We start from the raw sequence: 112,524 nt of genomic DNA, 5'->3' as shown, positions 1-112,524 counted from the left end.
GACGATCTGCACGAGGTGATCGCATCATGACCGCTGGAATTCGCGTCGGCGTGCTGGGCGCACGCGGCCGGATGGGCCAGGAAGTGGTCAACGCCGTCAACGGCGCCGACGACATGGAACTCATCGCCGCGCTCGACGCCGGTGACGACCTCTCGGCGCTTAAGCAGGCGCAGGTCGTCGTCGACTTCACCCACCCCGACGCGGTGATGGGCAACCTGGAGTTCCTGACCGGCAACGGGATCCACGCCGTCGTCGGCACCACCGGGTTCAGCGAGGGGCGGCTGGAGAAGCTGCGCTCGTGGCTCGCGGCCGACCCGTCGCTCGGCGTGCTCATCGCGCCGAACTTCGCGCTCGGCGCGGTGCTGGCGATGCGGTTCGCCCAGCAGGCGGCGCGGTTCTACAACTCGGCCGAGGTCATCGAACTGCACCACAACCGCAAGGCCGACGCGCCTTCCGGTACCGCCGCGCACACCGCGCGGCTGATCGGCGAGGCCCGTGCCGCGGCCGGTCTCGAACCGGGCGACGACGCGACGACGTCCGAAGTGGACGGTGCCCGCGGCGCACTCGTCGACGACGTCCGCGTGCACTCGGTCCGGCTGCCCGGGCTCGTGGCGCACGAGGAGATCCTGTTCGGCGGCGAGGGCGAGACCCTGACCATCCGGCACGATTCGCTGCACCGCACGTCGTTCATGCCGGGCGTGCTGCTCGGCGTGCGCTCGGTGCTCACCCGGCCCGGCCTGACGGTCGGTCTCGAGAACATCCTCGACCTGTGAGGGCCCGCAACTTCGCGCTGGTGATGACGGCGGCGCTCGCCGTCTACGTCGTCCTGCTGGCGGGCCGGGGCATCGCGTTGGTGCGCACCGGTGAGACGGTGCCGGTGCTCTTCGGCATCGGTGTCCTGCTGCTGCCGCTGCTCGGCGTCTGGATCATCGTGACCACCTGGCGTTCCGGCGTCCAGATCCAGCGGCTTTCGCGGCGGCTGGACGAAGAAGGCGGCCTGCCCGACGTCTCCGACCTGCCCCGCCGGCCTTCGGGCCGGGTGGATCGCGACGCCGCGGACGCCTGGTTCGACGAGCGCCGGGCCGAGGTCGAGGCGGATCAGGAGAACTGGCGCGTCTGGTACCGGCTGGCGTACGCCTACGAGATCGCCGGCGACCGGAAACGAGCCCGCGCGACGATGCGGCGCGCCGTCGAACTCGAAGCCGCTTCCCGCTGACCCCCACGCAATTAGTCACCTACTTGCGAGGTTTCCTTACGCAAGTAGGTGACTGATTGCGGGGTTGTCAGTAGTGGAACCAGCCCGCGAACAGGGCGGGGGAGGCGGCCAGCAGGCTGAAGCGCAGCCAGCGGCCGAGGAACCCGGTGGCCAGGAAGGTCGTCAGCGGCATCCGCACCAGCCCCGCGAGCACACTCGTGGCCATGTACGGCGGCAAGCCGACGACCGAACTCACCCCGTACGTGCCCGCCATCCAGTGCGGGTGCCGATGGCAGCGTTCACGCAGGGCGTCGAGCCGGGCACGCATCTTCTTGGTCCGTGCCCGCCACCGGTCCCGGCGCGCGGTCGGTGGCCGCTCCCGGTGCAGACGGTCGTGCAGCGGTTTCGGCAGTTTGATCGTGCCCTTCGCGGCGAGGTAGTAGAGCGTCTTCCCGCCGACCTGGCCCGCCGCGACGATGGCACCGAGCAGCAGCCACGGCATCGTCGGCTGGCTCGCGCACAGGCCGATGAGGAACATCTCGATGCTGACCACGGGCAGGATCGCCGAACCGAAGGCGACGCCGAACGACAGGAGCAACCAGCCCACCATCGTTGCCTCCCCGTTACCTTCGTCTTCTCCAAGCTATCAGGTGAAAACCAGGACGCACTGGGGACAGCCCCCGTTCCCGGCTTCGGGGCCGCACCAGAAGATCACCTGTTCGTCGGCTCGCGGTCACCTGCCGCTGCCATGCTGAATCCGTGGCCGACGTGCACGACGCGGTCCGCGGCAAGGATTTCGCGGATCGCTTCGCCGACTTCTGCGCGGCCGTGGTCCGGCGCCTCCCCTTCGGGCTTTCCCGGCTGGTGGCGCCGAGTTTCCTCGGTTTCGCGCTCATCAACGGGTTCACCTTCGGGGTCGACCTGATCTTGCTGACCCTGCTCCGGAGCTGGCTCGGCCTGCCGGTGTGGCTGGCGATCACGCTCGCCTACGCGACGGCGTTCGGGTTGAGCTTCGTGCTGAATCGCAGCATGAACTTCCGCTCGCACGCGCCCGTCGGCAGGCAGGCGGTGCTGTACGTCGTCGCGATCATCGTCAACTACGTGGCGTTCCTGCTCGGCGTCGGCGCGGGACTGGCCGCGCTGGGCGTCGACTACCGGCTCTCCCGGCTCATCGCCGGGGCCTGCGAAGGCGTCTTCATGTACTCGGTGATGCGCTGGGTCGTGTTCGCGAAGTCAGGGAGCGAGCTCGAGGTCGAGGCCACCGGTGAGCCGGACTTCGCGCACGTTCGTGCTTCCGGTGTCGAGGATGCGGACGGTCCCGTCGGGGGACCAGCCCGCGCGCCGGAAGAAGCCCAGTGACGCGTGATCGGTCTGGGCGACCCAGCTGATCCCGCGGGTGGCGCCGTCCTCGCGCAGCCAACCGGAGGCGTTCGCCAGCAGCCGTCCAGCGTGCCCGCGGCGTCCCCAGCGGGGCTCGACCAGCAGCGAGGCGATGAGCGCCGTCGTCGAAGCGTCGTCGGGCAGCGCTCCATCCGCGGTGGCCACCTCGCTCGCCGGAGCGCGGCCGGCGACACAGAAACCGACGGTGAACTCGCCTTCGGTGGCGACGAAGACGCGCGTGCCCGGGTACTCGATCGTTTCGGCCCAGGTCTTCTCGAGTTCCACGTCTTCGAGTTCGGCGACGGCTGCTTCGCCGAGCAGTTCGGTGTAGGCGCTTCGCCAGGTGTCGCGTTGGATGCGCGCGATTTCGGAGGCGTCGGACACGACTGCTGAGCGGACTTCGGCGGCGGCCATGCTGCGCAGATTAGCGGTGCGGCCGAAAACTGTCGGTGGTGGATGGCAGCATTCCGGCAATGAGCACTACGACCATCAGCGGGCCGGTCGCGCGCCGGATCGCACTGGCCGCGCAGGGATTCGCCGAGGCACGTCCGGGCGGGGCCGTGACGAGGCGGCATCTGCAACGCGTGCTGTCGCGAATCCAGCTGCTGCAACTGGATTCGGTGAACGTCGCGGTCCGCGCGCACTACATGCCGCTGTTCTCCCGGCTCGGCGCGTACGAGCCCGCGCTGGTGGACGACGCGGCCTGGTCCCATTCGGCGCGCAAACCCCGGATGCTGGTCGAATCCTGGGCGCACGAGGCGAGTCTGCTGCCGATCACGGACTGGCCGCTCCTGCGGTCCGGGGCGAAACGCATGGGCTGGTGGACGAACTACGCGCGAGTGCTGGAGCAGACACCTCAGCTGGTGGACAACATCCTCACCGTAATCAAGGAACAGGGACCGATCGGCGCGGGCGGTATCGAGCGCGCGCTCGAAAGTGAGTCGGGTGGTTCCAAACCCGGCTCGTGGTGGGAGCGGTCGGAGGTCAAGAAGGCCTGCGAGTGGCTCTTCGGCATGGGCCAGCTGACCACCGGCACACGCCGGTCGTTCGAGCGGCTCTACGACCTGACCGAACGCGTCGTCCCGCCGGAGATCCTGTCGCGGACCGTGAGCCCGGAGGAAGGCGCCCGCGAACTGATCACCCGGGCGGCCGTCGCGCTGGGCATCGGCACCGAACCGGACCTGCGGGACTACTACCGGCTCGGCCCCGACGTCAGCAAGCGGGCGGTGGCCGAGCTGGTCGACGCGGGCGTCCTGGAACCGGTGACCGTGGACGGCTGGCCCGCCCCGGCATACCGGCACGTCGCGGCGAAGGCACCTCGCACGGTCACCGGCCGCGCGCTGCTGTCGCCGTTCGACCCGCTGATCTGGGAACGCGCCCGCACCGAGCGCATCTTCGATTTCTTCTACCGCATCGAGATCTACGTTCCCGAGCCGAAACGGATCTACGGCTACTACGTGTTCCCGTTCCTGCTCGACGGCGAACTCGTCGGCCGGGTCGACCTCAAATGCGATCGGGCCGCCGGGGTGCTTCGCGTTCAGGGCGCCTTCGCCGAGCCTGGCGTGGATGTCGCGCGGGTCGCGAGCGAGCTGGCCGGAGAACTGCGGCTGATGGCGGAATGGCAGGGGCTGGACGGGGTCGTGGTGGGGGAGCGGGGCGATCTCGCTCCGGTGCTTTCGCGCCTCGTGCGCTGAGCCTCGCCTGAGCCGAGGGACCTTCGCTCCCACTCCCGTGGAAAAGTGAGAGCAAAGGTCCCTCGATCCCCCTGCGGGCCCGCGGCTCAGCCGGCCGCGCTGGTCACCACCGCGTCGCCGGTGCCGGTGCGTGCCCGCACCTTCAGCGAAACCTCCGAAGGGGCGCTTTCCGCGACGTCCAGTTCGCTCGAGACCGACCCGGTCGTCGACGAAAGGTCGATCTCCGCCTGAACACCGCCGCGGATCCCGACCCGGACCTCACCCGATCCGGTGGTCAGCTCCAGCGTCCCGGAGGCGGCGTCCGCCACCGAGAGGTCGCCACTGCCGGTACGCGCCAGGACCTCGCCCGCGACCTCGCCGAGCCAGACGTCGCCCGTGCCGGTCGCGACCGTGGCCGAACCGCTCACCGAGGACGCTTCGACGGAGCCGCTGCCGGTGCGGAGTTGCAGACCGGACAGCGTCGGGCCGAGTTTGATGTCGCCGGTGCCGGTGCGGACGATCGCCGAACCGTCGGCCCGTTCCAGGCCGATCTTGCCCGCGCCGGTCATGAGATCGGCCCGTCCGGCCGAACCGGTGACCGTGACGTCGGCCGCCCCCGCCCGCACTTCCAGGTGCGAACCGGCGGGCGCCCGGACGGTCACGGCGAGCGGGACGTTCTTCAGCTGCCAGGCCTTCGGCGCCTGGACGACCAGCCGGTTGCCGACCTTCTCGATCCGGGTCTGTGTCACGGCGTCGCCCGCGGACCCCGCCGGCGAACCGCCGAGCTGGTCGCCGAAACGTTCGCCCACCCAGCTGAGCAGGCTCGTCATCCCGTCCACCCACGGCTGTTGTTCGCCGCCGTCCCGGCGGACCTCGGCGTGGATTCCGCTCTCGCCGGTCAGTTCGATGGTCACCCGGCCGATGGCCACGCTCACGTCGATCTCGATCGGGCCATCGGCCTCGAAGTCCTCGACGCGCACGGTCTCTTCACCTGCGGGAATGTTTTCCTCGGTCATTTCCGTCCCCCTCAGCCCTGGACCCAGCCGTGCAGGTGCGAACCGGCACCGCCGCCCGGCTTCTGCTTGTAGTCCCAGTGCTCGCTCCCGCTCTTGCCCAGCGCGCCCTGGACGGCCTGCGAGACGAACGTGTTCAGCGAAACGCCCTGAGCGGCGGCCGCGGCCTCGGCCTGGCCCTTGACCTGCTCGAACAGGCGCAGCGTGATGCGGGTGATGTCGCCGGTGTCGATCTTGGGTCCGCGCGGAGCTTCCCGCGGTGCCTCCTGGCGGGGCGCGGACTGCTCGGCGCCCTCGGCGGAGCCGGTGACGACGACGCGCACGTCGCGGCCGTCGAGCCGGACGTCGACGACGTGCCCCGGCAGCGCCGAAGTCACTTCGGCGGCCAGGTCGGCGAGGGCGTTCATGATGGTCAGGCGGGCGGCCGGCTCCAGTGCCGACGACAGCAGCGCGGCAGCGCGCCGCGTCTGCTCGTCGCCGGCCGAAGCCGTGTTCGCGAGGTCCTCGCGAAGGCTTGTGATGTACGGCGTCAGATCCATGACACCACTATGACGTCACTTGTGATGTCAGTCAAGGCGGTGATGACGTCACCGTGATGTCGCCCCGCCGTCGAAGACGGCTGCGGTTACGCTGCCCGGAGTCGTGGAGCAGGGGTCGAAAAGGAGTGCGAACGTGGCCGAGACCGTGTCACCCAAGGTTCAACTGATCGCGAAGACGGAGTTCTTCCCGCCGTCGGACGTGCCGTGGTCGACCGATGCCGACGGTGGTGAGGCGCTGGCCGAATTCGCGGGCCGCGCCTGCTACCAGTCGTGGAAGAAGCCGAACCCGAAGACGGCCACCAACGCCGGCTACCTCGAGCACATCATCGACGTGGGCCACCTTTCGGTGCTGGAGCACGGGTCCGTCAGCTTCTACATCACCGGGATCTCCCGGTCGCTGACGCACGAGCTGATCCGCCACCGTCACTTCTCCTACTCGCAGCTCTCGCAGCGCTACGTCCCGGAGCGCGACGCCGCGTTCGTCGAGCCCGACGTCATCGCGCAGGACCCGGAGCTGCACGCGAAGTTCCTCGCCGCCTCGCAGGCCGCCGTCGACGCCTACACCGAGCTGCTCGCCGGGCTGGAGGAGAAGTTCGCCGACGTGCCGAGCGCGACCCTGCGCCGCAAGCAGGCCCGTCAGGCCGCCCGCGCCGTGCTGCCGAACGCGACCGAGACCCGCATCGTGGTCACCGGCAACTACCGCGCCTGGCGCCACTTCATCGCGATGCGTGCCACCGAGCACGCCGACGTCGAGATCCGCGCCCTGGCCATCGACTGCCTGCGCGAGCTGCAGAAGGCCTCGGGCAACGTGTTCGCGGACTTCACCATCTCCGCGCTGCCCGACGGCACCGAGGTCGCGTCCAGCCCGAAGGTCCTCGAGGGCTGATGCGACGCCTCGCGATCGACGTCCGGCCCGGCGAATACGCGGTCGCCCGCCTCGCCCCGGACGCGCCGATACCGGCGAATCTGCTCGACCCCGGCGAGCCTGTGCTGATCTCCATCACGCGGACCCCGGAGGAGCTTTCGGTGATCTGCCCGGCCGGTCTCGCGCCTGCCGGGGCCACGGTCGAGGACGGCTGGCGATGGCTGTCGGTCCGCGGGCCGCTGGCCTTCACGCTGACCGGCATCATCGCGGCGCTGTCGAGCGAGCTGGCCGCGGCCGGGGTGGCGCTGTTCTCGATGTCCACCTTCGACACCGACCACGTGCTGGTCCGGGCTCCCGAGCTGGAGCGCGCGGTGAAGGCGCTCCGGGAGTCCGGGCACGAGGTCACGGTCTGATCCACGAGCTCGGAGAAGGAACCTTTCGGCGCGCGAACGGGTCCGAGTTAGCATCCTGCGCGAACCGAAGGAGCACCGAACCTTGACCGACGAACAGACCCGTCCGTACGGGCCGCCCCAGCAGACGCAGCAGGCCACCGGCGCGCGGATCGTCGCCGGCCGATACGCCCTGCTGGGCGAGCTCGGCCGCGGCGGGATGGGCATCGTCTGGCGCGCGCAGGACCAGGTGATCGGCCGTCAGGTGGCGATCAAGGAGCTGAAGTTCCCGAACGCTCCCGAGGACGCTTCGGTGCTCACGGAGCGGATGCTGCGTGAGGTCCGCTCCGCCGGGCGTCTCAACGATCCGGCCGTGGTCACCGTGTACGACGTCGTCACCGAGAACGGCGCGACCTACATCGTGATGGAACTGGTCGAGGCGCCGACGCTGGCCGACCTGGTGCGCGACCGCGGCCCCCTGCCCGCCCAGCAGATCGCGCTGGTGGGGGAGCGGGTGCTGTCCGCGCTGCGGGCCGCGCACGCCGCCGGGATCGTGCACCGCGACGTCAAACCCGCGAACATCATGGTCGCGCCGGACGGCCGGGTGAAGCTCACCGACTTCGGCATCGCGCACGCCGCCGACGACCCGCGCCTGACCACCAGCGGCATGATCGTCGGTTCGCCCGCGTTCATGGCGCCGGAACGGGTCGAAGGCCGCGACGCGATGCCCGAATCCGACCTCTGGTCGCTGGGCACGACGCTGTTCTTCGCCGCGGAGGGCATCGTCGCGTTCGAACGGTCGACCACCGCCGCGACGTTGCACGCGATCATGACCGAGGCGCCGTATCTGACCCGGATCCAGGGCCCGCTGGCCGCCGCGATCCTCGGCCTGCTGGTCACCAAACCCGAGGCGCGGATGTCGTACGACCAGGTGCGCAGCCTGCTCGCGGCCGCGCAGGGGGTGCAGGCCCAGCCGACCCCGCCCTCGGGCGGCACGGCGATGATGCCGCAGTCCGGCCAGCCGATGACCCGGCTCGCACCCGCGCCCGCACCCGCCAAGCGCAACCTCCGTCCGCTGTGGCTCAGCCTGGCCGCCGTCGCCGTGATCGCCGCCCTGGTCGGCGGGATCTTCCTCGGCCGCTGGATGGCCGCTCCGGAGGGGAACAACCAGGCGCAACCCACCCTGACCTACGGCATCAACGGCCAGGTCAAACTCGGTGCGTCCGGGGACTGCTTCAACGTGCCGCTCAAAGAGGGTGTCAACCTGAACGACGGGATCAGCTGCGACAAGGACCACCTGATGGAGATCTTCGCCAAGGGAAGCCTGCTCGACGTCGAGTCCTCTTCCGACGACGAAGCCCAGGTCGCGGCGTATCCCGGTGCGGACGTGGTCAACCGGATCGCCGAGTCGCTGTGCTCGGCGACCTTCAATTCGAACGTCGTCCCGGCGGAGCAGCGTTCGACGCTGATCTGGCGTCCCGTGGTGCCGACCGAAGCCGAATGGAACCGGCCGCTCAACGAGGAGGACCGGAGCTACTCTCGCGGGTTCCTCTGCCTGCTCGCCAAGACCGACGGGAGCCAGATCCCCGCGCAGATCACCACCAAGGTCAAATAGCTCACGCCAGAGTTTGCGCCGAGTTCGCCTACGTCGCGGAAAATCTCCCGCATTCGGCGGGAATGACCACGTCGGCAAGGGGTCGAACGGCCGCAGGAGGTACCTTCACAGCATGTCCACTCCACCTACCGCAGCGCCGGGAAGACCGTTCGGGCGCGTGCTCACCGCGATGGCCACCCCCTTCGACGCCGACGGCGCGCTGGACCTGAAGCGGGCGCAGGAGCTGGCCGAACACCTCGTGGAACTGGGCAACGACGGTCTCGTCGTGAACGGCACGACCGGGGAGAGCCCCACCACGACCGACGCCGAAAAGGCCGAGCTGATCCGCGCGGTCGTCGAGGCCGTCGGTGACCGCGCGACGATCGTCGCCGGGGCGGGCACGAACAACACCGCGCACAGCATCGAGCAGGCGAAGCAGGCCGAAGCGGCGGGCGCCCACGGCATCCTCGTCGTCACGCCGTACTACTCGCGGCCAAGCCAGGCCGGGCTCTACGCGCATTTCACCACCGTCGCCGACGCCTCCGAGCTGCCGGTGATGCTCTACGACATCCCGCCGCGCTCGGTCGTCCCCATCGAGGTCGACACGCTGCTGCGGCTGGCAGAGCATCCCCGCATCCTCGCGGTCAAGGACGCCAAGGGCGACCTGATCGCCGGCTCCGAGGTCATCGCGAACACCCAGCTCGCCTACTACTCCGGCGACGACGGCCTCAACCTCCCGTGGGTCTCCGTCGGCGGCACCGGCGTGGTCAGCGTCATCGGGCACGTCGTGGCGGGCCGGATCCGCGGCATGATGGACGCCTACGAATCCGGCGACACCTCGACCGCGCGCACCAACCACCGCGGCATGCTGCCGGTTCTCCGGGCGATGTCCCGCGTCGGCGGGGTCGCGTTCTCGAAGGCGGCGCTGCGGCTGCGCGGCTTCGGCATCGGCGACCCGCGCCTGCCCATCGTGGCCGCGAACGACGAGCAACTCCAGGCGATTTCCGCCGATCTCGCCCAGGGAGGCGTGCCGCTCGGCGAAAGCGCCGCCAGTGACTGGCATGGTGCTCGGGTGGCACAAGCAGATTCAGCGGCGGCCTACACGGCGCCGACCTCACATACCAGCGTAGGGACCATGCCTCGGTGAGTTCATTGTCAACCGGACCCGGACCGACCACCCCGCCTCCGGCGTTGCCCGAAGGCGCCTTGCGCGTCGTGGCGCTCGGCGGGATCGGCGAAGTCGGCCGCAACATGACCGTCTTCGAGTTCGGCGGCCGTCTGCTGATCGTCGACTGCGGGGTGCTCTTCCCCGAAGACGACCAGCCCGGCGTCGACCTGATCCTGCCCGATTTCCGCGCGATCGAAGACCGCCTCGAGGACATCGACGGCCTCGTCCTCACCCACGGGCACGAGGACCACATCGGTGCCGTCCCGTTCCTGCTGCGGCTCTTCCCTGACCTGAAGATCTACGGCTCCCGGTTCACGAACGCCCTGCTCGCGGCCAAGGCCAAGGAGCACCGTCAGCGGCCGAACCTGATCGAGGTCCGCGAGGGCGAGCGCCGCAAGGTCGGCGCGTTCGACCTCGAGTTCTTCGCGGTCAACCACTCGATCCCGGACGCGCTCGCGGTGGCCATCCGCACGCCGGCGGGGGTCGTGCTGCACACCGGGGACATCAAGCTCGACCAGCTCCCGCTCGACGGCAGGCTGACCGACCTCGCCGGGTTCTCCCGGCTCGGCGACGAGGGCGTGGACCTGTTCTGCGTCGACTCGACCAACGCCGAGGTGCCCGGGTTCGTCATGCCGGAACGCGACATCGGCCCGGTGCTCGACGACGTCGTCCGCAAGGTCGGCCAGCGCGTCATCGTCGCCTGCTTCGCGAGCCACGTGCACCGCGTCCAGCAGGTGCTCGACGCCGCCGTGCGGCACGGCCGCCGGGTCGCCTTCGTCGGCCGGTCGATGGTCCGGAACATGGGGATCGCCGCCGACCTGGGCCTGCTGAACGTGCCGGACGGCCTGCTGGTCAACCTCGACCAGGCCAGCGACCTGCCCGAGAGCAAGGTGCTGTTCGTGTCGACCGGTTCGCAGGGCGAGCCGCTTTCGGCGCTGTCGCGGATGGCGCGCGGCGAGCACCGGCAGATCTCGATCCGCGCCGGCGACACCGTCGTGCTGGCGAGCTCGATGATCCCGGGCAACGAGACCGCGGTCTTCGGTGTCGTCAACGGCCTCACCCGGCTCGGCGCGAACGTCGTGCACCAGGGCAACGCCAAGGTGCACGTGTCCGGGCACGCGTCGGCGGGCGAGCTGCTGTACCTGTACAACGCGGTGCGCCCCAGCAACGTCATGCCGGTGCACGGCGAGTGGAAGCACCTGCGCGCCAACGGTGAACTGGCCGTGCGCACGGGGGTCGCGCCGGAGAACGTGGTCATCGCCGAGGACGGCGTCGTGGTCGACCTCGTCGACGGCAAGGCCACCCGGACCGGCCGTGTCGAGGTCGGGCACGTGTACGTCGACGGCCTCTCGGTCGGCGACGTCGGCGAGTCGACGCTGTCCGACAGGCTCGTGCTCGGCGAGGGCGGTTTCATCGCCATCACCGTCGCCGTCGACACCAGCACCGGCCGCGCGGTGACCCGTCCGACGGTGTCCGGACGCGGTTTCTCCGACGACCCGAAGGCGCTCGACGCCGTGCTCCCGATGGTGGAGATGGAACTCGCCAGGACCGAGGCCGAGGGCATCACCGACACCCACCGCATCGCGCAGGCCGTGCGCCGCGTCGTCGGCCGCTGGGTCGCCGACACCTACCGGCGCCGTCCGATGATCGTGCCGACGGTCATCCCCGTTTAGCCGTGAGCACGTGAGAAGGCCCCTTTACTCAGTCGAGTGAAGGGGCCTTCTCGCGCATAATCGCCGCATGATGATCGGAGTGCACGTCGTCGGCGCGCTGGCCGGAGTGGCCTTGGGAGTGGGCGCGGTCTACCTCGGGCGGACGTTCATCGAGGGCATCCGCCGCGACCGGCGGCGGAAGCCCGGCGAACTGGCCGCCGGGCTCCGGCGGGACCGCTGGGAGCACGCCGTCGAGATGATGGACAGCGAGGACGCCGCAGAGCGCCTCGAATGCTTCGCGGCCCTGGACCGCTACGGGCGCGAAGAACCCGAAGCCAGGGAAGACGTCGTCGAGCTGACCTGCGGCTACCTGCGCAAGCCTTTCGAATACCCGGTCGAAGACGAGGAAGAGCTCGAAGTCCGGCTCGCCGCGCAGAGGCTTCTCACGCGGCACTTCAGATGGCCCGCCGGGGAGGCCAAGCCCTTCGAATTCTGGGCGGTCGAAGAGCTGGAACTGCGGGACGCGGTGCTCATCGAACCCGACTTCGCGGACACCTTCCTGGTGGGTGCCGACCTCCAGGACAGCCTGATCGTCCGCGGGAACTTCCGCGGGACCCGGTTCTCGCCCTACGTCAACTTCGACAGGGCGTGCTTCACCGAAGACACCGACTTCCGTACCGCGTCGTTCCCCAGGTACGCGACCTTCGTCGGCGCGCTGTTCAGCGGGACGACCACCTTCGCCGACGCCGAGTTCGAACAAGGCGCCGACTTCACCGACGCGCGGGTGGAGCACCCCGATGCCGCGCACTCGTGGCCGTCGCCCTGGCGTCCCTGGGCGAACTCGCCGGTCGCCCAGGCGCGGCTCATCCCGATGAAGACCGGTTCGCGGCCGCCGTCATCAGCAGAGCGAAGACGATCGTGATCGCCTGACCGAACAAGGCGTTGCGGGCTTTGCGCTGTTCCGCGCGCGTGGGCCGGTTCATCACGGATACCCCCGAGTTCGAGTGTTTTCCTTACGGGGCAAGTGTTCCGCGACCCGTGTTCGGCCACCTCCCGCCTCGGTACGGTTTCTCCTACGCCGAAAGTCGCAGCCTTCCCCTAAGGGTGGGGTCGGCGTACCCTCGGACGCTCCTCGAGCCCCATGCCGGGAGACCGGGAGAGTCCATGGGACGCCACACCACCGCCCGGACCCGAAGACGGATACTGCTCCCGCTACTGGCGCTCGCGCTGGCGGCCGTGCTCGGCGCGGCCACCTGGGTGACCGTGGTCCTGGCGCGTTCCGATCCGGGTTGCGAGCCCGAGCGGGTCGTCGTCGCCGCGTCGCCCGACATCGCCCCCGCCGTCACCCGGACCGCCCGCGACCTCGGTCTCGCCTGTGTCGCGTTCGACGTCCAGGCCAGGGATTCCCTCCAGGTGGCGGACGAGCTGTCCGGGACGGCACCCCGGCCGCAGGCCTGGATCCCGTCCTCGACGCTGTTCCTGAGAAGGGCCGACGGTGTTCCCCTCTCCGGGCCGTCGGTGGCCAGTTCGCCGGTGGTGCTCGCGGTCGCGGAACCGGTCGCGAAAGAACTCGGCTGGCCCCGCAAACGGCTGACCTGGGCGGAAGTACTCGGCCACGCCGGAATCGTCGCCGGGATGCCGGATCCCGTCAGCGACCCCGTCGGTGTTTCGGCGCTGCTGGCATTGCGCCATGTCACGAAGGGCGCCTCGGATCCGGCCGCCGCGTACGTGGCCTTGCTCCGGAAGTTCTCCGCCGGCGCTTCGCCGACGGTGTTCCCCGCGGCGGAGAACGCGATGCTGCGGCACAACTCCGAGCTTTCCGACGGCGAGACCGCGCTGGTGGCCGCGTACTCCGCCGCGGCCCCCGCGCTCGACTACCCGTTCGTCGAGATCGCGGGCGCGACCCAGCAGCAGGGCAAGGCCGTCGCGGAACTGAAACGCGCCCTGCTCCACGGTGCCGCGACCGGCCCACGGTCCGACGTGCGCGCCCCGGGCGGGCAAGCGTTGCGGTTGGCGGAAACCGATCAGCGTGTCGAGGCGCAGGGACAGCGCAACGCCGAGATCCCGGCCGCCGCCGATGTCGACGAAGCGCTCCGCCAGTGGGCCGGGGTGAACGCGGCCGCCCGCGTCCAGGTGTTGATCGACGTCTCCGGTTCGATGAGCGCGCCGGTCCCGGGAACCGGCAAGTCCCGGCTGCGGATCACGCTGGAAGCGGCGGAGAACGCGCTGCGGCTGTTCAAACCCGCGTCACAGATCCGTTTCCTGACCTTCGCGACCAAAATGGACGGTGAACGCGACTACCGGGAGATCCTGCCGATGGCGCCGGTCGGACAGCAGCTGGCCGCCGTGGACCGGCTGCGCTCCGTCCGCGCCGTGCCGGACGGGCAGACCGGCCTGTACGACAGCGTCCTCGACATCTATCGGCTGGCACGCGAGGAATGGCAGCCGGGGAAACTGAACCTGGTCATCGTGATGACCGACGGCCGCAACACCGACCCCGGCGGCATCAGCCGCGAGAACCTGCTGGCCGAACTGGGAAAGCTGCACGACAGGAAGCACCCGGTACCGTTGATCGCCCTCGGCATCGGCCCGGACGCCGACGAGACCGAACTCGGGCAGCTCGTCGTCCCGGTCGGCGGCCAGGCCTTCCTCAGCCGTGATCCCGCGAAGATCGGAGAGGTGTTTTACGGTGCTCTCGGCCGGATCGCCGGCGCTGGATGAAGTAGACACCGAGGATCACCGCCAGGCTGATCAGGCTCAGGTACAGCTGGGCCCGCGTGTCCGCGTCCACGAACAACATCGACGCGACCACCGCCAGCGTCCCGGCGAGCGTGAGCCGGCTCAGCCACGGGTAGCCCCACATGCGCAGCTTCAGCCGTTCCGGCGCCTCGGCCTCCAGACGGCGCCGCATCCGGAGCTGCGAACCCGCGATGATCGCGTAGACGAACAGCGCGACCGCGCCCGCGGAGTTGATGAAGTAGAAGATCTTGTCCGGTGACACGAAATTCATCACCACGGCCACGTACCCGACCGAAGTGGACACCAGGATCGCCTTCCACGGCACGCCGCGCCGGTTCGTGTCCGCGATCCACTTCGGCGCCCAGCCGTTGCCGTGCAACGCGAACAACATGCGGGAAGCGGTGTACAGCCCCGAATTCAGCACCGACAGCACGGCCGTCAGCACCACCGCGCTGACCACGGTCTCGGCGGCGGGGATGCCGAACCGGCCGAACGCGGCGGCGAACGGGCTCGTCGTGGTCGGGATCTCCCGCCAGCCGGTGATCATCACCAGCAGCGTCACGGAGCCGACGTAGAACACGATGACCCGCCAGACGATCGACGAGGTCGCCTTGCGCACGGCCGTTTCCGGCTCCCGCGATTCGGCGGCGGCGATGGTGACGATCTCCGCGCCGAAGTAGGAGAAGATCACGATCACCACGCCGTGGACCACCGAGAACCCGCCGTTGGCGAAGAAGCCGTCCTGCGCGATGTTGCCGACCGAGAACGAACCGCCGGGCCAGAGGCCGAACACGAACAGGACGCCCACCACGAGGAACACCACGATCGTGGCGATCTTGACCGACGCTAGCCAGAACTCCGTCTCCCCGAACGACTTGGCCGAGGCGAGGTTGGTCGCGGTCAGCAGCAGCATCAGGACGAGCGAGAAGATCCATTGCGGCACAACAGGAATCCAGGTCTGCAGGATCTTCGCCCCGGCGACTGCCTCGAACGCGACCACACCGACCCAGAAGTACCAGTACAGCCAGCCGACGGTGAAACCCGCCCAGCCGCCGAGCGAGGTCCGCGCGTACTCCATGAAGGAACCCTGGGACGGCGCGGCCGTCGCCATCTCGCCCAGCATCCGCATCACCAGCACGACGATCAGGCCGCCGATGGCGTAGGAGAGGACGGCCGCCGGGCCGACGGTGTGGATGACCGCCCCGCTGCCGATGAACAGGCTCGCGCCGATGATGCCGCCGAGGGCGATCATCCGGACGTGGCGTTGCCGCAGGTCCGGGCGCAACCCCGGCCGCTCGGTCGTGGTTTCTGCGCCCATTCGCGGTTACCTCCTGTCGGAGCGGCGGTGGATCGCGGGATTGTCGCACCACGAGCCCGGGAGGAAAAGTGTTTGCGCAACCCCCGGTGAACAGGCCGATGTGGACTCTGCCAACCTAGGCACCTCCACCGCGCGTTCCGAGGAGCTCTTCGATGTCGCACGCCGTCCTCCGGTTCCTGCCCGCCGTCGCCATGGCCGCCGTCGCGCTCGCGGGCTGCTCGGACGAGGCACCCCAGTCGCAGACGGCGCCTCCCGGGTCTTCACCGATGGCGCAACAGGCCGCCGTTCCGTTCAACGACGCCGATGTCGCGTTCGCCCGGCAGGCGCTCGCGCACCACCAGCAGGGTGTGGATCTGGCTTCACTGGCGGAAACCCGCGCGGAGAACGGCCGGCTGAAGGCGCTCGCCAAGCGCGTCATCGACACGCACGAGCCGGAGATCGCGCGGCTTTCCGGGCTCATCGAGGCGTGGGGCCAGCCCGCGCCGGACGACCCGAACCTGGAACACATCCAGCGCGACGGGTACATCGGCCCCGGCGACATGGCGGAACTGGCGGGACTGTCCGGAAAGGACTTCGACCGCCAGTTCACCGCCCGCCTGATCCGCCAGCGCGAGGCGGGCGTCCGCATCGCCGAAGCCGAAACCCAGCACGGCCGCAACCCCGACGCCCGCGACCTCGCCGCGACGACGTCGCGTTCGCAGCAGCAGGAGATCAGCGAGCTACGAGGCCTCCAGCAGGGTTGAGTCCGTCTGGACCACGTTCGAATTCAGCTGGACGATGTACGCGCCGGTCAGCAGCACGACCGCGCCCGCGGCTTGGATCCAGCTGAGCGCCTCGCCCAGCAGCAGCCAGGCCGCGGTGGCGGCGATCAGCGGCTCCACCAGTCCCACGACGCTCGCCACCGACGCCGGGAGATGACGCAGCGCCGCCATGCCCGTCGCGTAGGCGAGGACGGTCGCGATCAGCACCAGCGCGATCAGCAGCGACCACACCGGCGGCTCCCACGGCCCGAATGACGCCGGCACGTCGAGCACGCCCCACGGAATCGTCCACGGCGGCGCGACCGCGCACACCAGGACCGCGCCGATCGTCATCCCCCAGGTGACCATGCCGAGCGGATCGCGATCCGCGACGCCCCGTTCCCCGAGCAGGAAGTAACCCGCCGAACAGACGGCCGCGCCCAGCCCGGCGAGCAACCCGACGACGTCCAGGCTCAGCCCCTCCCAGACCTGCGCGACCAGCATGAGCCCCGTCATCGCCAGCGCGATCCCCGCCCACATCGCCCTCGGCAACCGCACCCGCCGCACGAACCGCACCCACAGCGCGATCAGCACCGGTGAGGTGAACTCGAGCAAAATCGCGATCCCGACCGGGATCCGGCCCGCCGCGAGAAAATACATGAGCTGAACGCCCGCCACGCCGAGCGAGCCGTACGCCAGCAGCAGCGGCCACTCGCGCTTCGTCACCTTGAGGAGCTTCGGCCGGAAGACGGCGACCAGCGCGAGCAGCACGATCGCCGACAGCCCGATGCGGATCGCCGCGACCTGCTCCGGCGACAAGCCCGCCTGCATCGCCGGTTTGCCCAGCACACCCGACGTCCCGAAGAAGACCGCGGCGAGCAGGATGAGCGTGATGCCCCGGCCGCGATGCGCGACATGCTGGGCGGGGGCGGCGGCGAGTTCGGCGGTCACGGCCGGAGGGTAGAGGCCGGGTGACGGCGGGGCGACCCGTTTTCCCAGCGGCTGGGCGTGGGCCCGTTGGAGGCTGTGCCACTCAGGCCGCGTGGCCGACAAGCCGAGTGGGGAAGATTTGGGACGTTCAACGTCCGGAATCTTCCCCGCTTCCGACGGCCCGGCGCGCCGAGCCAAGGTCACCCGGCGCACACCGGTCCGTGAAGGCCTCCTTGCCTACCCTGAGGGTAGTGAAGGAGGCCCTCACTACCGGCCCGGTGACCATGCGCCGTCAGAAGGAGGCGCCGCCGTCGGTCCAGTTGGTCTGGGCGAAGTCCTCGTCGTCGACGGGGGCGCGGCGCGGTTTGCGGACCGGTTCCGGGGGAGCGGCGACCGGCTGCTCGGGTTCGGTGGCTTCGGCGGCTTGGGGTTCGGGCGTGCCGTTCGGCCAGACGCAGGGGGAGGTGGCCCCGACGTAGAACTTGCCGAGGTCGTTCGCCTTGATCGACATGTCGAAGGCATCGCCGGTGTTTCGTGCGAAGACATACTGATCTGTTGGCCGGGAGTCGGTCAGGATCTTGAAGGCGTGCGCTTCCCACCACTGGGTGATCGCCGTGAAGTGTTCGGGGAACCGCGCGGAGTCCAGGCCGACGATCTCGTAGGTCGCGGAGATCTCGAAGCGGCCCAGCGGGCCCTTGTCGGTCGGATCGGTGCACTCCGAACGATTCCGTGTGAACGGCTTCAGTTCGGCAGAGGCGGGCAACGCCGACAGCGCGCCTTGGATGTACTGCTCGACCTTGTCGCGAGCCTGCTGTTCGGTGATCGTCGATTCCATGTGGTCCCCACCTCCAGGGGAACAAGCCGCCGAGAACATCAGCGAGGCGAGGATGACTGTGAAGGCCCGGTTCACGTCGTCGGCTTCCCGGCGATGATCTGGCCGAGATTGTTCAACGACGGGTTGTTGTCTTCCCAGTATTCGCTGTGCGCCTCCGTGCTGTACCCACTCCACCCGTCCGTGCCCGGCGCCGAAGTGAACACCTGCCCGCCGAAGTCCGCGTCGGTCGGGTCCTGGCCGAGGATCGGGTCATAGCCGGCGATCTCCACGTTGGCCAGGTTGATCATGTCGTGTTCGGCCACGGTCGCGTGCACGTGTTCGCCGATCTCGTCCTGGTTCACCCCGTCGAGGTGCAGTTCGCCGACGTCGTGCGCGCCGACGCCGGGGCTCGCCACGAAGACGAGTTCGTCCGCGGCGAGGCCGCCGTCGACCGCCGCGTGCCCGACGACGGTGGTGCCGTAGCTGTGGCCCAGCACCGTGTTGTGCGAAGGCGGTCCTTGGTGCGTTTCCCGTAGCCCGTCCTGGAATCCGGTGAGGGCCGCCTTGCCGCCGTCGGCGTACTTGGCGTTCGCGGCGTCGGTGATCTCGTTCGGCGCGTCGTAGCCGAGCCAGGTGATCACCGCGGTCGACGGCGAACCCGAGGTGGTCGCCGCGGCCCACATCTTGTCGGACCGGTTGAGATCGCCGCCGATCTTCGCCAGTTCCGAACCGGTCCCCGGCACGTAGGTCGCCACATTCGCCGCGGTGTCGGGATTCCCCGCGGAAACGATCGCCTTCCCGTCGCCGCTGGTGTCCAGCCCCAGCAGGAACGCCTGCGGCTCCGACTGGGCCAGCCGCCGTTCGATGGCTTCCAGACCCTTGAGCTTGGGATCGCCCTGGAGCCGTGCGATCTCGCGGGCGAGGACGGCTCGGTTGGCGGCGTCGCGGTCGGCCGCCGGGATACCGTCGAGATTGCCGACGAGCCCCGGGTTTCCTTGCAGCAACGCGACTTTCGCCGTATCCGACAGGCTCGCCCACCAGGCCTTGTTGTCACCGGGGGAGCCGTTCTCCGGCGGGCCGATGATCGACAGGCCGCTTTGCGCGGCCCCGGCGTCCGCCGCTTGGGCGAGGGTGCCGCCACCCTGTTCGGTGATCTCGCCACGAAGGGCCCGGTCCAGGATCGCCGCGAAATCGGTGTCGACGTCCGCCGCGCGGCGCAGGCCCTGTTCGATCCGGTCGGCCAGTTCCGCCATCACGCGAGATTGGTCGGGCCGCGCGACGCCGACGGAGATCTCGCCGCCGGGACCGATGGTCACGCCGTTCCGGTGCGCCAGTTCGTCGGTCTCCCGCACGAACGCGACGATCCGGTCCAGCGCGATCTGCACCTCGTGGGCACCCCGCCGGACCGCGGACGCCTCGGCGACGAGCCGTTCCAGGGTGGAGGTCAGCGATTCGCCCCGGATCGACGCGGCGGTGGCCGCCTCGCCGGTCCAGCCCGTGAAGCGGGCCATGGCTCCGACGTCGTCGCTCGCGGCGATGATGCGGGTGCAGCCGTCGTTGAGCGCGTCGGCCACGCGGCCGATCGCGGCCGGATCCCACCGGCGCACGTCACCCCAGGTGAGCATCAGGCCGGCGTCCCGGCGGCGCGCAGATCCTGCGACGCCTCCTGCTCGTTCGAGCGGTAGCGGACGGCCGCCGCGTCGAGTCGTGCGGAGTAGTCCGCGGTGTTCTCGGCCCAGCCGGGCACCGCGCGGCCCCAGGCGTCGGCGAGCAGTCGGGCCGCTTCACCGGATACTCCGCCCGGCAAGCTTGCCGCGACGCCGGTGAGCGTGGCCGCGAGGTTCACCTTCCCGACGTCGTCCGAAGCCCGTTTCGCCGCGCTTGATGCCGCGCCGATCGATTCCAGGACCACCTCGTAGCCGCCGGTCATCCCGCTTCCTCCCCGTAGCGTGACGCTGTGTGACCACTCTATGACGTGGGAGGCGGGTGCGCGGTTCCCTTCACCCGTCCTTGAAAAGACCGTCGGCGATGTGGCGCGAGACGGTGGCGAGCCGTCGCCCCTGTAACCGGAGGGCTTCCAGGGCGAGTTCGTCGGGTTCGGCGGATTTGCGTGAGACGAACGAGCCGCCGTAGGGATTGCCCGATTCGAGCAGCCGCGGATCGGTGTAACCGAGCGGCAGGACGATGGCGCCCCAGTGGTAGAAGATGTTGTTGGTCGCCAGCACGGTCGATTCGAGCCCGCCGTGCGCGGTGGACGCGGTGGTGAACGACGTCGCGACCTTGTTCACCAGCTTTCCCTTGGCCCACAGGCCGCCGGTACTGTCCAAAAAGGACTTCAGCTGGGCGGCGGGGCCGCCGAAGCGGGTCGGGCTCCCGGCCGCGAAACCGTCGGCCCATTCCAGGTCTTCCAGCGTCGCCGTCTGGTGGTGCGGCCCCGCGTCCACCCACGCCTGCCAGCGCGGATTGCTCGCCACCGCACCGGGCGGGGCGGTTTCGGGAACCGTGCGGACACGGACTTCGGCTTCGGCCGCGCGGGCGCCGTCGGCCAGCGCCGTGGCGAGTTTCGCGGTGTTTCCGGTCGCGCTGTAGTAGACGACGAGGATGCGGGTGCTCACGTCCGCCGACCCTAGGCGAACGCGAGCACGCGTCTCAGGATCCGGAACTCAGTACTTCTTCCAGGGACTGACGGTGTCGGTCGGCCGCGTCGGGTCGTGGAAGCGCGGCTTGTCGAGTTCGTCGCGGCGCAGCGGGACCAGGCCGTCGGTGATGGCCTGCATGATCTTGGCGTGCGCGCGGACCCCGGCGCCCGGCCGTTCCGGCTCGACCTCCGACAGGTCCACCGGCTCGCCGAAATGCACCTTGAACCGCGGCCGCCGCATGGGCGCGCTCAGCCCGGACTTCGCGAGCGGCACCAGGTCGGCGGGCCCGTTGACGGTCTCCGTTCCCCAGTACACGGCCTCGTGCGCGCCCCACTGGCTGATCGGGATCACCGGCACCCCGGCGGCCAGCGCGAGCCGCGCCGCGCCGGTCTTGCCGCGCTCCGGCCACAGGCCGGGATCGTGGCTGATCCGGCCCTCGGGATAGACGATCAACGGGTCATGGGTGGTGCGCAGCGCTTCGGTGGCTTCGGCGAACTGGCCGATGGCCGTCGAGGCCTGCTTGCGGTCGACCCGCAGGTGGCCGCTGACCCGCAGCGCGGGGCCGATGACCGGCGCGTCGAGGATGCCGCCCGCCAGCATGAACCGCGGGTTGATGCCGATCCGTTTGCAGGCCGCCATCAGCACGAACGCGTCGAACACGCCGATGTGGTTGGCCGTCATGAGCAAGGGCTTGCGGCGCAGTTCGGCCGGAACACCGCCGGTCACGGTGAGTTTGCCGACGAAGTTGACCAGCCCCCGGTCGATGTTCAGCATCGTGCGCCAGATGGCCGGGGCGCGGCGAGCCGAATTTTCGTCCTGATGCAGCGCGAACATGGGGCAGAGCATGTCATGAACCGCTTTTCACCCGGATGGCCGCTCAAGCTGACCGGAGACGAATGTTCTCCGATGTGCTCCGAGTGGCAGCCGGGGCTGGAGGGTCGAGGCGGTTACCGTGGAGACATGGCTAGCGGGTCGACGACCAGGAAACGGAGTACGGCGCGAAGCGGCGGCAGCAAGGGGCCGGCGCGAAAGCCGCGTACCCCGGCGAAGCCCAGGTCAACGGCTGCGAGGAAGCCCGCACCACGGCGTCCGGCACCGCGGAAGAAGTCGTCCGGCACGTTCGCCAAGGGCGTGCGCGGCACCTGGAACCTGCTCGCGAAGGGTCTCGGGACCCTGGCGCGGACGGTCGGCCGCGGCCGTGAACTCGAACCGGAACACCGCCGGGACGGTCTCGCACTGGGCCTGATCGCGCTGGCGCTGGTGATCGCCTTCGGCGTTTGGTGGCGGGCCGCGGGCCCGATCGGCGGCTGGGTGGAGGTCGGCACGCGCTCGCTGCTGGGCGCCGGGGCGGTGACGTTGCCGCTGGTGCTCACCGTCGTCGCCGTCGCGCTGATGCGTTCGGAACCGATGCCGGAGGCCCGGCCGCGGATGGTGATCGGCACGCTGCTGGTCATCCTGTCGGTACTCGGCCTGCTGCACATCTTCACCGCGCTGCCCGAGACCAACGACGGCCGGATGTACGCCGGCGGGGTGATCGGCGCGTTCTCCGGTGGCCTGCTGACCATGGGCGTCACCACCTGGGTCGCCGTGCCGCTGCTGGTGCTGGCGCTGCTGTTCGGCACGCTCGTGTTCACCGGGACCCCGGTCCGGGAGATCCCGCACCGGCTGCGGAACTGGGGTCTCGACCCCGAAGAGATCGAAGAGGCCGAGGCCGAGCGCAAGGCCATCCACGACGAACGCGACGCCGTCACCGAAGCCGACCCGAAGTCGGTCCGCCTGCGAAAGCCGTCACGCCGCCGCCAGGCCGCGGCCGACCACGAGGGCGAGCAGCTCGACATCGAGGCCGCGCTGGCCGAAACGCCGACGCCACTGCGACCTCCGAAGCCGACTCCTAAGCCTGTCGAAGAGAAGAAGCCGAAGAAGGCCGAGGCTCCGCTGGCGGTCACGAGGACCGTCGAAGGCGACTACAAGCTCCCGCCGCCGGACCTGCTGAAGCTCGGCGACGCGCCGAAGTCCCGCAGCAAGGCCAACGACGCCATGATCGAGGCGATCACCGGCGTGCTGGAGCAGTTCAACGTCGACGCGCAGGTCACCGGCTTCACGCGGGGCCCGACGGTCACCCGGTACGAGGTCGAACTCGGCCCCGGTGTGAAGGTCGAGAAGATCACCGCGCTGACCAAGAACATCGCGTACGCGGTGGCGACCGACAATGTCCGGCTGCTCGCGCCGATCCCCGGTAAATCCGCGGTCGGCATCGAGGTGCCGAACTCCGACCGCGAGATGGTGCGCCTCGGCGACGTGCTGCGCGCGCCGTCGACGGTCAAGGACAACCACCCGATGGTCATCGGGCTCGGCAAGGACATCGAGGGCCATTTCGTCACCGCGAACCTGACGAAGATGCCGCACCTGCTGGTGGCGGGGTCCACCGGTTCCGGTAAGTCGAGCTTCGTGAACTCGATGCTCGTCTCGCTGCTCGCGCGAGCGACGCCGGACGAGTGCCGGATGATCCTGATCGACCCGAAGATGGTCGAGCTGACCCCGTACGAGGGCATCCCGCACCTGATCACGCCCATCATCACCCAGCCGAAGAAGGCCGCCGCCGCGCTGGCCTGGCTGGTGGAGGAGATGGAGCAGCGGTATCAGGACATGCAGGTCAACAAGGTCCGGCACATCGACGACTACAACAAGAAGGTGCGCTCGGGCGAGATCACCGCGCCGCCCGGCAGCGAGCGCGTCTACCAGCCGTACCCGTACATCATGGCGATCGTCGACGAGCTCGCCGACCTGATGATGACCGCCCCGCGCGACGTCGAGGACGCGATCGTGCGGATCACCCAGAAGGCGCGTGCCGCCGGTATCCACCTGGTGCTGGCGACCCAGCGCCCGTCGGTCGACGTCGTGACCGGCCTGATCAAGACCAACGTGCCGTCGCGGCTGGCGTTCGCGACCTCCTCGCTCACCGACTCACGGGTCATCCTCGACCAGCCGGGCGCGGAGAAGCTCATCGGTATGGGTGACGCGCTGTACCTGCCGATGGGTGCCGGGAAACCGGTCCGCATCCAGGGCGCCTTCGTCGGCGACGAAGAGATCTCCGCGGTGGTGAACTTCGCCAAGGAGCAGGCGCAGCCGGACTACCAGGACGGCGTCACCGCGGCGAAGGCCGGCGAGAAGAAGGAAATCGACTCCGACATCGGCGACGACCTCGACGTGTTGCTGCAGGCCGCCGAGCTGATCGTCACCTCGCAGTTCGGCTCGACGTCGATGCTGCAGCGGAAGCTTCGCGTCGGCTTCGCCAAGGCCGGGCGGCTGATGGACCTGCTGGAAAGCCGCGGCGTCGTCGGCCCTTCGGAGGGCTCGAAGGCGCGGGACGTGCTGATCAAGCCGGAGGAGCTGGAGTCGGTGCTGTTCATGATCCGCGGCGGCGGGGACGCGAACGGCGGCGACGTCTCCGACGACTGAGCGGGCTCGCGAGGATCCCACGACCGTCGCTGAGTTTCCGGGCGGACCGATGCAACGGACCGGAGCCTCCGCTACGTCCAGAACACGTGGACCCCAAGAAGCTGCTCGTCGTCCTCTGCGCCCTGGTCGGCCTCGCCTGCGGAGCCGGCAGCTCCGCCGCGCGCGAACAACCCGCCGCGACCCAGCCCACGCTGGTCCAGCCCGCGCCGGTACAGCGGCCCCAGCCTGCCCAGGGTGCCGTCGAGCTGGGGGAGACCGTCGTCCTCAACGCCGGTGACACGACCGAGGTCGCGTCGAAGGACGTCAGTATCCGGTTCGCTCGCCTGGTGTCCGATTCCCGCTGCGCCGCGGGCATGGTCTGCGTCTGGGAAGGGGAGGCCGTGATCGAGCTGGCCTTGGCCGAACCGGGACGCGGTGAGCGGACGACGGCGGAAGTCGCCTCCACCGGGCGGGGTGGCCGGCAGTCCGTCGAGTTCGCCGCCTGCCGGGTGGACCTGGTCGCCGTGAGTTCGGGGGGCGACCAGGTCACCCTGCGGGTGTCCAAGGCTTAGCGTCGGGCAGGTCGCACCGGCTCGGTCGATCGCAGGTCCGTGAGGGCCTCCTTGCCTACCTTGAGGGTAGGGAAGGGGTCCTTCACGCCTTCCCCAGTACATGAAGGACCCCTTCCTATACCTAGGCGCAAGAAGCGCCGCAGGTACCTAAGAGGAGGCTCGCCAGAACCACCCAAAACACTCACGACAGTGGGTGGCCCCAGCCGTCGAGGTACGCCACTTCGGACAGCGGCACGCGCGACGCGGGTTTGAAGTCCGGCACCGTCGTGTAGGCGACCGGCAGCAGCCCGACCTGCGTGACGTCGGCGGGGATGCCGAGGATTTCGGCCGCCTCCGCTTCGTGTGTCAGGTGATACGTCGTGAGCGTCGAGCCGAGGCCGCGTGAGCGCAGCGCCAGCTGGAAGTTCCACACCGCCGGGAAGATGCCGCCGTAGAACGCGGCGTCGGTCGCGTTGTCACCGGCAGGCCTGCCGGTCAGGCACGGGATGACGAACACCGGCACCCGGTCGATCACGTCGATCAGGTGCTGTCCCGAAGCGAACGCTCGCGCCACGGAGGGTTCGGTGATCGTCTCGCCCAGCGCCGCCGCGTTCGCCTCCAGGTACGCCTTCCCGACCCGCCGGAACAGTTCGGACAGCCGGTCCTTCACCGTCTGATCCCGTACGACGAGCCATCGCCACGCCTGCTGGTTCCCCGGCGTTGGCGCCTGCAACGCGAGCCGCAGGCACTCTTCGAGCACCTCGGGTTCCACCGGCCGGTCCAGGTCGAGCTTGCGGCGGACCGCTCGCGTCGTGCTGAGCAGATGGTCGGTGACCGAGGTGTCCATGTCCCGCCTTTCAGTGGTGTGCCGCCAGGAAGCGGTCGATCAGCTCGCTGATCGGTTCGACGTCCTCCTCCAGCGCGAAGTGCCCGGTGTCGAAGAAGTGAACCTCCGCCGAAGGGACATCATTCCGGAACGCTTCGGCTCCCGCAGGGGCGAAGAACAGGTCGTTGCGGCCCCAGACGGCGAGTACGGGCGGCTGCGCTTCCCGTAGCCACGCCTGGAACTTCGGGTACACGGGTGGGTTGTTCCGGTAGTCCCAAAGCAGGTCCTGTATCGCCTCCGCGCGGCCGGGTCGGTCGAGGAAATACTGGTCCAGCAGGTAGTTCGAAGGATCGATGGTCTCCGGAGCGCGGGCGCCCTCGGTGTACTGCCACTGGATCTGTTCCGGCTGGAGGATCTCCGCGAATCCGCGCCGCGCCTCGGTTTCGTCCGTGAGGGAAGCGAAGTCCGGCATCGCCGGGCCGAGTCCTTCGACGTAGGCGTTGCCGTTCTGCGTGATCAGCGCGGTGACCTCGGACGGTCGCGAGACGGCCAGCCGCAGCCCTACCGGCGCACCGAAGTCGAAGACGTAGAGCGCGTATCTGCGCAGTTCCAGCGCGTCCACGAAGTCGCCGACCACCTCGGCGAGCCTGTCGAAGGTGAACGTGAAGCCCTCGGGCGTCACTGTCTGCCCGAATCCGGGCAGGTCCGGCGCGATGAGCCGCCACCGGCCGGCGAGACGGCGCATCAGCCGCACGAACTGGTGCGACGACGTCGGGAAGCCGTGCAGCAGCAGCAAAACGGGTGCGTCGGGGGCACCGGCCTCGCGATAGAAGACCTCGACGTCGCCGAGTTGGACCGAGCGGTGCCGGATGGTCGCCATGAACACTCCCTAATGGTTAGAACTGTCTTGAACCATTAGTACCTGATAGTGTCAAGGCATGCTCGATCTCGACTCGCTCCCCGGTGACGATCTCGCGGTGAACCTCGCCGACACCGTGATGCTGGCCGTCTCGCCGTCGGTCGATCTGCTCGACGACGGCCACGACAGATTCTGGTCGACGCAGACGCCCCTGCTGCCCGAAGGCGCCCGGCCGCCGTCGGCCGCGCAGACGAGGCGGTTGCGGTCAGCGGTGCGTGAGGTGCTGGAGGCGACCGTGGCCGCGCGGGCGCCCGAGGCATGGGCGGTCGAGCGGGTCAACGCGGCCGCGGCCGCCGTTCCCACCAGCCCGCGGCTGACCGCCGAGGGAGCGAAGACGTTCTGGCATGGCGAGGACGGCGCCGAGATCGCGCTCGCCGCTGTCGCGGTGGCCACGATCGACCTCGTGTCCGGTCCGCGCGCCGCCCAGCTGCGGCGATGCGGCGCGCACGACTGTTCGATGCTGTTCGTGGCGGCCAACAGGAGGCGTGTCTGGTGCACGCCGTCGCTGTGCGGCAACCGGGTCCGGGTCGCCCGCCACGCGAAAAAGAGCTGAAGGGGACCATCGCCGCATGCGATGTGGCGAAAGCGCCCTTCACCGCATCCGATGCGGTGAAAGTCCCCTTCAGCTACAGCTCCAGCAGCATCCGGCTGTTGCCCAAGGTGTTGGGCTTCACGTACGGCAGGTCGAGGAACTCCGCGACACCCGGGTCGGCCGAACGCCGCATCTCCTCGTAGACCTCCTGGGTCACCGGGGTGCCGTCGATCTCGACGAAGCCGTGACCGGCGAAGAAGTGGGTCTCGAAGGTCAGCACGAACAGCCGCTTCAGCCCGATCTCGCGGGCGAAGCCGATCAGCTGCTCCACCAGCGCGTGCCCGATGCCGCGACCACGGGAGGCCTTGTCGACGGCGATGGTGCGCAGTTCGGCGATGTCCTCCCACAGCACGTGGAGCGCGCCGCAGCCGAGCACGTCGTCACCGTCTTCGACCACCCAGAACTCCTGGACGCTCTCGTAGAGGGTGACGAGTTCCTTCTCCAGCAGCACCGTCCCCGCGTCGGAGTCGACCAGCGCCTTGATCTTGCGGACGTCCGCGATCCGCGCCCGGCGGACGGTCGGATGGCGGCGAAGGAGAGGGTCTGAGGGCACGTCCACCATTAAGCCATCCACGGGGCACCCCCCGGTCGAGGGCTCGCCCGAGCGAGCGATCGCCGACCCCGCGAACAGGCCAGCTACCCTAAGGCACGTGCCTTCTCCCACCACTGATCCTGTCGCCACCCGTCGCGTTTCCTTGTTGACCCTCGGTTGCGCCCGCAACGAGGTCGATTCCGAGGAACTCGCCGGACGGCTGGCGGCGGGCGGCTGGGAGCTCGCCGCCGAGCCCGAGGACTCCGACGTCGTGGTCGTCAACACCTGCGGCTTCGTCGAGTCCGCCAAGAAGGACTCGGTCGACACGCTGCTCGCGGCGTCCGATACCGGCAAGAAGGTCGTCGCCGTCGGCTGCATGGCCGAGCGCTACGGCAACGAGCTGGCCGAGAACCTGCCGGAGGCCGACGCGGTCCTGGGCTTCGACCACTACGCCGACCTCTCCGAACGCCTCGACGACGTCGTGGCCGGTCGCAAGATCGAGTCCCACACCCCCTCCGACCGCCGCAAGCTGCTGCCGATCAGCCCGGTCCAGCGTCCGGACGCCGCCGAGTCGGTCGAGGTGCCGGGGCACGCGCAGCACGGCTGGGGCCCGCGGGTGCTGCGGACCCGGCTCGACACCTCCCCGGTGGCCGCGCTGAAGATCGCGTCCGGCTGCGACCGGCGCTGCTCGTTCTGCGCGATCCCGTCGTTCCGCGGTTCCTTCGTGTCGCGGCAGCCGGACGAAATCGTCGCCGAGGCGATGTGGCTCGCGGAGAACGGCGTCAAGGAGGTCTTCCTCGTCTCGGAGAACTCGACCTCCTATGGCAAGGACTTCGGCCGTGACGGCGCCCGCGCGCTGGAACTGCTGGTCCCGCGCCTGGCCGCGGTGCCCGGGATCGAACGCGTCCGCGTCTCGTACCTGCAGCCCGCCGAGACGCGCCCCGGCCTGGTCAAGGCCATCGCGACCACGCCGGGCGTCGCCGACTACTTCGACCTGTCCTTCCAGCACTCCAGCGAGACCGTGCTGCGCCGCATGCGCCGCTTCGGCTCGACGGACTCCTTCCTCGCGCTGTGCGACCAGATCCGGGAGCTCTCGCCCAACGCCGGCATCCGCACCAACGTCATCGTCGGGTTCCCCGGCGAGACCGAGGAGGACCTCGCCGAGCTGGAGCGCTTCCTGAACGGTGCGCGGCTGGACGCGGTGGGCGTCTTCGGGTACTCGGACGAGGACGGTACCGAGGCCGAGACCTTCGACGGCAAACTCGACGAGTCCGTGGTGACCGAGCGGGTCGCCCGGATCTCCGCGCTGGTCGAGGAACTGACCTCGCAGCGGGCCGAAGACCGGATCGGTGACTTCGTCGACGTCCTCATCGAGCAGGCCGAGGACGGTGAGGACCCCATCGGCCGCGCCGCGCACCAGGCCCCCGAGGTCGACGGCGAATGCGTCCTGATCGAGACGGAAGACCTGCCCGCGCTGGCGGTGGGTGACTTCGTGCGCTGCGAGGTCGTCGACTCCGAAGGTGTCGACCTGATCGTGCGGCCCGCGCCGCCCGAGGCCGACCGGTGAATGCCGCCCCGAGCGACGCCGGGGCCGGTGAGGGGACGGGCGGTGAGCACGCCCGGGTTCCCGATGCCACCCCGGTCCCGACCCTGAACCTGGCGAACCTGCTCACGATGTCGCGGCTGGTGCTGGTGCCGCTGTTCGTGCTGGCGCTGTTCACCGGCGACGGGGCGGACACCTTCTGGCGCGCGATCGCCACCGCGCTGTTCGCGATCGCTTCGTTCACCGACCAGGTCGACGGCTGGGTGGCCCGCAAGTACGGGCTGATCACCGACTTCGGCAAGATCGCCGACCCGATCGCGGACAAGGCGCTGATCGGTGCCGCGCTGATCGGGCTGAGCGTGCTCGGCGAACTGGGCTGGTGGGTCACCATCGTCATCGCGATCCGCGAGATCGGGGTGACGCTGCTGCGGTTCTGGGTGATCCGGCACGGTGTCATCCCGGCCAGCCGCGGCGGCAAGGCCAAGACGCTCGCGCAGGTCGCGGCCATCACCGCGTACCTGCTGCCCCTGCCCGCGTCGGCCGAGCCGGTGCGCTGGGTGCTGATGGGGGTCGCGCTCGTGCTGACCGTCGTGACCGGGCTCGACTACGTCGTGCGCGCGGTGCGGCTGCGCGCCGCCGGAAGGCGTGCCGCGGGCGCATGAATGCTGAGACCTTGATCACTCACCTGATCGAGCGCGGGGAGACGGTGGCGACGGCGGAGTCGCTGACCGCCGGGCTGGTCTGCGCGACGCTGACCGAGATCCCCGGATCGAGTGCCGTGGTCCGCGGCGGCCTGATCGTCTACGCGACCGACCTCAAGGCGACGCTGGCCGGTGTCGACGAAGACCTCCTCGCCGCGCAGGGCGCCGTTCATCCCGAGGTCGCGGCGCAACTGGCCGTCGGCGCGAAAGAACGGTGCGGCGCCACCTGGGGCCTCGGCCTCACCGGCGTCGCGGGTCCGGACGGACAGGACGGTGTGGCACCCGGCACCGTCCACGTCGGGCTCGCGGGCCCGGCCGTGCTCACCGTCCGTACGCTGGACTTGAGCGGTGATCGAGCCTCGGTCAGGGCCGGTGCGATCGAGGGCGCGTTCGCCCTGCTGGGGGAACATCTCGCATGATCGCCGCGTTCGCCCTTGGCGTATTGCCGTGTCAACACCTGCGCCCGGGGCACCGCTCTGGGTAACGTAGGGGGTAGTCAGTCCTGGAAGGGAGGCGCGTGATGACCGTGCTGTTGCGCGAGGCGATCGGCGACCGGCTCCGACACGCCCGCACGAACCAGCGTCGAACGCTGCGGGACATCTCCCGCGCCGCCAGGGTGAGCCTCGGATACCTGTCCGAGGTCGAGCGTGGGCAGAAGGAGGCGTCCAGCGAGCTGCTGGCGTCCATTTGCGAGGCCCTGGAACTTCCGCTGGGCGAACTCCTGCACAAGGTCGCGGCGGACGTCTCGGCGATGGACAACGTCGAGGTCGCTCCGGTGGACGAGAAGGTCGAGGCCGGCAAGCGGCGCGTTCCGGAGCGGGAGAAGACCGAAGCGGGCGAGCTCGAAGGCGGCCGCCTGGTGTCCGAGCTGATCGGCAACGACCTGGCCGATCTGCGGATCTCGCCACCGCCGCGGATGAGCCCCGCCCTGCGGACGACCATCTCCGCACCGAAGATGGTCGCCGCCTAGCAAGGTTGTGAACGGGGAAGGCCCCAGGCAGTCCGCCTGGGGCCTTTCCCGTCAGTTCGCGACGCCGTCGAACGTGCCGGCCTGGTACGAGCCGCCCTTGGTGTGCGTGATGACGAGCAGCCGGTTGGCGGCGTTGATCATCGCGACCAGGTAGACCAGCGCTGCGATCTGATCGTCGTCGTAGTGCTTCCGCACCTGGGCCCAGGTCTCGTCGGAGACGCCCGGGTGCGCGTCGACGATCCGGCTGCCTTCCTCCGCGAGCGCCAGCGCGGCCTGCTCGGCCTCGGTGAACACGGTGGACTCGCGCCAGGCGGCGACCAGGTTGACGCGGACCGCGGGTTCGCCGGCGGCCGCCAGGTCCTTGGCGTGGGCGTCGACGCAGAAGCCGCAGCCGTTGAGCTGGCTGGCCCGCAGCGACACCAGTTCCTGGGTGACCTTCGGCAGCGTCGACCCCTTGATGGCCACACTGACTCCTGCGAAGCGCTTGCCGATCTTCGCGCCGAGCTCGTTGCTGTTCAGATCGAAACGGGTATCCATGATCTCGTCCTCATTCGTGGTCGTTGGCTGAACCGGACGACCACCAGATGCCGCGAGCCCGGTAGCCCTGACAGCATCGGAACGTGACGTGCGCCACGCAATCGACGTGTCAGAAATCGAGGGGACGCGGCGTCTGGTGGGGGACACCGCCGCCGAGAACAGGAGCCATCCATGTCCGACACCGCCACGGAGGCGTTCGTCGCCCACCGGAACCTGCTGTTCACCGTCGCCTACGAGATGCTCGGCTCGGCCGCCGACGCCGAAGATGTCCTCCAGGAGACGTGGCTGCGCTGGTCGGGCGTCGATCTAGGCACCGTGGAGAACCCGCGGGCCTATCTGGTCCGCATCACCACCCGGCAGGCGCTCGGCAGGCTGCGCACGCTCGGCCGCCGCAAGGAGTCCTACGTCGGCCCATGGTTGCCTGAACCGCTGCTCACCACCCCCGACGTGGCCGAAGACGTCGAGCTGGCCGACAGCGTCTCGATGGCGATGTTGCTGGTGCTGGAGACCCTCACGCCGACCGAACGCGCGGTGTTCGTGCTGCGTGAGGTGTTCGACGTGGCGTACGGCGAGATCGCCGAAGCCGTCGGCAAGACCCCGGCCGCGGTCCACCAGATCGCCCACCGGGCCCGGGCGCACGTCGCCGCGCGGCGGCCGCGAGGTGCCGCGTCCCCCGGCGAGACCCGGGACGTGCTCGACGCGTTCCACCGCGCGGTCCGGACAGGTGACCTGCAAGGACTGCTCGACGTCCTCTCGCCGGACGTCGTCTTCCTCGGCGACGGGGGCGGCGTGGTGCAGGCGGTGCTCGAACCCGTCGTGGGCGCGGCCATGGTCGCGCCGCTGCTGGCCGCGAGCCGCCCGGTCCGCGACGACGCGGCGACGATGCGGACGGCGCAGGTCAACGGGCATCCCGCGCTGATCCTCCGGCTCGGCGACGAGGTCGACACCGTCCTCGCGCTGCGCGTCGACGACGGCCTCATCACCGGGCTCTACGCGGTGCGGAACCCCGAAAAGTTGTCACGCATGGAACAGGAGACCGCTTTGCGCCGCTGACTCCGGCCGTTTTCACCCACGGTCACCGGACGGTGAACCCGAAAGGTCGCGGACATCACAGTCAGGGGGATCCCTGAATTCCGTCGGGGTCGCCTGGAACGCGGGACGCCGACCTGACACGATGGAACTCAACGCCGGGGTCGGGACGTTGCAACATCACAGAGGGGACGCCCCACCTCGAGGTAACAGCCCGTGGGATGCGAGAAGGCAGGCGGAGGAGATGGCCAACCCGTTCGTGAAGTTCTGGAAGTACATGATGGCGGCGTTCTCGTCGAAGATCGACGAGCACGCCGACCCGAAGGTACAGATCCAGCAGGCCATCGAGGAGGCGCAGCGCAATCACCAGTCGCTGACCCAGCAGGCCGCCTCGGTGATCGGTAACCAGCGCCAGCTGGAGATGAAGCTGAACCGCCAGCTCGGCGATGTCGAGAAGCTCCAGGCCTCGACCCGCCAGGCACTGGTGCTCGCCGACGAGGCGCGCGCCAAGGGCGACGAGCAGAAGGCGACCGAGTTCGAGAACGCCGCGGAGAGTTTCGCCGCGCAGCTCGTCACCGCCGAGCAGAGCATCGAGGACCTGAAGACCCTGCACGACCAGTCGCTCCAGGCTGCGGCGCAGGCGAAGAAGGCCGTCGAGCGCAACGCGACCATGTTGCAGCAGAAGCTGGCCGAGCGCACCAAGCTGCTCTCGCAGCTGGAGCAGGCGAAGATGCAGGAGCAGGTCTCCGCTTCGCTGAACCAGATGAGCGAGCTGGCGGCGCCGGGCAACACCCCGTCACTGGAAGACGTTCGCGACAAGATCGAGAAGCGCTACACCACCGCGCTCGGCTCGGCCGAACTCGCACAGAACTCCGTCCAGGGCCGGATGATGGAGGTCCAGGCCTCCACCACGCAGCTCGCGGGGCACTCGCGCCTGGAGCAGATCCGCGCGTCCATGAAGGGCGACTCCGTCGCTCAGGTCACGGACGGCAAGACCGCCGCCGCGGCGCCGAAGGCGTCGGGCTCCGCGGACATCCAGCGTGAGATCCAGGCTCGGGTTCAGGCCGAACAGGGCAAGAACCCCGCCTGACACACCACCTAGAGCCGGTCCCGCACCCCGCGGGGTGCGGGACCGGTCTCACACTGACGACAGGGGCGAGGGCAATGGGCCAGGGCAGGCGCAAGGACTTCGGGGAGTTCACCGCCAAGCTTGAGAAGCACATCGAAAAGCTGCCCGACTACGCCCAGCGCGCGCAGGAGAAGCTGCAGCGCTACATCCCGCCCTCCGAGCAGGGGTCTTCGCGGCCCGCTCGGCCGGCGCCGCCCAAGCCGCGTCCGCAGATGCCGCCGATGCCCGCCATGCCGAAGATCTCGCAGCAGCTGACGTCGATGGCCGCGGGCCAGATCCCGGTCGTGGCCGACGCGAAGGCCAAATGGGCCCGCTGGAACGAACCGGCCGCCAAACTGGAGCGACGCAAGCGCCGGACCTCCCGCGCGATGACGTTCTGGATCCTCCTCACCATCCTTTGTGGACTGTTCGCCGTCGTCGCGGGCACCGGCCTGCTGAAGGCGGGCGAGGCCGACATCCTCCAGGCCATCGCGGGCGGCGCGTTCGCCATCGTCTTCGGTACCTTCGGCGTCCGCTCGGGGCTGCGGCTGCGGGAACTCAAGCGCACCGTGCTGCCCGCCGCTCCCGCCGCTCCGCCTCCGCTGCCTCCGGCGCGGTCTGTCGCGCGAGAGCCGATGGAGCGCCTCGCCGAGAGCGAGGCTTCGCTGACGGAGCTGCTTCGCCAGCTTTCGCAGCCGACGTCGCTCGGCACCATGCCGGTGTCGGAGATCGCCGTCGCGGACGCCCGGACCACCGCCGCGGAGGCCGCGCAGGCCCTGCGCGGGCTGGCGAGCCGGATCCAGGCCATCGAACGCGGACGGGACGCCGCGCCCGAGCGCGAACGGGGCGCCCTCGACGCCGCCATCAAGCAACTGCGCGAACAGCTCGACGACGGTCTCGACGGCTACGGCGGCCTCGTCGCGGCCGCCGGGCACACCGTCGCCGCGAGCTCGGACGGCATGACGTCGTCCAAGGAGCAGCTGTCCGACGCGACCGACAAGCTCGCCGGACTGGCCATGGCGCTGCGCGAGCTCTCCTGACGCGCGACTCGCGTGATCAGAGGCGTATCTCGCGTGCTTGGAGGCGTATCTCGTGAGTTACGCGTTCAATCACGCGAGATACGCCTTCAAGCACGCGAGTTACGCTTAGCCGGGTAGCGTCTGAGCAGGCGCTTTCCTGGACCATCGTCTCATTCGTCGTCGCTAATACTCCATTGCGTAACGACTCGCTCACTGTGTGATACCGAAACGCTCGCGTAACCCGAAACCGCTGGTGGAGGCAACCCGCGATGCCTAACGTTTCTCACATGCACGCAGTGCTCTTCCCAGCTCGGGCCTGAACCCAGCCCGCGTGAGCGGGCGTCCCAGGGTGGCGGACCGGACACAGTGGATCTCGCGCAGTGGTCTTTCTCGTCCCCACCGAGGAAAGGACGCCCAGTGACGACGCTTCCCCCGGAACCAGAACCGACCCCAGCCCCGACTCCCAGTTCCTACCAACGCGTCATAGCGGCCTACGACCGGATCGCCGAGGTCGACCGGCCCGACGTGTGGATCGCCCTCCGCCCTGTGGAAGACGCCCTCGTCGACGCCAAAGCGGTCGATGAGCGCGTTCGCGCGGGTGTGGACCTGCCGCTCGCCGGAACCCTGCTAGCGGCCGCCGACGTGCTCGACGTCGCCGGTCTTCCGACGGCGGGGGAGGACGTCTGCTGTGTCGGCGCCACCTCGGTGTCCCGGCTGACCGCGGCCGGTGCGGTGGTGATCGGCAAGACCAACTGCGATCGGTTCGGCAGCGACCTCGAGCACACCCACAGCCCGTACGGCGGCGTGAGCGCCGCACTGAACACCGCCCGCGTGTCCGGAAGCGCGAGCAGTGGCGCGGCCGTCGCCGTCGCGCTCGGGCTGGTCGATCTGGCGGTCGGCACGGATACGGCGGGAGCGGGCCGCGTGCCCGCCTCGCTCAACGGGATCGTCGGGCTGAAGCCGACCTTGGGCCTCGTGCCCAAGACGGGCGCAGCGCCGTGTGCCGGGATCTTCCTGTTCTCGCGCAGTCTCACGCTGGGCCAGCGCGCGCTGGGTCTGATGACCGGCCCCGACGGGATCGACCCGCTCGCCAGGGACTGGCCGCCGGACGTCCGGCTGTCCGCGGGGGATCGGCCGCGCGTGGCGATTCCCGGCTCCGACGCCCTCACCGGTCTTTCGCTCCAATCCCGGTCGGCCTTCCTCGGCGCGGTTTCGGCGCTGCGGGCGTCCGGGGCACTGGTGGAGCCGGTGGAGGTCTCGGCACTGCTGTCGGTGGGCGAGCTGATCCACGACGACGGCTTCACCGCGGACAGGCAGCGCGTCGCCGAGGCCGGGATGATCGCGCTCCGGATGCTGTCCGAGTACGACGCCCTGGTCCTCCCGACCGTCGCCGACCATCCCGAGGTCGCCGAGGCGTTGTCCGATCCGGAAGGTGTCACGAAACGCCTGGAGCGTTTCACGGCTTTCGTCAACCTGCTCGACCTCGCCGCGGTCACGGTGCCGGCGTCGCCGTCGGATCTCGGGCCGTACGGGGTTTCGGTGGTGGTGCGGCCGTTCGACGACCAGGTCGCCATCGACCTCGCCGCCGTGCTCACCGACGAACAGGCCGACTTCCCTTATCCCACAGCGGGTGCGGATCTCGTGGTGTTCGGCGCGCATCTGCGCGGGCAGCCGCTGAACGGGCGGCTGGTCGCCGCGGGAGCGCGGTTCACCGGGCTGGTCCAGACCGGCGAGGGTTACCGGATGGTGTTGCTGCCGTCCGATCCGCCGCAGCCTGGGGTGGTACCGGTGGACGCCACGGGCGAGCACACGATGCTTTCGGGTGAACGCTGGCGGCTCTCGCCCGCCGCTCTCGGTGCCTTCGCGGCCACGCTGCCCGCCCCGTTCGTCCTCGGCCGGATCCGGCTGGAGAACGGGGAGACGCCGCTGGCCGTCCTGTGCGACCAGGCCGCCACGGGGAACGCGATGGAGCTGACGAAGTACCGATGCTGGCGTGCCTACCTGAGGTTCGTCAGTACGGCCGGGCCGCGAGACCTCGGGCGACCCGCTTGACCAGACCGGGACCGTGCAGGGCGAAACCGGTGTAGAGCTGGACGAGACCGGCGCCGGCGTCGAGCATCCGTGCGGCGGCGCCGGCGTCGAAGATCCCGCCGACGCCGATGATCGGCAGCTTGCCGCCGGTTTCGTCGTGCACGAACCGCACCACCTCGACCGAGCGCGCGGTGAGCGGGCGGCCGGACAGTCCGCCCGCCTGCTCACCGACGGCGGCTTCGGGCGGAGCGATCCCTTCGCGGGACAAGGTCGTGTTGGTCGCGATCAGCCCGGCGACACCGTGTTCGAGGCAGACCTCCAGCAGTTCCGCGAGCGCTTCGTCGGTGAGGTCGGGGGCGACCTTCACCAGTACCGGCGTCGGCTTCGTGTCGCCGGCGAGCTCGGCCGAGGTCTTCCGCAGTTCGGAAAGCAGTTCGGCCAGCGCGGATTTGTCCTGCAACGCCCGCAGTCCCGGCGTGTTCGGCGAACTGACGTTGATCGCGAAGTAGTCGGCGTACGGGTACAGCGCCCGCAGTGAGAACCGGTAGTCCTCGACGGCCTCGTCGAGCGGGGTCACCTTGGATTTGCCGATGCTGACGCCGAGCGGCACCGGCGGCTTCCCGCCCGCGGCGAGACGGGCGGCGAGCGCCTCGGCGCCCTCGTTGTTGAAACCCATCCGGTTGATCACCGCGTCGGTCTCGGCGAGGGTGAACAGCCGCGGTTTGTCGTTGCCCGGCTGCGGATGCCGGGTGACCGTGCCGACCTCGACGAAACCGAAACCGAGCGCGGGCCACGCGTGCAGCGCGCGGCCGTTCTTGTCCATCCCGGCGGCGAGGCCGACCCGGTTCGGGAAGCGGAGACCGAGGAAGGTGACCGGATCGTCCGTCCGGTAGACGCGGCCGAGCGCGCCGAGCGCGGGGGAGACCCGGCTCAGCCTGGCGAGCGTGCCGATGGTGCGTTCGTGCACGGTTTCGGGGTCGCTGCCGGAGACCCGGTAGAGAGCGGGGCGGACGATCTTGTCGAAGAACACGGCCCCATCATGCCTGGCGGGTCAGTCGCCGCCGCTTTCGGTAAGCCGGATCCGGGCGAACCCTCGGTCCAGCAGCGACAGCCGGTCCGCCGTGCCCCCGGACCGCAGCCACGCACTCGACACGGCGTCGAGAACTGCCGTGGCCGCGTTCGTGAGCAGGTCCGCGGTGAACGCGTCGAGTCCGGCGCCAGGCCGGTCACGCAGCGCGTCGCTCACCCGCTGTCGCCACTCGGCCCGGCGTTGTCGTAGCCGTCCGCCGAGGGCGGGAGTCGTCTCGATGAGGCGGAGGGTCGCCAGTGTCCGCTCGCTCGCGTGAATCTCTTCCTGCCAGCGTCGCAGGACGTGCTGGAGGGAGGCCCAAGGATCTTCTTCGGCGGGTCGCGCGCCGAGGTCGGCGACCACCTTCTCGCCGGTGAGGTCGATGCCGTCGAAGACGACGTCCTCCTTGGCGGGGAAGTAGCGGAAGAAGCTGCGTTTGGTCAGCCCCGCCGCGCGGGCGATCTCCTCGACGGTCGTTTCCTCGAAACCTTGGCGGGCGAACAGGCCGATGGCCACCTCCGCGAGTTCGGCCCGTACCGCCCGGCGCGTTCGTTCGCGCAAACCCTCCGACATGCACCCCAGTCTACTTTGTGTCATTTGGTGTCTATGATGACACCAGGTGACAACTTTGGAGGTCTGATGAAGACGATGGAAGGCAAGACGGTGCTGGTGACCGGGAGCACCGGCGGCATCGGCAAGGAAACCGCCCGGCGGCTCGCCTCGCTCGGTGCCGGGGTGATCCTCGTCGGGCGCGACAAGGCGCGAGCCGAGTCGGCGGCGGAGGAACTGCGCCGGTCCAGCGGGAACAGGGACGTCAACGCGATCACGGCCGACCTGTCCCGGCTCCGTGACATACGCCGTCTAGCCGAGGAGGTCACCGCGCGAGCCGGCCGTCTGGACGTGCTGATCAACAACGCGGGGGCGACGCGGGCCCGTCGTGAACTGACCGAAGACGGGATCGAAAGCGCGTTCGCGGTCAACGTCGTCGCGCCGTTCAGTCTGACCCAGTGGCTGCTACCCGCTTTGAAGGAGGCCGAAGCGGCTCGGATCATCAACATCACCGGCGGCATCCCTCGCGGCCGGATCGACCTCGACAACCTTCAGGGCGAGAAGTCCTACGTGGGTCTGTCGTTCTACAACCAGACCAAATTGGCGCAGATGGCGATGAGTTACACCTTCGCGGAGCGGCTCGCGGGGACGGGCGTGACGCTGAACGTCGCCTATCCCGGCCACGCCTCCACGTCGATGAACAAGGGGCTCACCATGGGCACCTACCCGCCGCCGGCCCGCCCGATCGTGCCGCTGCTGCGCCTGATCATGCCCGTGCTCTACGGCCGCCGTGCCCTGCTCAAGGCCACGGAGTCGAGCGTGCACCTGGCCGCGAGTCCCGAGGTCCGGACCACGAGCGGGGCCTACTTCTCCAGCAAGGCCCGGCCCGTCCCCTGGCCCGACGCGGTCCTGGACGACCACACCAGGGCCGCGATCTGGGACCTCTGCGAGAAGTTGCGCGACCATCGCGTGCGGCAGTGGGCCACCGACGCGAAGAGCTAGCGGCTCGCCTTCCACTCGTCTTCGAGCATCGCGAAGACGAGTTCGTCACACCATTCACCCTTGACCAGTTCGTTGTGCCGCAGGTGCGCCTCCTTCTTCATGCCGAGGCGTTCCATCAGCGCGGTCGAGGCGGTGTTGCGGCCGTCGCAGCGACCGATGATCCGGTGGAGCCCGAGATCTTCGAAGCCGAGCCGGAGTACCTCGACGGCGGCTTCGGCGGCGAGGCCCTTGCCGTGGTGGTCGGGGTGGAAGACGAAGCCGATCTCGCCCTGGCGCTTCTCGCTGCTGAGGTATTCGAGGTTCAGGTCGCCGATCAGCTGCCCGGTCTCGGTCAGCTCCGCGGCCACCGCGAGGAACTGGCCTTCCTTCGACAGGCTGCTGCTGTGCACCCGTTTGGCGAGCGCGGCGGCGGATTCGGCCCGGCTGCGCGGGCCCCAGTAGAGGTAGCGGGCGACGTCGGCGCGGGACTGGAAGGAATTGAGTTCGTCGAGATCCGCCGAGGTGAAGGCGCGGAGTGTCAGGCGCTGGGTGATGATCGGGAAGTCGGGCCTCAACATGGCGTCAGGCTATCCAGTCTGCGCCGGTTCCGGGGGCGGAACAGCGGCGGACGGTCTTCCAAGGCGACGGGTGGTTCCCTCCGGGCTCGCAAAAGGGTCATATCCCGGATATAAGGGTACCCCCGAGGCGGCTCCCGGACGCCGGAATCGGCGGCCGGGCCCGAGCCGGACCGGTGCTCGGGAACCTCGGGGGCCCGGTGACTGCCTGGTATTCGCTATCAGGCATCACGCGAAGCAGAGACGACGAGCCGAAGGTGGCTCCAACTTGCGTTGTATCGCTGCTCAAAAGTCCTACGCGTGCAGTCCGCTAGCGGACAGTCACCTCACGAGTCCTGTTGGAATACAACTTTGGACCACCTCCTCTCTCGTGTACCGCCACGCTATGCGAGGACTTCGGGGTCCTGCAACAAGATTTCTTCGATCTCCGTCTCCAGGACGGTCTTGTCCGCCGAAGGCAGAAAAGACGCTTCCACGGCGTTCTTCGCGAACCGGGCGATTTCGGTCGCGTTCAGGCCCAGCGTTTCGGCGACCGCGACGTACTCGCCGTCGAGGGTGGCGCCCTGCAAAACGTTTCCGTGGGCCTCCGGCCCGAAAGAGGCGCGCGACGGCGAAGTCTCCGTCGGGCGCGGAGCGCCCTTGGGGAGCCCCTTCGGCCGGGTCGATGTCGCTGCTGTCGAGTGACTTCTCGCCCGCCGAGACCGAAGGACACCAGGCCTTCGGGGCGTTCGCGGAGCGCGAACACGACCGTCTCACGGCCGGCGACGATCCCCTTCTCGCCGGGAATGTCGAAGCACCAGGCCAGTTCCACCCCGTGGTCAGCCCGTGCCGCCGTCGAGGACGTGGTTGTACGGCGTCGCGCACCAGCGAAGTCACCGCCAGGTAGTTGCGGAGGAAATACGGGAAGTCGCGGAAGGTGAAGAACTCGGCGAGCGCCGCGGGGTCGGTCGGCACCCCCGCGGACGGGCGGCGCCTGGCCAGTTCCAGCACCGTGGGCAGGCTCGCCGAACCGACGAGATGGACGTGGAGTTCGACCTTCGGCAGGGCGTGCACGAACGCGCGCAGCGCCTCGCCCGTGAGGACTCCGGGCATGACAAAGCTCCCTGGGGAAAGAAGTGAAGGTGACGTGCGGAGGAAGCGGGCGGCTCAGGGAGCGAGGTCGCCGCGTTCGGTGTCGGCCCCGTAGAGCGGGAGCTTGAAGAGCGTCACCAGGCCGGCTTAGCGGCTCGGAGCGGGTCCGGACTGGCATTTCGGGCAGAACCAGGTCGGCCTCGCCTGGTGCCCGGCACCCTGGGGCGCGACCCGGAGCGGTCCGCCGCAGCGGAAGCAGCCTTGTTTGGTCCGTTCGTAGACCCAGTGTTCACGGCCGCGGCGCAGATCGCCGGTGGTGGTCTGCGAGGTGCGCCACGCGTTGGTCTTCAGCAGCTTGCGCCCGAGCGCGACGGCCTTCGCCGGGTCCACTTCGGACACCGGCGTCCATGGTGTGACGCCGAGCAGGAAGCACATCTCGACCTTGTACATGTTGCCGATCCCCGCCATGATCCGCTGATCCAGCAAGGCATCGCCCAGTTCGCGATCCGGGTCCGCGGCCAGCGCGGCCGCCGCCCGCTCCGCGAGTTCGTCCGTCCACTGTGGATCGAGCAGATCCGGGCCGAGGTGACCGACCAGCCGGTCTTCCTCGTCCGTGGGCACGAGTTCGAGGTCGTGCACGCGGAATCCGATCGCCTGCAGATCCTCGGTGGCGAGGATGACCCTCGCCTGATGCGCCGGGTTGCGCCAGCGCGCGCCCGCCCGGTAGACGTCCCACTTGCCGTCCATGCGCAGGTGGCTGTGCAACGTGATCCCGTCGGAGAACCGTGTCAGCAGATGTTTGCCGACCGTGCCGACGCCGAGCACGGCACGTCCGGCGAGATCGGTCGTGGCCAGCTGAGGGACCCTGAACTCGCCTCGCAGCAAGGTCTTCCCGGCCAGTGCCTTGTCGAGGACCTTGCCTGCGAGGAAGACGGTGTCGCCTTCGGGCATCGGACGTCAGCCCGTGCCGGTGTCGCTCAGCTTGGCGGGCTTTTCGGTGGTCTCCGGATCCTCGTCGCCGCGGACGCGATGCCGTCCGGCCCGGCTCGAGCGCAGCACCTTCGCCAGCACCATGTTGAAGGTGAGCGCGATCTCCTGCGCGCCGGGGGAGTGCCATTCGTGGATCGGGCTGCACGCGCCTTGGGCCTGCTGCACCGCGAGCCTGTCCGGGATGGCCGTCGGCATCACCAGCGGGCCGAAGTTCTCCCGCAGTTCGGCCACGCGGAACTGGTGCTCGTAGGAACGCACGCGGAGCTTGTTGACCACGACACCGATCGGCCGCAGCCCCGGGTTCTGCTCCTCGCGGATCTTCTCGATCGCCTCGAGCGCCCGGCGGGCGCCGGAGACGGCGTACATCGTCGGCTCGGTGACGATCAGGGCGCTGTCCGCGGCCACCAGCGCGGAGCGGGTCAGCCTGCCCAGCGACGGCGGGCAGTCGAGGATCACCAGTTCGTAGGGTTCCTCGCGCAGCGGGTTCGTGTGCAGTTCGTCGAGCGCGCGGGAGAGATTCTCCAGACGGCGGTTGTCGGCGTCGGGCTCGTTGAGCATTTCGAGCTCTTCGGCGCCGACGAGGACGTCGATCCGGTCGCTCCACACGCTGGGCGCGATCGCTCGTTCGAGCACCGAGCGCACCGGCGTCTCCAGCACGTCGGCCAGCGTGCGATCGGTGAGGGGCGGGTCCAGCGAGGTGGTGGCGTTGCCTTGCGGGTCGAGGTCGGCCACGAGAGTCCGGGCGCCCCTACGCAGCGCGGCGGACGCGACACCGAGGGCGACCGTCGTTTTACCGACGCCACCCTTCAGGCTGAGAACAGCGACCGTGTGCACTCGATACAGCCTACGGGCAGTCGGCGGGGTGGCTCCTTGGCAAGGTGTCGAACACCGCATCGGACTACACCCGGCGGCGCCCGGAAGGCGGGCATTACCCTGTGCGTTTATGAAGACGGACACCGTGGCCACGCGGGGATCGGGGGCGGTTCGCCGGGTTCTCGAAGCAGAACTCCGGGCCGCACGGGCGCGAGGCGCACAACAGCCGCACGTCGTCGACGTCGGCGGCGGCAGCGGCGGCTGGGCGGTGCCGCTCGCCTCGGCGGGCTGCCTGGTGACCGTCGTCGAGCCGAACCCCAACGCGCTGGCGACCCTGCGCCGCCGCGCCGAGGAGGAGGGCGTCTCCGGCAGCATCACGGTGATCGCCGACGACTCCGACGCGCTCGGCGCCCACGTCGCGGACGGCTCGGCCGACCTCGTCCTCGCGCACGGGCTGCTCGAAGTCGTCGACGACCCGGCGCTGGTGCTCGCCGCACTGGCCGCCGCGGTCAAACCCGGCGGCGCGGTCTCGGTGCTGGTGGCGAACCGCCACGCCGCGATCCTGCAGCGTGCGCTGGCCGGACGGCTCGGCGAGGCACGGGAACTGCTCGCGGCGGAGAGCGGCGTGCTCGGCGGCGGCCGGGAGACCGTGCTGCGGCGCTTCGACGCCGAGGCCCTCCGTACGCAGCTGATCGACGTGGGGCTCGAGGTGACTTCGCTCCAGGGCGACGGCGTCGTGGCGGACTTCGTGCCCGGCGGCGTGCGGGAAGAGGAGCTGGCGGAGTTCGAGCTGGCGGCGGCGTCGGTTCCGCCGCTGCGGGACATCTCCAGCAGGCTGCACTTCCTGGCCCACCGCCCCTGACCCGTTTGAGACTCGACCGGCTCGGTACCGAAGTTTCTTGCCCGCCTGAGGTACATGAAGGACCCCTTCCTTGCGCCTGGCGCAAGGAAGGGGTCCTTCATGTACTGGGGAAGGGGGCTTCACGGGCCAGGCCTGAGATCAACCGCAGCCGGAATCCACGTAGGTACCTCTTTGGCTATTGAGGGGTAAGGCAAACGTGGCGTGTTTCGGGGCGAGACGGTGGGCCGGGTGACGCGACACGCGAGCCACGCCTTGATTCACCACCGGCCGTCGAGGCCACAGCCGTCCCACTACCACCAGGGACCACATCCGACGGTAGCGAAAGCCTCCTTCCCTACCGTCAGAGTAGGCAAGGAGGCCCTCACTACCAGGAGAACGCGTACGCAGGAGCGACACTGGCCCCGCGCCACGTCACGTTTGGCTTCCCCTCAACAGAACCGTCCTCACCACTCACGAGACTGTCGGTGGTCCGGGCTAGCTTCTGCCTGTGGGACGAAACGCTGAACTGCCCGGTGGGATGGCCCGCTACCGGGTGACGACCGGGGCCACCACCTGGCCCGACGACACCGGCTGCGGTCTGTTGCACGTCGACATGGACGCCTTCTTCGTGTCCTGTGAGCTGCGCACGCGACCGGAGCTGGCGGGAAAGCCCGTGGTCGTCTCGGGTGGCGGCCCGAGGTCGGTCGTCGCGGCCGCGAGCTACGCGGCGCGCGAGTTCGGTGTGCGGTCGGCCATGCCGTTCTCGACCGCCAAACGGCTCTGCCCGCAGCTGATCTGCATCACCCCGACACCAGGGCTGTACGGCGAGGTGTCGAAGGGGGTCATGGGGATCTTCCGCGAGCTGACGCCACTGGTGGAGCCGCTGAGCCTGGACGAGGCCTTCCTGGACGTCAGCGGGGCGCTCAAACGGCTGGACTCCTCGCCCGCCCGGCTCGGCGCCTGGATCCGGGAGCGGGTCGCCGCCGATTTCGGGATCAGCTGCTCGGTCGGCGTCGCGAAGGTCAAGTTCGTCGCCAAACTGGCGTCCGGGATGGCGAAACCGGACGGCATGGTCGTCGTTCCCGCGGCCGAGACGCTCGCGTTCCTGCACCCGCTGCCGGTGTCGGCGCTGTGGGGCGTCGGCAAGCGCACCGAGGAGCACTTGCGACAGCAGGGGCTCGACACCATCGCCGACGTCGCCGCCGCCCCGCTGCCCAGGCTGAGGCGGTCGCTCGGACGGGCGCTGGGGGAGCACCTGTTCGCGCTCGCGCGCGGCCACGACGAGCGCGAGGTCGTCCCGGAGACGCCGGACAAGTCGATCGGCGCCGAAGTGACCTTCGACGTCGACCTCCACGACCGCTCGGCGCTCGGGCTGGAACTGCTCCGGCTGTCGGAACGCGTGGCCGCCACCCTGCGCCGCCGCGGGCTGCGCGGGCGGACGGTGTCGATCAAGGTCCGGTTCGCGGATTTCAAGACCATCACCCGCGCCAGGACTACCGCCGTAGGAGTGGATGTGGCCCGCGACATCCACCGCACCGCCGTCGAGCTCCTCGCCGAGCACGCGCCGACGGGCGCAGTCCGCCTGATCGGCGTAAGAGTCGAGGGATTGGACACGGAGAGTGATGGAGAACAGCTGCTTTTCGACACACCGGAGCCCCGTTGGCGGGACGCGGAACTCGCCGCCGACGTCGCGAGGTCTAAGTTCGGTGACGGCGCGGTGCGGCCCGCGTCACTGCTGACCCCCCGTGACCAGTGACATCGGCCGCTCGGCCGTCTTCGAGAGAGCCGCGTCGGGTGGTTTCGGCCAATTTGATCCCTTCTGGATACGGGATCGGGTAGTCGGACGAGCGCGGGGCTCGTATCCTGGACAGAGACACCCCGCCTGGGGTTGTCTGTTGGGTCCATGACGTTGCGCGGCCCGGCGCCCGCGACAGCTGTGCCGGAGGAGGAAAGATGCCACTCTCCGAGCATGAGCAGCGGCTGCTCGATCAAATCGAGCGCGAGCTCTATGCCGAGGACCCCAAGTTCGCATCCACGGTGCGAGGCACCCGGTTGCGCCGCCCCGCCCGCCGACGGCGTTTGCAGGGCATCGCCCTGTTCGTAGTGGGCGTCGCACTGTTGGTGCTCGGCGTGGTGGTCAACATCCGGGTCGCCGAAATTCCAGTGATCAGCGTGCTCGGGTTCCTCGTGATGTTCTTCGGAGTCATGATGGCCGTCACATCGATTCGGCAAGGAGCCGAAACGGAAGGCGGTAAGGACAGCGGTGGCCCGGGGGCCGGCGGAGGTGGCGGCGGCAAGTCGTCCCCGCGCCGGAGCTCGTTCACCCAGCGCATGGAAGAGCGCTTCCGGCAGCGCTTCGAGGAGCAGTAGCTCTCACACACGCGAACATGCCGACGAGGCGGTGCCTCGTCGGCATGTTCGCGTTGTCCTGTGTCTCGGTGCAGTACATGAAGGCCCCCTTCCTCGCGTCTAGCGCAAGGAAGGGGGCCTTCATGTACTTGAGAGCGGGGCTGCTACTTCTTCCCTCGCCGCAGCGACCGCGGGAACAGGCGGCCCTTCCACGACATGGGCGCGTTCCGTTTCAGGCTCTTGCGCACCTCGTCGAAGGCCGGGCCCAGCTCCTGATCGTCCGCCGGCGTGTCCGAGTACCAGGACTTCTCCACGACGCCGATGACGGTCCGCAGGCCGGTGCGGCCTTCCTCGTCCAGACGGTGCTTCTCGACGACCTTCCGGCCTGCCACCCGCACCGTGTCGCCGTCGGACAGCGGCAGGCCGCGGTCCGCGCATTCGTCCATCAGTTCCCGCCACGCCGCGTCGGCCGCGGCGGGGGAGTGGGACGCGATCTTCTGCAGCCGCAGCCGCCGCTTGATCTCCCGGATCGTCGTCGGTGTGCCGAGCACGCCGAGGACGACCACCAGTGCCAGCGCGAACCACCACGACACCCAGGCCGCCAGGAACGCGAACGCCGCCACCCACAGGCCGATCGCGATCAGCGGCAGCCAGTTCGTCACGTTCTGGTTGTCCAGGAACCCGTTGTCCTCGCGGTCCGCGGCCGAGGAGGCCCCAGGCCGCATCAGCGCCCGGTGTCTCAACCGGGACCGCACGATCGCGACCACCGTCAGCGCGGCCGCCAAGCCACCGAGGATCCCGGCGAGGATCGCGGGCCACAGCGGCTCTTCCTCCTGCTGACCGCCGTCGCCGTCCGCGCCGAGGTCCGCGCCCGGGTCGCGGGGCGTGCCGGTGGCGGGGGCGCTCGACGCGGGCGCGCTCGGCACTTCCTGGGTGTCGTTGGTCGCGGAGCTGCTGGTGTCGGTCTGCAGATACGGCGGGACGACCGCGCGGCCGTCGAGCAGCGGGGTCGGGTCGAAGCTGACCCAGCCCTTCGTCTGGAAGTAGACCTCGACCCACGCGTGCGCGTCCTCGGAGCTGATCGAGAGGTAGTCGCCCTTCGGGGTCCCGGAGGTGAAGCCGATGGCGACCCGCGACGGGATGCCGACCGACCGCAGCATCACGGCCATCGCGGACGCGTACTGCTCGCAGAATCCGCGTTTGCCGTTGAGGATGAAGTCGGCGAGCGCGTCGGAGTCGGTGGCGTCGGCGGTCTTGGTGTCGTAGACGAAGCCGTTCTGCGCGGTGAAGAACGACCAGATCGCCTGCGCCTTGTCGAAGTTGTTGGACTCGTTCTCCGTCAGCTGCTTGGCCTTCGCGGCGACCCGGGGATCGACGCGGTCGACCTGGACGAACTGCTGCGGTACCTCGGCGAGGCGGGGGTCGTCGAGCCGGAGCTCGTCCTTCGACGGCTCCTTGATCGACGCGGTCTCGGTGTAGGCGGGCGCGTTCTGCTTGGTCGTGGTGAACACGGCACCACCGACCGGGTCGTACAGCCAGTTGTCGGCCAGCCCGTTGATCGACCGCGGCGCGCCGTAGATCGGCAGCCAGTTGTCGACCCAGTTCGTCGGCTCGATCCGGATGTCCCGCGCGGGGCCGGCGCCGTCGTCGCCGGGAGCGGGCGGGAGGCCCTTGTTGGCCTGCACCCCCTGCTGGGCGCGGCCGTTCTGCGCCAGCCCCCAGCCCTTGTTCGGCGTGTACGTGTCGAGGGTGAAGGCGCGCAGCAGCCGTTTGTCCGCGCCCATCCCGTAGACCTTGAACAGTTCCACGTTCTCGCCCTGGTCGAGCAGGCCACGCAGCTGGGTGAACGGCTCGACACCGAAGCCGCCCGCGCCACCGCGGCCGGTTCCCTCGGCGCCCGGGAGTTTGCCGACCGTGCCGATCCCGGTGACGGCCGTGCCGATCACCAGGCCCATCGCGATCGCCGCGGCCACCACGCCGACGGGCGCGGACAACGTGCTCGCCGAATTGCCCAGTCCCGGTGCCTCGCGGTTGCGCCAGCGGCGGTGCCGGTGGTTGCCGTCGACGGCGAGCAGCGCGGCGAACGCGGCCGCGCCCAGCAGGAACGTCCACCACGGCAGCATGTCTTCGGCCAGCGCCGCCGGGACGGCGTACACGCACAGCAGGACCAAGCCGGTCGCGGCGGGCGCGGCGGCGGCCACGGCGAGCGTGTCGACCAGGACGGCGACCAGGCCGATCGCGATGGTGACCAGGCAGAGGATCGGCGGCGTGCCCTCGACCGGGGGCAGTCCGACACGGATCTGTTCGGCCGCCGCGGCGAGTACGCCGCGCAGTTCTTCGAGCGCGTCCGGCCCGGGGATGATCTTCAGGATCCCGCTGGTGGTGAACGCCCCGGTGATCAGGAACAGCAGTACCAGCAGCTGCGCCAGGCCGACGACGATGGTCGGCGCGCGCAGCGAGCGCAGGGCGAGCCCGGTGGAGGCGATCAGCACGACGGCGACCAGCAGGTAGCCGAACCACGCCCAGCCGGAGACGACGCCGGTGAGTGAGGTCGAGGCGAACAGCGTGGCGAGCCCGGCTGCGACCGGGGCGAGCACACTGCTCGTCCAAACCGGCGGCGGCGCTTCGGGACGCGGGCGGGGGGTGTGCGGGCGGGGTGGCGCGGTCGCGGTCACAGGCCGCCTCCGATCAGCGTGCCCCGGCGGGTGGCCGTCTGGCACAGTTCGGCCCACACCTGCTGCATCGGCGATCCGGGTCCGGCGACGACGACGCCCCAGCCCGCGGCGCGCAGCAGCGCCACCGATTCCTCGGTGGCGGCGGCGCGGTTCTCCGGGCGGTTGACGCCGGAGGACCAGCCGGGGGTGTCGAGCAGCACGGCGAGGCTCCGGATCCCGCGCGGGCGGTACCGGGACAGTTCGTGCACGGATTCGTTGCTGACGGTGCCGAGCACGGCGATGAGTTCCTGTCCTTCGGCCGGGTCGTGGCCGAGGGTGATGTCGCGCTGGTGCGCGGGCTGAAGCGCGGCGAGGACGTCGAGCACGACGTTGTCGTAGTGCTCGCCACCCTCACCGGGGGTGTCGGCCAGGGTCTGGCCGTGTTCGGTGATCAGCCGGACGCGGTGACCGGAGCGGCGCAGGTGCAGGCCGACGGAAGCGGCGAACGAGACGGCCCATTCGAGGCTCGCGGCGGGACCGGTGCCGTGATGCGCGGCCGCGCGGTGGTCCAGCAGCACCGTCGTGCCGCCACGCCAGGGCCGTTCCTCGACGCGGACCATGATCTCGTCGCGGCGGGCGGTGGAGCGCCAGTGGACCTTGCGCAGGTCGTCGCCCTGGCGGTACTGCCGGACGATCACGTCCGCCTCGCCCTGTCCGGCGTGCAGGCGGATGCTGCCGTCGTCGCCGGCGCCGATCCCGGCGCCGCTGGGCAGCCCCCACAGGCCGACCACCTTCGGGACGACGACCAGCCGGGAATGCCCGATCAGCTCACGTTCGAACTCGCACAGCCCGAACGGGTCGGTGATCGTCGCCCGCAGCGGGCCGACCTGCTGGATCCCGCGCAGCACCGGCTGAAGCGGATACCGCAGCGCGACGCGCCGATCGTGGGGGAGCCGTTCGACGACGAACCGCGGCCGCGAACCCAGCGCGTACGGCACACCGTCTTCGAGCAGCACCTCGCCCGCCGGGAGTCTGCCGTCGCGCCAGAGTTCGAGCTGGACCTCGCCCGGCGAGCCGACCGAGACCCGCTCCGGGCGCAGCGAGCGGGCCGCGCCCAGCCGCAGCCGGGTCGCCGAGATGAAGAAGGCGACCAGCAGCGGCAGGGCGATGACGAACATCGCGACCCGCAGCAGATCCCGTTCGTTGAGCACGACCGAACAAGCCGCCGCGGCGACCCCGGCGGCGAGGAGGCAGCGGCCGCGTGTGGTCAGGCCGGACAGCGCACGCAGCATGGCTGTTCTCTTATCTCTCAGCGGTGGTTCGTGCCCGACGAGCCCTGCGGGACGGGAACGCGGTTCAGGATCGCGCGGACCACGTCGGTGGCCGAACGGCGAGCCGCGTGCGCCTCCGTGGTGAGCACCATGCGATGCGCCAGCACCGGGACCGCGACCGTGTGCAGATCGTCCGGGACGACGAACTCGCGGCCGGACAGCGCGGCCTGCGCGCGGGAGGCGCGGACCAGCTGCAGGGTCGCCCGAGGCGAGGCACCGAGGCGGATCTCCGGCACCTGACGGGTCGCGGACACCAGCTCGACGGCGTACCGGCGGATCTCCGGCGACATGTGCACCGCCCGTACCGTCTCGATCAGCCGCTGCACCGACTCACGGTCGGAGACGGGCTCGAGATCGGCAAGCGGGTTGTGCCCGGCGTGCTCGTCGACCATGGCCAGCTCGGCCTGCTGGTCGGGGTAGCCGATGGACACCCGCGCGGTGAACCGGTCCCGCTGGGCCTCGGGCAGCGCGTAGGTGCCCTCCATCTCGATGGGGTTCTGGGTGGCGATCACCATGAACGGCTCTTCGAGGTGGTACGTCGAGGTGTCGACGGTGACCTGGTGCTCTTCCATGCATTCGAGCAGCGCCGACTGCGTCTTCGGCGAGGCGCGGTTGATCTCGTCGCCGACCACGATGTTCGCGAACACCGGACCGGGCCGGAACTCGAACCCGCCGCTCTGCCGGTTGTAGATGGACACCCCGGTGACGTCGCTGGGCAACAGGTCGGGGGTGAACTGGATCCGGCTGACGGTGCAGTCGATCGAGCGGGCGAGCGCCTTCGCCAGCGAGGTCTTGCCGACCCCGGGGACGTCCTCGACGAGGAGGTGGCCTTCGGCGAGCAGGGTCACGAGCGCGATGCGGATGACGTCGGGTTTGCCGACCAGTACCCGCTCCACGTTGGCGGCGATCCGCCGCGCGGTCTCGTGCAGTTCGTCGAGCGAAGCTCTGCTCGCACGGCCGTTCTGCCGGCCGCTGACCGAGCCGGCGGCCGTGGGGTACGGCGCTTGCCCGGTTGCCTGCTCACCCTGCTGTTCGCCGGGCGTCGCAGACTGGATTCTCGACGTCACTCGACCTCCTGATGCCGCGTGGCTGGATGTCCGCTGGGTCTGCTGAAGGCCAGCTTTTCAACGCCCGGGCGATGGCCCGGGCAGCGGTCAGCCTCCCACGAAGTGTGTCAAACTCGGGCGAACTCTTGGGGGGAACCCCGCCAACCCCAGTCGATGACTCTGTGCAACCGGAGACTTTACCTCGATCGGGTGAGGTGAGCGCGTTTTCGGGTGCTCCCGCTGACGCCGGGTTTTGTCGTATGCTCCGGTGCGAGGTCGCTCGACTACGGAGAGGCGTAATCGCATATGAGCGAGGTGAGCACCGCCAAGCCCAGGTTCGACCTGAGCGGATTCGCGGTCGCGCCGGAGCTGGCAGCCGACGCCCACGCGAAGATCTCCGCCCTGCAGGACGTGGTCGGCCAGATGGTCCGCGAGGCGAAGGTCCTCGGCCGCACGGTTCCCCTCGGCGGGGGATACGCGGACGAGGTCGGCAAGTTCATGGCGCAGTACGGGATCGGCGCCGAAGGCTCCGCGGTCGAGGCGCTGACGGCGTTCGGCAGGGAACTCGAGGCGCTCAAGAACCGGATCGAGAAGGCTCTGGCCCGGTACACCCGACAGGATGAACAAGCGGCGGCGGACGTGGACTGTGTCGGCGGCTGAACCCATGAGCTCCCGCCTTCCTCTTCTCGCCCTCGGCGCGCTCGCCGTCATGACAGTGTCCGCCTGCGGGCAAGGGGCCGCGGGCCAGGCGAAGATTCCGCCCGCCGCAGACGGCCCGGCCCCGGCTCCCTCGTCTTCGGCGCCCGCGCCGGATCGCGGGGTGGACCCGTGCGCGCTGCTCGGCCCGCAGGACCGGTCGACGGCCGGGATCAACGTGCTCGGCGTCGCGAAGGAGATCAACGGTGCCCGCGCCTGCGACTGGACGGTGCCCGCGACCTTCGGCGTCACCATCACCGTGGACGAGCGCAACGGCCTGACGGACCTCGAAGTAGCGCGCAAGACCGCCACCAAGACCAAGGTCGGCGGCCGGGACGCGCTCAAGGTCGCCGACAAGAAGGCCGCCGACGGGACCTGCGCGGTCCTGCTCGGCATGGGGGAGAAGGCGAGCGTCCAGATCGACGTGAGCAACACGAACTTCACCGACACCCCGCTCGCCTGCGAGCGCGCGGTGAAGGTGGCGGGATTGGCCGAACCCAAACTGCCTTAGGAGCGGTCAGCGGAGCTGAGGATGAACTCGGGAGATGGACATGTCGCGTGAACCCGCCCGGCCGAAGGCCCCGCTATCGAGGTGGCAGGGCGCCCTGGCCCGTGAACGTGAGAGGTCTGACCAGGCAGCGTCCTGTCGACGCGATCGCGGACGCGGGTTCACCACCGGATACTGAGGAGAAGGTGTCGTGTCTGAAGGAGAGACGCCGGGACGTGAGGTCCCGGTCGCGGCCACGCGGTACGAGGCCTACAGCCACGAGGCGCTGGCCGCGGAAGTCGAAGCGGGCAACGACCCCGAGGCGGCGGGCGGCATCGGCGCCGCCTGGGACGCGCTCGCCCGGCGTATGAACGACGCGACGTCGGAGCTCGCCGGACTGGTCGGCAGCAGCGAAGAGAACTGGCGCGGGGAAGCGGGCGACGCGCTCCGTGGCGTGCTGGCCAAGGCGTCCGGTTGGCTGGCCTGGTCCGCGGACCTCTCGTCCGCGCTCGGGAAGGCCGTCGCCGGACAGGCCGAGGCGGCCGCGCGGGCCCGCGCCGACATGCCGCCGCCGGTGGACTACGACCCGGGCGCGATGATCCGCGGTGCCGCCGCCCGCGGGAACCTCGCGCTCCTCGCCGCGCTCGCCGACGAGATGGAGGCCAAGCACGCGGAAGCCGAAGAGGCCCGGCGCAAGGCCGTCGACGTCATGAACACCCGCGATGCCTCACTGCGTTCGCTGACTCCGCAGGTCTCCTTCGGGAAGCCGCCCGAGCTGGGGCGGTCTTGATCCGCGTTTCCGCGTCGGCGTTCGACGTCCTCTGGTCCGACCTGGGACACGCGGCCCCGCCCTGGCCGCTGTCCGTCCGCAGCGTCGGCGCCACGGAAGCGGAACGCGCCGAGATCCGCGACGCGGTCTACGAAAACCTCACCGAACGAGGCCTTTATGACGGGGACCGGCTCGACGCCGCCCTCGAAGCGCGGCTGGATCTGCTCGCCCGCGCCGAGGTCTACGTCGAATGCGAGGCTCTGGCCGACATGACCGCCGAAGCCCCGTTCCGCGCGGTCGCGGCCGCGCGCGGACGGCACGGCGTACTGGCCACCCAGCCGGAACAGACCATCGCGCTTTCCGGGATCGGCGACGGCGAGGTGTTCGCCGCGATCGTCGACGTCCTGCCCGAGCTGCGGCCCGGCCCCGGCTACGGGATCAGCCTGCCCGCCGCGCGTTTCGGCGGCGACCTGGAGGATCCGGTGTTCGGCGACGGCGGACGCTCGTCGGCCTCGGACGGTCAGCTGCGCGAGGTACTCGCGATCCAGGCCCGGCCGGTCTACAGCGCGGGCCAGTTCACCGTGCGGACCCGGGACCGCGACGGCCGCGCACACCGGGCCGGCGGGCTGACCTGGTTCGACACCGACGTCGGCGCGTACTGCGCGGCGCGGACCGAAGGCCGGGGCGGGCAGGCATGGGTCACTGTGTCCCCTGTGGACGGTCCGCGGCTTGCCGCGCGTCTCGCTTCGCTGCTGGACCCGGACCGCTGACCTAGGCCCGGTCTCGCTCTCGTGAGCGGCTAGGACGGTTAGAGCGAACCGTGTTTTAGGTACCTACGGCGGGCGGCGGGTCGGGATTGCCGGTCCGTGAGGGACTACTTGCCTACTCTGAGGGTAGGAAAGGGGCCCCTCACGTCATGCCGGGCTGAGCTCAGCCCAGCATGAAGCTGCGGGCGGACAGGAACGCCACCGTAAGCCTCGGCACTACAGCGGCAGCGCGTGAAGGCCCCCTTCCCTCGGCTCAGCCGAGGAAACTCGACCTTCACGCCAGCCCAAGTACATGAAGGCCCCCTTCCTTGCGCCTAGGTACAGGAAGGGGGCCTTCATGTACCTCAAACCTGGCACCACGCAAGAAGCGCCGCAGGCCACGCAGCAGGTACCTAAGAGAAGGCGCGCCAGAACCGTCCTAGCCACTCACGAGAGAGTCGCCGAGGGTCCTTTGTCGACATGTCATCGGATGAACCGACGTCGTCACCCTCCACAGTGTCCCCACCGCTCCCTACCGGATTCCCCACTTTCGCCCCCATTTCGCCCCACAGCAGGGTTCCGGCGGCCGATATCCGGACGCATCAGGCATGAATGAGGTTGCTTCGATACCCGCCCAGGGGGATCTTGGCCACCGTCCCCCACCACGCCCCCACCTGGCCCCACCTGGCTGACCAGCGAAAACGTCTGACACGACGGAGTGGTCGCGGCTTTTGACGCGTTGACTGTGGTGAAAAGTGGGGTACGGTGGTGCGCAGTGGGGCAGAAGGGAGCCCCGTGACCGAGCTTGGTTGTTCGCGGCCGGGATCGGTAGGGAGGTGGAGCCGGTGTTCCTCGGCACCCACACCCCGAAACTGGACGACAAAGGGCGGCTCACGCTGCCCGCGAAGTTCCGCGACGCGCTCGCCGGTGGGCTGATGGTCACCAAGGGACAGGATCACTGTCTCTTCGTCTTTCCCCGGGCCGAGTTCGAGCAGATGGCGAGGAAGGTCGCCGACGCCCCGTTCACGAACGAGGCGGTCCGGGCCTACCAGCGTTATCTCTTCGCCGGGACGGACGAGCAACGCCCGGACGGGCAAGGACGTATCGCGATCGCGTCCGAGCTCCGACGCTATGCCGGGCTGAACAAGGAGTGCGTGGTGATCGGGGCGATCACCAGGCTGGAGATCTGGGACGCCCAAGCGTGGCAGGGCTACCTGGACGAACACGAGGACAGCTACGCGAAGGCTCGAGAGGAAGTTCTGCCGGGCGTCTTCTAGACGTGACCGAGGAAGCACCCACGCCGTCGGGGGGCGCGGGTTCATGCTTCGGGCACGCTGGGAACCGTCCACACGGATGCCGTGAGGCCTCTGTCCGCTCAGTGGCCCTGGTACACCTTCCCCGGTACCAGGTCAGCAGGCGGGCGGACAGGGACCTGACGGCATCCGGCATCTTCCCCGGCACTACAGGAAAGGGGGGAAGACATGGCAGACGAACACGAGCACGTTCCGGTGCTTCTCGACCGTATCGTGGAGCTGTTCGCGCCGGTCTTCTCCGACCGCGAGGCCGTGCTGGTCGACGCGACCGTCGGACTCGGCGGTCACTCCGACGCGCTGCTCACCGCGTTCCCCGGACTGCGCCTCGTCGCGCTGGACCGTGACCCCAACGCGCTGGAACTCTCCGCGGAACGGCTTGCGCCGCACGGTGATCGTGTCGGCTTCGTGCACGCCGTCTACGACGAGATGCCGTCCGCGCTGCAAGGTCTCGGACTGTCCAGAGTGGACGGGATCCTGTTCGACCTCGGCGTCTCCTCGATGCAGCTGGACCGCGCCGAGCGTGGTTTCGCCTACTCCAAGGATTCCCCGCTCGACATGCGGATGGACCCGACCACCGGGATCACCGCGGCCGACGTGCTCAACACCTACGCCCCCGGCGAGCTGATCCGGATCCTGCGCGACTACGGCGAGGAACGATTCGCCAAGCGGATCGTCAAAGCCGTTGTGGCGGAACGAGAGAAGGAACCCTTCACGCGCAGCGGGCGGCTGGTGGAACTGCTGTACGACGCGGTCCCCGCGGCGAGCAGGCGCACCGGCGGGCATCCGGCGAAGCGCACGTTCCAGGCGTTGCGGATCGAGGTCAACGGTGAACTGGAGGTGCTGCGGCGGGCGATGCCGCGAGCACTGTCCTGCCTCGCCGTCGGCGGCCGGATCGTCGTGGAGTCCTATCAGTCCCTCGAGGACAGGCTGGTCAAGCAGGCCTTCGCGGAACTGGCGAAATCCCGGACACCGGAAGGGCTTCCGGTGGAACTGCCGGGCCACGGCCCGGAACTGAAACTGCTCACCAGAGGGGCCGAGAAGGCCGGCGAGGCGGAGACCGAACAGAACACACGGGCCGCCTCCGTGCGGCTGCGAGCCGCCGAACGGATCGGAGACCGAGCACGATGACCGCTCCCGCGAAGTCCCGCGGCCGCCGGACACCGGCGCCCGGACGGCGTGCCCGCGCGACCAGCACGGTCGACGAGACGACGGACGCCACCGAGACCACGACCTCCACTCGCGCCTCCCGCGGCCGCACGTCGGCCGCCGAACGCGCCTACGCCCGCCGCGCCCAGCGCGCCGACCTGCTGCAGCGAGACCAGCAACGCAACCGTCCCGACGCCGAAAGCGGCGCGGGCAGGGAAGAGCCGAAGAAGCTCAAGCTGCGCTGGCCGCGTTCGCGCGCGTCGTTCGTGCTGATGATGATGGGCATGCTGGCCGTCGGCGTGGCGTGCACGCTGTGGCTGACCACGCAGGCCATCGCCGATTCATACCGGCTCGAACAGCTCCGCACGACCAACGCCGGACTCGCCGAGGCGAAGGAACGGTTGCAGCGCGAGGTCGCGAAGGCCGAGTCGCCCGCATCGCTGGCACCCAAGGCCAGGGAACTGGGCATGGTGCCCGGCGGCGACCCCGCGCATATCGTGGTCGGCCCGGATGGACAGTCCACAGTGGTCGGTGAGCCGAAGAAGGCCGAAGCCGACGCGCCCGCCGCCACGACCGACTCGACGTCGCCTCCGCCCGCCGAGGGCACACAGCAGGGCACTCCGTACGAGGGCGACCAGCCCGCGGTACCGCAGGAGAACGCGGCGGCCCCGGCGCAGGGAGGTCAGTGATGTCGCCCGGCCGTCCGGCGCAGGCCAGGGCACGGTCGGCGGGCAGCGCGCGGCGGACCTACGCGGCCGGGACCCGCCGTGCCACCGCGCGGCGGGGCAACGGCGGGAACCCGAGCCGGTTCACCGGCGTCCGGATCCTGTTGATCGTCGTGATGGTGCTCGCCGGCCTCAAACTGGTGCAGGTGCAGTGGTTCGAGGCGGGCGCGCTGTCCGAGGCGGCGGAACGGCAGCGGACGTCGGTGATCGAAAGTCCCGCGCAGCGTGGGTCCATCCTGGACCGCAACGGGACGAAGATCGCGTTCAGTGTCGAGGTGCGGACGCTCGCGGTGAGCCTGAACTGGCTCCACAAGACGATGAACGACTTCGCCGCGAAGAACCCGGCCAAGGGCAAGAACTTCGAGACCGAGGTGGCGGGCGCGGCGAAGCTCATCGCGGCCAAGCTGCCCGGGGTGATCACCGAGAAGGAACTGCTGGACAAGTTCCACAAGCCCGACGGGTTCACGTACCTGGTCCACGACATCGAACCGTCGGTCGCCGAAGCGATCGTCAAGGAATACCCGTGGATCAGCGTCGAGAAGCGCTCGAAGCGGGAGTACCCCGGTGACTCGGTGGGCGCGAACATCGTCGGCTACGCGAACTGGCGCACCGACGACCAGGACGTCTCCAAGCACAACCTGCACGGTGGCTACGGTCTCGAGGCCTCGCGTGACAACGACCTCGCCGGAACGCCGGGCCGCAAGATCGTCAACACCCGGAACGGTAACGACAACCTTGTCATCCCCGGCACCGAACGGGACATCCAGAACGCCGTCCCCGGTTCGGATCTGCAGCTCACGATCGACACCGACCTGCAGTACGAACTGCAGCGGCAGCTGAGCGAGTACGTCGCCAAGTCGAAGGCCAAGGGCGGCCAGGCGGTCATCATGGACTCGAAGACCGGCGAGGTCTACGCGCTGGCCAACGACAAGACCGTCAACCTCAACGATCCGGCTTCGCGCAGCGAGACGGAGAACCTGAACAACCGCGCGGTGACCACGCCGTTCGAACCCGGTTCGGTGAACAAGATCGTCACCGCCGCGGGGGCGATCGACGCGGGCATCACGACGCCGGAGTCGGCACAGGCGGTGCCGGGTTCACTGCAGGTCGCGGACAAGATCGTCAAGGACGCCTGGCATCACGGCACGCAGCAGTTCACCACCACCGGCATCTTCGCGAAGTCGTCGAACGTCGGAACCCTGCTGCTGGCGCAGAAGCTCGGCGAGGACCGGTACGCGGACCTGCTCAAGAAGTTCGGCCTCGGCCAGCGCACGGGGCTCGGCCTGCCCGGCGAGAGCCCCGGCGTCGTCCCGCCGCGCAACCAGTGGTCGGCCACGACCTTCGGGAACCTGCCGATCGGGCAGGGGCTTTCGATGACGGTCGTGCAGATGGCCGGGATGTACCAGGCCATCGCGAACGACGGGCTGCGCGTGGAACCCCGCGTGGTCAAGGCGAAGGTCAACCCGGACGGGACACTCGTTCCCGAACCGGCGCCGAAGACCGTCCAGGTCATCAGCCCCCAGGCGGCGAAGACCGTGCGCGAGATGATGCGCGCCGTCACGCAGAAGGGCCGCGGGCAGCAGAGCGGCACCGGGCCGAAGGCGGCGCTGGAGGGCTATCAGATCTCGGGCAAGACGGGCACCGGCCAGCAGGTCGACCCGCAGACGAAGACGTACAGCAACCACTTGTACAACATCACCTTCGCCGGGATCCTGCCCGCCGACAACCCGCGGTTCGTGGTCGGCATCCGGCTCGACGCCCCGGACGCCACCCTGCAGCAAGGACTCTCGGCCGCGCCGCTGTTCCACTCGGTGGCGGCGTACCTGGCTCAGCGGTTCCAGATCCCGCTTTCCGACGGCCCGTCGCCCCAGGTCCCGCTGGTGCTCTCCTGACGTAACACGCGTTTCGGGTTCTGACCCGAATCGCCGCTCACGACCAGCGCGAATACGAAGTCGTGAGGTCAGGCCGGTCTAGGAGTCGATGACACCGAAATCTCGCCGCGACATCGGGCCGGGATCGCAGGTCCGTGAGGGCCTCCTTCCCTACTCTCAGGGTAGGGAAGGAGGCCCTCACCTCACGCCGGGCTGTGGTTCGGGCGGTCGTGAGTGGCGATTCGGGTTCGAGTCGGTTCCGCGCGACTTGATGGACGACACTGTGCTCCGACAGACGACACGCGTGACTGATCGGACGACACTCCGAGGTGACCCGAGAGGAACTCGCCAGAACCCGAATCGCCACTCACGACCAACCCGGCTCCGGCACCCTGGACGCCCTGAAGTACGTGAAGGGCGCGTTTCTCCGGCTGAGCCGAGAGAAGGCTGGGCACGTCGAGCCCCGCTGTCCTCAAGCGACAGTCGGAAGCCCTTGCGTGCCAAGGAGAGCTCACGAAACCCATTACCACGGGCGTGATCGTCGCGTGCACACACCGCACCGCTTCGGTCACCCGAATGCCGCGCCGGTAACCTCCTTGGCTGTGTCGGTGCCTACTTCAGATCCCCGCAGCGGTCCCGCCGTCGAAAGCGGGTCCGGCGCGACGGCTGCCCAGGTCCCGGACAGCCCGGTCAAGGCCGTCGCCGCACCCCCTCGTCCGGCCAGGATCGAGCCGATGCCGCTGGGCACGCTGCTCGCCAGGGCGGGCGCCCGGCTCGTGGTGGGCGGCGACGACTATCCGGCCGCGGCCGAGCTGACGGTCACGGGCAGCACGCTGCGCGCGCAGCACGTCCTCCCCGGTGACCTTTTCGCCGCGCTTCCCGGCGCCCGCGCCCACGGTGCGGACTTCAGCGACCAGGCCATCGCCGCCGGCGCGGCCGCCGTGCTCACCGACGAGGCCGGTGCCGAGCGCCCGGTGCTCCGCGACGCCGGCGTGCCGATCCTGGTGCATCCGGACCCGCGTGCCGCCCTCGGCGAGATCGCCGCCTGGATCTACGGCGAGCCGTCGCTGGAGCTTTCCGTCCTCGGGATCACCGGGACCTCGGGCAAGACCACGACGTCGTACCTGGTCGACGCCGGGCTCAAGGCGGCGGGCCTGACCACCGGGCTGATCGGCACGGTCGAGACCCGGATCGCGGGCGAGCGGCTGGCCAGCGGGTTCACCACCCCCGAGGCGCCGGATCTGCAGGCCCTCCTCGCGGTGATGGTGGAGCGCGGGGTCACGCACGTCCCGATGGAGGTCTCCAGCCACGCGCTGTCGCTGGGCCGGGTCAACGGCACGCGCTTCGCGGTCGGGGCCTTCACCAACCTCTCCCAGGACCACCTGGACTTCCACAAGGACATGGAGGAGTACTTCGCCGCCAAGTCGCTGCTGTTCGACGGCCGTTCCACCGCCGAGGTGGTCGTCGTCGACAGCGCCTGGGGCCACGCACTCCTGACCCCGCACACGGTGACCGTGTCCACCGAGCCGGGATCGGACGCGCTGTGGCGCGCCACCGACCTGACACCCACCCCGGCGGGTGAGCAGACCTTCACCCTCCACGGCCCCGACGGGCTCGCCGCGTCGGCGATGATCCCGCTGCCGGGTGCGTTCAACGTGGCGAACGCCGTGCTCGCGGCCGCGATCCTCAACACCGCCGGTGTCCCGCTCGAAGCGATCGTGGCCGGGCTCGCCTCGGTCGAGGTGCCGGGCCGGATGGAGCGGGTGTACCTCGGCCAGCCGTTCACCGCCGTCGTCGACTACGCGCACAAGCCCGCCGCGGTGGCGCAGGGGCTCGACGCGCTGCGTGCCCGCACCGAGGGCCGGATCATCACCGTCCTCGGCTGCGGCGGGGACCGCGACACCGCGAAGCGCCCGATGATGGGCGAGGCGGCGGTCCGGCGCAGCGAAGTGCTGATCGTGACCGATGACAACCCGCGTTCGGAGGATCCGGCCGCGATCCGGGCGGCGATGCTGGCCGGTGCCCGCAACGCCGGGCCCGCCTTGGGCGGCGAGATCGTCGAGATCGCCGACCGCCGGGAAGCCATCGTCCACGCGGTCGAGCTCGCCCAGCCCGGTGACATCGTGCTCATCGCGGGCAAGGGCCACGAGACCGGCCAGGAGGTCCAGGGTGTCGTGCACCCGTTCTCCGACCGGGAAGAGCTGGCCTCCGCCATCCGCAGACGTCTGGAGACAGAGTGATCGTGCTCAGCCTGGCCGAGATCGCCGACATCGTCGGCGGCAGGCTGCATCGGACCGACGGGACCGCCGAGGTCACCGGAAGCGTCGAATTCGACACCCGCGAGATCACGCCCGGCGGTCTGTTCGTCGCGCTGCCCGGGGCGAAGGTCGACGGCCATGACTTCGCCGCGCAGGCAATCGAGTCCGGCGCCGTCGCGGTGCTCGCGGCCCGGGAGGTCGACGGCCCGGCCGTGATCGTGCCGCCGGCCGCCGGTGCCACGCACGAACGGGCGTTCGCGCTGGTCTCGGACAAGGACGGAGCGGGCGCCGCGGTGCTGGCCGCGCTCGCCAAGCTCGCCCGGCACGTGATCCAGAAGCTCGCCGGCGACCACCTGACCGTCGTCGGGGTCACCGGCTCGGCGGGCAAGACCTCCACCAAGGACATCATCGCCCAGCTGCTGGAACCGCTCGGCCCGACGGTGGCACCGCCGGGATCGTTCAACAACGAGCTGGGCCACCCCTGGACGGCGCTGCGGGCCGACGCCTCGACCCGGCAGCTGGTGCTGGAGCTGTCCGCCCGCGGGCCCGGCCACATCGCCGAACTGGCGGCCATCGCGCCGCCGCGGATCGGCGTCGTGCTCAACGTCGGTACCGCGCACGTCGGCGAGTTCGGCTCGCGCGAGGGCATCGCCAAGGGCAAGGGCGAGCTCGTGGAGGCGCTGCCGAGCGCGGAGGACGGCGGCGTCGCGGTCCTGAACCTCGACGACCCGTACGTCGCGGCGATGGCGAGCCGGACGACCGCTCGGGTGGTTTTCGTCGGCGAGAGCGCCTCCGCGCAGGTCCGTGCCGCCGACATCACCCTCGACGGGGAAGCGCGCGCGTCGTTCCGCCTGGTCACCCCGGACGGCGAAGCGCCGGTGAAACTGCCGCTCTACGGCGAGCACCACGTCGGCAACGCGCTCAGCGCGGCCGCCGTGGCGCTGGAAATGGGCTCGACGGTCGAGGAGGTCGCGGCCCGGCTGTCGAGCCTCGAACGGCGCTCGGACCGCCGCATGGAGGTCACCACCCGGGCCGACGGCGTCACGGTGCTCAACGACTCGTTCAACGCCAGCCCCGAGTCGATGCGGGCCGCCCTCAAGGCGCTCGCGTCGATGAGCGCGAACCGCCGTTCCTGGGCCGTGCTCGGCGTGATGGGCGACCTCGGCGAGAACTCGGTCGCGGCGCACGACGGCATCGGCAGGCTCGTCGTCCGGCTCAACATCGACAAGCTCGTGGTCATCGGCCAGGCCGCCGCGGCCACGCATCAGGGTGCCCAGCAGGAGGGCTCCTGGGGCGAGGAGTCGGTACTGGTACCCGACGTCGAGGCCGCCATCGCCCTGCTGCATGATCAGCTCCGCGCGGGGGACGTGGTGCTGGTGAAGGCCTCCAAAGCCGCCGCGCTGTGGCGGGTGGCCGATGCCGTGCTCGCCTCCCCCGCAACGATCGTCGAAACCCCTGTAGTACCCCCTTCCCCCTCTCAAGAACGCTCGAACGGTGGTGACGCGTGATCAGCATCCTGATCGCGGCCGCGGCGGGCCTGCTGGTCTCCATCCTCCTCACTCCCTATCTGATCCGGGTGTTCTCCCGGCAGGGCTTCGGCCAGGAGATCCGGGAGGAAGGGCCGCAGGGACACAAATCCAAACGCGGTACCCCGACGATGGGTGGTGTCGCGATCATCATCGCGATGGTCGTCGGGTATTTCGTGGCGCATCTGATCAGCTCGCTCAGTGGCGGCAACGGCACCGGCGGCCCGTCCGCGTCGGGGCTGCTGGTCCTCTTCCTGGCGGTGGGCCTCGGGCTCGTCGGGTTCCTCGACGACTTCATCAAGATCCGCAAGCAGCGCAACCTGGGACTGAACAAGACCGCGAAACTGGTCGGCCAGCTGGTGGTCACGATCGTCTTCGCGGTTCTGGCGCTGCGGTTCCCCAACGGCGAAGGCTTGACGCCCGCCTCGGAGAGCCTGTCCTACGTGCGGGACCTCGCGCTGATCACCTTCCCGTCGGTGTTCTTCGTGATCTTCTGCTACATCGTCATCTCGGGCTGGTCGAACGCGGTGAACTTCACCGACGGCCTCGACGGCCTCGCCGGCGGCACCGCGGCGATGGTGCTGGCGACCTACGTCGTCATCGCCTTCTGGCAGACCCGCCTCTCGTGCGCGGTCACCCCGCAGGCCGCCTGCTACGACGTCCGTGACCCGCTGGACCTGGCCGTGGTGGCCGCCGCGGCGACCGGCGCCTGCGTCGGGTTCCTCTGGTGGAACGCGGCCCCGGCGAAGATCTTCATGGGTGACACCGGTTCGCTGGCCCTCGGTGGTCTCGTCGCCGGTCTGTCGATGACCACCCGCACCGAACTGCTCGCCATCGTCATCGGCGGTCTGTTCATGGTCGAGATGATCTCGGTGGTCGCGCAGATCGCGGTGTTCCGCACGACCAGGCGGCGGCTGTTCCGGATGGCCCCGTTCCATCACCACTTCGAACTCGCGGGCTGGGCGGAGACCACGGTCATCATCCGGTTCTGGCTGCTCTCGGCCGTCTGTTGCATGTTCGGTCTCGGGCTGTTCTACAGCGAGCAACTCGGCCTCGGAGGATAAGCGGTGGAACTGGCCGGTCGTCACGTCCTCGTCGCCGGAGCCGGGGTCACCGGCAAATCCGCCGTTCCGGTCCTGCTGGACCAGGGCGCGCGGGTCACCGTCACCGACGGCGACGCCGGACGCCTGGCGGAACTCGAAGGTCTCGGCGCCGAACTGGTGCCTGGTCTCACGGTGCCGCCCGAAGGTGTCGAGCTGGTCGTGACCAGTCCCGGCTGGAAGCCGTCTTCGCCGTTGCTGGTGGCGGCGGCCGAGGCGGGTGTCGAGGTGATCGGCGACGTCGAGCTCGCGTGGCGCGTCGGACAGCTGCGCGACAAGCCGCCGGTGTGGCTCGCGATCACCGGCACCAACGGCAAGACCACCACGGTCGGGATGCTGGAATCGATTCTGCGCGCCGCCGGGATCGACGCCGTGGCCTGCGGGAACGTCGGCTTCGCGGTGCTCGACGCGGTCCGTGCCGGGCACGAGGTGCTCGCCGTGGAGCTGTCGAGCTACCAGCTGCACTGGTCGTCCACGCTGGCCCCGCACGCCTCGGTGGTGCTGAACCTGGCCGAGGACCACCTCGACTGGCATGGCTCGATGGAGGAGTACGCGGCCGCGAAGGGGCGGGTCCACACCCACTCCCGCAACGTGGTGCACAACCTCCACGAAGAGTGGTCGATCCGGCTCGCCGACGAGCACGCGCCCGTGGACGCCCGCCGGGTCGCCTTCGGCATGGACACCCCGCGTCCCGGCGAACTCGGCATCGTGGAGGACCTGCTGGTCGACCGCGCTTTCGTCGCCGACCCGGCGACCAGCGCCGACGAGCTCGGCACGCTGGCCGACGTGCGCCCTTCCGGGCCGCACAACGTGTCCAACGCGCTCGCCGCCGCCGCGCTGGCCCGCGCGTACGGCGTCACCGGCGAGGACGTCGCCAAGGGCCTGCGCGAGTACCGGCCCGCCCCGCACCGGGCCGAGGAGATCGCCGAGATCGACGGCGTCCGGTACATCAACGACTCCAAGGCGACCAATCCGCACGCGGCGAGCGGCTCCCTGCGCGCGCACCTTTCCGTCGTCTGGATCGCCGGTGGCCAGCTCAAGGGCACTTCCGTGGAGGAGCTCGTCGGTTCGATCGCCGGCAGGTTGCGCGGAGTCGTGCTGTTCGGCGTGGATTCACCCGTGATCGCCGCCGCTGTTGCGCGACACGCGCCGGATGTCCCGGTCAACAGCCTCCTTCCGGGTGACGATGACCCCATGACTGCGGCGGTGAAGGCGGCCCGCGCCCTGGCGCGGCCCGGAGATGTGGTGCTGCTGGCCCCCGCCGCGGCGTCGTTGGACATGTTCACGAGCTACGGCGCGCGCGGCGACGCGTTCGCGCGGGCGGTCCGTGTCCTGCGCGACGGTGCGGGGGAGACCAGTGACGGCGGTTGAGGAGAGAAAGCGCGAGTCCGCGCCCCGCAAGCGCCGTGAACGCAAGGAAAGCCCGTTCGTCGCCTTCCGGACCGCGCTGACGGCGTGGCTTTCGCGGCCACTCGCCTCGTTCCACCTGGTGCTGGCGCTCACCGGCGTGCTGACCGTGATCGGCATCGTGATGGTGCTGTCCGCCTCGTCGGTCGCCTCGTACGACCCCAAGACCGGCACCGGCGTGTACGCCCAGTTCAGCAAGCACCTCATGTTCGTCGGGATCGGCGCGGTGGTGTTCTGGGTCGGGCTGCGGGTGCCGCTGGAACGTGTCCGGCGGCTTTCGGCGACGGCGACCGTGGTCTGCCTCGGGCTGCTCGTACTGGTGCTGACCCCGCTCGGCTCCGAGGTCAACGGCTCGCAGGGCTGGTTCCGGCTCGGGGGCTTCGCCTTCCAGCCGGTCGAGGCGGCGAAGGTCGCGCTGGCCTTCTGGGGCGCGCACATCCTGGTGATCAAGTACAACATCATCAACCAGTGGCGGCATCTGCTCGTCCCGGTCGTGCCGATCGCGCTGCTGATGTTCGCGCTGGTGATGATGCAGCCCGACCTCGGCGGCACGATCACCCTCGCGGTCGTGCTGATGGCCCTGCTGTGGTTCGCGGGCGCGCCGAAACGACTGTTCGGGGTCATCCTCGCGGGTGGCCTCGCCGGGATCCTGGTGCTGGCGATCATCGCCCCGTACCGGCTGGCGCGGGTCATGTCGTTCGTCTCCGGCGACCCGGACACCAGCGCCGACGGCTTCCAGGCCAACCAGGCGAAACTCGCGCTCGCCGATGGCGGGTTCCTCGGCAAGGGCCTCGGCCAGGGGCAGTCCAACTGGGGCTACCTGCCGAACGTGCAGAACGACTTCATCTTCGCCCTGATCGGCGAGGAACTCGGCTTCATCGGCTGCTCGGTGGTGCTCGGGCTGTTCGCCGGGGTCGCCATCGTGGGCCTGCGCATCGCCACCCGCAATCTCGACCCGTGGATCCGCATCGTGTCCGGCACGCTGACCGTCTTCCTGGTCGCGCAGGCCGGCATCAACATCGGTTACGTCGTCGGCCTGCTGCCGGTCACCGGGGTGACGCTGCCGTTGATCTCCTACGGCGGGACGTCGCTGGTGATCACCATGCTCATCATGGGGATCCTCGCCAACGCCGCCCGGCACGAACCGGAGGCGGTGGCCGCACTGCGCTCGCAGGGGCCAGGTAAATTCGGACGCCTGCTGAGGCTTCCCGCGCCCGAGCCGTACCGCCCGCCAGCCAAACGCAAGGGCGCCGCGGCCAGGGGAGGCGCCGCCAAGGCGGCGAGGCCCGCGCCGAGGACGGCGAGGCCTTCGCCCGCACAGGAACGGCGCCGTTCGGTGCGGGAACCCGGCAGGAGGACGGCCGCGCGAACGGCGGCGAACCGCGGTACCGCGAAACGGGGTACCGCAAATCGGAGAGGTCATAGGTGAACAACCCCGTCAGAGCCGACGCAGCAGCCGAGGTCGCCGGCAAGGCGCCGGTGGTCGTGGTCGCCGGTGGCGGCACCGCAGGGCATATCGAACCGGCGCTCGCCCTCGCGGACGCGGTGATGCGCCTGCGTCCCGACGCGACGGTGATCGCGCTGGGGACCGAGCGCGGGCTGGAGAACAAGCTCGTCCCGGCGCGCGGCTACCAGCTGGAGCTGATCCCGCCGGTGCCGATGCCACGCAAGCCGACACCCGAACTGCTGAAGATGCCGCTGAAGGTCCGCGACGCGGTCAAGCGCACCCGTGAGGTCCTCGACCGGGTCGGCGCGGACGTCGTCGTCGGCTTCGGCGGGTACGTCGCGCTTCCGGCGTACCTCGCCGCGCGCGGCCGCACGCCGATCGTGGTGCACGAAGCCAACGAGAAGCCGGGCCTGGCGAACAAGGTCGGCGCGCGGTTCGCCGTCCGCGTCGCGGTCGCCGTCCCGGGGACCCCGCTGGCGAAGGCCGAGGTCATCGGCATCCCGCTGCGCCGCTCCATCACGTCACTCGACAGGGCCGCGCTGCGCGCCGAAGCCCGTGAGCACTTCGGGCTCGACCCCGACGCCCCGACGCTGCTGGTCTTCGGCGGTTCGCAGGGCGCGGTGTCGATCAACGCCGCCGTTTCCGGTGCCGCCAAGGAGTTCGCGGACGCCGGCATCGGCGTCCTGCACGCCCACGGGCCGAAGAACACGCTGGTCGTCCAGGAGTTCCCCGGAAGGCCCGCGTACGTCCCGGTGCCGTACCTGGAACGCATGGACCTGGCGTACGCCGCCGCCGACGCGGTGCTGTGCCGCTCGGGCGCGATGACCGTCGCCGAGGTCTCGGCCGTCGGCCTGCCCGCGGTGTTCGTCCCGCTGCCCTACGGCAACGGCGAACAGGCGGTCAACGCCCGGCCCGCGGTCGACGCGGGGGCCGGTCTGCTGGTCGCCGACGCCGACCTCACCCCCGCCAAGGTCGCGGAGCTGGTGATCCCGCTGGTGTCCGACGCCGACAGGGTCGCGAAGATGAGCGCGGCCGCGGTCGGCCTCGGCCACCGGGAGGCCGACGAGACCCTTGCCAAGATCGTGCTGGAGGCCGCAGGTGCCTGATCAACTCCCCGACACGCTCACGCGTGCCCATCTGATCGGGATCGGTGGTGCCGGGATGAGCGGCATCGCCCGCATCCTGCTGGCCCGCGGCGCCCAGGTCTCCGGATCCGACGCCAAGGAGTCGCGCGCGTTCCTTTCGCTGCGTGCCCAGGGCGCCGAGATCGCCGTCGGCCAGCGCGCCGAGAACCTCGACGCCTTCCCCGAAGGCCCGTCCGCGGTGATCGTGTCGACCGCGATCAAGGAGTCCAACCCGGAACTGGCGGCCGCACGGGAGCGCGGGATCACCGTGCTGCACCGCGCGGAGGCGCTGGCCGGACTGATGGAGGGCCACCGGGTCGCCTGCATCGCCGGGACGCACGGCAAGACGTCGACGACGTCGATGCTGACCGTCGCGCTGCAGCAGTGCCGGCTCGACCCGTCGTTCGCCATCGGCGGTGACCTCAACGAGTCGGGTGCCAACGCGCACCACGGTGAGGGCGGCGTCTTCGTCGCCGAGGCCGACGAGAGCGATGGGTCGTTCCTGGCCTACTCGCCTTCGGTCGCCGTGGTGACCAACGTCGAGCCGGACCACCTGGACCACCACGGCACGGCCGAGGCGTACGTCTCGGTGTTCACCGAGTTCCTCGGCCGGATCGTGCCGGGCGGGCTGCTCATCGTCTGCGGTGACGACGAGGGCGCCGAGAAGCTGGGCGCGCGGGCCTCGGCGGAGGGCATCCGTGTCCGTCGTTACGGGCGTTCGGTCACCGGCGCCGAGGACGCCAAGGTGCTGGACTACGCGCCCGCCCCCGACGGCGGCGTCGTCCGGATCTCCTTGCGGGGCGAGGAAATCGTCCTGCGGGTCGCGGTGCCGGGCGAGCACATGGCGCTGAACGCGATCGCCGCGCTGCTGGCCGGGATCGAGCTCGGCGCGCCGGTCGAAGGACTCGCCGAAGGGCTCGCCGCGTTCGGTGGCGTCCGGCGGCGGTTCGAGTTCAAGGGCCGCTCCGGCGACGTCCGCGTGTACGACGACTACGCGCACCACCCGACCGAGGTCGACGCGCAGCTGCGCGCGGTGCGGACGGCCGCGGGTTCGGGCCGGGTCATCGTGGTGTTCCAGCCGCATCTGTACTCGCGCACGAAGACGTTCTCGAGGGAGTTCGCGGCCGCGCTGTCGCTGGCCGACGAGGTCGTCGTGCTGGACGTCTTCGGGGCGCGTGAGAAGCCGGAACCCGGCGTGAGCGGCGCGCTCATCGCCGACCAGATCTCCGGTGTCCCCGTGCACTACCAGCCCGCGTTCGACGTCGCGGCGAAACTCGCGGCGGATCTGGTCAAACCCGGCGACCTGCTGGTGACCATGGGCGCCGGCGACGTCACGCAGCTCGGCCCGGAGATCCTGGCCGAACTGGACCGGCGGGCAGGCTAGCCATGACGCAGACCGGGGAACGCCGCCGCCCGGCCGAACCCGGTCGGCGTCCGCGCACCGAACGCACTCAACGCGCTCAACGCGCCAAGGCCCGGCGCGGCAGGCGGTCCGTGTACGACCGCCGCCGCAGCACGCGGCCGGGCAGGCACAAGGAGATGCGACGGCGCTGGGTCGCGCTGCTTTCGGTGCTGACCGTCGTCGCCCTCGTGTACCTGCTGTGGTTCAGCTCGATGCTGGGCGTGCGGCAGGTCGACGTCATCGGGGCGAGTTCCGTGCCCGCGGAACAAATCCGCGCCGCGGCGGCGGTGCCGGACCAGAAACCGATGCTGCGCCTGGACACCGACGACATCCGCGACCAAGTGGCGCAGATGCCCGGCATCGCCACCGTCGACGTCTCCCGGTCGTGGCCGAGCACCATCGAGATCACCGTGACCGAACGCGCCGCGATCGCCTTCTTCGACAGCGGACCCGGCGGCGACGGCATCCACCTCGTCGACGGCGGGGGAGTGGTGTTCAAGACCGTCAAGGAGCGGCCCGCCGGGCTGCCCGAACTCAAGCTGCCGTCGGTCTCGGCCGACGACCCGGTGACCCGCGCGGTCACCGGCGTCCTCGGCGTGATCCCGCAGCAGCTGCTCAAGCAGGTCACCACCGCGACGGCGAAGACCCCCGGCAGTGTCGAGTTCGCGCTGGCCGACGGGAAGACCGTGCGGTGGGGGACCTCGGCCGACACCGAACGCAAGGCGAAGGTCCTGGCCGCCCTGCTCACGCGCGAGGGCAAGGTCTACGACGTCTCGGCACCCGATCTACCGACCGTCTCCTGACGCAATTCGTCACCTACTTGCGGCAGTTCGCGCTACGAACTACCGCAAGTAGGTGACGAATTGCGGGCTCTGGGCACGACCGGGCCGAGGGTGGATGTCCCCAATGGGGCATTGGAGACGCTCAGCGTCCCTGATGTGGCATTGGGGACACGTGAAGCTGAAACCCCATGTACTCCCGCAGGTGTCCCCTCCTGCAATCCGTCACCTACTTGCGATAGTTGGCAGGGCGAACTATCGCAAGTAGGTGACGAATTGCGGGAGGGTCAGCGGGTGACGAGGGCTTCGATGCCGTCCAGCAGGCGCTCCAGGCCGAAAGCGAAGGTCTCGTCGGCGGCTTCGCAGGTGTCCGCGTCGTAGCCGCCGCTTTCCCAGATCCGCGTCATCGCCGGATGCCGTTCGACGTCGAAGTACTTCTCCCAGAACACCGACCGCTGCCCCCACCAGGCGTCGGTCGACTGCCCGGTCTCCTGTTCGACCTGCGCGGTCTCGGCGAACAGCGTCGCGTTCGCCTGCACGTAGATCTCGATGCTGTTCGCGGCCGCGGCCGCCTTGCGCGGCGCCAGCCCGATGTCCGACACCGCCGCGATCAGGTACTCCTGACCCGCCATCAGCCCGGGGCCGAGCACCGGCCGCACCATCGACGTCGAGCGCAGCCACGGATGCGCCCGGAACACGGCCAGGGTGCGGTCGGCGTAGAGCCGCACCTGCTCGCGCCAGCCGTCCGGCCGGGGGGCGCCGGGGCCGGGGAGGTCTCGTTCGGCGAGCACCGAGTCCACCATGAGGTCGAGCAGTTCGGTCTTGCCGGGGACGTAGGTGTAGAGCGTCATCGTGCCCGCGCCGAGTTCCTTCGCGATCTGGCTCATCGAGACGGTCGCCTCGCCCGCGCCGTCGGCGAGCGCGACGGCGGTGGCGATCACCTGGTCGAGGGTCAGTTTCGGCTTCCGCCCCCTGGTCGGCTGCCGGGCTTCGCCGCGGTCACGCCACAACAGTTCGAGGCTGCGCTCGAAGTCCATCCACACTCCACTCGGCCGTGAAGCTGGATTCTACATTCTCGTATGCGGTACGGTTAAACTGATCTCGTAGGGCGTACGAAAAGGAGTGGGGAATCGTGACGATCCTGGTGACCGGTGCGACCGGAAGCGTCGGCAGGCTGCTCGTCGACGAACTGGTGAGCGCCGGAGCGCCGGTGCGGGCGCTGACCGTCAACCCGGGGAAGGCGGCGCTGCCGGAACAGGTGGAGGTCGCCAAGGGCTATCTCGGCAAGCCGGAGACACTGCCGGAAGCCCTCAAGGGCATCGAGACGGTGTACCTGGCGCCGCTGGCGGCCAAGGTGGACGACTTCGTGAAACTGGCGAAGGAGGCCGGAGTGCGCAGGGTGGTGGCGCTGTCGGGCAGCAACGCCGACGACCCGGAGGAGAACTCGAGCGGCGTGGATTACGCGATCATCGAGAAGGCCGTCGAGGCGGCGGGCTTCGACTGGACGTTCCTGCGGCCGGGAGCGTTCATGATGAACACGCTCGGCTGGGCGGAGACGATCAAGGCCGAGCGCGTGGTCCGCGAGGCCTACCCCGAATCCCGGATGACGCCGATCGACCTCGCGGACATCGCCGCCGTCGCCGCGCACGTCATCCTGACCGAGGGGCACGTCGGCAAGAAGCACACGCTGAGCGGCCCGGAGTCGATCAGCCAGCGCGAACAGGTCGCCGCCATTTCGGCCGCGCTCGGGGAGGACGTCGCCTTCCACGAGCTCACCCGGGAAGAGGCGAACAAGCAGTGGGCCGCCGCCGGCGTCCCAGCGGAGATCGCCGAGTGGCTGCTCGACGGCTTCGCGTACTTCACCGAAAACCCCGACAAGCCGACGGGCGTCGTCCAGGAACTCACCGGACGACCCGGCGTCACCTACGCGGAGTGGGCGGTGGCGAACGTCGGAGCGTTCCGCTGAACCCGTAACTCGCGTGCTTGAAGCCGTAACTCGCGTGATTGAAGGCGGAACTCTTGAGTTACGGTCCCAATCACGCGAGTTACGGCCAGGAGCACGTGAGATACGAGTTACCGGTCCTCAGCGGGCCCGGCGGGGAAGGCGGGTCGGCAGCGGTGCACCACGCCCCGGCTGAGCGGGAGCCTCGGCGGGCGGCGGGGCGGGCCGTTGCGGCTGGGGCAGCGGAGGCGGGGCCTGCGACTCGCGGGGCCAGGCGGGGGTGATCATCGCCTGCGCCCCGACCCGGCGGAACGGCAGGCCGTGCGCCTCCCTGGCGGGCAGGCCGGGCCAGATCTCGCCTGCCTCCTTGGCGGCGTCGCGGATCGCGGTGCCGTCGAGCGCGGTGTGCGTCTCCTCGATGTCGCGGTCGAGCCACTGGACGACGAATTCCAGCGGCCCGTCGGGCGGCAGCGGCCACAGGAAGATCTCGTGGTCGACGTGGAAGGCCGAACCGCCCAGCCCCTGCGCGCGCAGCACCGGCTGATCCGGCTTGGTGGCCGACGGCACGGAGATGGTCTCCGAACTGGCCCGCCTGCCGTCGGGGAAGAGCACCCCGACCAGCAGCGCGTTGTAATCCGGGACCCGGCGGTGGTCGATGAGGCCTTCGCCGGGATCGCCGGACAGGAGATCCCGCGAGTACACCGACAGCTGGAACGACACCGACTCCGGCCACACCTCGATGCCGCGCAGCGCCACGATGGTCCGCTCGGCGCGGCCCAGCGGCATCGACCAGGGCAGGATCGCCGGCACGATGTACTCGTGCGGCGTCTCCACCCAGGGGCGGCCGTTGTAGCCGAACAGTTCCTGTTCCGGCACCGGGAACAGGGGGCGGCCGCGCGGACCGTCGGTGAAGAAGCTCATCGTGGACCGGGCGCGGCAGAACGCGGGGTGAACCTGTCCGACCTGCCGCTCACGCAGTCAACGACCACCATGCGCTTCACGGTATCCGATGAGCATGCCGGTACTGAACGGTTTCAACGCACCTTTCGCGTCACCCGAAGCCCTTGAGCTTCACTTTCGTGCCCTTCGGCACCTTGGTGCCCGGCGACGGATCCTGCTGCAGGACGAAGTCGAAACCGCCGTTTCCGTTGCCGTGACCGTTGCCGTTTCCGCGACCCTCACGGTCGGGTTCCAGGCCCGCCTGTTTCAGGATCTGGATCGCCTCCTCCATCCGCTTGAAGGTCACGTTCGGCACTTCGACGGCGTTCGAAACGAACACCCCGACCCGGCGGTTGCTCGCCTTCCCGCCGCCCTTCGGGTCGGTGCGGATCACCTGACCGGCGGCGAACTGGTCGGAGAACTCCTCACCCGCCTGGAACGGCTGGAAGCCCGCCTGCTGCAGGATCTGGAAGGCGGCGTCCTTGCTCTGGCCCGTGACGTCCGGGACCGGCGGCAGCGGTTCGGGACCCTTCGACAGGATGATCGTGACCTGCCCGCCGATGTTCAGCTGCGAACCGGGGCTCGGGTCGACGCGGATCACCTTGTTCTTCGCGACGTCGCTGTACTCCTGTTCGCCCTGGACCGGGGTCAGCTGCGCGGCCTTGATCGCCGTCTCGGCGTCCTGCTGGCTCGTCCCCGCCTGGATGTCCGGCACGATCGGACGGCCCTTCGACAGCACGACGTTGACCGTGGCGCCCGGCGCGAGCGACGTGCCCGCGGCGGGGTCGGACCGGATCACCGTGTGCTGGGCGGCGGTGTCGCTGTACTCCTCGGTGTAGGCCGGGGTCAGTTTCGCCGACCGCAGCGCGTCTCCGGCGGCGGCCTGGTTCATCCCGGCCAGCTTCGGCACCGACGACGAGCTCGGGCCGGAGTCGTTGAGGATGAAGGCGAACGCGCCGATCAGGCCGCCGAGGATCACCACCGCGGCCGCGATCATCAGGTACAGACGTTTGCGCGAACCCGGCTGCTCGTCGTCCGCGGCCGGCTGGGGCCGAGGGGGCGGCGTGCGGGGCGGTTGGGCGACGGGCGGCGGCGGTTCACGGAGCAGCGCCTGCGTTCCGCGCGGGCCGGTGACCGGCATGGTCGCCTCGGCGACCGGGGCCAGCACCGTCGTCGCCATGGCCGGGTTCGCCACCGGGACGGCTGGGACGGCCGGGATTCCGGGGGTGGTGCGTTCGGCGTCGGTCTCGCGGTCGGCGTCCGCGGGCAGCGGCACGGGCACCGGGACCGCCGGGACGCCGAGGACGGTGCGCAGATGGTTCAGCTCGGCGAGGAACGCCGCGGCGTCGGCCGGGCGCTGCTCGGGATCGCGGCGCGTGGCGCGCAGGATCAGCTCGTCCAGCTGCGGCGGGATGCCGGGACGCAGCTCGCTCGGGCGCGGGACATCGTCGTTGACGTGCCGGTACGCCACCGAAAGGGCGGTGTCGCCGATGTACGGCGGGCGTCCGGTGAGCATTTCGTACAGCAGGATCCCGGCCGAGTAGACGTCGCCGCGCGAGGTGGTCGCGCCGGTGGCGACCTGTTCGGGGGAAACGTAGGCGACGGTGCCGAGGATGACGCTCGAACTGGTGGTGCCCGCGCTGGCGATCGCGCGGACCAGGCCGAAGTCGGCCACCTTGACCACGCCGCCCGAAAGCGCCGTGCCGCCGCGGCCGACGAGCACGTTCTCCGGTTTGACGTCGCGGTGCACCAGACCGGCGGCGTGCGCCGCGGCCAGTGCCGAGAGCACCGGTTCGGTGATGCTCAGCGCGAGCGCGACGTCCAGCGGGCCGCGTTCGGTGAGCAGTTCACGCAGGGTCCCGCCGTCGACGAGTTCCATGACCAGGAACGCGCGGCCGGACTCCTCGCCGCCGGGGGTGTCGAAACCCTGGTCGTGCACCGCCACCACGTGCGGGTGGTGCAGGCGCGCCGCCGAGCGGGCTTCCCGCTCGAAGCGTTCGACGAAGGACCGGTCGTCGGCGAACCGCGGGTCCATGATCTTGATGGCGACCTGGCGGTCCAGGCGGGTGTCGACGCCGCGGTACACCGACGACATCCCACCGCGTGCGAGCAGCTTGTCCACCCGGTAGCGGCCCTCGAGCAGAGTGCCCACCAGAGTGGGATCCGTGCGTGTCACGGCTATGGATCGTACGGAAGTACCCATGTTGTGGTGTACGGGACCTGGCGCGCCGAGGATCACGATTTCCGTCATTTCCTCGAATCGGCGGTATACGTGACGAGGCGCGCACTCTCCGTCATGGCCGGGTCGTCACCCATGCGTACTAGCGGAGCGGGAGACGGAATGTGGCACAGTGTCACCTGTGAGTGGTATTCCCGTCGCCGACGACGTTCTTGACGCAGATGTGGCCGTTCTTCCGCTGTCGGAGGTCGCGACCGCGTTGAACGTTTCGGCCAACAAGGTCCGCCAGATGCTGCGCGACGGCCATCTGATCGCCGTCCGGCGCAAGGGCGAGCTGTACGTCCCGGTCGCGTTCCTGGTGAAGGACGGCGTGGTCAAGGGCCTGGCGGGCACCATCACCGTGCTCGCGGACTCCGGTTTCACCCGGACGGAGATGCTGCGCTGGCTCTTCGCCGCGGACGAGACCCTGCCCGGGGCCACCCCGGTCAACGCGCTCCGCACCAGCCACGGCACCGAGGTCAAGCGGCGCGCGCAGGCGATGGCGTTCTAACTCTGACCAGCACATACGTCGCGGCCGCGAGAAGCTGACACCCCGCCGCGGCACTCAGCGCCGTGGTCACGGAGAGTGCGCTCAGCGGTCCAGCGGCCGCCGCGCCCGCCGCGAGTCCGGTGATCTTCACGCTCGCCGCCGTCGTGAAAACCTGAGCCCGCACCCGCGCGGGCGTTTCGCGATGCCGGATGGCGAAAAGCGCCGAAAGTTGCGGTCCTTCGGCGAATCCGGCGAGCACGGCGGCGGCCAGCAGGGTCACCGCGTCGTGCGCTGTCGCCGCGAGCAGGAAACTCGCGCCCAGCAGGACGGTGCTGGCGAGCACGGTTCCGTCGGGTGGCGGCGGCCTGCGGGTCAGCGCGGCGTTCGCGACCAGTGACGCGGCGGCCAGCACGGTGAGCAGAAGCGCGCCGAAGCCCGGATCGCCCAGCCGTTGGGCGCCGAGCAGCGGATAGCAGACCACGGCGACCCCGATGCCGACGAAGGACACCGTGGACGTCACGGTGGCCCGCAGCAGCGCGCGGTTGCGGAAGAGGACCGTGAACCCGTCGGCGAGTTGACGGCGGATCGGTGTCACGGGCTTCGCCTCGACCGCGGGGAGCGACCATGCGGCGGGGAAGGCGGCGGCGACCAGCGTGATCGCGACGGCGACCGCGGCCGGGGCGCCGGCGTACGCGGCCACGAGCCCGGCGAGCCCAGGCCCGGCGAGGCTCGCGGCGGTGAACGTCATCGCGTCGAGGGTGCTCGCCCTCGCCAGCGGTGTCTCACCGCGGACGTTCGGCAGCTGCGCCGTCCAGCCGCCCGCCAAAGCGGGGTTGAGCAGCCCCACCGCGACGGCCACCGCGATCGCCGCGGGGAGTTCGACCAGCGCGAGCACCGCGCCGAGCCCGCCCGCGTAGGCGAGCAGTGCCCACGCCAGCAGCCGTCCCGGCTGTGGACTCCGGTCGAGCAGCGCGCCGAGCAACGGCCCGCCCGCCGCCGCCGAGATCGTCAGGCCCGCGAGCAACGCGGATCCGGTGGCGGCCGAGCCGTCGACGCTCATGCCGAGCAGAAGCAACGCCGGTCCGGACAGTTCGTCCCCGGTCCTGGCGATCGTCGCGCCGGTCAAATAGACGGCGAGACTGTAACGGCCTCTCATGAGCGAGACGTTACAGTGGGGTATGACTTCAGCGCAGCGGGATTTCCTGCCCGGCCGTTCGGCGCGGGCGGCGGCGCAGCGGGCGGTGGATCTGCTGGCGGTCCTGCTCGCGCCGGAACCCTCGGTCGGGTCGGTTCGCGCCGTTCTGGAGGCGCACGGCGAGACCTCGGTCGAGCTGGCGCCTTCGGATGTGGCTTCGTTGCGTGAGGCGGCTTCGGAGTTGCGTGAGGTTTTCGCGGCGCGGGATGCCGGAGAGGCGGCTGAGGTACTCAACCGGCTGCTGGCCCGGTACGCGCATCCGCCGCGGCTGACCGATCACGCCGACGGGTTCGGCTGGCATCTGCACGTGGACGCCGACGACGACGGACCTTGGGGCGCGTGGCTGGTGACGTCGTCCGCGCTGGCGTTGGCGGTGTTGCTTTCGGACCGTCAGGCGCCGCCGGGTGGGCTGTGCGCGGCTTCGGGCTGCGGGAAGCCGTTCGCGCACTTGGGTGGGGGGAGCCCGCGGCGGTACTGCTCGACGCGGTGCGCGACTCGGGAGCGGGTCGCGGCGCATCGGCGCGACCGGTCCCGAACGCTATGAAAGGTCCTTTCCTTGCAAAATTTGCAAGGAAAGGACCTTTCATAGCGCGCGAAAGCGGGTCAGGACTGCTGCTTGTCCCGCCAAGCGATCCAGGACCGCAGCTTGTCGAGGTTGTAGTCCGGCCCGCCGGTCGCCACGGTGAACAGCGAGACACCCAGCTCCAGCAGCTTCGGGCCCAGCTCCTCGGGCTCGCCTTCGACGGCGACCGAACGCTCGATCTCCTTCGGGTCCCGGCCGACGTCGGCGCAGTGCTGGTCGAGGATCTTGACCTTGCGCTCCACGACCTCCGGGTCGCCGAAGCCGTGCCAGATGTCGGCGTGCTTCGCGACCAGGCGCAGCGTCTTCTTCTCGCCGCCGCCACCGATCAGCACCGGGATGTCCCGGACCGGCTGCGGGTTCAGCTTGCCCAGCCTGGTCTCGATCCGCGGGAGCGCCTCGGCGAGGTTGTCGAGCCGCCCGCCCGCGGTGCCGAACTCGTAGCCGTACTCGTCGTAGTCCTTCTCGAACCAGCCGGAGCCGATGCCGAGGATCAGCCGTCCGTCGGAGATGTTGTCGACGGTGCGGGCCATGTCGGCCAGCAGTTCGGGATTGCGGTAGCTGTTGCACGTCACGAGCGCGCCGATCTCGACCCGCGACGTGGACTCCGCCCAGGCACCCAGCATGGTCCAGCACTCGTAGTGCAGGCCCTCGGGCTCACCGAAGAGCGGGTAGAAATGGTCCCAGTTGAACACGATGTCCACACCGAGGTCTTCGGCCTCCGAAGCCGCCCGGCGGATCGCCTTGTACTCGGCGTGCTGCGGCTGCAGCTGGACGCCGATCCTGATCTTCCTGTTCGAAGCAGTGGTCATGTTCGCACCCTAAGCCTGGAGTTGCTCCACGCGCTCGTCAGTAACCTCGGCAGGGCGACGGCCGCGCGACGACGGCGAGGGACGACCGCGCGGGTGTTCAGCACGTCGTGACCGAGGGCCTCGATCTCGTCGAGAATGCCTTCGTAGAGGACGAGCGCCGTCCGCACGCAGTCGCGGGCTTCCGCGCGCAGCAACGGGATGCCCGCTTCGGCGCGGCGGTACACCGCCCGGTTGCGTGCCACGGCGACCGCGAGCGCGCGCCGCACCCGCCGGTCGGGCAGCCCGCGCGCACGGGACCATTCGAGCAGTTCGCGGTCGACGCCGAACGCGGCCAGTTCCCCGGTGGGCAGGTACAGCCTCCCGCGGTCGAGGTCTTCGCCGATGTCGCGCAGGAAGTTCGTCAGCTGGAACGCCTCGCCCAGCGCGGCGGCACCGGGTTCGGCTTCCGCGACCGGGACGACGGTGCCGAAGACGGGCAGCATCTGCAGGCCGATCACCTCGGCCGATCCGTGGACGTACTCCTGGAGGTCGGCGTAGGTCGCGTACTCGGTGATCTTGAGGTCCATCGCCATGGACCGCAGGAACGCGTCGAACAACTCGCGGTCCAGGTCGTGGCGGCGCACGGTGTCGGCGAGCGCGGTCAGGACCGGAGCGGCCGGTGTTTCGCCGTCGAAGATCCGCGCGACCATGACGGCGACCTCGTCCAGCGCGGCCGCGGGATCGGTGCCGGGCGCGGGATTGTCGACCAGTTCGTCCGCCATCCGCGCGAAGCCGTACAGCGCGTGCGCGAACGGCCGCGTCCGCGGCGGCAGCAGCCGGGTCGCGAGGAAGAAGGTGCGGCCGTGGTGCGCGTTGATGCGGCGGCATTCGGTGTACGCGGCCCGCAACGCCGGGCCGGTGATACCCGCGGCGTCGAGTTCGTTCATCGGCCGGTGACCCTTCCCGCCGCCAGCCTGCCGGAGATCACCACCGGTGGGATGCCGACGCCGGGTGTGGTCCCGCAGCCCGCCAATACGACGTTTTCCGCCGCTCGCATCAGGTTCCCCGGCCGGAACGGGCCGGTCTGGGCGAAGGTGTGCGCGAGCGAGAACGGGGTGCCCGCGGTGAGCCCGCGTTCCGCCCAGCCCTCCGGGGTGATCGTCTCGTCGACGGTGAAGTCGTCCGCGAACCCGGTCAGGCCGCGCTTTTCCAGCGTGCGCAGGAGTTCCTCGCGATAGGCGGGGCCGACCCGGCGCCAGTCGATCTTGCCGCGGCGCAGGTTCGGCGCCGGGGCGAGCACCGAGATCACCTGATCGCCGCCGGGGGCCAGTCCCGGTTCGGTCGCGGTCGGCCGGGTCACCAGCAGCGAAGGATCGCTCATCAGCTTGCCCTCGCGGATGATCTCCGAGAACGTTTTTTCCCAGGCGTGGCCGAAGAAGATGGTGTGGTGGCCCAATTCCGGCCACGTTTTCGGCGCGTGCCCGTGGAGCACGACGGCCGACGGCGAGTACCGCAGCGGCAGCGGGCGCCGGGGGCGGGCGCCGAGCAGCCGGTACGCGGTGCCGAGCTCGGTCGCGAGAACCACGGTGTCGCAAGGGATCCGCTCGCCCGAACGGGTCCGTACCGCGCGCACCCGCGACGAAACCCTTTCCAGCCAAGCGGCTTCGGTGCCGAAGCGCACTTCCGCGCCGGCGCGTCCGGCCGCGTTCGCCATCGCTCGCGCGATCTCACCCATCCCGCCCGCCGGGTAGTAGACCCCGCCGACGGTGTCCATGTAGGAGATGACGCCGTACGCGCCGATCGCGCGCGCCGGGTCGAGCCCCGCGTAGAGCGACTGGAAGGAGAACAGGCGGCGCACGCGGTCGTCGCGCAGGAATCCGCCGATCTTCGGGCCGAGCCGTCCGAAACCGCCCAGCGCGGCCAGTTTCGCCAGCTCCGGGCGTACGAGATCGAGCGGCGAGTCGAAGTTCGCGCCGATGAAGTGGTCCTTCTGCACCGCGTACAGCTCGGTCAGCCAGCGCCGCAACCGGCGGTAGCCCTCGGCTTCGGCGGGACCGGCGGCCGCGCGGATCTCGGCCTCCATCGCCGCCGCCTCGGTGTGCACGGCGATCGTGCTGCCGTCGGCGAACTTCGCGCGGTAGGCCGGGTCGAGGCGCGTCAGCGTCAGGTTGTCCGCAAGGGATTCGCCGACCGCGGAAAAGGCTTCGTCGAGCAGTTCGGGCATGGTCAGCACACTGGCGCCGGTGTCGACGGTGTTGCCGCCGAAATCCGCCTGACCGGCTCGGCCCCCTGGGCTCTTTTCCTGCTCCAGCAGGGTCACCCGGCGGCCGGCACCGAGCAGGTGCAGCGTCGCCGACAACCCGGCGAGCCCGCCACCGATCACCACCACGTGGTCACTCGGACCGGTGACAGTGCGCATCAGTACGTCCGCTGGGTCGCCTTGACGACCAGCCCGGTCAGCGCGGCGGGAGCGGGCTCGGCCAGGTGAGCGCGGTCGAGCGCCGCCATCGCGGAGTCGGTGAGCTCGTCGATGCGGCGTTCCACCGCGTCGACCGCGCCGACGTCCCGCAGTGCTTCGCGCACGGTCTCGACGGCGTCTTCGGACAGGTGGGCGTCGCCGATGGCGTCGGAGATGACCTTCTCCGCCGCCTCCTTGCCCTGCTCGGCCGCGCGCTGAAGACCCAGCGCGACCAGCAGCGTCCGCTTGCCCTCACGCAGGTCGTCGCCCGCGGGTTTGCCGGTGACCGACGGGTCGCCGAAGACGCCGAGCAGGTCGTCCCGCAGCTGGAACGCCACGCCGACGTCGTCGCCGAACTCGCGCAGCGTCGCGATCAGGGCGTCGTCGGCGCCGCCGAGCGCGGCACCGAGGTGCAGCGGGCGCTGGACGGTGTACGCGGCCGTCTTGAGCTTGCAGATGTGCAGTGCCGCCTCGGGGGAGGCGTCGCCGGTGGCCTGGGTGCGGACGTCGAGGTACTGCCCGGCGAGCACTTCGGTGCGCATCGCGCGCCACGCGGGCCGTGCCGCCGCGAGGACCGCGGGCGGAAGCGGGGCTTCGCCGAACATGTCGTCGGCCCAGGCCAGCGCGAGGTCGCCGACCAGGACGGCGGTCGCGAGCCCGAAGGTGCTCGGCGAACCCAGCCAGCCGCTGTCGGCGTGGAGCTTCGCGCCCGCGATGTGCACGGTCGGTGAACCGCGGCGCGAATCGGAGGAGTCGATGAGGTCGTCGTGGATCAGCGCGCACGCCTGGATCAGCTCCAGGCTCGCCACCGCCTGCAGCACGCCTTCGACGTCCGGTCCCGCCGGATCGCCGCCGGCGCCGCGCCAGCCCCACCAGGCGAACGTCGGGCGCAGGCGTTTGCCGCCACCCAGCACGAATCCGGCCAGCGCGTCGATCCCGACCCCGACGACCGGTTCGGTGCGGCGGATTTCGGCACCGGCGCGCTCGAGGAATCCGGCCAGCGCCCGCTCGACGTTGGCGGGCAGATCGGCGTCGTAGGCGGACGTGTCCATGAGCACATCCTCCGGGAAGGACGTCTTCATGACCCAGTCGGGTGCCGTGGAATGTGGCGAACGAGACGCGGTCCGTTGTTGCAATTCGTCACCTGGTTGCGGTCCTTGCGCGTGCAACTACGGCAACCGGGTGCCGAATCGCGGTAGTGCGTAGCGCCAACTGCCGCAAGTAGGTGACTAAACGCGAGTCTTGTCGTAGTGCCGTTTCGCCCGCGCCCGGTTGCCGCAGTCCGACGAACTGCACCAGCGCCGCGACCGGTTGCGCGTCTGGTCGGTGAAGACCCAGCCGCAGCCGGGCCCTTCGCACTCCCGGATCCGCTCCAGATCCCCGGTCCGGAGCAGGTCCTCGGCCGCCAGTGCGAGGAAATGCGGCAACGCGTCGCCGCTCTCCAGCGGCACCACCCACCGCATCGGCAAGGACGGCGGGAGCGACGCGTGCCGGTATGCCTCGATCAGGGGCTTTCGCAGCGCCGTGACGTCCGGCGGATCCGACACGAGCACGCGGTACAGCGTCTCGCGGAAGGCCTTCACCGTGTCCAGGACGGCCTCGGAGATCTCCAGCCGTTCGGCGCCCGCGCCGACCAGGACGACCCACTCCGACAGCCGTTCCGGGGTCGAAAGCCGGTCTTCCCGCCGGGCCGGATCGCGGCGCCAGGAAACGGTGTTGACCAGGTCCAACGGCACGCTCCCGCCGATGCTGTCGTACCCGTCCCAGTGGCCGTCCACGAATCCTCCTAATGGTCAAAAGTAGTTTAGCTTGTTAGGCTTGGTGCTATGACAACGCTCCGGCGGAACTACCTGGCCGGCGCCCGTGTCGGGCTCGGGCTGGGTGTCGCGACCTTCGTCCTCGGCGTCACTTTCGGCGCGTACAGCCAGACTCTGGGCTGGGGGATCGTGGCACCGATCGCCGCGTCGATCCTCGTGTTCTCCGGCTCGGCCCAGTTCGCGATGGCCACCGCGCTCGCGGGCGGCGGCAACATCGCCGTCGCGGTCGGCGCCGCGGCCCTGATCAACGCCCGGTTCCTGCCGATGGGCGCCGCCGTCGCCGCGGATCTGCGCGGAGGACGGCTGCGCCGCGCGTGGGAGGGCCAGGCCGTCGTCGACGGTTCGTGGGTGGCCGCCCACCTCGGCGAGGGACGTTTCGATCGCGAAAAACTCATCGGTTGCACCCTTGTCCAGTTGCCCGCCTGGGTGCTGGGGACGGTGCTCGGCGTCCTCGCCGCGCCGCCGCCGGACGTCGTCGCGCGGTTCGGGCTCGACGTCGTGTTCCCCGGTTTCTTCCTGGTCCTGCTCATCGACGAACTGCGCCGTTCCCGCGAGGCGGTCCGGACCGCGGCGCTCGCCGCCTGCCTCGCCGGGATACTGGTGCTGTTCGTCCCGGTCGGGCTCGCGCTGATCGGCGCGTCGGCCGCCGCGCTGCTGGGCCTGGGGACGCGGCGATGACGCTCTGGATCGCCATCGTCGCCGTCGCGCTGGTCAGCATCGGGTTCAAGGCGGCGGGCCCGGTCCTGCTCGGCGACCGGACGCTGCCGCCGCGTCTGGCCGGTGTGATCGCGTTGCTGGCGCCCGCGCTGCTGGCCGGTCTGGTGCTGACCGACGTGACCGGTCCGGCCTGGTCCGGGGTCGACTGGACGCTGTGCGCGGGACTGGCCGCGATCGCGGTGACCTACCTGCTGCGCGTCCCGGTGCTCGCCGCGATCCTCTGCGGGGTCGTCGTCACCGCGGCGCTCCGGTTCCTCGTCTAGGCCCAGAACGGTCCGCTCAGCCCGGCCTGTTCGAAGTACGCGGCCGCGGCGGCCGGATCCCGGCGGGTGTAGCCGTGGTCGAGCCTGCCGTCGTACCAGCCGGCCGCGAGCCGCCACAACGTCGCCAGGTCCATGACATAACCCTTGTCCTGCCCCGTTTCCGCCAGCCAATCGTCCACACAGGACTCGCCGCAGAACAGGCGCTGGTTCCCGCAGGTGTGCACGACGTCGTCCCACATCCGGGCCGCCGGGACGAGGAAATGCGCGACCAGATCACCCTTCGGTGGGACCTGGTCGTTCACGAGCAGGGCTCGCGGTTCGCCGCAGCCCCGGCAGCGTGTGGACACCAGCACCTCGGGTTCGGCCTTGACCAGATGCGGGATCGCGAACGCGTCCCACGCGCAGCCGCCCCACCACAGCGTCCGCTCACCCATCACCGAGAAACCCAGCGGGATCGCGGCGAACGGATGCGCCATCACGACGTGCTCGCAGTCGTCGAGCACGAGGTGCCGCCGCTCCGCGAGCCGGTGCAGTGCCTGTTTCGCCACCGCGAGCGATCCGTGGGCGGCGTCGGCCAGTTCCGGCGCCGTCGGCGGCCTCCCGTGCTCGGCGAACGCGCGGTAGACCGCGACGCGGACGTCCTCGTCCCAGCTGGTGTCGGTTTCGGCGCTCATGGCGGCTCCCTGTGCTCGTCACCGAGTCTCCCCAGGCCGGCGCCACTCGGCAACCGCTCGCGAGTGGCCGAGGTCGCATGCCCACTGCCTGAGAGGGGGCTCCCAGCCAGCGGACGTCCCCCTTAACATGGCGGTATGACGTCGGTGGTCGAGCGGTTGCAGGGTGATGGACCCGTGTTCTCCATCGAGTTCTTCCCGCCTCGCGACGCGGCCGACGAGGCGGTGCTGTGGAAGTCGATCCGGGAACTCGAGCCGCTGGACCCGGCGTACATGTCGATCACCTACGGCGCGGGCGGCTCCAGCCGGGACGGCACGATCCGCAGTATCGCCCGCGTCGCCACCGAAACCACGCTGGTGCCGATGGCGCACCTCACCGCCGTGAACCACTCGGTCGCGGAACTGCGCAACGTCATCGGCTGGTACGCCGCCGTCGGCGTGCGGAACATCCTCGCGCTGCGTGGAGACCCGCCGGGTGACGTCTACGGCGACTGGGTCCCCCATCCGGACGGGCTCAACTACGCCGAAGAACTCGTGGAGCTGGTGCGTTCGCTCGGCGACTTCTGCGTCGGCGTCTCGGCGTTCCCGTACGGCCACCCGAGGTCGGCGAACCTCGAGGCCGACACGGAGTACCTCGTGCGCAAGCTGCGCGCGGGCGCGGATTTCGCGATCGCGCAGCTGTTCTTCGAGCCGGAAGACTTCCTCCGCCTGCGCGACCGGGTGGCGGCCACCGGCTGCGAGGCGCTGGTCATCCCCGGCATCATGCCGCTGACCACGCCGCGGACCCTGCACACGTCGATCAAGCTGTCCGGCGCGCCGGCGCCGCGGCGGCTGCTGGACCGGCTCGAACCGCTCGCCGGCGACCCGAAGGCCTTCCGCGCGGAAGGGATCGACGCGGTGACCGAACTGTGCGAGCGGCTCATCGCCGAAGGTGTCCCTGACCTGCACTTCTACACGTTCAACCGGTCCAAGGCCACGCGTGAGGTGGTCAGCAGGCTCGGGCTGGTCCCGGCCCGGGCGTAACTCCGTACCGAAGTCGCCCGCTGTCCCGGTAGCGTGCCGGTCATGGCTTCGACCGCGCAAAGTGTGCACCAGATCTGTGACCGGTACGTCGACGAGTACGCCGCGGCCGACCCGGTCGCCGCGACGACGTTCGGCATCTCCGGATACGACGACCAACTGACCGACTACTCGCCTGCCGGACACGCGGCCAGGGCGGCGATCGCCACGCGCGCGCTGGCCGAGATCGAAGCGGCCGAACCCGCCGACGACGGCGAGCGCGCGGCCAAGGCGGTGTTCACCGAGCGAATCGGGTTGCAGCTGGAGATCCACGAGGCGGGTCTCGACGTCGCGGCGCTGAACGTGATCGAAAGCCCCGTGCAGGAACTGCGCATGGTCTTCGACCTCATGCCCACCGACACCCCGGAGGACTGGGCGACGATCGCCGCCCGGATGGCGAAGGTGCCCGAAGCGCTCGACGGCCTCCGTGCCTCGCTGCTCGCGGCCGCGAACAGCGGCCGGGTCTCGGCGTTGCGGCAGGTCGGCAAGGTCGCCGAACAGGCCGAAACCTGGGCAGGGTTGAAGGACGACGCCGGTTTCTTCGAGACGCTGATCTCGGGAGCGAAGGACGTCGACGAGAAGCTGCGCGCCAAGCTCGGCCAGGCCGCTCACGCCGCTCAGGAGGCGTACGCGGAGTTCGCCGGTTTCCTCCGCGCCGAACTCGCCCCGCTGGCGCCGGTCAAGGACGCCGTCGGCGCCGAGGTCTACAAACTGTGGTCCCGGCTGTTCACCGGAGCCACCCTCGACCTGGACGAGGCCTACGCCTGGGGCTGGGCCGAATTCACCCGCATCGAAGCGGAAATGCGTGAGGTCGCCGGCCGGATCAAACCCGGCGCCACCCTCGCCGAGGCGGCCGCCGTCCTCGACGCCGACCCCAAGTACGTCGTCCGCGGCCGGGCCGAATTCCAGGCCTGGATGCAGAACTTGTCCGACAACGCGCTGAAGTCGTTGCGCGGCAAGCATTTCGACATCTCCGACCGGGTGATGGAGCTGGAGTGCAAGATCGCCCCGCCCGGCGGCACCGTCGGCGCGTACTACACCGCCCCGAGCGAGGACTTCGCGCGTCCTGGCCGCATGTGGTGGTCGCTGCCGCAGGGCCGGGACCAGTTCGTCACCTGGCGTGAGGTCAGCACCGTCTACCACGAGGGCGCGCCGGGCCACCACCTGCAGATCGCGACCGCGGTCGACCAGTCCGGCTCGCTGAACAAGTACCAGCGGCTGCTCGCGTTCACCTCCGGGCACGCCGAGGGCTGGGCGCTGTATTCCGAGCGGCTGATGCAGGACCTCGGCTTCCTCGCCGACGACGGCGACCTGCTCGGCATGCTGTCCGAGCAGCTGTTCCGCGCCGCGCGGGTGATCGTCGACATCGGCATGCACCTGGAACTGGAGATCCCGGCGGGCACCGGCTTCCACGAGGGCGAGCGCTGGACGCCGGAGCTGGGCCTGGAGTTCATGCTCACCCGCACCGTCACCGACCCGGCCCACGTGCACGACGAGATCGACCGCTACCTGGGCTGGCCCGGGCAGGCGCCGTCGTACAAACTCGGCGAACGCCTGTGGCTCGCCGCGCGTGACGAGGCCCGTGCGCGGCAGGGGGACGCCTTCGACATCAAGCAGTTCCACACGCGGGCGCTGGCGCTCGGCGGGATGGGGCTGGACACGCTGCGGGAGATGCTGGCCGCACTGGACTGAGCGGCGCTCCTTCGGCCCTCGCGCGCGCAATGAAGGGGCCTTTCATTGCAAAATTTGCAATGAAAGGCCCCTTCATTGCATCCGGATGGACCCTCCGGATACGTGCTTCCGCCCTGCTCAGAGGACCTCGGGACATCACCAACAGCCTCAGCGACACCATCGACCACAGCGATGGCGCATGAATCGCCACTCACGACCACGTGGCCCGCCGCGTGCCGCAATTCACGTGCCCCCACCACCGAAGCCTTGATACGTTCCCCCTTGTGCACCGGATCTTTCTCGTCACCCCACCCCCCGCTTCCTGAGCGGGGTGTCTCCGGCCGCGCGGCGTTCCAGCCGCCCGGCCGATCCGTGCTGCACTGAAGCACCCCGCGTCGTCGCCGTCCACTGACACGACAAGACGCAGGAGCGTTTCCCCATGTCCGTAGCCGTACCCACGCGCGCCCGATCGTCGGCCGCGCTCGTCCTCGCCGGTGTCCTCTGGGGGACCGGCGGCCTCGCCGGATCCCTGCTCGCCTCCCGCGCGGGGCTCCATCCACTGAGTGTCGCCGCGTACCGGCTGCTCATCGGCGGCGTGATCGCCACCGGCTACCTCTGGCTCACCGGGGGCCTCCGCGGCCTTCCCCGCACGACTCAGGTCCGCCGTCGCCTCCTGGCGGTCGGCGGCTTGTTCGCCCTTTTCCAGACCAGCTATTTCGTCGCGGTCTCGTTGAGTTCCGTGAGCGTCGCGACGATGACCACCATCGGCAGCGCACCCGTTCTGCTCGCCGTCGCGACGGTCGTCAGGTCCAGGAAACTCCCCACGCGGTGGACAGCGGTGTCGCTGGTCGGATCCCTCATCGGGCTGGCGCTACTGCAGTGGACGCCCGGAGAAGAGGTCAACACAGCCGGAGTGCTGTTCGCCTTGCTCGCCGCGGCCGGGTTCGCCGCGCTGACGCTGGTGACCGCGACCCGCGTCGAGGGGCTGGATCCCTTGCCCACCACGGCGTTCGGCTGCCTGATCGGCGGCGCCGCGCTCACGCCCGCCGCGTTGTGGTTCGGGATGGCCGTGCCGGTCCAGGCCGACGTGCTCGCGCTCGTCGTCTACTTCGGCATCGTGCCCACGGCGCTGGCGTACGCCGCGTACTTCCGTGGTCTCGAAGGCGCGCATCCCGTACTGGCCGCGTTGTCCGCCCTGCTGGAACCGTTGACCGCCGCGCTGCTGTCGATGGCCCTGCTCGGTGAACGGCTCGGCGCCGTGGGCTGGTGCGGCGCGGCGGTGCTCATCGCCGCGCTCGCCGTCGCCTACTCGAAACCTTAGAGCGGCAGCGTCCGTCCGAGGATCGCGAACGCCCGCGGATCCCCGGCGAAGTGGTAGTCCCGCAGCACATCGACGAATCCGACGCGCCGGTACAGGTTCCAGGCCCGGCTGGTGCCTTCCGGCGTGGAAAGGAGGACGTGGGCGTTGGGCACGCCGTCGAGCAGCCGCCGCAGGAGGTCCTCGCCGATCCGCTTCCCCTGGTTTTCGGGGCTGACGTGGATCTCGGTGAGCTCGAAGTAGTCCGACATCCAGTGCTCGGCGGCGGTCTGGCCCTCGCGGCGGGTCAGGCCGTGGCGGACCTGTTCGTGCCACCACTGGCCGCCGCGGCCCTTGTAGCCGTAGGCGAGCCCGAGCAGGACACCGTCCGCGTCGAGCGCGGCCATGCAGCGCCAGCCTTCGCGCAGCGCGTGCGTGAGCCACATCGGCGCGCGTTGCTCGGCCGTGCCTTCGGGGTAGCGCATGGCGTTGACGTAGATGGTCAGCGCCTCGGGGAGCCGGGCGCGGAACTCGTCCGCGGACAGCTGGACGTAACGGGTGCATTCCGAGGACATCGCGGTCACGGGCGCCCATCCTGCCCGGCGCCCGCGACGTCCGCGGGAGTGCCCCCGGTCAGCGCGACGAGGCGAGCGAACGTCGTGGGGTACACCGACTTCGGGTGTCCGGCGGCGGCCCAGACGACGTCGTGGGCGCGCAACGCGGTGTCGACGAGGGTGGTCAACGCCTTCGGGTGACCGACCGGGGCGACGCCGCCGATCGGCTGCCCGGTGTGCGCGCGGACGAAATCCGCGTCCGCCTTGCCGATCTCGTCGGCGCCGGTCAGCGAGGCGAGGATGCCGGTGTCGGCGCGGTGCGCGCCCGAGGTCAAGGCCAGCAGGGCCGTTTCGGTCCCGCCGGTACGGCTGCGGAACACGAGGCTGTTCGCGATCGCGCCGACCTCGACACCGAGCGCTTCGGCGGCTTGCGCGGCCGTGCGGACTTCGGCGGGGAGGATCCGGATCCCGTCCGCGGCGTCCTGCTGACCCGCCTCGGCGAGCGCGGCCGCGACCTTGGCCACCGAGGGATGCCCGGACTGGTCGATGGTGCTCATAGGCCTATGAGATCACGTGACCGATCCGGTGTCCCGCACCACATGCGGCGATCACCCCGGTACGGGGTTGAGGCTGCGGGGTTGAAGGAATGGGCACTTCGGGGTTACATTGGTCTTGTTCGAACAGACGTTCGACATTCGGTGAGCGCGCACCGGTAGGTGCCCGGCGCGGGGGCGGGGGAAGCGCCTCGGCGCCGGGCACCGGCCGGCGCTCACGTACAGGAGGAGGGTCGTCATGTCCGTTTCGGTCGTGTCCCCTGACGAAGCCGAGAGGCCGGGGGGCACCGCGCAGCCCGCCCTGCCGATGTCGTTGCGCCCGCCGGCACCACCCGCGGCGGTCTCCTTGTACGCACAGGCGAGGCGGGGTCTCGCCGAGGCAGAGCGGGAAAACGATCCCGCGGAGCGGTTCATCGGGGCGTATCTCGCCGCGCTGCGGGGCGCGGCGGCGGTACTGGAGGCCCGTGGCCGTCCGCACCGGGGCCGGGCCCGGCCGGCGAGCGGCTGGGTGCTGCTCGACTCCGTCGCGCCCGAATTGAAGGAGTGGGCGGCGTTCTTCGCGGCCAACTCCGCGACGCGGGCCGCCGCGCAGGCGGGGATCACCGGCAAGGTCACCGTCGAACTGGCGGACGAGCTGACGCGGGCCGCCACGGTGTTCCTGGAACTCGTCCGACGAGTGGTGCACGGGCTGCCGATGGGTGATTCGGCGCATGTGGCTTAGCAGCCTGTCGGCGGAGCTGCGGTTTCGTCCGGAAAGTGGCCGTACCCGTGAACCCGCCCGGCCGAAGGCCCCGCTATCGCGGTGGCAGGGCGCCTTCACCACCTTCGTGACTTGAAAGACCAGGTCGTGCCCTGCCGACGCCGATCGCGGACGCGGGTTCACCTATTCGACAGAGTCACCAGGGAGAGGGGGTGCCCGATGGCCGGGCAGGCCATGATCGACCAGGGCAGGTTCCTGGAGGCGCTCGGCGCCGAAACCGAGCTGATGGCCCAGGTGGCGCACACCGCGTCCGCCGACGCGCCGGTCCCGACCTGCCCCGGCTGGACGCTCGGTGAGGTCCTCAGGCATGTCGGCAGCGTGTACCGGGTCACCCGCCGCTGGATCATCGACGGACGGCGTCCCGAGCACTGGCAGCGCAAACCGGGGCCGACGCAGTCGCTGGAGGAGTACTTCCGCGAGGGCCGGGACGAGCTCGTCGCCGAACTGTCCGCGCACGAACCGGAGGCATCGGCGCAGACCTGGTGGCCGGCGGACCGCAGCTACGGGTTCTGGCGACGGCGGATGGCGCACGAGACGACGATCCACCGGATCGACGCGGAGAGCGCCGCCGGCCGGGAAGTGTCGGTGATCCCCGAAGACGTGGCACTCGACGGGATCGACGAGGCGCTGGTGCTGTGGTTCGGCCAGCGGCTGCCGTTGCTGGGCTTGTCCGGCACCAGAACCGGATCGGTCGGCGTGCGCACCGCGGGCCACCACTGGATCGCCAGAGCCGGGCCCACGGAAACGGTCGCCTGGCGATGCTCCGCCGAGGAGGCCCAGCGCGCGGACGATCTGATCACCGGGCATCCGGACAAGATCTACCGCTGGCTCTGGGGCCGGGCGGGTCCGACGGCGGTGACGGTCAGCGGAGACCAGGACATGGCGGGACAACTTTGGGCCCTTTTGCGGCTCGCGACTCGATGACCGGTCGGTGGGGAAGCCAAACCGGTCAGCGCCAGTCGGCGGAGCCGAAGATGTGCCCGAAGAGCGGATTCGCCTACATCACTCGGAAGTGTCGGTGGTGCCGTCTAGGTTCACAGGTGTGGCATCACAGCTGGTGAACCTGGTCTTCGACTCGGCCCTTCCCAGAGATCTGGCGGGTTTCTGGGAAGGGCTGTTCAGCTGGGACGCCCCGTTTCAACCGGCGTTCCGCTCCGAGGCGGTCCCCAAACGGGGCAAGAACCGGCTGCACCTGGATCTGACGAGCCGTTCGCCCGGGCACCAGGCCGAACTGGTGGACCGTGCGCTGTCCCTCGGCGCACGGCACATCGACATCGGCCAGGGCCCGCCGGAGGAGAAACGGGTGCCGTGGGTGGTGCTCGCGGACCCCGAGGGCAACGAGTTCTGCGTCCTCGAACCGCGCGAGCAGTACGAGGGCGCCGGCGCGATCGCTTCGATCGTCACCGACGCCCTCGACCCGGAGCGGCTCGCGCGGTTCTGGGCGGCAGCCCTGGGCTGGGAGATCGGCGTCCGTGAGAAGACGATCGTGGGTCTGCGGCCACCGGGCGGGCGCGGCCCGTGGGTCGAGTTCCTCGCCACGAAAGAGGAGAAACAGCACAAGAACAGGCTGCGGTTCGAGATCGCGCCACGGCGAGGCAAGAGCCGGGCGGCCGAAGTCCGGCGTCTTAGGGAGCTCGGCGCGACAGGACAGGGTTCGGCGAGGCAAGGCGCCGTGGCCATGGTGGATCCGGAGGGCAACGAGTTCACTGTGCTCGCACCCCGCTAGTTGTTTCGCCGGGGTTGCGCGGTGGCGTCGAACGCTGACCTGAGCGAAACACCCGCGCCGTTGGCAGGCAACAACCGGCCGGGACCGTGGAGCTCATGGAGACCTATCGAGTCCGGCCCGCCCAGCTTCACCCCGGTGAAGAGACAACGACCGCGTCGGCCTGGCGGGTCCGGATCCGCGTGGACGACCGGCCGGGCACCCTGGCCAGGATCGCGATCCGGCTGGCCGACCTCGAGTGCAACATCCTCGGGTTGTCGGTGCTCCCGGTCCCCGGCGGCGTGCTCGACGAGATCGTCCTGCGGCCGGCCACCGGTCTGCCGCGGCAACTGCTCATCGACGCCATCCGCGACGAAGGATGCGAATGCTCCGCCGTCATCGACGCGGATCTGGCCGAACTGGTCGATCCGGCCACCGCGACGTTCGCCGCGGCCAAGAGAGCCGTCGAGGAGCCCAGCGGCCTCGCGGAGGTCCTTCGCGGCGTCCTCGCGGCCGACGTCGTCACGAAGGTCCCGTCGATCGAGGCGAACCCGGCCCGCACGGAGGGCGGGCATCGGGCGGTGTTCCCGGCGGGCGACGGCACCGCGTTCGTCGCGCGCCGCCGGTGGTCGCCGTTCGTCGAACTGGAACTGAGCCGCGCGGTCGCGCTGACCGGGCTGATGACCGCCGTCCGCGACAACGTGACCGGTCCGGTCGTGCTCGACCGGGCCGACGGCGCCGCGATCGTCCTGCGGAAGGGCGTCCCCGGTGACGCGGAAGCGGTGTCCGCGCTGCACCAGAGATGCTCGATGACCACGCTTTTCCACCGCTACCACACGGGAATGCGCGCAGTGCCGCGCCGCTGGCTGCACCGGCTCCTGATGCCGCCGCGGGGGATCAGCCTGCTCGCGGTCTGCGGCCGGGACGTGATCGGTCTCGGCCAGCTGATCCCGTCGGCCGACGCCGGCGCGGCCGAAGTCTCACTCCTGGTCGAGGATTCCTGGCAGCGCCAAGGCATCGGCACCGCCTTGCTGACCAGGCTCGCCGTCCTCGCCGCCGCCAAGGGGGAGCGCGAACTCGCCGCCGTCTGCCTGCCCGGCGACGATTCCCTCTACCGCACCGCCGCCCGCGCGGGGCTCCGCCCCGAACGTGCCCCCGGCGACTCCGGCACCCTGCGCCTCACGCTCCCCAACCCCCGCAATTAGTCACCTACTTGCGAAAGAAACGATCGCAACCAGGTGACTACTTGCGGTTCCAGAACCAGTCTTTGCCCCGGGCCTCGCCCAGCGCGCGCTTCTTGCGTTCGGGAGTGAGCCGTTCCAGGTAGAGCTTGCCGTCGAGGTGATCGGTCTCGTGCTGCAGGCACTGGGCGAGCACGTCGAAGCCTTCGACCTCGACGGGCTCGTTGCGCAGGTCGACACCCCGCACCACCGCGTGCTTCGCGCGGACGACCGGGAACCACAGTTCCGGCACGGACAGGCAGCCCTCGCCGATCTCATGCGTCTCTTCGGACAGCTCGACGATCTCCGGGTTGATCACGTATCCGCTCAGCCCGCCGACGTCGTAGCTGAACACCCGCAGGCCGACCCCGATCTGCGGCGCCGCGAGCCCGGCGCGTCCGGACGGTTTCACCCCGTCCATCAGATCGGTCACCAGCGACTCGATCTTCTTGTCGAATGTCTTGACCGGGTCGCATACGGTCTTGAGCACGGGATCCCCGAAGTAGCGCAGGTCGCGCATCACCATGTTCGAACGTCCTTCTCCGCAGGTCTGAGCCGTGATTCTAGGCCCGCAGGCGCAGTCCCTTGGGAGTCGCCCGGAATCCCGCCTCCTGGAGGACGCTGGAAAGCTCCGAGGTGAGTGCCACTTCGCCGTCGGCCCTCTGCACCGCGAGCTGACCCAGCCAGCCTTCCCGCACCGCCGTGGACAACGCCCGCGCGGCCGACCGCAACGTCTCCTGATCCTCGGTGAAACTCAGCAGCGACCGGCCGCCGCGTTCGACGTACATCGCCGGGACGCCGTCCACGAGCACCGCCAGCGCGCCCGCCTTCCTTGCCGGACGGTGTTTCGGGTCGCCCGTCGCGCCGGGCCACGGCAACGCGGCGCCGTAGGGCTGGGCCGGGTCGGCGGCGGCGAGTACGACGGCGCCTTCCGTGGTGGTGCGCTGGTTCCCGGACTGCGCGCGCAGCCTGTCGACCGCGCCCTTCGCCGCGAACTGCGCCGCGCCGAGCCCTTCGACCACGTAACCGCGGACGACCTGGCCCGAATCCTCCATGCCGCGCAAAACCTTGTAGATCCCGGAAAACCCGCCTGTCACGCGCTCGGTGTCGAGTGCGCCCCTGGTGAGGACGCCGTGCCGTTCCAGGAACGCCTCCGTCCGCGCGAGCGCACGCCTGGTCGGATCCGGTGCGCGGTCCGGAGTCAGCGCCCAGCGCCCCGCGACCGTCGGCGGACCCGTGCGCGAAGGCATCGCCGGTCGTCCGGCACGAAGCCTTGCGTACCGGCCACGAGGAGCTTGCCGTCGCGGCTTGTGCGCCGCGCCGGAACCGGAGACCTGCGCCCGCAACGGGCCCAGCGTGTCCCCGGTGACCAGCCCGGCCCAGACGAGATCCCACAGCGCGGCGACGACTTCACCGTCGTTGGGCGGGGTTTCGACCAACGGCGACGCGCGGTCCACGAGCTGGCGGAAGAACTGCGCCCCACCCTCCAAAGTGGACAGAATGGCCTGGTGCAGCGGCCCGGAGGGCAGATCGTCGTCGAGGTCGGGCAGCAGCAGATCGGCGACGTCCGTGGGGGCGAGCGCCAGCCAGCCGTCCCCGCCGGACAGGGAACCGCAGCCACACCAGGTGACCTCGCCCGCCGTGGTGAGTTCGTCCAGCAGCGAGGGGGTGTAGCCGGGCAGCCTGCTCGGCAGGATCAGCGACTCGACGGCGCTCGCCGGGAGCGGGGCACCGGCCAGTTGTTCGACCACGGACAGCACGTCGTCCGCCGTCGGCGCCGACCGCACGCGCGCGCCGATGCCGTGCCACGACGGCAGGAACCGGCCCAGCGCCGCCGGTTCGACCGGCTCGACCTCGGCCCGCAGCCGGGCCAGCGACGCCCGCCTGAGCCTGCGCAGCACCGACGCGTCGCAGAACTCCATTCCGACGCCGTGGGTCTCCGGATGCCCGACCGGGCTCAGCTCGCCCCGGACCAGCCTGCCCTGCGCGGTCAGCCTGTCCAGCACACCGGTGACCACGGCCGTCCCGAGGCCGAACCGCTCGGCAGCCTGACGGGCGCTGAACGGGCCACGGCTGCGCGAATAACGCGACAGCAGGTCGCCGACGGGATCGTCGACCGGTTCGGTGAACGCCTCCGGCACGCCGACCGGCAGCGCGGTGCCCAGCGCGTCCCGCACCCGGCCCGCGTCCTCGATGGCGATGAAGCGTTCGCCACCGCCGATGCGGACCCGGAGCACTCGCCGCGCGGCCTCCAGTTCCTCCAGCCACTCCCGCTGGATGCCGCGTGCGGCGGCCTCCTCGATCGAGAGATCTCCGAGGAATCGCAACAGATCCGCGGCTTCCTCGGCGTTGCGGGCATGCCTGTCGGGGTCGAGCCGTTGCAACGAGCGTTCGACTTCGGCGACGACCTCGGCGTCCAGCAGCTCCCGGATCGCCTCGGTGCCGAGCAGTTCGGCCAGCAGCGTCGAATCCAGCGCCAGCGCCGCCGCACGCCGTTCCGCGAGCGGGGCGTCGGTCTCGTACAGGAACATCCCGACGTAGCCGAAGAGCAGGCTGCGCGCGAACGGGGACGCCGACGGTGTCTCGACCTCGACCAGCTTGACCTTCCGCGACCGGACGTCGGTCATCAGTTCGCGCAGCCCGCCGACGTCGTACACGTCCTGCAGGACTTCCCGCATCGCCTCCAGCACGACGGGGAACCGCTCGTACTTGGCCGCGACCGAAAGCAGCTGCGACGCGCGCTGCCGCTGCTGCCACAGCGGCGTGCGGCGGCGCGGATCCCGGCGGGGGAGCAGCAGCGACCGCGCCGCGCATTCCCGGAACCGGGCGGCGAACAACGCCGAGCCGCCGACCTCGGCGACGATCAGCTGCTCGACCTCCTCCGGATCGAGCAGCACGTCATCGATGCCGATGGTGATTTCCGAGCCTTCCGAGTCCAAGGCTTCCGGCAGCCGCAGCACGATGCCGTCGTCGGAATGCGCCACCTGGGCGTCGACCCCGCGGTTCTCCCGGAGCCGGGCCGCGATCGCGAGCGCCCACGGCGCGTTGACCTGAGCGCCGAACGGCGAGTGCAGGATGACCCGCCAGTCACCGAGTTCGTCGCGGAAGCGTTCCAGCAGCACGGTCTTGTCGTTCGGCACATGACGCGTGGCGGACTTCTGTTCTTCCAGGTAGGCCAGCAGGTTGTCGCACGCGTACTCGTCCAGCCCGGCGACGGCCGCGCGTTCCCTGGCCACCGAAGGCTCCGAAGTGGACAGTTCGCGGACGAACGCGCCCAGCGCCCGCCCCAGTTCCAGCGGGCGGCCCGGGGCGTCGCCCTTCCAGAACGGCATCCGCGCGGGCTCACCCGGCGCGGGCACCACGATCACGCGGTCGTGGGTGATGTCGGTGACCCGCCAGGAGGAGGTGCCGAGCAGGATCGTGTCCCCGACGCGGGATTCGTAGACCATCTCCTCGTCGAGCTCGCCCACCCGCGACCCGGGTTTGTCGTCGCCGCCCGGAGTCATCACGGTGAACAGGCCGCGATCGGGGATCGTGCCGCCGGAGGTCACCGCCAGCCGCTGCGAACCCGGACGGCCGTGCAGTTCGCCGCTGACCCTGTCCCAGGTGATCCGGGCGCGCAGCTCCCCGAACTCCTCGCTGGGATACCGGCCGGCGAGCATGTCGAGCACGGCCAGCAACGCGTCGTCCGGCAGGGACGCGAACGGCGCCGCGCGGCGGGCGAGGGCGGCGAGTTCGTCGACCGTCCACGATTCGAGCGCCACCATGGCCACGATCTGCTGCGCGAGCACGTCGAGCGGGTTCCGCGGATACCGCACCGCCTCGATCGACCCGGACGCCATCCGTTCCGCGACCACCGCGCAGGAGACGAGGTCACCCCGGAACTTCGGGAACATCACCCCGCTCGACACCGCGCCGACCTGGTGCCCGGCCCGGCCGACGCGCTGGAGCCCCGAAGCGACCGTCGGCGGTGCCTCGATCTGCACGACGAGATCGACCGCACCCATGTCGATGCCGAGCTCCAAGGACGACGTCGCCACGACGCAGGCGAGACGGCCGGTCTTGAGCTCCTCTTCGACGTGGGTGCGCTGCTCGCGCGACATCGAGCCGTGGTGCGCCCGCGCGATCACCGGCGCCGCGCCGGTGGTGAGCCCGGACTGGCCGATCGCCTCGGCCGGATACCGCTGATCCGGCTCCAATTCGGACTGTTCCGCCACGAGTTCGTTGAGCCGCGCGGTCATCCGCTCGGTGAGCCGCCGCGAGTTGGCGAACACGATCGTCGACCGGTGCGCCTGGATCAGTTCGAGGACCCGCTCCTCCACCGCGGGCCAGATCGACGGCCGCCGCGGTGCGCCGTCGATGTCCTCGAGCGAGCCGGGGAGCCGGGCGAGTCCCGCGTCGAGGTCTTCGTTCTGCTTCGGTCCTTGAGGACCGTCGAGATTGGACATGTCCTCGACAGGGACCTCGACGCGGACCTCGATGGTCTTCGCGAGTTTCGGCTGGACGATGGTGACCGGCCTGCCGCCCGCCAGGAACGAGGCGACCTCGTCGATCGGCCGGACCGTCGCCGAGAGCCCGATCCGCTGGGCGGGCTTTTCGAGGAGAGCGTCGAGCCGCTCCAGCGACAAGGCCAGATGCGCGCCGCGTTTGCCGCCCGCGACCGCGTGCACCTCGTCGATGATCACCGTCTCCACGCCACGCAGCGAGTCACGCGCGGAGGAAGTGAGGATGAGGAACAGCGACTCCGGCGTGGTGACCAGCACGTCCGGCGGGGTCTTGCCGAACGAGCGCCGCTCGGCGGCGGTGGTGTCGCCCGTCCGCATGCCGACGCCGATGTCCGGCACCGGCAGCCCCAGCCGCCGCGACGCCTGCGAGATGCCGGCCAGCGGTGCCCGCAGGTTGCGCTGGACGTCGACCGCCAGCGCCTTCAGCGGCGAGACGTAGAGGACGCGGCAGCGTTTCCGCGGCTCGGACGGCGGCGGCTCGACCGACAGCCTGTCCAGCGCCCAGAGGAACGCCGAGAGCGTCTTGCCGGAGCCCGTGGGGGCCACGACCAGCGCGTGTTCCTTCGCGTGCGCGGCACGCCACGCCCCCTCCTGCGCCAGGGTGGGCGCGGCGAAGGCCCCGGTGAACCAGTCCCTGGTCGCGGGGGAGAAGAGGTCGAGTACGTCTGCCACGCCCTCCATAGTGCGCCGGACCACCGACAGTTTCGCTCCGAGCCCTGGTCGGCGGAGCTGAGACGGGCCTGCCAACAGGACAGAACGCGTGAACCCGCCCCGGCCGAAGGCCCCGCTATCGCGGTGGCAGGGCGCCCGAAGAGATCAGCTTCACCACGACGACCAGGCTGCGTCCTGCCGACGTCGATCGCGGATGCGGGTTCACCAACAGACACGGAGCCCTGTGACACGGCACCCGGTCGGGGACGAGTTCGGCGGGTTCCGCACGTACGGTGACCTCGCTCATGGGAGCATCACGGCCAGCGCGACCGGATCAGTGCTGGGGCGGTCGCCGTTCGTCTGTGAAGGGGTAAGTGCTGTGCGGATCCTGTCGGTGGACCTCGGGACGTCCAACACCGTGGCCGTCCTTTCGGCGCACGGGAGGCCGCCGCGGGTGGTCGAGGTCGACGGTTCGGCCAACATGCCGTCCGCGGTGTTCGCCACCGAGGACGGCACGATCATGGTCGGCCGGGACGCCGAACGCCGGGCCCGGCTGGACCCGACGCGCTTCGAGCCCAACCCCAAACGCCGGGTCGACGAGCAGACGCTCCTGCTCGGCACCGACGTCATTCCGGTCACCGAGGTGCTGGCCGCGATCCTGCGCCGCGTCCTCGACGAGACCACCCGCCAGCTCGGCGGCGAGCTCCCCGACGAGGTCCGGCTCACCCACCCCGCGCAGTGGGGCCAGACCCGCCGCAACGTGCTTCTGTCCGCCGCCCGGCTCGCAGGGATGGGCGGCAACCTGGTGCTCGTCCCCGAGCCCGTCGCCGCGGCCGCGCACTTCGCGTCGTTCCCCGGCAAGACGCTCGCGCCCGGGCAGGCACTCGCCGTGTACGACCTCGGCGCCGGCACCTTCGATGTCGCGATCGTCGGCGCGACCCCGAACGGCGGCTTCACCGTCGTCGCCGAAGACGGCCTTCCCGACCTCGGCGGCCTCGACGTCGACCAGGCGCTGCTGGTGCACGTCGGGCGTGAGGTCTCGCATAAGGATCCCCAGCGCTGGCAGCGGGTTCTGCGGCCTGAGTCCACTCCGGACCGGCGGACGCGCCGCGCGCTGCAGGAGGACGTGAAGGCGGCGAAGGAGGCCCTCTCGCGGCATCCGCAGACCGAGGTCCCGATGCCGGAGCCGTTCGAGGACGTCCTCGTCACGCGAGGCGAACTCGAAGCGCTGGTGCGGCCGTCGATGCTGCGCAGTGTCGAGCTGATGGCGCGCGTGGTCCGCTCCGCCGGGATGACCCCGGACCGGCTCGCCGGCATCTACCTCGTCGGCGGTTCGAGCCGTCTCCCGCTGGTCGGCAGCCTGATCGCGGAGAAGCTCGGCGTCGTCCCCGGCAGCCTCGACCAGCCGGAGACCGCGGTCGCGCTCGGCGCCCAGCACGTCGCTTCCGACGGCATCAGCTCGCGTACGCAGGGCGTCGAAGGTCAGGTCGCGGCGGGAACCGGCGCACACCCCGGCGTTTCGGGTCCGTACGCGCCGCCGCCGCAGCAGGTCGCGTCGATCCCCGGCTACGCGGGCGGGGGCCCCGGCCAGTCCGGCGGTTTCCCGCAGTCTGGCTACCCGAACAGCGGCCCGCAGCAGGTGCAGCAGCCCGCGCCGGCGAACTTCCCGACGTACTCGCTGGCCGGGCAGGGCGCCGGGGACAAGGCGCCCGCGAGCAAGAAGAAGCCGCTCGTCATCGGCGCCATCGCGGCCGTCGTCGTGCTGATCGCCGCCGGGCTCACCTACTTCCTGACGTCCTCGTCGGCGACCACCTACACCGCCGACGAGTGCAAGGTGCCCGGCGCGGCCGACGACAAGGGCCTCACCGGCTGCCTGCGCCAGCTCGCCGGGAAGATCGCCGACACCGGTGACTGCAAACCCGGCATGGGCAACGGACCGGCGAAACCGGCCGAGGACCTCGGCGTGACGTCGACCTGCTCCGCCCCCGGCCGGGCCGGAACCCAGGTGACCTATCTGCAGAGCGACTCCGCGGACAAGCTCAAGGCCTACACCGACGGACTGCTCAAAGCGGCCGGTGGGGACCGCACCGAGGCCAAATGGGTCGGCAACGCCCTGGAAGGCCAGTACTCCTCGGCCGCCGGGCGGAACGCCGCCGTACTGGTGTTCACCGTGACCGACCGGCCGCTGGTCGGCTTCATCTACCAGGTCCCGGCCGAAGGACAGAACCCGACGCCGGGCGAACTGGCCGACTACTTCGAAAAGAGCGTCCAGCCGGGCGAGTGATTCCCGCTGTTAGCGCGTGAGGGCCCCCTTCTCTCGGCTCGGCCGAGGGAAGGGGGCCTTCACGCGTTTCGTGCCCGAGGCGGGGCTAGACTTCACCCGATGCGTATCACGGTCTTCCGGCGGCTGATGGCCGACGAATTCGGTCCCGGACGTGCGGAAACCCTCTCCAGAGATCACGTCTTCGGTGAACTCGGGGGGCAGACCGTCGAACAGGCCCTCGACGCGGGAACCTCGGCCAAAGACGTCTGGCGGGCGGTCTGCGACGCCTTCGAGATCCCGCCGGAGCGGCGCTGACCTCGGCAAAGGGGCAAGAACTCTAGCGCAACGGCGTGTCGGCAATGGCCTCGAACACGTGTTCGTCTATGGTGTTGTCCACAACGGGGTCAGCGATCCACAGCTTGGGCGCGAGGCCTGGAATTGTCGGTGGTCGCCCGTAGCGTCGGACCCGACAGCTCAGAACTGAAACAAGCCTTACCGGCTCAACCAACGAGGTGGACTCCATGGCACCAGCAGCACCCGACAAGGACAAGGCGCTCGAACTGGCCCTCGCCCAGATCGACAAGCAGTACGGCAAGGGCTCGGTCATGCGCCTCGGTGAAGAGGGCCGTGTGCCGATCGAGGTCATCCCCACCGGTGCCATCGCGCTCGACGTCGCGCTCGGGATCGGCGGCCTGCCCCGTGGCCGGGTCATCGAGATCTACGGTCCGGAGTCCTCCGGTAAGACCACCGTCGCGCTGCACGCGGTCGCCAACGCGCAGCGGAACGGCGGCATCGCCGCGTTCATCGACGCGGAGCACGCGCTGGACCCGGACTACGCCCAGAAGCTCGGCGTCGACACCGACGCGCTGCTGGTCTCCCAGCCGGACACCGGTGAGCAGGCGCTCGAGATCGCGGACATGCTGATCCGCTCCGGCGCGCTCGACATCCTGGTCATCGACTCGGTCGCCGCGCTCGTGCCGCGCGCCGAGATCGAGGGCGAGATGGGTGACAGCCACGTCGGTCTCCAGGCCCGGCTGATGAGCCAGGCGCTGCGGAAGATGACCGGTGCGATGAGCAACTCCGGCACCACCGCGATCTTCATCAACCAGCTGCGCGAGAAGATCGGCGTCATGTTCGGCTCCCCGGAGACCACGACCGGTGGTAAGGCGCTGAAGTTCTACGCGTCGGTCCGTCTGGACGTCCGCCGGATCGAGACGCTCAAGGACGGCGGCGAGCCCGTCGGCAACCGCACCCGCGTCAAGGTCGTGAAGAACAAGGTCGCGCCGCCCTTCAAGCAGGCCGAGTTCGACATCCTGTACGGGAAGGGCATCTCCCGCGAGGGCTCGCTGATCGACATGGGTGTCGACCAGGGCATCCTGCGCAAGTCCGGCGCCTGGTACACCTACGAGGGCGACCAGCTGGGCCAGGGCAAGGAGAACGCGCGCAAGTTCCTGCTCGAGAACCCGGACATCGCCAACGAGGTCGAGAAGCGCATCAAGGAGAAGCTCGGCATCGGCGCCGTTGTCGACGCCGAAGCCGCCCCCGCGCCGGTCGACTTCTAGGGAAACGAGGGGATTGGGCGAGGTGCGCTCGCCCTGCTCCCTTCTCCGTGCCTTTCGGGGCTCGGGTGCCGATTCGTTGTGGGACTTCTGAGGAGTGGTAGCTGAATGCGTCCGCCCAAAGTGGATCCGGCGGAGCTGCCGCCGGACGAGCGGAGGAAGAAGGCCAAGGAGATCTGCTTCGATCTCCTGGCCGCGCGCCCGCGCTCCGCGGAGGAACTACGTCAGGCCCTCAAGCGCAAGGGCTTCGACGAGGAGACGACGGAGACCCTGCTCGGTAAGCTGGACCAGGCAGGGCTCATCAACGACGCCGAGTTCGCCGAGATGTGGGTTCGTTCCCGCCATGCCAACATGGGCCTGGCACGGAATGCCCTCGTAGCCGAACTCAAACGCAAAGGAATCGATGGGGATATCGCCGTCCAGGCCGCCGACGAGGTGGACCGAGAGGCAGAGGAGCAGCGCGCCCGAGAGCTGGTACGGAAGCGCATGCGCTCCTTGGGCAACGTCGACGAGCAGGCGGCGATCCGCCGCCTGCTGGGCTTCCTCGCCCGCAAGGGCTATCCCCAGGGGCTGGCCTACACCGTGATCCGCGACGAACTCCGCGAGTTCGGCGCCGAGTCGGCGCTCCTGGACGACGCCGCCCTCGACTGAGTCACCTTCACCTGAGTCACTTTCACCTGAGCCGCTCACCGGCCGTGCGGGCCCGCTTGCCCGCCGGCCGGTGTTTCGCGTTCAGTTGGTCGTGAGTGGCGATTCGGGTTAGAACCCGAATCGCCACTCACGACTGGTTTCCACGCCAGGAGCGGTGTGAGAGGGTAGGCGCTGTGATGCGGATCATGGGGCGCCGTCGCGCGCTGGTCGGGGTTCTTGCCGGTTCTCTCCTCCTCGCCGGATGCAACGCCGGACCCGGGCAGGTCGGTACGGCGGTGATCGTCGGCGGCAAGACCGTTTCGGTGGATCGCGTGCAGGAGCTGATCGACAAGGCGGTTCGTGAGCACCCGTACGGGCAGCAGCTCGCCAAGGAGCACAAGCTCGACCTCGTCGGCCGCGAGATCGTCCGCCAGGAGATCCTGCACGACCTCACCGTGCGCGCCGGTCAGCGGGAAGGCATCGGGGTCGACGAGTCCCTCGTGGTGAACGCGTTGCAGAAGGATCCGCTGGCGAAGCCGATGGAGGCCAACCCGCAGGACGATCCCGAACTCAGCGTCCAGCAGCTCGTGGCGAGGGTGCGGGACCACCGTGAATCCCTGGTCGACGCGGCTATCCAGACCCAGCTCGCGATGAAGTACCTGGACAAGCTCAGCGTCTCGTTCGACTTCAGCTCGGTCTCCTCGACCGACGCCACCGGTGCCGACGCGGACCAGTTGCGCGAGCAGGCGATCGAGAAGGCCCGGCGCTTCGCCGCCTCGCCGACCGCGGCGGCCGAGCTGATCGCGCAGGACGAGCAGACGCCCGGTATGCAGGCGGGCACCGGGCAGAAACTGCCGGCGATGCAGTCGCCCGCGACCGCGGCCACCGTCCTCTTCGGTCTCGAACCCAACACCGTCGCCGCGTTCAAGCCGACACCGCAGCAGCCGCTGTGGGTCGTCGTCGTGGTGCGTGAGCGGACCGCCGACAAGCCCGTCGCTTCGGATCAGGCCGCGCAGCCCAGCGCTCAGCAGCTGGCGAAGGTCGGTGTCCGGCTCCTCCAGTCCTACCTCGACCAGGTCGACCTCAAGGTGAACCCGCGCTACGGCGTGTGGGATGTTGTCGGCATGGACCTCGCGCCCAACGAAGCTTCGAAGAAGGGCATCGTGCTGCCTGTGCACGGTGCCGCCCAGCAAAACCCGTGACCGCTGCCGTCGTCGTGATCGCCCGTGGGGCGACGCTGCCCGCCGCGGCACTTCCGATCCTGCGGAGCAGCAGTGCCGTGTACGCGGCTTCCGATGTCGATCCCGAGGTCTTCGGGGTACCGGCGCTCGGTGACACGCAGGTGCGCGACCTCGTGCTCATCGCCGGTTCGCGAAGGGAACCGAAGGCCGCGGCGCTGATCGGGGCCGGTGCGCGGGTGGTCGAAGCGCCCGTTCCGCCGCTGGTCGAGGCCGCCGACGTGATGGACCGCCTCCGCTCGCCGGGTGGATGCCCGTGGGACGCCGTCCAGACACACGAGTCGCTGCGGCAGTACCTGGTCGAGGAAACCTACGAGCTGCTCGACGCGATCGAGGAGGGCGACCGGGCCGCCTTGCGCGAGGAACTCGGCGACGTCCTGCTCCAGGTGCTCTTCCACGCGCGCGTCGCGTTCGAAGACACGGAAGATCCGTTCGGGATCGACGAGGTCGCTTCCGAACTGGTCGCGAAACTCGTCGGCCGTCATCCGCATGTCTTCGCCGACGCTCCCCGGGTCGAGACCGTCAGCGACCAGAACCTCAAGTGGGAAGAACTGAAACAGGCCGAGAAGAGCCGCCAGTCCATTGTGGACGGTGTCGCGCTCGGCCAGCCCGCCGTGGCGCTCGCCGGGAAACTCGGGCAGCGCAGCGGCCGTGCCGGGATCCCGCTCGACCTGTTCCCCGAAGGTTCCGAAGCGGCGGCCCAGTTGTTCCGGGTGGCCGCGACCGCGCGCCGGGCGGGAATCGATCCCGAAGGCGAGCTCCGTGCCGTGGCGAAGCGGTTCGCGCGCGACATCCGCGACGCCGAACAGGCCGCGCGTGACGCCGGTCTGGAACCGACGACGCTGGAGGCCGACGGCTGGCGCAAGTTCTGGCCGACTTCCTGACGGCCGGTTCACACCTCCACGTGAGCAGTCGGCCCTTGTGACGCGGAACACAATCGAGTGAGAACCGTTTCGACGGCCCCCGCGTCTTGCCGGGTGTGAAGGGAACGGAACCGGACGAAGAGCAGCTCGTCCGCCGCACGGCCAAAGGTGACCGGGCGGCGTTCGAGGAGCTCTACCGCCGCACGTCGCCGTGGCTGGCCGTGCGCCTGCGCCGTCGCTGCGCCGACGAGCAGATCGTCGCCGAGGTGATGCAGGAGACCTACCTCGCGGTCTGGCGCGCGGCGGGGGCGTTCGCCGGTTCCGCGGTCGGCGGGAGCGCCGTCGGCTGGCTGTGGACGATCGCCGCGCGGCGGCTGGTCGACGCCTTCCGCCGCCGGGCGAAATACGCGCAGCCGCTGCCGGTCGCCGAAGCGGCCGTCGCGCCCGCCGCCGAGGACGAGGCGCTGGCCGGTGCGGTCGGCGACCACGTCGGCGACGCGCTGCGCCGGCTCGCTCCCGAACTACGCCAGGTCCTGCAGGCCATGGTGCTCGACGGACTGACCGTCCGCGAGACCGCGGTCCTGCTCGGCCTGCCGGAAGGAACCGTCAAAACCCGCGCCAGGCGGGCTCGGATCGCGATGCGGGAGGCGCTGTCGTGAACAAGGAACACGTGTCCGAACAGCTCCTCGCCGGTTACGTCCGCGGGGACGACGGCTTGGCCGGTGACGAGGTCTGGGCCGTCGAAGCCCATCTCGAATCCTGTGCGGAATGCCGGGGAAGGCTGTCCGCGGTCAGCATGCCGGCGGTGTCTGCGCTGGTGGACGACGTCTGGGCCGGATTGGATTCGAAACTCGCCGAAGCGGGGCCCGGGCCGATGCGAAGTCGGTGGGCCGGGCGCCTGCACACCTGGGTGACGCCGGTGATGCTGCCGTGGCTGGTGATGATCGTCCTGATCCCGGCATTGGGCTTCCTGCTGGACTGGGTCGGATTCACCGGGACCGAGGGGTACTCGTTCGTCCAGCTCTTCTCGCCGCTGCTGCCGGTGCTCGGGGTCGCGGTGTCGTGGTCCAAGGGGCTCGATCCCGCCTACGAACTCGTCACTTCCACGCCGCGGGCCGGGCTGTACCTGCTGCTGCGCCGGACGACGGCGGTCCTTGCCGTCGTCTTGCCGATACAGGCCCTCTCGGGCTGGCTCGGCGGCGACGGATTCGGGCTCGGTCTCCTGCCGAGCCTGGCCTTCACCACCGGGACGCTCGCGCTCGGCGGGCTGATCGGGGTGGTGCGGGCGGCTTACGTCCTGGCCGGGATCTGGGCGGCGGTGATCTTGGCACCCGCGGTGGCTTCACAGGGGCGTGCCACCGCGCTCGAACCCCGGCTGCTCCCGGTGTGGGGTGCGATCTTCGCGCTGACCGCGGTCGTGGTGGTGCTCCGGCGGAGCGTCTTCGGCCTGCTCACCGGATCCGAACGATGAACGAAGGGGAGGACATGATGCGTGCTGTCGGGGCCGCGGAGGTCGCACCGACGACCTACGCGTGGCAGATCAAGGCGGAGGGACTGAAGGTCCGGGTCGGCAAACGCAAGTTCGCCGTGAACGGGCTCGACCTGGAACTCGGCACGGGGGTGCACGGTCTGCTCGGCCCGAACGGGGCGGGGAAGACCACGCTGATCCGGGCACTGGCGACGGTGCTCCGGCCGGCGGAGGGAGGGCTGGCGCTGCTCGGTGAATCCGTCGGGGGACTCACCGATCAGCGCCGCCTACGCCGCCGTATCGGCTATCTGCCGCAGAATTTCGGTTTCTACAAACGTTTCACCGTCCGCGAGTTCGTCGAGTACATCGCGTGGCTGAAGGAAATGGCGAAGGAAGACATCCCGGGAGCGGTGCAGCGGTCGATCGAACGGGTCGGTCTCGCCGATCGCGCCGACGACCGGATGAAGACGCTGTCCGGCGGCATGGTGCGGCGGGTCGGGATCGCGCAGGCGATCGTGAACGATCCGGACCTCCTCCTGCTGGACGAGCCGACCGCCGGACTCGACCCCGCGCAGCGCGTGCGGTTCCGGGACCTCCTTCAGGAAATCGGCCGTGAGGCCTGCGTGGTGGTCTCGACGCATCTCGTCGAGGACGTCGCGACGGCCTGCACCGACGTCGTCCTGTTCGAAAACGGGAAACTCGTCTTCCAAGGGACGCCGGACGAGCTGGCCGCGGCCGGGAGCGAGGAGTACGTCGGAGACAGCCCGATAGAGCGCGGCTACTCGGCGCTGCTGGGGCACGAGCCGGGGAGGGGGAACTGGTGAACACTCGTATCCTGCGGACCGAACTCCGCCGTTCCATCGCCCCCTGGGCGACGCTCGCCATCCTCGTCGTCGCGTTCGGATTCCTGTATTCGTTCAGCGGGCCGTGGTCGAAGGCACCGCTCGCCTGGGACGAGAACTGGGTGCCCGCCGCGGAGTGGAGCCGGTTCCTGCTGGTCTTCCTGTGGCCGATCGCGATCGGCGCCGGGGTCATCCAAGGCATGCGGGACAGCCGGTCCGGGATGACCGAACTGCTCACCACGATGCCGCGGCCAGGCTGGCACCGCGCCGCGAAACTCGCCGGTGCGTTGGGCGGCCTGCTGGCCCTGGGTTATCTGCTGATCTTCGCCGTCGGCGCCGTCCAAGTGATCTTCAGCGGCGCGTTCTTCACCTTCGGCTGGCTGCCGCTCGTCGTGGTCGGTGTGCTCGCGATGCTCGCGGGAGCCTGGATCGGGCTGGGGATCGGCCGGTTGCTGCCGCATCCGCTGACCGCGCCCGCGGTGGCCGTCGCCGCTCTCGTGACCGTGCTCGTGTTGGAGATCGGCGGGTCGCAGGGCAGCGTGCTCGTAGGCGCTGTTCCGGCCTGGGCCTACTCACTCTCTCCCGCGATGGACGTCACCAACGATCCGTTCATCACCACCGCGAGCCGGGTGGATCTCGGACAGGGGGTCTGGCTCGCCGGACTGGCCGTGACCGGATTCCTTCTGCTGGCGGCTCGTTCCAAGCGGACGAAGGCACTCTCCGTCGTTCCCGTGCTGGTGGCGGTCGCGATCGCGATGCCCATCCTGCCCGCGACCTACGCCGAGGCCAAGACCGTCGACCCTCGCGCGACGGTGATGGTCTGCGACGGCCCGGTCTGTGTTCCTCGCATGCTCGAAGCCGACCTAGCCCGTATCGCCGGGCCTGGCAAAGAAGCGTTGCGGCTCTTGGGAACACTGCCGGACGCACCGGTCAGGGTCACGGCCTTGAACCGGCGGGTGGCTTCCGACGAGGTGCCGCCGCGTGCCGCCGACACCCTCTTGGTCGACTTACTGAATTGGTCCTTCCGCTCGGCCGAGAATGCGGAGGACATGACGCGGGAACTGGTCGCCGGCGTCGGGACGCCGACTTGCTACACCATCTATGGCGCCGACAGGGCCTTTTTGGACGAACTCACCGCGCGGTCGATCACGTCGAGCTGGTTCCTCGGTGAGTGGAAGATGCTCGAGGGTTCCTGGCTGAGCGAAGAGAAGAAGAACGAGGTCCTCAGCGACTGGGAGACCTTCCGGGCCTTGCCGCCCGACGTGCAGCGCACGCGGATCATCGCGCAGCGGCAGGCGGCCCTGACCTGCCAGGGCAATCAGCTCGACATCCTCCTCGGCGGCGCCCGATGAGATGGGCGGTGCTGTACGCGCGCTCGCGTGCCATGCCCGCGTCGTTCGCGGCGCTGGTGGTGAGCATGGCCGTGCTGTGGTTCCTGGCTCGGGACCGCTGGTCGGAGATCCCGGTTTCCCTCGCGCTCGCGGTGGCGGTCGCGGTGACGGCCACCGGGCTGAGCGGGCAGGACGTCGATCTCGACCGGACCGCCGCGATCCGGTGGCTACCTCGTCGCGGCCTGCATCTGCTGCTGATCGGCGGCCTCGGCGTCGGAGCCGTGCTCCTGCCGCGGCTGTGGGAGGCGGAGCGGATTCCGGTGGAGATCATCGTGCGGAACGCGGCCGGGCTGCTCGGTCTCGCGGGGCTCGCCGCGGTGCTGTTCGGCGGGGCCTTCGGGTGGACGTTGCCGCTGCTCGCGCTCCTGGTCGCCTTCGTGGTCATGATGGCGTCGTCGGGTACGGACACCGTGAACCTGGTGGCGACCTGGTTGTTCCAACCCGCCGATGTGGCGGCAGCCCTGTGGACCGCCGTGGTGTTCGCCGTCGTGGGCTCCGGCGCCTACGCGGTCTACGGCGCCCGTCGCTGACTTCGCCGAAGTGTCCGGAAAGGGTCGTTCCTGACGAAATTCGTCAGGAACGACCCTTTCATGACGTCCCCGGTCAGACGTTTCGGTTGTGCGGGACGAGATCGAGCGGGTCGTGGTCCGGGTCGTCGACGCCGAGGCTGATGATCCGCGAGGGGTGGAGCCGGATCACCGCGCCGTCGAGATGGCCGTCGGGGGTGTTGGCGCCGGTCAGCGCCTCGGCCCGGCCGCGGATCTCGAGGCAGCGGATCCTCGGCGGATCCTGCGACGGCATGTCGTCCACCACGAACGCGGCCTGCCCGTTGGCGGCCACGTTCCGGAACTTCTTGCTCTTCGCCAGTTCGTAGCCGGTGATGTCGATCGTGCCGGTCTCGGTGTTGTAGGTGTAACCGACCGGGCTGACCTGCAGCGTGCCGTCCGGCTGCGCCGTCGCGAGCCGTCCGAGTCCCTGGGTGGCGAGGTAGTCGAGTTCCGCTTCACTGAACATGGATCCAGTCTGCGATCTCCACTTAACTTGAGGTCAAGCGTGCGGTGCCGGTACTTTCGCGACAGCCGGAATCGCCGATCCGCTTCACCGTCAGCCGGCTTCGTAAGCCGAATGGGTCATCGCCCGGCAGTGTGGCGAAGTAACCTGACCGGGTGGCCGAAACCACCCAGTCGAGCACCGACGCCCCGGAGCACCCCGCGCGCCCTCTGCCGCCGTACGTCCCCAGGCTCGCGTTCGCGGGCGGGCTCGTGCTCACGGGCGTGGTGCTGATCATGACCGTCGGCGTGAACCGGCCGGGCGGGGAGGAACCGCCCCCGCCGGCGCAGCCCCAGCCCGCGCTCGCGGTCCCTGACCAGAAACCTCAGCCGGGGGTGGCGACGCCGCGCGCCGGGCTCGCCGCGCCGCCCGACCGGCCCACCGTTTCCGACGCGGCCGAACTCGAGACCTGGGCGAAACGGGTGGCGGCGAAGACCCGGCTGTCCGAAACCGAACTGTCCGCTTACGGCCGCGCCGAGATGTGGCTTCGGCGGCAGAAGCCGGGTTGTCACCTCTCGTGGGCGACCCTCGCGGGCATCTCCCATGTCGAGGCGGCGCAGGGCAGGCCCGGTCCGATCACGCTCCCGCCCGACGTGTGGGCCAAGCACGCCGCCCGGGCCAGGAGCGACGGCAAGCAGCCGGACCCGAAGGACCGCGACGACGCCGCCTTCGCCACCTCCCGCTACCTGTGCGCGGACGGCGACGACGTCGCCACCCCGGCCGGCTGGTGGAAGGCGATGCGGACGTTCAACCCGGCCGTGCCCTACGCCCAGGAGGTCTTCAGCGCGGCCGACGCCTACGCGGACGCCAGCGTCGCGCCCTGATCCTCGAGCACCAGGTCGAAGTTGAGCGCCGACGCCATCCGGTAGGCGTCGCCCGCCGCGACGACCAGCTGCGCCATCGGATCGACGACGTTCCCCGCCGCCCAGACACCGTCCACGTTCGTGCGGCCCTGCGCGTCCACCGCGATCGAGCCGCTTTCGGTGCGCGTGCAGCCGATCTGGGCGAGAAGCCGGTCGTGCGGGACGAACTTCGGGCCGACGAACACGACATCGCGTTCGACGAACTCGCCGTCGACGAGCCGGACCCCGGTCAGCCGGTCGTTCTCGACGGCCAGCTCGGACACCTTCCCGTCGACGATCCGGATGCCCAGCCCGGTCAGCTTCGCCCGGTCTTCGGCCGAGATCTGCTGTGTATGGGTGAAGAAGGTCAAGTCCTTGCTCCACTGCCAGACGATCAGCGCCTGGTGGACCGATTTCTCGGAGGTCGCGAGCACGCCGAAGCGCTGATCGCGCACTTCCCAACCGTGGCAGTACGGGCAGTGCAGCACGTCGGCGCCGAAACGCTCCGCGACGCCGGGGACGTCCGGCAGTTCGTCGGCCAGCCCGGTGGTCACCACGATGCGGCGACCGCTGACGACCCGGCCGCTCGCCAGTTCCACCGCCTTGTCGTGCCGCAACCGGTGGACGACGTCCTCGACGATCTCGACGCCGTAGCCGCGGACCTCGTCACGGCCTATCTCCAGCAGTTCTTTGGGTGGAATGCCGTCCCTGGTCAGGAAGCCGTGCGCGTGCGCGGCGGGCGCGTTGCGCGGGGTGCCGCCGTCGATCACGACGACCTTGCGCCGTGCCCTGCCCAGGACCAGCGCCGCGCTGAGGCCGGCGACGCCACCACCGATGATCACTACGTCGTAGTCGTTGTTCATGCTCCCGAGCATCCGTATTTCTTCGAAAGTTGGCAAAGTTCATTGCCGATTTGGCAAACTGGGGACATGGAGGACATCGAACGGCGGCTCGCCGAGGTCGGCCCGAAGCTCAAGCAGCTTCGCAAGGAACGCGGCACCACCCTTTCCGCGCTTTCGGAGGCGACGGGGATCTCCGCCAGTACGCTCTCGCGGCTCGAATCGGGCAGCCGGAAGGCCACGCTGGAGCTGCTGCTCACGCTGTCGGCGGCACATCAGGTCCCACTCGACGAACTGGTCGGCGAACCCGAACCGGCGGATCCCCGCGTCCGGATGAAAGCGCAGAAGTTCGGCAGGTTCACCGCCTGGTCGCTGACCGCGCAGCCTGGCCAGCCGCAGGCGTTCAAACTGCTGATCCCGGTCGAGGACATCGAACCGGTGCAGCGGACACACGAGGGCTACGAATGGATGTACGTCCTCAGTGGACGGTTGCGGGCGGTGCTCGGCGACCGTGACTTCACGATGGGGCCCGGCGAGGCCGCGGAGTTCGACACACGGGTGCCGCACTGGTTCGGGAGCGCGGGGCCGGGCCCGGTGGAGCTGCTGGTGCTGTTCGGCAAGCAGGGCGAGCGGGCTCACCTGCGGGCCAAGTCCAAATGAGAGCAAAGGTCCCTTGCTCCCTGCGGCGGCGAGCGGGTCAGTCGCGCAACGCGATCCGCGCGCTGACCTCGCTGATCGCTTCCAGGTACTCCGGGATCGGATGCATCGCCGACGCGATCCGCATCTGCGCGAGCGCCTCGGTCAACCGGCCGAGGCGCTGGAGGGTCCGCCCGAGCACGAACCGGGCGTAATGATCGGTGGGGTCCAGTTCCAGCACCCGGGTGAAGGCGCGTTCCGCCCGGCGCAACTGTGCGGAGTGGAAGTACGCGCGGCCTGCCAGCAACTGGACACTCGGTTTGTCGGTTTCCTCTTCGAGCAGGGGTTCGAGGGCTTTGAGGGCGTCGAGCGGCCTGCGGCTTTCGACCAGTGCCTCCGCCTGTCGGAAGGCACGGAACCGCGACTCGCCGGACGGGTCCTGACCGGGTTCTGGGGCGGGTTCGGCATCCATCATGGTCCGCTCCATGATACGCGGGGGCAGGGCCGTTCACGAGGCGCTGAAACGGTCATGGTGGACTGTCCTGCCATGAGCAGTGCCGAAGCGGATAGGCCCGAAACCGAGCCCGGTTACCTCGGTCTCGCGCCGTACCTTTACTACGCCGACGCGACCGAGGCGGTCGCATGGCTGGTCAGAGTGTTCGGGTTCACCGAGGAAGTGCGCTTCGCCGACGCCTCCGGAGAGGTGTTCCAGGCCACGCTGTGCGCCGGTCCGGCGAAGATCCAGCTGGCCGGGGTCGGCCCCGAGTACTGGCAGGCGAAGGGCGTCGACGGCCCGGTCGGGCAGCTGAACATCGTGTACGTCCCCGACGCCGACGCGCAGTACGAGCGCGTCCGCGCCGCGCTGGGCGACGACGCCGACATCGACGCGCCCCAGGATCAGCCCTACGGCGCCCGCGTGTTCACCGTCTCCGACATCGGCGGGAACAGCTGGACCTTCTGGCAGCAGTTCTCCGACACCGTCGAGCTTCCGTCCGGTTGGCGGGAAGTTCGCGCAGGTGAACCAACCGACTCGTAGGTCTGGTCGGGGCGCATTGTGGCGCGTGCCTCCAACGGGTGAACGGCGCCGACGGCTAGGCTGGGCGCGGTCACCGCAGGCACAACCCACATGAGGAGCATGGCGTGGCGCTCATCGAGCAGGTAGGCGCTCGCGAGATTCTGGACTCGCGAGGCAACCCGACGGTCGAAGTGGAGGTGGCTCTCGACGACGGCACGCTGGCGCGGGCCGCGGTCCCCTCGGGTGCGTCCACCGGCGAACACGAAGCCGTCGAGCTGCGTGACGGCGACACCGGCCGGTACAACGGCAAGGGTGTCGAGCGCGC

At 69.9% G+C, this 112,524-nt stretch carries 111 protein-coding genes and 2 pseudogenes (2 of these 113 only partly in view); 71 read left to right on the top strand and 42 right to left on the bottom strand.

Annotated features, from left to right (window positions below):
* The 3 genes in view from ACLJO0_RS23905 to ACLJO0_RS23895 are tightly spaced (each overlapping or abutting the next) and all read left to right on the top strand, a layout consistent with a single transcriptional unit that may run on beyond the window.
* Positions 1–30 carry the 3' end of a M16 family metallopeptidase gene (locus tag ACLJO0_RS23905; RefSeq protein ID WP_125793361.1) on the top strand. The gene continues 1,335 nt to the left of window position 1, outside the view, so 30 of the gene's 1,365 nt are visible here — the last part of the coding sequence; its start codon lies off the left edge, out of view; its stop codon occupies positions 28–30.
* Positions 27–773 carry a 4-hydroxy-tetrahydrodipicolinate reductase gene (gene dapB / locus ACLJO0_RS23900; protein WP_410580597.1) on the top strand — a complete coding sequence of 249 codons (747 nt, stop codon included), beginning with the start codon at positions 27–29 and terminating at the stop codon, positions 771–773. Before ACLJO0_RS23905 ends, dapB begins: the two co-directional genes overlap by 4 nt.
* Complete coding sequence (locus ACLJO0_RS23895; RefSeq protein ID WP_125785271.1) at positions 770–1,216, top strand: tetratricopeptide repeat protein; 447 nt, start codon at positions 770–772, stop codon at positions 1,214–1,216. The genes dapB and ACLJO0_RS23895 overlap by 4 nt, the downstream gene beginning before the upstream one ends.
* Positions 1,217–1,283: 67 nt before the next feature.
* On the opposite strand, the gene ACLJO0_RS23890 is transcribed toward ACLJO0_RS23895, so the two are convergent.
* On the bottom strand, positions 1,284–1,805 hold the full coding sequence (locus tag ACLJO0_RS23890; RefSeq protein ID WP_410580596.1) for a YqaA family protein: 522 nt from the start codon (positions 1,803–1,805) through the stop codon (positions 1,284–1,286).
* A 149-nt stretch (positions 1,806–1,954) separates the two neighbouring features.
* On the opposite strand from ACLJO0_RS23890, the pseudogene ACLJO0_RS23885 reads away from it, so the two are divergent.
* Positions 1,955–2,362, top strand: a pseudogene (locus ACLJO0_RS23885) (GtrA family protein); the annotation flags it as partial.
* 66 nt (positions 2,363–2,428) lie between these two features.
* Here ACLJO0_RS23885 and ACLJO0_RS23880 read toward each other — a convergent pair.
* Entirely contained in the window at positions 2,429–2,989 is a 561-nt protein-coding gene (locus ACLJO0_RS23880; RefSeq protein ID WP_410580595.1) for a GNAT family N-acetyltransferase, read from the bottom strand.
* 59 nt (positions 2,990–3,048) lie between these two features.
* On the opposite strand from ACLJO0_RS23880, the gene ACLJO0_RS23875 reads away from it, so the two are divergent.
* The gene (locus tag ACLJO0_RS23875; protein ID WP_410580594.1) at positions 3,049–4,269 is read left to right on the top strand and encodes a winged helix-turn-helix domain-containing protein; all 1,221 of its coding nucleotides are present in this window, start codon (positions 3,049–3,051) and stop codon (positions 4,267–4,269) included.
* An 86-nt stretch (positions 4,270–4,355) separates the two neighbouring features.
* On the opposite strand, the gene ACLJO0_RS23870 is transcribed toward ACLJO0_RS23875, so the two are convergent.
* The gene (locus tag ACLJO0_RS23870) at positions 4,356–5,264 is read right to left on the bottom strand and encodes a DUF4097 family beta strand repeat-containing protein (protein WP_410580593.1); all 909 of its coding nucleotides are present in this window, start codon (positions 5,262–5,264) and stop codon (positions 4,356–4,358) included.
* A gap of 11 nt (positions 5,265–5,275) precedes the next feature.
* Positions 5,276–5,800, bottom strand: coding sequence for a toxin-antitoxin system HicB family antitoxin (locus tag ACLJO0_RS23865; RefSeq protein ID WP_125793367.1), 525 nt, complete (start codon positions 5,798–5,800; stop codon positions 5,276–5,278).
* A 133-nt stretch (positions 5,801–5,933) separates the two neighbouring features.
* Here ACLJO0_RS23865 and thyX point away from each other — a divergent pair, with 133 nt between their 5' ends.
* From thyX to ACLJO0_RS23830, 7 genes are all read left to right on the top strand, one after another.
* Entirely contained in the window at positions 5,934–6,686 is a 753-nt protein-coding gene (gene thyX, locus ACLJO0_RS23860) for an FAD-dependent thymidylate synthase (protein WP_005156312.1), read from the top strand.
* The gene (locus ACLJO0_RS23855; RefSeq protein WP_125793368.1) at positions 6,686–7,078 is read left to right on the top strand and encodes an ACT domain-containing protein; all 393 of its coding nucleotides are present in this window, start codon (positions 6,686–6,688) and stop codon (positions 7,076–7,078) included. Before thyX ends, ACLJO0_RS23855 begins: the two co-directional genes overlap by 1 nt.
* 82 nt (positions 7,079–7,160) lie before the next feature.
* Positions 7,161–8,669: a serine/threonine-protein kinase gene (locus ACLJO0_RS23850; RefSeq protein ID WP_410580592.1), complete on the top strand. Its 1,509-nt coding sequence runs from the start codon at positions 7,161–7,163 to the stop codon at positions 8,667–8,669.
* A gap of 112 nt (positions 8,670–8,781) precedes the next feature.
* Positions 8,782–9,795 carry a 4-hydroxy-tetrahydrodipicolinate synthase gene (gene dapA / locus ACLJO0_RS23845; protein ID WP_410580591.1) on the top strand — a complete coding sequence of 338 codons (1,014 nt, stop codon included), beginning with the start codon at positions 8,782–8,784 and terminating at the stop codon, positions 9,793–9,795.
* A 5-nt stretch (positions 9,796–9,800) separates the two neighbouring features.
* On the top strand, positions 9,801–11,489 hold the full coding sequence (locus ACLJO0_RS23840; protein WP_221472739.1) for a ribonuclease J: 1,689 nt from the start codon (positions 9,801–9,803) through the stop codon (positions 11,487–11,489).
* A 67-nt stretch (positions 11,490–11,556) separates the two neighbouring features.
* The gene (locus tag ACLJO0_RS23835) at positions 11,557–12,390 is read left to right on the top strand and encodes a pentapeptide repeat-containing protein (RefSeq protein ID WP_410580590.1); all 834 of its coding nucleotides are present in this window, start codon (positions 11,557–11,559) and stop codon (positions 12,388–12,390) included.
* 242 nt (positions 12,391–12,632) lie between these two features.
* Complete coding sequence (locus tag ACLJO0_RS23830) at positions 12,633–14,189, top strand: VWA domain-containing protein (protein WP_410580589.1); 1,557 nt, start codon at positions 12,633–12,635, stop codon at positions 14,187–14,189.
* Here the strand turns inward: ACLJO0_RS23830 and ACLJO0_RS23825 are convergent.
* Entirely contained in the window at positions 14,119–15,525 is a 1,407-nt protein-coding gene (locus tag ACLJO0_RS23825) for an amino acid permease (protein WP_410580588.1), read from the bottom strand. The two genes, ACLJO0_RS23830 and ACLJO0_RS23825, sit on opposite strands and share 71 nt — an antisense overlap.
* 152 nt (positions 15,526–15,677) lie before the next feature.
* On the opposite strand from ACLJO0_RS23825, the gene ACLJO0_RS23820 reads away from it, so the two are divergent.
* Positions 15,678–16,268 (top strand): DUF305 domain-containing protein, encoded by a 591-nt coding sequence (locus tag ACLJO0_RS23820; RefSeq protein ID WP_410580587.1) that lies wholly within the window; start codon positions 15,678–15,680, stop codon positions 16,266–16,268.
* Here ACLJO0_RS23820 and ACLJO0_RS23815 read toward each other — a convergent pair.
* From ACLJO0_RS23815 to ACLJO0_RS23790, 6 genes are all read right to left on the bottom strand, one after another.
* Entirely contained in the window at positions 16,245–17,216 is a 972-nt protein-coding gene (locus tag ACLJO0_RS23815) for an EamA family transporter (protein WP_410580586.1), read from the bottom strand. The genes ACLJO0_RS23820 and ACLJO0_RS23815 overlap by 24 nt on opposite strands.
* Positions 17,217–17,487: 271 nt before the next feature.
* Entirely contained in the window at positions 17,488–18,030 is a 543-nt protein-coding gene (locus ACLJO0_RS23810; protein ID WP_410580585.1) for a hypothetical protein, read from the bottom strand.
* A 71-nt stretch (positions 18,031–18,101) separates the two neighbouring features.
* Positions 18,102–19,634 carry an alpha/beta hydrolase gene (locus ACLJO0_RS23805; protein WP_410580584.1) on the bottom strand — a complete coding sequence of 511 codons (1,533 nt, stop codon included), beginning with the start codon at positions 19,632–19,634 and terminating at the stop codon, positions 18,102–18,104.
* On the bottom strand, positions 19,634–19,939 hold the full coding sequence (locus ACLJO0_RS23800) for a hypothetical protein (protein ID WP_410580583.1): 306 nt from the start codon (positions 19,937–19,939) through the stop codon (positions 19,634–19,636). The genes ACLJO0_RS23805 and ACLJO0_RS23800 overlap by 1 nt, the downstream gene beginning before the upstream one ends.
* Positions 19,940–20,009: 70 nt before the next feature.
* Complete coding sequence (gene wrbA / locus ACLJO0_RS23795) at positions 20,010–20,624, bottom strand: NAD(P)H:quinone oxidoreductase (RefSeq protein WP_410580582.1); 615 nt, start codon at positions 20,622–20,624, stop codon at positions 20,010–20,012.
* Between the two features lie 48 nt (positions 20,625–20,672).
* The gene (locus tag ACLJO0_RS23790) at positions 20,673–21,482 is read right to left on the bottom strand and encodes a lysophospholipid acyltransferase family protein (protein WP_410580581.1); all 810 of its coding nucleotides are present in this window, start codon (positions 21,480–21,482) and stop codon (positions 20,673–20,675) included.
* Between the two features lie 297 nt (positions 21,483–21,779).
* Between ACLJO0_RS23790 and ACLJO0_RS23785 the strand changes: the two genes are divergently transcribed.
* Entirely contained in the window at positions 21,780–24,107 is a 2,328-nt protein-coding gene (locus ACLJO0_RS23785; RefSeq protein ID WP_410580580.1) for a DNA translocase FtsK 4TM domain-containing protein, read from the top strand.
* Between the two features lie 86 nt (positions 24,108–24,193).
* Positions 24,194–24,658, top strand: a complete 465-nt coding sequence (locus tag ACLJO0_RS23780; protein ID WP_125793382.1) for a hypothetical protein — start codon at positions 24,194–24,196, stop codon at positions 24,656–24,658.
* 181 nt (positions 24,659–24,839) lie between these two features.
* Here ACLJO0_RS23780 and ACLJO0_RS23775 read toward each other — a convergent pair whose 3' ends face one another.
* Both ACLJO0_RS23775 and ACLJO0_RS23770 read right to left on the bottom strand, forming a co-directional pair.
* Positions 24,840–25,484 (bottom strand): nitroreductase family protein, encoded by a 645-nt coding sequence (locus ACLJO0_RS23775; protein WP_410580579.1) that lies wholly within the window; start codon positions 25,482–25,484, stop codon positions 24,840–24,842.
* A 10-nt stretch (positions 25,485–25,494) separates the two neighbouring features.
* On the bottom strand, positions 25,495–26,343 hold the full coding sequence (locus ACLJO0_RS23770; RefSeq protein ID WP_410580578.1) for an alpha/beta fold hydrolase: 849 nt from the start codon (positions 26,341–26,343) through the stop codon (positions 25,495–25,497).
* Between the two features lie 58 nt (positions 26,344–26,401).
* Here ACLJO0_RS23770 and ACLJO0_RS23765 point away from each other — a divergent pair, with 58 nt between their 5' ends.
* Entirely contained in the window at positions 26,402–26,935 is a 534-nt protein-coding gene (locus ACLJO0_RS23765; RefSeq protein ID WP_410580577.1) for a CGNR zinc finger domain-containing protein, read from the top strand.
* A 73-nt stretch (positions 26,936–27,008) separates the two neighbouring features.
* On the opposite strand, the gene ACLJO0_RS23760 is transcribed toward ACLJO0_RS23765, so the two are convergent.
* Positions 27,009–27,536 (bottom strand): amino-acid N-acetyltransferase, encoded by a 528-nt coding sequence (locus ACLJO0_RS23760; protein WP_199753985.1) that lies wholly within the window; start codon positions 27,534–27,536, stop codon positions 27,009–27,011.
* Positions 27,537–27,624: 88 nt separating this feature from the next.
* Here ACLJO0_RS23760 and rimO point away from each other — a divergent pair, with 88 nt between their 5' ends.
* The 4 genes from rimO to ACLJO0_RS23740 all read left to right on the top strand — a co-directional run bounded on the left by rimO (position 27,625) and on the right by ACLJO0_RS23740 (position 30,720).
* Positions 27,625–29,073: a 30S ribosomal protein S12 methylthiotransferase RimO gene (gene rimO, locus ACLJO0_RS23755; RefSeq protein ID WP_410580576.1), complete on the top strand. Its 1,449-nt coding sequence runs from the start codon at positions 27,625–27,627 to the stop codon at positions 29,071–29,073.
* The gene (pgsA, locus tag ACLJO0_RS23750; protein ID WP_410580575.1) at positions 29,070–29,711 is read left to right on the top strand and encodes a CDP-diacylglycerol--glycerol-3-phosphate 3-phosphatidyltransferase; all 642 of its coding nucleotides are present in this window, start codon (positions 29,070–29,072) and stop codon (positions 29,709–29,711) included. Before rimO ends, pgsA begins: the two co-directional genes overlap by 4 nt.
* Positions 29,708–30,169, top strand: coding sequence for a CinA family protein (locus tag ACLJO0_RS23745; RefSeq protein ID WP_410580574.1), 462 nt, complete (start codon positions 29,708–29,710; stop codon positions 30,167–30,169). The genes pgsA and ACLJO0_RS23745 overlap by 4 nt, the downstream gene beginning before the upstream one ends.
* A gap of 101 nt (positions 30,170–30,270) precedes the next feature.
* A complete protein-coding gene (locus tag ACLJO0_RS23740; protein ID WP_199746542.1) occupies positions 30,271–30,720 on the top strand; it encodes a helix-turn-helix domain-containing protein in 450 nt (149 codons plus the stop codon).
* Positions 30,721–30,771: 51 nt separating this feature from the next.
* Here the strand turns inward: ACLJO0_RS23740 and ACLJO0_RS23735 are convergent, their stop codons facing one another.
* Complete coding sequence (locus ACLJO0_RS23735; protein WP_410580573.1) at positions 30,772–31,257, bottom strand: carboxymuconolactone decarboxylase family protein; 486 nt, start codon at positions 31,255–31,257, stop codon at positions 30,772–30,774.
* Between the two features lie 171 nt (positions 31,258–31,428).
* Between ACLJO0_RS23735 and ACLJO0_RS23730 the strand changes: the two genes are divergently transcribed.
* The 4 genes from ACLJO0_RS23730 to ACLJO0_RS23715 all read left to right on the top strand — a co-directional run bounded on the left by ACLJO0_RS23730 (position 31,429) and on the right by ACLJO0_RS23715 (position 36,465).
* Positions 31,429–32,310: an RNA polymerase sigma-70 factor gene (locus ACLJO0_RS23730; protein WP_125785299.1), complete on the top strand. Its 882-nt coding sequence runs from the start codon at positions 31,429–31,431 to the stop codon at positions 32,308–32,310.
* A 220-nt stretch (positions 32,311–32,530) separates the two neighbouring features.
* The gene (locus ACLJO0_RS23725; protein WP_125785300.1) at positions 32,531–33,376 is read left to right on the top strand and encodes a PspA/IM30 family protein; all 846 of its coding nucleotides are present in this window, start codon (positions 32,531–32,533) and stop codon (positions 33,374–33,376) included.
* A gap of 74 nt (positions 33,377–33,450) precedes the next feature.
* Entirely contained in the window at positions 33,451–34,434 is a 984-nt protein-coding gene (gene pspM, locus ACLJO0_RS23720; RefSeq protein ID WP_410580572.1) for a phage shock envelope stress response protein PspM, read from the top strand.
* Between the two features lie 396 nt (positions 34,435–34,830).
* Positions 34,831–36,465, top strand: coding sequence for an amidase family protein (locus ACLJO0_RS23715; protein WP_410580571.1), 1,635 nt, complete (start codon positions 34,831–34,833; stop codon positions 36,463–36,465).
* On the opposite strand, the gene ACLJO0_RS23710 is transcribed toward ACLJO0_RS23715, so the two are convergent.
* Together ACLJO0_RS23710 and ACLJO0_RS23705 are read right to left on the bottom strand one after the other, a co-directional pair.
* Entirely contained in the window at positions 36,425–37,474 is a 1,050-nt protein-coding gene (locus ACLJO0_RS23710; RefSeq protein ID WP_410580570.1) for a quinone-dependent dihydroorotate dehydrogenase, read from the bottom strand. The two genes, ACLJO0_RS23715 and ACLJO0_RS23710, sit on opposite strands and share 41 nt — an antisense overlap.
* A gap of 21 nt (positions 37,475–37,495) precedes the next feature.
* A complete protein-coding gene (locus ACLJO0_RS23705; RefSeq protein ID WP_410580569.1) occupies positions 37,496–38,086 on the bottom strand; it encodes a TetR family transcriptional regulator in 591 nt (196 codons plus the stop codon).
* A gap of 66 nt (positions 38,087–38,152) precedes the next feature.
* Between ACLJO0_RS23705 and ACLJO0_RS23700 the strand changes: the two genes are divergently transcribed.
* Entirely contained in the window at positions 38,153–39,064 is a 912-nt protein-coding gene (locus ACLJO0_RS23700; protein WP_410580568.1) for an SDR family NAD(P)-dependent oxidoreductase, read from the top strand.
* On the opposite strand, the gene ACLJO0_RS23695 is transcribed toward ACLJO0_RS23700, so the two are convergent.
* From ACLJO0_RS23695 to ACLJO0_RS23675, 5 genes and pseudogenes are all read right to left on the bottom strand, one after another.
* Entirely contained in the window at positions 39,061–39,621 is a 561-nt protein-coding gene (locus ACLJO0_RS23695) for a GNAT family N-acetyltransferase (protein ID WP_125793397.1), read from the bottom strand. The two genes, ACLJO0_RS23700 and ACLJO0_RS23695, sit on opposite strands and share 4 nt — an antisense overlap.
* Before the next feature lie 380 nt (positions 39,622–40,001).
* Positions 40,002–40,187, bottom strand: coding sequence for a hypothetical protein (locus ACLJO0_RS23690; RefSeq protein WP_410580567.1), 186 nt, complete (start codon positions 40,185–40,187; stop codon positions 40,002–40,004).
* A 349-nt stretch (positions 40,188–40,536) separates the two neighbouring features.
* Positions 40,537–40,710, bottom strand: a pseudogene (locus ACLJO0_RS23685) (adenosine deaminase); the annotation flags it as partial.
* 126 nt (positions 40,711–40,836) lie between these two features.
* Positions 40,837–41,640, bottom strand: coding sequence for a DNA-formamidopyrimidine glycosylase family protein (locus ACLJO0_RS23680; RefSeq protein ID WP_410580566.1), 804 nt, complete (start codon positions 41,638–41,640; stop codon positions 40,837–40,839).
* A 6-nt stretch (positions 41,641–41,646) separates the two neighbouring features.
* Entirely contained in the window at positions 41,647–42,513 is an 867-nt protein-coding gene (locus ACLJO0_RS23675; protein ID WP_125785307.1) for a ParA family protein, read from the bottom strand.
* Between the two features lie 109 nt (positions 42,514–42,622).
* Here ACLJO0_RS23675 and ACLJO0_RS23670 point away from each other — a divergent pair, with 109 nt between their 5' ends.
* From ACLJO0_RS23670 to ACLJO0_RS23660, 3 genes are all read left to right on the top strand, one after another.
* On the top strand, positions 42,623–43,354 hold the full coding sequence (locus tag ACLJO0_RS23670) for a methyltransferase domain-containing protein (protein WP_410580565.1): 732 nt from the start codon (positions 42,623–42,625) through the stop codon (positions 43,352–43,354).
* Positions 43,355–43,871: 517 nt separating this feature from the next.
* The gene (gene dinB, locus ACLJO0_RS23665; RefSeq protein ID WP_410580721.1) at positions 43,872–45,089 is read left to right on the top strand and encodes a DNA polymerase IV; all 1,218 of its coding nucleotides are present in this window, start codon (positions 43,872–43,874) and stop codon (positions 45,087–45,089) included.
* A 197-nt stretch (positions 45,090–45,286) separates the two neighbouring features.
* Positions 45,287–45,703, top strand: coding sequence for a DUF3040 domain-containing protein (locus ACLJO0_RS23660; RefSeq protein WP_125785309.1), 417 nt, complete (start codon positions 45,287–45,289; stop codon positions 45,701–45,703).
* A gap of 143 nt (positions 45,704–45,846) precedes the next feature.
* Here ACLJO0_RS23660 and ACLJO0_RS23655 read toward each other — a convergent pair whose 3' ends face one another.
* The 3 genes from ACLJO0_RS23655 to ACLJO0_RS23645 are packed head-to-tail and all read right to left on the bottom strand — an operon-like array spanning position 45,847 to position 50,734.
* Positions 45,847–48,357 carry a transglutaminaseTgpA domain-containing protein gene (locus ACLJO0_RS23655; protein WP_410580564.1) on the bottom strand — a complete coding sequence of 837 codons (2,511 nt, stop codon included), beginning with the start codon at positions 48,355–48,357 and terminating at the stop codon, positions 45,847–45,849.
* Positions 48,354–49,628: a DUF58 domain-containing protein gene (locus tag ACLJO0_RS23650; protein ID WP_410580563.1), complete on the bottom strand. Its 1,275-nt coding sequence runs from the start codon at positions 49,626–49,628 to the stop codon at positions 48,354–48,356. Before ACLJO0_RS23650 ends, ACLJO0_RS23655 begins: the two co-directional genes overlap by 4 nt.
* 17 nt (positions 49,629–49,645) lie before the next feature.
* Positions 49,646–50,734, bottom strand: coding sequence for an AAA family ATPase (locus tag ACLJO0_RS23645; RefSeq protein ID WP_410580562.1), 1,089 nt, complete (start codon positions 50,732–50,734; stop codon positions 49,646–49,648).
* A 285-nt stretch (positions 50,735–51,019) separates the two neighbouring features.
* Between ACLJO0_RS23645 and ACLJO0_RS23640 the strand changes: the two genes are divergently transcribed.
* The 16 genes from ACLJO0_RS23640 (at position 51,020) to ACLJO0_RS23565 (ending at position 69,533) form a co-directional block, all read left to right on the top strand.
* Positions 51,020–51,373 carry a hypothetical protein gene (locus ACLJO0_RS23640; RefSeq protein WP_125793404.1) on the top strand — a complete coding sequence of 118 codons (354 nt, stop codon included), beginning with the start codon at positions 51,020–51,022 and terminating at the stop codon, positions 51,371–51,373.
* A gap of 4 nt (positions 51,374–51,377) precedes the next feature.
* Positions 51,378–51,920: a DUF3558 family protein gene (locus ACLJO0_RS23635; RefSeq protein WP_410580561.1), complete on the top strand. Its 543-nt coding sequence runs from the start codon at positions 51,378–51,380 to the stop codon at positions 51,918–51,920.
* Positions 51,921–52,107: 187 nt separating this feature from the next.
* Positions 52,108–52,686 carry a PPE domain-containing protein gene (locus ACLJO0_RS23630; protein WP_125793405.1) on the top strand — a complete coding sequence of 193 codons (579 nt, stop codon included), beginning with the start codon at positions 52,108–52,110 and terminating at the stop codon, positions 52,684–52,686.
* Entirely contained in the window at positions 52,683–53,435 is a 753-nt protein-coding gene (locus ACLJO0_RS23625; protein WP_410580560.1) for an ESX secretion-associated protein EspG, read from the top strand. Before ACLJO0_RS23630 ends, ACLJO0_RS23625 begins: the two co-directional genes overlap by 4 nt.
* An 821-nt stretch (positions 53,436–54,256) precedes the next feature.
* Positions 54,257–54,688, top strand: a complete 432-nt coding sequence (gene mraZ / locus ACLJO0_RS23620; RefSeq protein WP_005156436.1) for a division/cell wall cluster transcriptional repressor MraZ — start codon at positions 54,257–54,259, stop codon at positions 54,686–54,688.
* A 204-nt stretch (positions 54,689–54,892) separates the two neighbouring features.
* Positions 54,893–55,852 carry a 16S rRNA (cytosine(1402)-N(4))-methyltransferase RsmH gene (gene rsmH, locus ACLJO0_RS23615; RefSeq protein WP_410580559.1) on the top strand — a complete coding sequence of 320 codons (960 nt, stop codon included), beginning with the start codon at positions 54,893–54,895 and terminating at the stop codon, positions 55,850–55,852.
* On the top strand, positions 55,849–56,559 hold the full coding sequence (locus ACLJO0_RS23610; protein ID WP_410580558.1) for a hypothetical protein: 711 nt from the start codon (positions 55,849–55,851) through the stop codon (positions 56,557–56,559). Before rsmH ends, ACLJO0_RS23610 begins: the two co-directional genes overlap by 4 nt.
* Positions 56,559–58,487, top strand: coding sequence for a peptidoglycan D,D-transpeptidase FtsI family protein (locus ACLJO0_RS23605; protein WP_410580557.1), 1,929 nt, complete (start codon positions 56,559–56,561; stop codon positions 58,485–58,487). The genes ACLJO0_RS23610 and ACLJO0_RS23605 overlap by 1 nt, the downstream gene beginning before the upstream one ends.
* Before the next feature lie 713 nt (positions 58,488–59,200).
* A complete protein-coding gene (locus ACLJO0_RS23600) occupies positions 59,201–60,706 on the top strand; it encodes a UDP-N-acetylmuramoyl-L-alanyl-D-glutamate--2,6-diaminopimelate ligase (protein WP_410580720.1) in 1,506 nt (501 codons plus the stop codon).
* A complete protein-coding gene (locus ACLJO0_RS23595; protein WP_410580556.1) occupies positions 60,703–62,232 on the top strand; it encodes a UDP-N-acetylmuramoyl-tripeptide--D-alanyl-D-alanine ligase in 1,530 nt (509 codons plus the stop codon). Before ACLJO0_RS23600 ends, ACLJO0_RS23595 begins: the two co-directional genes overlap by 4 nt.
* Entirely contained in the window at positions 62,229–63,314 is a 1,086-nt protein-coding gene (mraY, locus tag ACLJO0_RS23590; protein ID WP_125793411.1) for a phospho-N-acetylmuramoyl-pentapeptide-transferase, read from the top strand. The genes ACLJO0_RS23595 and mraY overlap by 4 nt, the downstream gene beginning before the upstream one ends.
* Before the next feature lie 3 nt (positions 63,315–63,317).
* The gene (gene murD / locus ACLJO0_RS23585) at positions 63,318–64,721 is read left to right on the top strand and encodes a UDP-N-acetylmuramoyl-L-alanine--D-glutamate ligase (RefSeq protein WP_410580555.1); all 1,404 of its coding nucleotides are present in this window, start codon (positions 63,318–63,320) and stop codon (positions 64,719–64,721) included.
* Positions 64,708–66,186: a putative lipid II flippase FtsW gene (ftsW, locus tag ACLJO0_RS23580; RefSeq protein ID WP_410580554.1), complete on the top strand. Its 1,479-nt coding sequence runs from the start codon at positions 64,708–64,710 to the stop codon at positions 66,184–66,186. Before murD ends, ftsW begins: the two co-directional genes overlap by 14 nt.
* Positions 66,183–67,310 carry an undecaprenyldiphospho-muramoylpentapeptide beta-N-acetylglucosaminyltransferase gene (murG, locus tag ACLJO0_RS23575; protein ID WP_410580553.1) on the top strand — a complete coding sequence of 376 codons (1,128 nt, stop codon included), beginning with the start codon at positions 66,183–66,185 and terminating at the stop codon, positions 67,308–67,310. The genes ftsW and murG overlap by 4 nt, the downstream gene beginning before the upstream one ends.
* Positions 67,303–68,712 carry a UDP-N-acetylmuramate--L-alanine ligase gene (gene murC, locus ACLJO0_RS23570; RefSeq protein WP_410580552.1) on the top strand — a complete coding sequence of 470 codons (1,410 nt, stop codon included), beginning with the start codon at positions 67,303–67,305 and terminating at the stop codon, positions 68,710–68,712. The genes murG and murC overlap by 8 nt, the downstream gene beginning before the upstream one ends.
* A 2-nt stretch (positions 68,713–68,714) precedes the next feature.
* On the top strand, positions 68,715–69,533 hold the full coding sequence (locus ACLJO0_RS23565) for an FtsQ-type POTRA domain-containing protein (protein WP_410580551.1): 819 nt from the start codon (positions 68,715–68,717) through the stop codon (positions 69,531–69,533).
* Between the two features lie 263 nt (positions 69,534–69,796).
* On the opposite strand, the gene ACLJO0_RS23560 is transcribed toward ACLJO0_RS23565, so the two are convergent.
* On the bottom strand, positions 69,797–70,546 hold the full coding sequence (locus ACLJO0_RS23560) for a TetR/AcrR family transcriptional regulator (protein ID WP_125793417.1): 750 nt from the start codon (positions 70,544–70,546) through the stop codon (positions 69,797–69,799).
* A 95-nt stretch (positions 70,547–70,641) separates the two neighbouring features.
* Between ACLJO0_RS23560 and ACLJO0_RS23555 the strand changes: the two genes are divergently transcribed.
* Entirely contained in the window at positions 70,642–71,475 is an 834-nt protein-coding gene (locus tag ACLJO0_RS23555) for an NAD(P)H-binding protein (RefSeq protein WP_410580550.1), read from the top strand.
* Between the two features lie 117 nt (positions 71,476–71,592).
* On the opposite strand, the gene ACLJO0_RS23550 is transcribed toward ACLJO0_RS23555, so the two are convergent.
* Complete coding sequence (locus ACLJO0_RS23550) at positions 71,593–72,372, bottom strand: hypothetical protein (RefSeq protein WP_410580549.1); 780 nt, start codon at positions 72,370–72,372, stop codon at positions 71,593–71,595.
* A 130-nt stretch (positions 72,373–72,502) separates the two neighbouring features.
* Positions 72,503–74,566 (bottom strand): PASTA domain-containing protein, encoded by a 2,064-nt coding sequence (locus ACLJO0_RS23545; protein WP_410580548.1) that lies wholly within the window; start codon positions 74,564–74,566, stop codon positions 72,503–72,505.
* Positions 74,567–74,750: 184 nt separating this feature from the next.
* On the opposite strand from ACLJO0_RS23545, the gene ACLJO0_RS23540 reads away from it, so the two are divergent.
* Complete coding sequence (locus ACLJO0_RS23540) at positions 74,751–75,119, top strand: Rv2175c family DNA-binding protein (protein WP_125793421.1); 369 nt, start codon at positions 74,751–74,753, stop codon at positions 75,117–75,119.
* Here the strand turns inward: ACLJO0_RS23540 and ACLJO0_RS23535 are convergent.
* On the bottom strand, positions 75,088–76,254 hold the full coding sequence (locus ACLJO0_RS23535; protein ID WP_410580547.1) for an MFS transporter: 1,167 nt from the start codon (positions 76,252–76,254) through the stop codon (positions 75,088–75,090). The genes ACLJO0_RS23540 and ACLJO0_RS23535 overlap by 32 nt on opposite strands.
* 22 nt (positions 76,255–76,276) lie before the next feature.
* Between ACLJO0_RS23535 and ACLJO0_RS23530 the strand changes: the two genes are divergently transcribed.
* Positions 76,277–76,837, top strand: coding sequence for a CGNR zinc finger domain-containing protein (locus ACLJO0_RS23530; protein ID WP_410580546.1), 561 nt, complete (start codon positions 76,277–76,279; stop codon positions 76,835–76,837).
* 59 nt (positions 76,838–76,896) lie between these two features.
* Here ACLJO0_RS23530 and ACLJO0_RS23525 read toward each other — a convergent pair whose 3' ends face one another.
* The 5 genes from ACLJO0_RS23525 to ACLJO0_RS23505 form a co-directional block, all read right to left on the bottom strand.
* A complete protein-coding gene (locus ACLJO0_RS23525; RefSeq protein WP_410580545.1) occupies positions 76,897–77,685 on the bottom strand; it encodes an LLM class F420-dependent oxidoreductase in 789 nt (262 codons plus the stop codon).
* The gene (locus ACLJO0_RS23520; protein ID WP_410580544.1) at positions 77,682–78,611 is read right to left on the bottom strand and encodes a phytoene/squalene synthase family protein; all 930 of its coding nucleotides are present in this window, start codon (positions 78,609–78,611) and stop codon (positions 77,682–77,684) included. The genes ACLJO0_RS23525 and ACLJO0_RS23520 overlap by 4 nt, the downstream gene beginning before the upstream one ends.
* A complete protein-coding gene (gene crtI, locus ACLJO0_RS23515) occupies positions 78,608–80,083 on the bottom strand; it encodes a phytoene desaturase family protein (RefSeq protein ID WP_410580543.1) in 1,476 nt (491 codons plus the stop codon). Before crtI ends, ACLJO0_RS23520 begins: the two co-directional genes overlap by 4 nt.
* Complete coding sequence (locus ACLJO0_RS23510) at positions 80,083–81,174, bottom strand: polyprenyl synthetase family protein (protein WP_410580542.1); 1,092 nt, start codon at positions 81,172–81,174, stop codon at positions 80,083–80,085. Before ACLJO0_RS23510 ends, crtI begins: the two co-directional genes overlap by 1 nt.
* Before the next feature lie 177 nt (positions 81,175–81,351).
* A complete protein-coding gene (locus tag ACLJO0_RS23505; protein WP_410580541.1) occupies positions 81,352–81,900 on the bottom strand; it encodes a CGNR zinc finger domain-containing protein in 549 nt (182 codons plus the stop codon).
* Positions 81,901–81,948: 48 nt separating this feature from the next.
* Here ACLJO0_RS23505 and ACLJO0_RS23500 point away from each other — a divergent pair, with 48 nt between their 5' ends.
* Both ACLJO0_RS23500 and ACLJO0_RS23495 read left to right on the top strand, forming a co-directional pair.
* Positions 81,949–82,617 carry an AzlC family ABC transporter permease gene (locus tag ACLJO0_RS23500; RefSeq protein WP_410580540.1) on the top strand — a complete coding sequence of 223 codons (669 nt, stop codon included), beginning with the start codon at positions 81,949–81,951 and terminating at the stop codon, positions 82,615–82,617.
* Positions 82,614–82,919 carry an AzlD domain-containing protein gene (locus ACLJO0_RS23495; protein ID WP_410580539.1) on the top strand — a complete coding sequence of 102 codons (306 nt, stop codon included), beginning with the start codon at positions 82,614–82,616 and terminating at the stop codon, positions 82,917–82,919. The genes ACLJO0_RS23500 and ACLJO0_RS23495 overlap by 4 nt, the downstream gene beginning before the upstream one ends.
* Here the strand turns inward: ACLJO0_RS23495 and merB are convergent.
* Entirely contained in the window at positions 82,916–83,593 is a 678-nt protein-coding gene (gene merB / locus ACLJO0_RS23490; protein ID WP_396562035.1) for an organomercurial lyase, read from the bottom strand. The genes ACLJO0_RS23495 and merB overlap by 4 nt on opposite strands.
* Before the next feature lie 135 nt (positions 83,594–83,728).
* Between merB and ACLJO0_RS23485 the strand changes: the two genes are divergently transcribed.
* From ACLJO0_RS23485 to ACLJO0_RS23475, 3 genes are all read left to right on the top strand, one after another.
* Positions 83,729–84,613, top strand: coding sequence for a methylenetetrahydrofolate reductase (locus ACLJO0_RS23485; protein ID WP_007029305.1), 885 nt, complete (start codon positions 83,729–83,731; stop codon positions 84,611–84,613).
* A 42-nt stretch (positions 84,614–84,655) separates the two neighbouring features.
* Positions 84,656–86,341 carry a DUF885 domain-containing protein gene (locus ACLJO0_RS23480; RefSeq protein WP_410580538.1) on the top strand — a complete coding sequence of 562 codons (1,686 nt, stop codon included), beginning with the start codon at positions 84,656–84,658 and terminating at the stop codon, positions 86,339–86,341.
* Between the two features lie 418 nt (positions 86,342–86,759).
* Positions 86,760–87,641: a DMT family transporter gene (locus tag ACLJO0_RS23475; RefSeq protein WP_410580537.1), complete on the top strand. Its 882-nt coding sequence runs from the start codon at positions 86,760–86,762 to the stop codon at positions 87,639–87,641.
* Here ACLJO0_RS23475 and ACLJO0_RS23470 read toward each other — a convergent pair.
* Positions 87,638–88,201, bottom strand: a complete 564-nt coding sequence (locus ACLJO0_RS23470; protein ID WP_410580536.1) for a GNAT family N-acetyltransferase — start codon at positions 88,199–88,201, stop codon at positions 87,638–87,640. The two genes, ACLJO0_RS23475 and ACLJO0_RS23470, sit on opposite strands and share 4 nt — an antisense overlap.
* On the bottom strand, positions 88,198–88,728 hold the full coding sequence (locus ACLJO0_RS23465) for a YbaK/EbsC family protein (RefSeq protein WP_125785343.1): 531 nt from the start codon (positions 88,726–88,728) through the stop codon (positions 88,198–88,200). Before ACLJO0_RS23465 ends, ACLJO0_RS23470 begins: the two co-directional genes overlap by 4 nt.
* A 235-nt stretch (positions 88,729–88,963) precedes the next feature.
* On the opposite strand from ACLJO0_RS23465, the gene ACLJO0_RS23460 reads away from it, so the two are divergent.
* From ACLJO0_RS23460 to ACLJO0_RS23445, 4 genes are all read left to right on the top strand, one after another.
* On the top strand, positions 88,964–89,446 hold the full coding sequence (locus tag ACLJO0_RS23460) for an SAV_6107 family HEPN domain-containing protein (protein WP_007029300.1): 483 nt from the start codon (positions 88,964–88,966) through the stop codon (positions 89,444–89,446).
* A 198-nt stretch (positions 89,447–89,644) separates the two neighbouring features.
* Complete coding sequence (locus ACLJO0_RS23455; protein WP_410580535.1) at positions 89,645–90,409, top strand: maleylpyruvate isomerase family mycothiol-dependent enzyme; 765 nt, start codon at positions 89,645–89,647, stop codon at positions 90,407–90,409.
* A gap of 118 nt (positions 90,410–90,527) precedes the next feature.
* Complete coding sequence (locus tag ACLJO0_RS23450) at positions 90,528–91,211, top strand: VOC family protein (protein WP_410580534.1); 684 nt, start codon at positions 90,528–90,530, stop codon at positions 91,209–91,211.
* 95 nt (positions 91,212–91,306) lie between these two features.
* Positions 91,307–92,392 carry a GNAT family N-acetyltransferase gene (locus ACLJO0_RS23445; protein WP_410580533.1) on the top strand — a complete coding sequence of 362 codons (1,086 nt, stop codon included), beginning with the start codon at positions 91,307–91,309 and terminating at the stop codon, positions 92,390–92,392.
* A gap of 37 nt (positions 92,393–92,429) precedes the next feature.
* Here ACLJO0_RS23445 and def read toward each other — a convergent pair whose 3' ends face one another.
* On the bottom strand, positions 92,430–92,933 hold the full coding sequence (def, locus tag ACLJO0_RS23440) for a peptide deformylase (protein WP_410580532.1): 504 nt from the start codon (positions 92,931–92,933) through the stop codon (positions 92,430–92,432).
* Between the two features lie 37 nt (positions 92,934–92,970).
* The gene (locus ACLJO0_RS23435) at positions 92,971–97,593 is read right to left on the bottom strand and encodes an ATP-dependent helicase (protein WP_410580531.1); all 4,623 of its coding nucleotides are present in this window, start codon (positions 97,591–97,593) and stop codon (positions 92,971–92,973) included.
* A 349-nt stretch (positions 97,594–97,942) separates the two neighbouring features.
* On the opposite strand from ACLJO0_RS23435, the gene ACLJO0_RS23430 reads away from it, so the two are divergent.
* From ACLJO0_RS23430 to ACLJO0_RS23380, 11 genes are all read left to right on the top strand, one after another.
* Positions 97,943–99,847 carry an Hsp70 family protein gene (locus ACLJO0_RS23430; RefSeq protein ID WP_410580530.1) on the top strand — a complete coding sequence of 635 codons (1,905 nt, stop codon included), beginning with the start codon at positions 97,943–97,945 and terminating at the stop codon, positions 99,845–99,847.
* 99 nt (positions 99,848–99,946) lie between these two features.
* Positions 99,947–100,141: a DUF3046 domain-containing protein gene (locus ACLJO0_RS23425; protein WP_125785350.1), complete on the top strand. Its 195-nt coding sequence runs from the start codon at positions 99,947–99,949 to the stop codon at positions 100,139–100,141.
* A 206-nt stretch (positions 100,142–100,347) separates the two neighbouring features.
* Positions 100,348–101,388, top strand: coding sequence for a recombinase RecA (recA, locus tag ACLJO0_RS23420; RefSeq protein WP_101606377.1), 1,041 nt, complete (start codon positions 100,348–100,350; stop codon positions 101,386–101,388).
* A 120-nt stretch (positions 101,389–101,508) separates the two neighbouring features.
* A complete protein-coding gene (locus ACLJO0_RS23415; protein WP_125799946.1) occupies positions 101,509–102,036 on the top strand; it encodes a regulatory protein RecX in 528 nt (175 codons plus the stop codon).
* A 176-nt stretch (positions 102,037–102,212) separates the two neighbouring features.
* The gene (locus tag ACLJO0_RS23410; protein ID WP_410580529.1) at positions 102,213–103,217 is read left to right on the top strand and encodes a hypothetical protein; all 1,005 of its coding nucleotides are present in this window, start codon (positions 102,213–102,215) and stop codon (positions 103,215–103,217) included.
* A complete protein-coding gene (locus ACLJO0_RS23405) occupies positions 103,214–104,137 on the top strand; it encodes a MazG family protein (protein ID WP_410580528.1) in 924 nt (307 codons plus the stop codon). Before ACLJO0_RS23410 ends, ACLJO0_RS23405 begins: the two co-directional genes overlap by 4 nt.
* Positions 104,138–104,232: 95 nt before the next feature.
* Entirely contained in the window at positions 104,233–104,775 is a 543-nt protein-coding gene (locus tag ACLJO0_RS23400; RefSeq protein ID WP_125782537.1) for an RNA polymerase sigma factor, read from the top strand.
* A complete protein-coding gene (locus ACLJO0_RS23395) occupies positions 104,772–105,587 on the top strand; it encodes a zf-HC2 domain-containing protein (protein ID WP_410580527.1) in 816 nt (271 codons plus the stop codon). Before ACLJO0_RS23400 ends, ACLJO0_RS23395 begins: the two co-directional genes overlap by 4 nt.
* Before the next feature lie 17 nt (positions 105,588–105,604).
* Positions 105,605–106,408: an ABC transporter ATP-binding protein gene (locus ACLJO0_RS23390; protein ID WP_410580526.1), complete on the top strand. Its 804-nt coding sequence runs from the start codon at positions 105,605–105,607 to the stop codon at positions 106,406–106,408.
* Entirely contained in the window at positions 106,405–107,778 is a 1,374-nt protein-coding gene (locus tag ACLJO0_RS23385; protein WP_410580525.1) for a hypothetical protein, read from the top strand. The genes ACLJO0_RS23390 and ACLJO0_RS23385 overlap by 4 nt, the downstream gene beginning before the upstream one ends.
* Positions 107,775–108,347, top strand: coding sequence for a hypothetical protein (locus ACLJO0_RS23380; protein ID WP_410580524.1), 573 nt, complete (start codon positions 107,775–107,777; stop codon positions 108,345–108,347). Before ACLJO0_RS23385 ends, ACLJO0_RS23380 begins: the two co-directional genes overlap by 4 nt.
* A gap of 73 nt (positions 108,348–108,420) precedes the next feature.
* Here the strand turns inward: ACLJO0_RS23380 and ACLJO0_RS23375 are convergent, their stop codons facing one another.
* A complete protein-coding gene (locus tag ACLJO0_RS23375) occupies positions 108,421–108,831 on the bottom strand; it encodes a PPOX class F420-dependent oxidoreductase (RefSeq protein ID WP_410580523.1) in 411 nt (136 codons plus the stop codon).
* A gap of 152 nt (positions 108,832–108,983) precedes the next feature.
* Between ACLJO0_RS23375 and ACLJO0_RS23370 the strand changes: the two genes are divergently transcribed.
* The gene (locus ACLJO0_RS23370; RefSeq protein WP_410580522.1) at positions 108,984–109,691 is read left to right on the top strand and encodes a murein transglycosylase; all 708 of its coding nucleotides are present in this window, start codon (positions 108,984–108,986) and stop codon (positions 109,689–109,691) included.
* Here the strand turns inward: ACLJO0_RS23370 and ACLJO0_RS23365 are convergent.
* Complete coding sequence (locus tag ACLJO0_RS23365; RefSeq protein WP_410580521.1) at positions 109,664–110,584, bottom strand: NAD(P)/FAD-dependent oxidoreductase; 921 nt, start codon at positions 110,582–110,584, stop codon at positions 109,664–109,666. The two genes, ACLJO0_RS23370 and ACLJO0_RS23365, sit on opposite strands and share 28 nt — an antisense overlap.
* 54 nt (positions 110,585–110,638) lie before the next feature.
* Between ACLJO0_RS23365 and ACLJO0_RS23360 the strand changes: the two genes are divergently transcribed.
* Positions 110,639–111,208, top strand: a complete 570-nt coding sequence (locus tag ACLJO0_RS23360) for a helix-turn-helix domain-containing protein (RefSeq protein ID WP_410580520.1) — start codon at positions 110,639–110,641, stop codon at positions 111,206–111,208.
* A 37-nt stretch (positions 111,209–111,245) separates the two neighbouring features.
* On the opposite strand, the gene ACLJO0_RS23355 is transcribed toward ACLJO0_RS23360, so the two are convergent.
* The gene (locus ACLJO0_RS23355) at positions 111,246–111,659 is read right to left on the bottom strand and encodes a tetratricopeptide repeat protein (RefSeq protein ID WP_125782553.1); all 414 of its coding nucleotides are present in this window, start codon (positions 111,657–111,659) and stop codon (positions 111,246–111,248) included.
* Positions 111,660–111,731: 72 nt separating this feature from the next.
* On the opposite strand from ACLJO0_RS23355, the gene ACLJO0_RS23350 reads away from it, so the two are divergent.
* Positions 111,732–112,220: a VOC family protein gene (locus ACLJO0_RS23350; protein ID WP_125791800.1), complete on the top strand. Its 489-nt coding sequence runs from the start codon at positions 111,732–111,734 to the stop codon at positions 112,218–112,220.
* A gap of 104 nt (positions 112,221–112,324) precedes the next feature.
* Positions 112,325–112,524 carry the beginning of a phosphopyruvate hydratase gene (gene eno / locus ACLJO0_RS23345; protein WP_016337276.1) on the top strand. The gene runs 1,087 nt beyond the window's last position, so 200 of the gene's 1,287 nt are visible here — the first part of the coding sequence; the start codon lies at positions 112,325–112,327; its stop codon lies beyond the right edge, outside the window.

Origin of the sequence: Amycolatopsis sp. lyj-108 (assembly GCF_046549005.1) — a bacterium.
In the GTDB taxonomy this organism is placed as follows: domain Bacteria; phylum Actinomycetota; class Actinomycetes; order Mycobacteriales; family Pseudonocardiaceae; genus Amycolatopsis.
This window is presented reverse-complemented; position numbering and strand designations above follow the sequence as displayed.

Coding starts and splice junctions, on each gene's coding strand:
- dapB (WP_410580597.1), top strand. CDS start 27: ATGACCGCTGGAATTCGCGTCGGCGTGCTGGGCGCACGCGGCCGGATG.
- ACLJO0_RS23890 (WP_410580596.1), bottom strand. CDS start 1,805: ATGGTGGGCTGGTTGCTCCTGTCGTTCGGCGTCGCCTTCGGTTCGGCG.
- ACLJO0_RS23880 (WP_410580595.1), bottom strand. CDS start 2,989: ATGGCCGCCGCCGAAGTCCGCTCAGCAGTCGTGTCCGACGCCTCCGAA.
- ACLJO0_RS23875 (WP_410580594.1), top strand. CDS start 3,049: ATGAGCACTACGACCATCAGCGGGCCGGTCGCGCGCCGGATCGCACTG.
- ACLJO0_RS23870 (WP_410580593.1), bottom strand. CDS start 5,264: ATGACCGAGGAAAACATTCCCGCAGGTGAAGAGACCGTGCGCGTCGAG.
- ACLJO0_RS23865 (WP_125793367.1), bottom strand. CDS start 5,800: ATGGATCTGACGCCGTACATCACAAGCCTTCGCGAGGACCTCGCGAAC.
- ACLJO0_RS23855 (WP_125793368.1), top strand. CDS start 6,686: ATGCGACGCCTCGCGATCGACGTCCGGCCCGGCGAATACGCGGTCGCC.
- dapA (WP_410580591.1), top strand. CDS start 8,782: ATGTCCACTCCACCTACCGCAGCGCCGGGAAGACCGTTCGGGCGCGTG.
- ACLJO0_RS23835 (WP_410580590.1), top strand. CDS start 11,557: ATGATGATCGGAGTGCACGTCGTCGGCGCGCTGGCCGGAGTGGCCTTG.
- ACLJO0_RS23830 (WP_410580589.1), top strand. CDS start 12,633: ATGGGACGCCACACCACCGCCCGGACCCGAAGACGGATACTGCTCCCG.
- ACLJO0_RS23825 (WP_410580588.1), bottom strand. CDS start 15,525: ATGGGCGCAGAAACCACGACCGAGCGGCCGGGGTTGCGCCCGGACCTG.
- ACLJO0_RS23820 (WP_410580587.1), top strand. CDS start 15,678: ATGTCGCACGCCGTCCTCCGGTTCCTGCCCGCCGTCGCCATGGCCGCC.
- ACLJO0_RS23810 (WP_410580585.1), bottom strand. CDS start 18,030: ATGGAATCGACGATCACCGAACAGCAGGCTCGCGACAAGGTCGAGCAG.
- ACLJO0_RS23805 (WP_410580584.1), bottom strand. CDS start 19,634: ATGCTCACCTGGGGTGACGTGCGCCGGTGGGATCCGGCCGCGATCGGC.
- ACLJO0_RS23800 (WP_410580583.1), bottom strand. CDS start 19,939: ATGACCGGCGGCTACGAGGTGGTCCTGGAATCGATCGGCGCGGCATCA.
- ACLJO0_RS23790 (WP_410580581.1), bottom strand. CDS start 21,482: ATGTTCGCGCTGCATCAGGACGAAAATTCGGCTCGCCGCGCCCCGGCC.
- ACLJO0_RS23775 (WP_410580579.1), bottom strand. CDS start 25,484: ATGGACACCTCGGTCACCGACCATCTGCTCAGCACGACGCGAGCGGTC.
- ACLJO0_RS23770 (WP_410580578.1), bottom strand. CDS start 26,343: ATGGCGACCATCCGGCACCGCTCGGTCCAACTCGGCGACGTCGAGGTC.
- ACLJO0_RS23765 (WP_410580577.1), top strand. CDS start 26,402: ATGCTCGATCTCGACTCGCTCCCCGGTGACGATCTCGCGGTGAACCTC.
- ACLJO0_RS23760 (WP_199753985.1), bottom strand. CDS start 27,536: ATGGTGGACGTGCCCTCAGACCCTCTCCTTCGCCGCCATCCGACCGTC.
- ACLJO0_RS23745 (WP_410580574.1), top strand. CDS start 29,708: ATGAATGCTGAGACCTTGATCACTCACCTGATCGAGCGCGGGGAGACG.
- ACLJO0_RS23740 (WP_199746542.1), top strand. CDS start 30,271: ATGACCGTGCTGTTGCGCGAGGCGATCGGCGACCGGCTCCGACACGCC.
- ACLJO0_RS23735 (WP_410580573.1), bottom strand. CDS start 31,257: ATGGATACCCGTTTCGATCTGAACAGCAACGAGCTCGGCGCGAAGATC.
- ACLJO0_RS23730 (WP_125785299.1), top strand. CDS start 31,429: ATGTCCGACACCGCCACGGAGGCGTTCGTCGCCCACCGGAACCTGCTG.
- ACLJO0_RS23725 (WP_125785300.1), top strand. CDS start 32,531: ATGGCCAACCCGTTCGTGAAGTTCTGGAAGTACATGATGGCGGCGTTC.
- pspM (WP_410580572.1), top strand. CDS start 33,451: ATGGGCCAGGGCAGGCGCAAGGACTTCGGGGAGTTCACCGCCAAGCTT.
- ACLJO0_RS23705 (WP_410580569.1), bottom strand. CDS start 38,086: ATGTCGGAGGGTTTGCGCGAACGAACGCGCCGGGCGGTACGGGCCGAA.
- ACLJO0_RS23700 (WP_410580568.1), top strand. CDS start 38,153: ATGAAGACGATGGAAGGCAAGACGGTGCTGGTGACCGGGAGCACCGGC.
- ACLJO0_RS23695 (WP_125793397.1), bottom strand. CDS start 39,621: ATGTTGAGGCCCGACTTCCCGATCATCACCCAGCGCCTGACACTCCGC.
- ACLJO0_RS23680 (WP_410580566.1), bottom strand. CDS start 41,640: ATGCCCGAAGGCGACACCGTCTTCCTCGCAGGCAAGGTCCTCGACAAG.
- ACLJO0_RS23670 (WP_410580565.1), top strand. CDS start 42,623: ATGAAGACGGACACCGTGGCCACGCGGGGATCGGGGGCGGTTCGCCGG.
- dinB (WP_410580721.1), top strand. CDS start 43,872: ATGGCCCGCTACCGGGTGACGACCGGGGCCACCACCTGGCCCGACGAC.
- ACLJO0_RS23660 (WP_125785309.1), top strand. CDS start 45,287: ATGCCACTCTCCGAGCATGAGCAGCGGCTGCTCGATCAAATCGAGCGC.
- ACLJO0_RS23650 (WP_410580563.1), bottom strand. CDS start 49,628: ATGCTGCGTGCGCTGTCCGGCCTGACCACACGCGGCCGCTGCCTCCTC.
- ACLJO0_RS23640 (WP_125793404.1), top strand. CDS start 51,020: ATGAGCGAGGTGAGCACCGCCAAGCCCAGGTTCGACCTGAGCGGATTC.
- ACLJO0_RS23635 (WP_410580561.1), top strand. CDS start 51,378: ATGAGCTCCCGCCTTCCTCTTCTCGCCCTCGGCGCGCTCGCCGTCATG.
- rsmH (WP_410580559.1), top strand. CDS start 54,893: ATGGCAGACGAACACGAGCACGTTCCGGTGCTTCTCGACCGTATCGTG.
- ACLJO0_RS23610 (WP_410580558.1), top strand. CDS start 55,849: ATGACCGCTCCCGCGAAGTCCCGCGGCCGCCGGACACCGGCGCCCGGA.
- ACLJO0_RS23605 (WP_410580557.1), top strand. CDS start 56,559: ATGTCGCCCGGCCGTCCGGCGCAGGCCAGGGCACGGTCGGCGGGCAGC.
- ACLJO0_RS23600 (WP_410580720.1), top strand. CDS start 59,201: ATGCCGCTGGGCACGCTGCTCGCCAGGGCGGGCGCCCGGCTCGTGGTG.
- ACLJO0_RS23565 (WP_410580551.1), top strand. CDS start 68,715: ATGACGCAGACCGGGGAACGCCGCCGCCCGGCCGAACCCGGTCGGCGT.
- ACLJO0_RS23560 (WP_125793417.1), bottom strand. CDS start 70,546: ATGGACTTCGAGCGCAGCCTCGAACTGTTGTGGCGTGACCGCGGCGAA.
- ACLJO0_RS23550 (WP_410580549.1), bottom strand. CDS start 72,372: ATGAGCTTCTTCACCGACGGTCCGCGCGGCCGCCCCCTGTTCCCGGTG.
- ACLJO0_RS23535 (WP_410580547.1), bottom strand. CDS start 76,254: ATGAGAGGCCGTTACAGTCTCGCCGTCTATTTGACCGGCGCGACGATC.
- ACLJO0_RS23530 (WP_410580546.1), top strand. CDS start 76,277: ATGACTTCAGCGCAGCGGGATTTCCTGCCCGGCCGTTCGGCGCGGGCG.
- ACLJO0_RS23525 (WP_410580545.1), bottom strand. CDS start 77,685: ATGACCACTGCTTCGAACAGGAAGATCAGGATCGGCGTCCAGCTGCAG.
- ACLJO0_RS23520 (WP_410580544.1), bottom strand. CDS start 78,611: ATGAACGAACTCGACGCCGCGGGTATCACCGGCCCGGCGTTGCGGGCC.
- crtI (WP_410580543.1), bottom strand. CDS start 80,083: ATGCGCACTGTCACCGGTCCGAGTGACCACGTGGTGGTGATCGGTGGC.
- ACLJO0_RS23510 (WP_410580542.1), bottom strand. CDS start 81,174: ATGGACACGTCCGCCTACGACGCCGATCTGCCCGCCAACGTCGAGCGG.
- ACLJO0_RS23500 (WP_410580540.1), top strand. CDS start 81,949: ATGACAACGCTCCGGCGGAACTACCTGGCCGGCGCCCGTGTCGGGCTC.
- ACLJO0_RS23495 (WP_410580539.1), top strand. CDS start 82,614: ATGACGCTCTGGATCGCCATCGTCGCCGTCGCGCTGGTCAGCATCGGG.
- merB (WP_396562035.1), bottom strand. CDS start 83,593: ATGAGCGCCGAAACCGACACCAGCTGGGACGAGGACGTCCGCGTCGCG.
- ACLJO0_RS23485 (WP_007029305.1), top strand. CDS start 83,729: ATGACGTCGGTGGTCGAGCGGTTGCAGGGTGATGGACCCGTGTTCTCC.
- ACLJO0_RS23480 (WP_410580538.1), top strand. CDS start 84,656: ATGGCTTCGACCGCGCAAAGTGTGCACCAGATCTGTGACCGGTACGTC.
- ACLJO0_RS23475 (WP_410580537.1), top strand. CDS start 86,760: ATGTCCGTAGCCGTACCCACGCGCGCCCGATCGTCGGCCGCGCTCGTC.
- ACLJO0_RS23465 (WP_125785343.1), bottom strand. CDS start 88,728: ATGAGCACCATCGACCAGTCCGGGCATCCCTCGGTGGCCAAGGTCGCG.
- ACLJO0_RS23460 (WP_007029300.1), top strand. CDS start 88,964: ATGTCCGTTTCGGTCGTGTCCCCTGACGAAGCCGAGAGGCCGGGGGGC.
- ACLJO0_RS23455 (WP_410580535.1), top strand. CDS start 89,645: ATGGCCGGGCAGGCCATGATCGACCAGGGCAGGTTCCTGGAGGCGCTC.
- ACLJO0_RS23445 (WP_410580533.1), top strand. CDS start 91,307: ATGGAGACCTATCGAGTCCGGCCCGCCCAGCTTCACCCCGGTGAAGAG.
- def (WP_410580532.1), bottom strand. CDS start 92,933: ATGGTGATGCGCGACCTGCGCTACTTCGGGGATCCCGTGCTCAAGACC.
- ACLJO0_RS23435 (WP_410580531.1), bottom strand. CDS start 97,593: ATGGAGGGCGTGGCAGACGTACTCGACCTCTTCTCCCCCGCGACCAGG.
- ACLJO0_RS23425 (WP_125785350.1), top strand. CDS start 99,947: ATGCGTATCACGGTCTTCCGGCGGCTGATGGCCGACGAATTCGGTCCC.
- recA (WP_101606377.1), top strand. CDS start 100,348: ATGGCACCAGCAGCACCCGACAAGGACAAGGCGCTCGAACTGGCCCTC.
- ACLJO0_RS23410 (WP_410580529.1), top strand. CDS start 102,213: ATGCGGATCATGGGGCGCCGTCGCGCGCTGGTCGGGGTTCTTGCCGGT.
- ACLJO0_RS23390 (WP_410580526.1), top strand. CDS start 105,605: ATGCGTGCTGTCGGGGCCGCGGAGGTCGCACCGACGACCTACGCGTGG.
- ACLJO0_RS23380 (WP_410580524.1), top strand. CDS start 107,775: ATGAGATGGGCGGTGCTGTACGCGCGCTCGCGTGCCATGCCCGCGTCG.
- ACLJO0_RS23375 (WP_410580523.1), bottom strand. CDS start 108,831: ATGTTCAGTGAAGCGGAACTCGACTACCTCGCCACCCAGGGACTCGGA.
- ACLJO0_RS23365 (WP_410580521.1), bottom strand. CDS start 110,584: ATGCTCGGGAGCATGAACAACGACTACGACGTAGTGATCATCGGTGGT.
- ACLJO0_RS23360 (WP_410580520.1), top strand. CDS start 110,639: ATGGAGGACATCGAACGGCGGCTCGCCGAGGTCGGCCCGAAGCTCAAG.
- ACLJO0_RS23355 (WP_125782553.1), bottom strand. CDS start 111,659: ATGATGGATGCCGAACCCGCCCCAGAACCCGGTCAGGACCCGTCCGGC.
- ACLJO0_RS23350 (WP_125791800.1), top strand. CDS start 111,732: ATGAGCAGTGCCGAAGCGGATAGGCCCGAAACCGAGCCCGGTTACCTC.